Here is an 82,721-nt window from a genome sequence, read left to right on the forward strand (position 1 = left end):
GTCCACCGCATCGACAAGGACACCAGTGGCCTGCTGGTGGTCGCCAAATCCGACCGCGCCCATCACGGTCTGGCTGAGCAGTTCGAAGATCACAGCGTCGAGCGTGTCTACTCTGCCGTGGTTTACGGTGTGCCCGACAGCAACGAGCCGCGACTCAAGGGCGTTAAGGGTGTCAGCTTCGAGTTGGGGAACATCATCAAGATCACCTCTTTCCTTGGCCGTCACAAAACCGACCGCCAGCGGCAGGCGGTAAGTTTCAGCCAAGGGCGTCATGCGGTGACCCGTGCGCGCATCGTTGAAACATTTGGGACGCCCCCCTGTGCGACCCTCGTGGACTGCTGGCTCGAGACAGGCCGCACCCACCAGATCCGCGTTCACATGACCCACGCGGGCCATTCGCTGATCGGCGATCCCGTCTATGGGGGCCGCCGCAAGCTGTCTCCCAAGGCTCTTTCGCTTAAGGGGATCGAGGCTGCGGGCGAATTCCCCCGTCAGGCGCTGCACGCGCGGGTTCTGGGTTTCATCCATCCGGTCACCGAAGAAGAGATGGTGTTCGAGGCTCCGCTGCCGCAGGACATGGAAGATTTGCTCGAGGCCCTGCGCACGTAGATTTGAAGCTCACGCACGTGTGCGTGAGTGCACCATCATCCATCTATCGCGACGTTCGTCTCTCATTTTATATGGAACTTAAGCGAGGCTGGGGACTTGAATAACCAAGTTCAGCTACCTAGCTGCATGTTAAAGCCTGTTACATTCAGGAGGGACGAATGACAAACTATGCAAATCTGCCGGCGCCGTCACCCGAAGGTGGTCTGTCGCGCTACATGCAAGAGATACGCAAGTTCCCTCTGCTGGAGCCTGAAGAAGAGTATATGCTGGCCAAGCGGTGGGTCGAGGAACAAGACACGGAGGCGGCCCACAAGATGGTCACCAGCCACCTGCGCTTGGCCGCGAAAATTGCGATGGGTTACCGCGGATACGGTTTGCCCCAAGCCGAGGTGATCTCGGAGGCGAACGTGGGTCTGATGCAGGCGGTCAAACGCTTTGACCCTGAAAAGGGCTTCCGTCTGGCCACCTATGCGATGTGGTGGATCCGCGCCAGCATTCAGGAATACATCCTGCGCAGTTGGTCGATGGTGAAGCTGGGGACAACCTCGGCGCAGAAGAAGCTGTTCTTCAACCTGCGCAAGGCCAAATCCCGCATCGGTGCCTTGGAAGAGGGCGACCTGCGCCCCGAACACGTCCAGAAAATCGCCCATGATCTGGGTGTGACCGAGGATGACGTAATTAGCATGAACCGCCGCCTGTCGGGTGGGGACGCATCGCTGAACGCCACCGTTGGCTCCGAAGACGAGGGCGGTGCCCAATGGCAGGATTGGCTCGAGGATGAGGACGCTAACCAGGCGGCCGCCTATGAGGCTCAGGACGAAATGGATGCGCGCCGCGAGCTGCTGGCCGAAGCCATGGACGCCCTGAACGACCGCGAGAAAGACATCCTGTTCAAGCGCCGCCTGAGCGAGGAAACCATAACCCTCGAGGACCTGTCGGCCGAATACGACGTCAGCCGCGAACGCATCCGCCAGATCGAGGTGCGCGCCTTTGAAAAGCTGCAGAAACGGATGACCAGTCTTGCACGCGAAAAGGGTATGCTTCCGGCGATCTGACCCTTTGACAGAGTTGTAGAAAATCCCCTCGGGCCCTAGGCTCGGGGGGATTTTTCTTTGGGGGAACCATGACCAAAATCTACAACTGGGGCATTCTGGGGGCCGCCAAATTCGCGCGCGAGTTCATGGGGCCGGCGATCCATCTGGCCAGCGGGGCGCGTCTGGCGGGTCTGGCCACGTCGAGCTACGACAAATCCGCACCGTTCCGTGCGTTCGCGCCGGATATCCGCGTCTATGAAAGCTATGATGCGCTGATCCACGACCCCAAGATCGACGTGGTCTACATCCCGCTGCCGAACCATCTGCATGTGGAGTGGGCGCTGAAAGCGTTGAAGGCGGGCAAGCATGTGCTGTGCGAAAAGCCCATCGCCATGACTGCCCCCGAGATTGACAAGATCATCGCCCTGCGGGACCAGACCGGTCTGATGGCAGCTGAGGCCTACATGATCCTGCACCACCCCCAATGGCAGCGCGCCAAAGAGATCGTCGAGAGCGGAGAGATCGGGCGGCTGCGACATGTGAACGGGATCTTTACATTCGACAACCGCACCGACACCGGCAACATCCGCAACAAGGCCGAGACCGGCGGTGGCGGCATCCGTGACATCGGGGTCTATACCTATGGCTCGGCGCGGTTTGTAACGGGGCAGGAGCCGACCGAACTGCGCGCCGATGTCGAGTTCGAGAATGGCATCGACACCTATGCCAATGTCACGGGGCGGTTCGGGGACATCACGTTTACCCTGATCAACTCGATCCGCATGGCGAACCGTCAGCGCATGGAATTCCACGGAGAGAAGGGCACTTTGGCCCTGACCGCGCCGTTCAATGCGCAGGTGTTCGGGGAGCCGAAGCTGACGGTGGAATGCTCGGGCGGGGTGATCCGCGAGGAGCGTTTCCCAGCCGCGCAGCACTACAAGCTGCAGGTCGAGAATTTCTGTGCGGCGATTGGCGGGGATCGGTCTGCCTATCCGGTACCGCTGGAATTCTCGCAAGGCACCCAAGCGATGATCGACCGCGTGTTCGCCGACGCGCAGCGCTGATTTACCAAAAGGAACGCCGCCCTAATCGGGCGGCGTGCTGTATTCTTGGGGATTGCGGTGGAGTTATTCCATCGCTTCCAGCTGGTCGATGAACCCTTCGATCATCGACAGGCCCTTGTCCCAGAATTTGGGGTCCGAGGCATCAAGGCCGAAGGGCGCCAGCAGTTCTTTGTGGTGCTTCGAGCCACCGGCTTTGAGCATGTCGAAATATTTGTCCTGGAAGCCTTCGGGCTGCTCTTGGTAGGCAGCGTAGAGTGCGTTCACCAGACCGTCGCCGAATGCATAGGCGTAGACGTAGAAGGGCGTGTGGACGAAGTGCGGGATGTAGGCCCAGAAGGTCTCGTAACCCGGCATGTACTCGAAGACGGGGCCAAGGCTCTCGGCCTGAACGCTCATCCAAAGGGCGTTGATGTCATCGGGGGTCAGCTCGCCACCGCGGCGCGCGTCATGGAGTTTGCACTCGAAGTCATAGAAGGCAATCTGGCGCACGACCGTGTTGATCATGTCCTCGACCTTGCCCGCCAGCATGACCTTGCGTTCTTTGTCGTCCTTGGCGTTTGCCAGCATCTTCTGGAAGGTCAGCATTTCGCCGAACACCGACGCGGTTTCCGCCAGCGTCAGCGGGGTCGAGGACAGCATTTCGCCCTGACCTGCTGCCAGACGCTGGTGCACACCGTGACCCAACTCGTGGGCCAAGGTCATCACATCGCGCGGTTTGCCAAGGTAGTTCAGCATCACATAGGGGTGCACGTCGGTGACGGTGGGGTGGGCAAATGCACCGGGGGCTTTGCCCAGTTTGACGCCCGCGTCGATCCAGCCCTTGGTAAAGAAGGGTTCAGCCAGTTCGGCCATCCGCGGATCGAAGTCACCATAGGCGTCCATGACGATCTTTTCGGCCTCGGGCCATTTGATCTTGCGTTCGGTTTCCATGGGCAGGGGGGCGTTGCGATCCCAGACCTGCATGGTGTCCAGACCCAGCCACTTGGCCTTCAGCGCGTAATAGCGGTGGGACAGGCGGGGATAGGCGTCAACCACGGCGTTGCGCAGGGCCTCAACAACCTCGGGCTCGACGTGGTTGGCCAGATGGCGGCCGGTTTGCGGGGTGGGCATGCCACGCCAGCGGTCCATGACCTCTTTTTCCTTGGCCTGAGTGTTGTGTACGCGGGCGAAGGTTTTGATGTTCTTGCTAAAGGTCTCGCCCAAAGCGCGGGCACCGGATTCGCGCTTGGCACGGTCCTGTTCGGACAGCAGGTTCAGGGTCTCTTCGATCCCCAGTTCCTCGCCTTCGACCTCGAATTTCAGGCCCGCGATGGTTTCATCGAATAGACGCTCCCATGCGTCCCCGACCACGCCCATGTCGTGCAGGAATTTCTCCATCTCGTCGGACAGCTGATAGGGCTTCATCGCGCGGATGCGGTCGAACACGGGCTTGTAGCGGGCCAGATCAGAGTTCTCGGCGAACAGCTTTTCCAGATGGTCATCGGGCAGGCGGTTCAGTTCCAGCGTAAAGAACACCAGCGGCGTGGTGTAGCGGGTCAGGCGGTCTTGCAGGTCGGACATGAACTTGGCGCGCTCGGCGTCCATGGTGTTCTGGTAGTAGCGCAGACCGGCAAAGGACATGATGCGCCCCGCGACCATATCGATGCGCTCGTTGCGCAGGGTGCATTCCAGCATGCCGTCCGCGTCCAGATCGGCCAGTTTGCCTTCGTAATCGGTGGCAAAGCTGGCGCAGGCGCTCTCCAGCCAGTCCAGATCACGAGCCAGTTCGGGGGCTTCTTCGCTGGGGTAGAGGTCGGTCAGATCCCATTCCGGCAGGTCCCCCAGATCGCCGGTGCCTTTGCTGGGGTTGGCATCAAAGAGGGGTTGGAAGCGGTGTGCCATGTGAGGTCCTTTTTAATCTTGCTTGGGTCACAGGTAAGAGTGCCCCCGCAGGATGTGCAAGGGGGCGGGGCGAATTAGGGCATCAAAGCCTTCAGATCATCGAGAGTGTTGGCCTCTTGGATCGGCTTGTCGTGGCGCCAGCGGATCATTCGGGGAAAGCGCAGGGCGACGCCGGATTTGTGGCGGGGGCTCTCCATGATCCCTTCGAAGCCAATCTCAAAGACATGCTCGGGGGTAACCTGCCTGACGGGGCCAAAGCGTTGCAGGGTGTTCTTGCGGACCCACGCGGTAATCTGGCGGAATTCGGCATCGGTCAGGCCGGAATAGGCCTTGGTAAAGGGCACAAGTTCGCCATTGTTCCAGACCGCGAAGGTGAAGTCGGTGAACAGGTTCGCCCTGCGTCCGTGGCCCGATTGGGCATAAATCATCACGGCGTCGATGGTCAGCGGGTCCACCTTCCACTTCCACCAATCACCCTTTTTCCGGCCCGCCAGATAGGGGCTGCCAAGGCGTTTCAGCATCAGCCCCTCGGCATGGGCATCGCGGCTGGTTTCTCGGATGTCGGTCAGGGTCTGCCAGTTGTCGAAGGGCACGACGGGCGAGGGGATCACGGCGGCCTCGGGCGGGATATTGGCCAGCAGGCTCTCCAGCCGCGCATGGCGCTCGGCCAAGGGAAGGTCGCGGATATCCTGCCCGCCAAGCTCCAGCAGGTCATAGGCCCGCAGCACCACAGGCGCATCTTTCAGCAGCTTTTTCGGGACGGTTTTGCGGCCGATCCGTTTCTGAAGCTCGGCAAAGGGCATGGGTTTCTCGCCGTTCCACGCCAGCACCTCGCCATCCAGAACCGTGCCATCGGGCAGAAAATCGGCACTACGGGCGAATTCGGGAAAGCGGTCGGTGATCAGCTCTTCGCCCCGCGACCACAGGTGATGAGAGCCGCCGCGCAGGATGAGCTGCCCGCGGATGCCGTCCCATTTCCACTCGGCCTGCCAATCGGCGGGGGAGCCTAGTGCCTCGGGCGCGTCCTCCAGCCCGTAGGCCAGATAAAAGGGGTAAGGGCGGGATTGGTCGGCCTCGGTGTCCTGCGCGTGGATCAGGGTGTCAAAGGTGGTGGTCTCGGGCGTCCAGTTGCCCATCAGCCGGTGGGCCATCTGCGCCTCGTCCGTGCCGGTCGCGGCTGACAAGGCGCGGGTCATCAGTTTCTGGCTGACCCCCACGCGGAACCCACCGGTGAGCAGCTTGTTGAACAGGAACCGCTCGGTGGGGTTCAGGCAATCCCATGCCTCTAGCACGGCCTCTTTGCGGGTGGGTTCGTCAGCGGGTGTCAGGCGCAGGATTTCTGCCATCCAATCGGACAGGGTGCGGTTGGTCTGGCGCGTGGCGTCAGGCAGGATCAGCGCGATGGTTTCCGACAGGTCGCCGACGATTGGATAGGTTTCCTCGAACAGCCACAGGGGGATGCCCGCCCGCTCGGCCGCCCATTCCCGCAGGCGCGTGGTGGTGACGGCACGTTTCGGACGGCGGCCCGAAAACAAGGCGATACACCACAGCTTGTCCGCTTCGGCGGCGGTCTGGAAATAGTGGGTCAGCTCCGCGACCTTGGCGTTAGTCGAGGTCGTCTGGTCCAGCGCATTGAAAAGCTCGGCAAAGGCGCGCATCAGTCTACCTCTGCCGTGTCGTCGGTGTCCGCGCCTTCGCCGGTGTATTCCGTGGCGACGATGGCCGAGTCGTACCCTTGGCTCAGGAGCCATTGGTTGAAGATTTCGGTGTAGCCGTGGGTCACGAAGACCTTCTCGCAGCCCGTGGCGCGGATCGTGTCGTTCAGGCCGGGCCAGTCGGCGTGGTCGGACAGCACAAAGCCCCGATCCGCCGCCCTACGCCGACGCACACCCCGCAACTGCATCCACCCACTGGCAAAACCGGTCGAGGCCCGCCCGAATTTTCGCGCCCAAGGGGTGCCAAAGGCCGAGGGCGGTGCGATGACAATGCCTCCCGAATGGGCTTTGACGTCCAGATCGGCGGTGACTCGGGTGGTGGCAGGCAGAGGGTAGCCTTGGGCGCGGAGAACCTCGTTCGTGGCCTCGACGGCGCCGTGGGTCAGGATCGGGCCGATGGACGGGTCTAGCAAGGACATCAGCCGCTGCGCCTTGCCCAAGGAATACGCCCCCAACAGGGAAAATCGCCCATCCGCCGCGTTCGACGCCCACCATGCGTTGATTTCATTGGCCACTGCTGCCTGAGGGGCCCATTTGAATGCGGGCAGTCCAAAGGTACATTCGCTGATAAAGGCGTGGCAGGGCACCAGCTCGAACGGTTCGCACAGCCCGTCCGGCTCGGGTTTGTAATCGCCCGAAACCACCCAGACCTGACCGCCAACCTCGATCCGGATTTGCGCCGATCCGGGGATGTGGCCCGCGGGGTGGAAACGGACCCGTGCGCCTCCGATCTGGGTTGTCGCGCCATAAGGAGTCGTCTGGATCGTCACGTCGCCAAGGCGGTGATGCATGACGGGGGCCGCGGCCTCGGTCGCCATGTAGTGGCGATGGCCCCAGCGCGAGTGATCGGAATGGCCGTGGGTTATCAGCGCCCGATTAACGGGTCGCCAAGGGTCGATGTAGAAATCGCCAGCGGGGCAGTAAATGCCGCGATCGGTAAAGGTCAGGACGGGATCAACGCTCATGGGGCAGAGGTAGTCCGTCCGCGCGCCCCTGCCAGAGGGGCGGCCTTAGACCGGTTCGGAAACGCGGGTGCGGGCGACGAATGCGCCGATTTCCGCCATGACCATGCGGCGTATTTCTGGTGTCTCCATCAGAACTTCGTGCTGGCCGTTCTGGACGTCGATCAAAGTGCCGTTCTTCCACGTGCTCATGCGGCGGCGGATTTCATGGGGCTCGACGATGCTCTCCAGCGACCCAAGGAAACAGAGCGCCGGAACGTCAGGGCAGGGGATCGAGGCCAGCGCCAGCGTTTCCCGCAGCGCCTGGTTCAGCCAGTTCAGGCTGGGTCCGCCAAGGCCCAGATCGGGATGCGCCTCGGTCTGAGCGCGCATATAGGCGTACATGTCGGAGTCGGTGGTCAGCGCGTTGCCCAAGAACGGCGAGTTTTCGGTGTAGGGGCGACGGGTGGTGCTGGGAACCAAGAGGTGCCCCAAGGCGACCTTGTCCGCAGCCCAAGACACCGACCAAGCCACCGGACGCAGCAGGCTGGACATCTGGATGCCCCACATCGGCGCGGTAAAGATTACGCCAGCCACGGGCGCCTGATTGATCACCGACCGCAGAGCAATGCAGCCCCCCATCGAGTGGCCAAGGATGTACCACGGCTTGGGCAGGTTCATCGCGGCGGCATAGTCAAAGAACGCCTGCGCATCGTGCTGATAGTCCGCGAACTGGCCGACATGGCCGATCAACCGGTCGGGCAGGGCGCGATCGGACAGCCCTTGGCCGCGCCAGTCCATGGTCGCGGTCGCCAGCCCCAGTTGGGCCAGCTCGGTCGCGGTTAACCCATATTTCTCGATGTATTCGGTTCTGCCAGTGAACAGCAGAACCGTACCTTTGGCCCCCTCGAGGGGCCAGTGGCCTGCACGCAGGCGCACACCGTCTTTCGCCACAATCCAGTGAGTCATTCCCCCGGCGGGGCCGCGGGCCAAGTCTTCGAAAAAAGGTGCTGTCTGCATTAGTCCCAAATATTTCCTCAGGACAGGACGGTGCCTAATTGCATCGCCAAGCCCATATCCCCATCCACGCTCAGGCGGCCGGTCATGAATGCAGCCGTCGCATCCAGATCGCCGTCCAGAATAGCCTTGAAGGTTTCCGCATCCGCGCTCAGCGTCACTTGGGCCTCATCGTCGCTTGCGCGCGCCCCGTTGCCGTCGATCACGATGCTGCCTTCGTCCTCGATCACGAATTTCGCGATACCGTCGAACCCTTCGCCGCCCATTTTTGCGTTCAGTTCCGCAACAGCGGTCTCGATCACAGCGCTCATCAGAAGTCTCTCACTTTATCGTTGCGGCTCTCGCTTTTTGCCGCGGGTGAATTACACTGATGAACTATGACCAGATTCCGCCAATCGCTCAAACATGTCGTCACGGCATGTTTTATGATAGTCACGATTTCCTCACCGGCCAAGGCAATCAGCCCGCAGGAAGAGGATTTGTTAGCCCGATTGCGGCGGGCTGACGCCGATGGTGCGCGAGTCATCGCCGAAGACCTACAGCTTTTGTGGTCGCGTTCGGGTTCTGCAATGGTGGATATGCTGATGCGCCGCGCCGAAGGGGCCTTGGTCGAGGGCGACCTTGACACGGCACTGGGCCATCTGACCGCCATCACCGACCATGCTCCCGATTTCGCCGAGGGGCATATGCTGCGGGCGACGGTCCTTTATCAGATGGATCTCTATGGCCCCGCGATGGAGGAGCTGGAGCAGACTATCGCCCTGAACCCCAACCATTTTGGCGCCATGTTCGGCGCGGGGATCATCGCCTATGAAACCGGCCAGACCGAAATGGCGATGAAGCTTTTCGATGCGGTCGAGGCTATACATCCCAACTTCGACGAATTATCTCGGCTTCAACAGGAACTGGACAAAGAGGCGGGTGCGCTCGACCTCTGAGACGAGGAAGTCATGGCCAACAGGGGCCGGATCGCGGCCATCCTTGGCCCGACCAACACGGGCAAAACCCACTATGCGATCGAGCGGATGCTGGGGCACCGGACAGGTGTCATCGGGCTTCCTCTGCGGCTACTTGCACGTGAGGTTTACGATAAGGTCGTGGCCATCCGCGGCCCCTCGGTGGTGGCACTTGTAACCGGCGAAGAGCGGATCGTTCCCCCTCGGACCCAGTATTGGGTTTGCACCGTCGAGGCGATGCCCGAGGGAATTGGCGCCGATTTCGTGGCGGTGGACGAGATCCAGCTATGCGCCGATCCCGAGCGCGGCCACGTTTTCACCGACCGATTGTTGCGCATGCGTGGCACAAACGAGACCCTGTTTATGGGCTCTGACACCATGCGCGGGCCGATCGCTGCTTTGGTTCCGGGCTGCGAGTTTGTGCGCCGCGAACGCATGAGCCAGCTGATCTACTCGGGCCAAAAGAAAATCAGCCGGATGCAGTCGCGCAGTGCCATCGTCGGGTTCTCGGTGGATAGCGTCTATGCCATCGCCGAACTGCTGCGCCGGCAAAAGGGTGGGGCGGCCGTGGTCATGGGGGCGCTCAGCCCTCGGACGCGGAACGCTCAGGTTGCGCTCTATCAGAACGGCGATGTGGATTATCTGGTGGCCACCGATGCGATCGGGATGGGCCTGAACCTTGATATCAACCACGTCGCATTCTCGAGCACGATCAAGTTCGACGGCCGCCGGATGCGCGAACTGCACCCCAACGAACTGGCCCAGATCGCGGGTCGTGCGGGGCGCGGGATGTCGGACGGCACCTTTGGCACCACGGGCGAAGCGCCGCCGCTGGACGACGAGGTCGCCGAAGCGATCATGGAGCACCGCTTTACCCCGCTGCAAAAGCTGCAATGGCGGAACCACGACCTGCGCTTTGGCTCAATCGAGACGCTGATCGACTCGCTCGAGCAGGCCCCCAAGGATGACCGTTTGCTGCGTGCCCGCGAAGCGGACGACCTGCGCGCCCTGAAGATTTTGTCGCAGATCGATGAAATGCGGGCCCGTGCGCACAACGTCCAATTCGTGAAGCTGCTCTGGGATGTCTGCCGGATTCCCGATTTCCGCGGCATCAGTAGTGGTGAACACGCCACACTTCTGGAGCAAATCTACCGCTTTTTGCATCAGGATGGGCGTGTTCCTGACGATTGGCTCGCCAGACAGATCAAACGCATTGACCGGACGCAGGGGGACATAGATACCCTTTCCAAGAGGCTCGCGTTCATTCGGACTTGGACTTATGTGGCGCAGCGTTCTGGTTGGGTCGGTGACGAAAGTCATTGGCGTGGCGAAACAAGGGCGGTAGAAGACCGCCTGTCAGATGCGCTGCACGAGCGCTTGACGCAAAGATTTGTGGACCGGCGCACATCCGTGCTTTTGCGCCGGCTCAAGCAGAAGGAGGCCCTTTTGGCCGAAGTAAACGACAAGGGTGAAGTGACCATCGAAGGTGAATTCGTTGGTCGTCTCGAAGGTTTCCGTTTCCGTCAGGACAAGGGCAGCAGCCCCGACGAGACGAAGACGGTAGCCAAGGCAAGCTTGCAGGCGCTGGCGCCGCATTTCCATCTGCGCGCGGACAAGTTCTATAACGCGCCCGATACCGAAATCGACTTCACCGAACAGGGTGGTCTGATGTGGGGTACGGATGCAGTTGGCAAACTGGTCGCCGGATCGGAACCGCTGAAGCCGCAGGTTGTGGCCTTTGTCGATGAAGAGGCTGGTGCAGACGTCGCCCAAAAGGTGCAGCGCCGCCTTCAGCATTTCATTGATCGCAAGATCGCGACCCTGTTCGAACCCCTGCTGAACCTTGGCAAGGACGAGGCCCTGACCGGTCTGGCCCGTGGCTTTGCGTTCCGTATGCTCGAAGGTCTGGGTATTCTGGAACGCGCGCCGATCGCAGACGAGGTGAAGTCGCTGGATCAGGAAGCCCGTGGCGCCCTGCGCAAGCACGGCATCCGTTTCGGCCAGTTCACCATCTTTATGCCTCTGCTTCTGAAGCCCGCGCCGACCCGTCTGCGTCTGGTTCTGTGGTCGCTGGCAAACGGTCTGGACGTATTCCCCGAGGCACCGCCTCCGGGTCTGGTTACTGTGCCTTCGCAGGCAGATGCTGCGCCGGGTTACTTTACCATGGCTGGCTACCGCGAAGCAGGCGAGCGCGCGATCCGTATCGACATGCTCGAGCGTCTGGCAGACATGCTGCGCTCCGAAGACAGCCGTGGCGGTTTCGAAGCGAAGCCCGACATGCTGTCGATCACCGGCATGACCCTCGAGCAGTTCGCTGCTCTGATGGAAGGCCTCGGCTACCGTGCCGAAAAGGGTGAGCGCACCAAAGTCAAAGCTGTGGATGCCGTCATGGCCGAGCCCGCGGTGGCTGCTGGCGAAGAAGCCCAAGCTGCCGACGTTGCCCCCGAGGTTGCTGCAATCGCCGACGAGGGCATCGCCCCCATCGCCGAAGAGGCTGTCGAAGGTGGCGAAGTCGAGCCCGCAATCGCAGAAACCCCCGCCGAAGAAGTGGCGCTGGGTGAGGCTGCGGACGCAGGTGCGGCCGGTGCCGAGATGGAAGTGTTCTACACCTTCACCTGGGGTCGTCAGCGCAATGCGAACCGCGGTGGCGGCGAGCGTCGTGGCGGTGGCAACCGTCCGAACAACAACCGCGGCGAACGCACCGAGCGTGGCGACCGTCCCGAAGGCGGTAAGCGCGCCGAGGGCGGCGATCGTCCCCGTGGCGGCAAGGGTGGCAAGCCCAAGGGCAAAGGCGGCCCCAAGGGCGGCAAGCCCCAGGGTCCCCGCGTGCACACCGCACGTCCCCCCAAGGCCGACAAGCCGATCGATCCGGATAATCCCTTTGCAGCGGCTCTGATGGGCCTGCGTGACAAGTCCTAAGGGGCCCCTTGTCGGACGCTGAAAAAACGAAGCTGCGCGTGGACAAATGGTTGTGGCACGCGCGGTTCTTCAAAAGCAGGTCTCTGGCCGCCCAAGTCGTGACGGCCGGACACCTGAGAATCAACAGCACCCACGCGGCCAAGCCCTCTAGCGGCGTTGGCGCGGGTGATGTCCTAACCTTTCCTCAGGCAAATTCTGTACGTGTTGTTCGCGTTCTGGCGCTGGGTGTCCGCCGTGGCCCCGCAACAGAAGCCCAAACATTGTACGAAGATTTGAGCAAACCCGAGGACAAAGGTCCTGAAAATCCGGCATTCGAGGGAAGCGGTAGGCCGACGAAGAAAGATCGTCGCAATCTCGATCTTCTCCGCCGACAGAGCCTTGAATGATTTGTCGGTCTGGCCTAGCTAACGCCGACAGCCAAAGAGCGAGATCCCCATGACCTATGTCGTTACTGATAACTGTATTGCCTGCAAATATACCGACTGTGTCGAGGTCTGCCCCGTAGATTGCTTCTACGAAGGCGAGAACATGCTGGTGATCCACCCTGACGAGTGCATCGACTGTGGTGTATGCGAGCCCGAGTGCCCCGCCGACGCGATCCGTCCGGACACCGAGCCGGATATGGAAAAGTGGGTTGAATTCAACCGCAAGTATTCGGAAATGTGGCCCGTGATCGTCGAGCGCAAAGACGCGCTGCCCGAGGCAACCGAGCGCGACGGCGAGCCCGACAAGCTGAACAAGTACTTCTCCGAAGCGGCTGGCGAAGGGAACTGATTCCCTGCCGATTCGGCACTGATTCAGGGCAATCTGGTGCATCCCCTTGATTCTCAGGGGATTCACACTCTTGTGTGGCCCTTTGAATGATACGCAAAATCTGCTATATAACAGTGCTATAGAACGGAACCGATTTATCCCCGCGGTCCCAGACGGGGGTAATCATCTGGCAGCATTGGCTTACCCGAGCGCAATCTTAGGGGATTGCGGCGCGGTTTTTTTGTCCTTTGTCTGCCGCGTGCGAGGAAGGATTGCATGAGCAAATCTAAAGCCCCCGAATTTCGTCCCAACGATTATGTTGTCTACCCGGCCCACGGCGTCGGTCAGATCATGTCCATCGAGGAACAGGAAATTGCCGGCCTGAAGCTGGAACTGTTCGTGATCTCGTTCGAGAAGGACAAGATGACCCTGCGCGTGCCGACCAACAAAGCGACCGAAGCCGGTCTTCGTTCGCTGTCGACCCCGGACGTCATTTCGCAGGCGATGGCCACCCTCAAGGGTAAGGCCAAGGTAAAGCGCGCCATGTGGTCGCGCCGCGCTCAGGAATACGAACAGAAGATCAACTCGGGCGATCTGATTGCGATTGCCGAAGTTGTACGTGACCTGCACCGTGCTGACGACCAGCGCGAGCAGAGCTATTCCGAGCGTCAGCTGTACGAAGCCGCGCTGGAGCGTCTGACCCGCGAAGTGGCCGCCGTGACCGGTGGTGACGAAGTGGCTGCCGCCAAGAAAGTCGACGACGTTCTGATGTCGCGCGCTGCCTGATCCGAGGATCCGGTTGTAGAACTAAAAGAGCCGCCCTTGGTTGGGGCGGCTTTTTTCTTTGGGCTTGGGGCATGTGTCTGGCGCGGTGCCGGTGAGTATTTTTACAAAGAAGAAGGCAGAAGCGCCGCCAGAGCGATGAGCGCCGCGATTTCGGTCAGCTGTTGCGATGCGCCGAGGATGTCGCCGGTTTGCCCGCCGATTTTGCGCAGGGCGATTGTGGCCCATAGGGCGGCGATCGCAGCGGCGGCGAGGCAGGGGATGGGGCCTAGAAGGGGCAGGGCGATTGCCAGCCCCGTTGCGGCCGAGGTGAGGGCGGTGGGCTTGGTCGGGGAGCCGACAGAGCTGGAGAGGCCGTTCTTGCGCGCTTGGGGCAGGAAGGCCATCAGCGGGGACATGGCGCTGCGACTCAGGGCGCCGAGGCCGGCCAGAACGACAACGGGGTGGGCCGATTCCAGGACCAGCGACAGCAGCGTGACCCGCCAGAGCAGCGAGAGCGCGATGGCGATGACCCCGTAGGCCCCTGTGCGGCTGTCCTTCATGATCTCGAGGCGGCGTTCCGGTGTCCAACCACCCCAAAGGCCGTCGGCACTGTCGGCGAGGCCATCCTCGTGCATGGCGCCGGTCAGGATGACCGAGGTGGTCAGGGCGGCAATGGCCTGAACCAGTGGCGGCAGGCCAATCGCGCTGATCCCGAGGGCCACAACCCCCGCGAGCGCGCCGATCAGGGCTCCGGCAACCGGATAGGCCCAAGTGGCGCGAGCAGAGCGCAGAGCGGCGTGTTCGGGATCGACCCGGACTGGAATACGCGACATAAGGCCCATTGCGGCCGGTAGGTCTTGCCAGTGGAAGAAGGGCTGTGTCATGGGCACTTCGCTGGTTGGGGCGGGTTGCCGTTACATATCGGCTTTGACGAACGAATCAACAGGGGGCACACAATGCAGAACGATAGCTTTGCCGCACAGATGCAGGCGCACTTGCAGGCAGCCAAGGGACCGAGCGCAGCCGCTCAGGCAGAGGCTTCGGCCCGTAACGATGTTCTGACCAAGCCGCCGGGGGCCTTGGGCCGCCTTGAGGATCTGGCGATCTGGTACGCCAGTTGGCGCGGTGATGCGCGTCCCCAGATCACTGCGCCTCAGGTCATCGTGTTCGCGGGCAACCATGGTGTTGTCGCGCAGGGCATTTCGGCATTCCCCGCCGAGGTGACCGTCCAGATGGTGGCGAACTTTGAACGGGGCGGGGCGGCGATCAACCAGCTGGCCAACCTGCACGGTGCCAAAATGGAAGTCGTGGCGCTGGAACTGGATCGCCCGACCTTTGACTTTACCCAGCGCGCGGCGATGGATGCGGCGCATCTGGATGCGGCCCTGAAGGCGGGGTGGGATGCGGTTGATCCCGCATCGGACCTGCTGGTCGTGGGCGAGATGGGTATCGGCAACACCACCGCAGCGGCGGCTATTTCCCTGGCGCTGTTTGGCGGTGAGGCGGCAGATTGGGTCGGTCGCGGCACCGGTCTGGACGATGCTGGCGTGGCCCGCAAGGCCGAGGTGATCGCCAGGGCGCTGGAAGTGAACGCCCCCGAGGGCCCGCTGGAAGTGCTGCGCTGCGTTGGCGGCCGTGAGGTCGCGGCGATGGCCGGTGCGATTGCCCGCGCGCGGGTCGAGAATATCCCCGTGATTCTGGACGGCTTCATCTGCTGCTCGGCGGCGGCTGTTCTGGAAAAGCTGGTCGAAGGGGCCTTGGACCACTGCGTGGCGGGTCACCGCAGCGCAGAGGCCGCCCATGGGCGCGTGCTGGAGGCATTGGGCAAAGAACCCCTGCTGACCCTTGGTCTGCGTCTGGGTGAGGGCTCTGGTGCGGCGCTGGCGATTGGCATTCTGAAGGGCGCGATTGCCTGCCATTCGGGCATGGCATCCTTTGCCGAAGCGGGCGTCAGCGACGGCTGATCAGCCCACAATCGCGAAACGAAGAAAGGCGTCCCTCAGGACGCCTTTTTGTTTGCCTCACTGCTGGTTTCGAGTTGGGCCAGCAGGGTGGTCTCCAGCTCTTTCTCCAGCTCTTTGGCGCGAGCGATGTAGGGCTCGTTTTCGGCGGCGGGCACGTCGGGCTTCCACAGCTTTGCCAGTTCGCTGACCGTGTGGCGGTCGTGGTGATAGAAGACTCGCTGCGCCTCGGCGGCCTCGAACTCCGTCATGCCAAGGTTTTCCAGCACATAGCGACCAGCACGAAGCGAACTGTCGAACAGCTCTCGAACAATGTCATCGGCACCAGCGGCATAGAGCGAATACACGTGGTTCCGGTCGTGGGCGCGGGCGATGATGTGCAGCTTGGGGTGGCTCTTGCGGGCGAACTGCACAAGGCGCGTGGCCTTCTCGGGATCATCAAGGGCGACGACCAGAATGCGCGCCTCGCTCAGGCCAGCCGCACGCAGCAGGTCGGGGCGGGTTGGGTCGCCGAAGAAGCCTTTGAACCCGAATTTGCGCATCAGTTGGATGGTCTTGATGTCGTGATCGATCACCACGGTTTTATAGCCGCAGGACTGCACCAGACGGTTCACGATCTGACCAAAGCGCCCGATGCCCGCGATGATCACGGGGCCTTTGTCGTCGATCACGTCCTCGACGATGGGGGCGTCAGCGGCGGCAGCGCGGGCTTTGCGTTCGAACAGGATGAACAGCAGCGGGGTGATCAGCATGGTGATCGCGATGGCCAGCAGAATGACCTGCCCCTGAGGGGCGCTCAGCACGTTGGTCTGGGTCGAGAACGACACCAGCACAAAGCCGAACTCGCCCGCTTGGGCCAGCCCCAGCGTGAACAGCCAGCGCCCGCGGGGACGCAGCCGGAACAGGCGAGCAATGATATAGAGCACCGAGCCCTTGATCAGGATGATTGCCGCCGCAATGCCGAGGATGGTCAGCGGTTTGGCGAACAGCAATCCAAAGTCGATGCCCGCGCCCACGGTGATAAAGAACAGCCCCAGAAGCAGGCCCTTGAACGGCTCAAGGTCGCTTTCCAGCTCGTGGCGGAATTCGGTGTTGGCCAGAACCACACCGGCCAGAAACGTCCCCAGCGCGGGCGACAGGCCCACCATCGTCATCAACAGGCCTATGCCTACCACGATCATCAAGGCCAGCGCGGTGTACATCTCGCGCAGTTTGGCGGCGTGGATGTAGCGAAAGACGGGGCGGGTCAGGTAGATGCCGGTCAGAATGATGGCCACCACAGCCCCCAGCGTGATCAGGGTCACGCCCCACGCAGGCAGGCCGTCCACCAGACTGATGGCGCTGTGCTCGGCATCCTCGACTGGTCCGACGCGGATCGAGCCATCGGGGGCAAAGCCCGGTCCGGCCGCCAATCCCAGCAGCGGCAGGATCGCCAGCATCGGGATCACCGCCATATCCTGCGTCAGCAGCACCGAGAATGTCGCGCGCCCGCCATTGGTCTGGACCAGACCCTTTTCGGTCAGGGTTTGCAGCACGATCGCGGTCGAGGACAGGGACAGGATCATCCCCACCGCCAGCGACGTCTGCCAATCATAGTTGTACCACATCCCCAGCGCGGTCATTGCGCCCGTGGTCAGGGTAATCTGCAGGCCCCCCATGCCGATCAGCTTGTGCCGCATGTCCCACAGGGTGCGGGGCTCCAGTTCCAGACCGATCAGGAACAGCATCACCACCACGCCATATTCGGCAAAGTGCTGCAGGTCCTTGGTCTCGGACCCGACAAGACCCAGAACGGGGCCAATCACGATACCGGCGGCGATATATCCCAGAACGGACCCAAGACCGAGACGGGCTGCAATCGGAACCGCAATCACTGCGGCCACAAGGTAAATCAAAGTGTCTAAAAGAATGACGTCCATCTAGGGGCTTATTTCCATAATCTGCTCGGCCCTAGTTTAAGGCGTATTACCGCCAAGGCCAGTGCTGCACTGCAATGCAGCAATGAACGCACGGGAAAGTGTGTCCCTGAAAGATAGGAATTCCGGCCCTTAGCCCTTGGGCATGGACAGCACGACGTTGCGGCTGCCTTTGACCAGACGGATGGCATCCGCACTGATAGCGGTAACCTTGCTGCCTTCGATCTTGTCGCCGACCTGAACCTTTTTGTAGCGGCCGTTGGGCAGGCGGATCAGGGCGCGGCGGTTCGAATCCGATCCATAGACCCCGATCAGGTTCATTTCCTTGAGGGATATTACATTATCCTCGGTCGCGGCCTTGGTCACCGAAGCCTTGGAAGGCAGGGAGGGCGCGGCAGATTTCTTGGTCGCCGCCGAAGCAACCTGCACAGGCGCGGCCTTGGACGGGGCGGGGGCCAGATCCTTGGGGCGGGCCTTGGGCATGAGCGAGGAGTTGGCGACCAGATCCTCTTGCTCTTCTTCGCTGATGCCAGCGGTGCTGCCACCCGACGCCTCGCGCAGGGCGTCCATGACGGCGGCGGCGGTTTCGGGGCTGGCGGCGGGGGCCTCGGCCACTGCGGGCGGGGCGGGCACCAGATCATCCGGACGGGCCTTGGGGCGGCGCGAAGCCATCTCGGCCAAGGTCAGACCACCAAGGCGGCTGCGCTCCAGCTTCTCTGCCAGATCGTCAGGGCGGGCCTGCGGGCGGATCTTATAGGCGGGGGCCTCGGGTTCAGCCTCGGCGACTTCGGTCTCGGCGGGGGCTGTTTCGGGGCGGGTCGGGGGCACCACAGGCGGGTTGCCAAGGAACACGCGATAGCCACCGGGGGCCAAGGTGCCCTCGGGCGTCGGTCGCACCAGACCGTTTTCATCCAGCGCGAACTTGTGCTCGGCCGCGGTAGGCAGGCCTTGGCGCGGGGGCAGTTCGTCCAGCGCCAGTTCGTTCGTCTCGGGCAGGGACACGGCGTCCAGCGACGGCACTGCACGGTCCTTGGAGGGGACGTAGACATCCGCGTCAGAGGGCACATCGGGCAGGGTCGGCGCCACAGGGGCCATCGCGTAGATGCCCGTCCGCGCATAGAGGTCCTGTAGCTGCTCGGGGGTCATGGCGACCTGTTCCGGAGCGGCCTCGGGCGCGGGGTCTGTGGGCTGGACCGGCAGCAGATCGACCGCATCCCCGTGCATCGCCAGCGCTTCGTCCGTTTCTTCGGAACTGGGGGCAGGGGTGGTCAGATCGGTGTCGGTGTCCGGCTCGCTTTCCAGTTCGGCGGTGTCCAGTTCCTCGGCGGGAACGGTGGTCACGGGGATCGCAACGGGTTCGGACTGGGCCGTGATCTCGGCGGGTGTGTCGCCGGTGAAGAGGGTCGCAGTGGCCCCGACAACACCCATGAACAGGATAACCGCGGCGGTCGCCATTAGGCCCAGTTTCGCGTGATCCTGCCCCTTGGGCAGCGGCAGCTTGGTAGAGGCCAGCATCCCGCCAATCACCGTAAACATCCCTGCGGCGACCGAGGTCCGCTCGGCCTTCAGCGGGGTTTTGCGGGCAGTAGCGGGCGCCTTGGGGGCGGTGCGATGGGCGGTCAGCGTAGCCGCACTCAGGTCGGGCGTTGGCTCTGGGTCCTCATCGGGGGTGGAAACCTCGATGAAGGGGGCCTCAACCTCGGCCTCGCGCTCTTTGGTGGCGGCGTGCAGCGCACTGAGCGAACTGTTCTCGACCGCGCCCCCGAAATCGGGCAGGGGGATTTTGTCATCGCCGCCAAGGTCACCCGCGTTGATCTGGGCCTCGCCGGTAATGCGGATCAGCTCGAAATCCCGTTGGACTTCTTCGCCCTTGGGCATGACTTCGCGCGCATGAAGCGAGGTGCCTAAGTAGGGCTCGGCGGGATAGTTTGCGGACGCTTCGGGGATCGCGCCAAAGGAATAGGGGTTGAACCCGTGCTCCAGCGCAAAGGCCTCGGCCTCGTCGAGCGTTTCGTGAGCTACGGCGGCCACAGACACGTTGCCATCGGTCAGGCGTACGCAGTCGAAATTCAGTTGCTCGACCCGATAGGGGGTCGCTCCTTCGAGCGCGATGCGGGCGGCGGAACGTTCCTGTCCGGGGGCAACGCCGCTCATGGTCAGGTAGCGGATTTGTTCGTCGGGGATCACGATCTTGCAGCGCAGGCCATCGGGCGACAGCGCCAGGGCACGGTCGCGCAGCTTGGCCAGCGCCGCGGGTAGGTCCGCAGCATCCAAAGCCACGTCACCGACCAGCAGCCAGCCATCTTCGCCCCGTTGCAGCAGGCGAATTCCATTAAAGGTCAGCGAAAGCGCGAAATTCGTAATCATCGGTCTTTAGATACCACCCCGCCCCATCCCGGGGTAGCTTCGTCCAAGCTTGTGCCTCAGATTACAGCAGGAAACCGCCTAGAGAAAGACAATATGCCTAAAGGGTGTTTTGCATTTCAGGATGCCTTGGGAAACCATTGCCTCAGGGAAACAGAGGAGAAATCCCATGAAATTTCTAGGACTGGTCGCAGGTGTCGTGATGATGGCGGCGGTTCCGGTATATGCGCAGACCGCAACTATTCAGGTGGTCGGAACGGGCACAGTCGTGGCCGAGCCGGATATGGCGGTGATCACATTGGGCGTGTCCGAAGAGGCCCGCGATGCAGCGGCGGCAATGGAAACGGTGTCTTCCAAAGTGGCGGCCATTCTGGATGCCCTGGCCCAAGCCGGAATCGCCGAGCGCGACGTGCAGACCCAGAACGTTTCGGTCTCGCCGGTGTGGAACAACACCTCGACCGGAAATAACCCGCGTATCACGGGGTTTGAGGCGACCAACACCGTCGCCGTCCGTGTGCGGGTTCTGGACAGTCTGGGCTTTGTGATTGATCGCGTTCTGGATTCGGGCGCGAACCAGATGAACGGGCTGACCTTCCAGATCACCGACGATTCTGCGCTGCTGGAACAGGCGCGCCGTGCCGCCGTGCAGGACGCCATGGCAAAGGCGCAGCTTTATGCGGATGCGGCGGGTGTCACGCTGGGGTCCGTGCTGACCCTGCAAGAGACCGGCAACATGCAAGAGACCGCGCGCATGGATATGGCAATGATGGCTGCCCCCAAAGGCGCCCCCATTGCCAAGGGCGAGCTGTCCCAGACTGCGACGGTTTCGATGACCTTTGCGATCCAGCAGGCGGGGCAGGACACAGGCTCCACACCCGAATAACCGTCACCTAATCCGTAGGTTTGCAGCGGGGCCCACCATGACAGGCCACCTGCAAACTGCACTAACCCGATCGCAAAAGGGGGACGCGGCCAATGCTGCGTCCCCCTGAATTTTTCCCGAATCGGCTGGACCCGTGCGCAAGTCAGCGCATCCAGAAGCCCTCTTTCTTGATCCGGTTGCGAATGCCCTGTTCCTTGCGCGGCAGATCATTCTGGTCGAACAGGGCGCGCACTTTCTTGCCGCGGCCTTGATAGACCATGCGTTTGATCGGGTCGTAGTTTTTGAGGATCTTCTTGATCTTGTTCGGGGCGGTGACCTCTTCGATCACGCTGATCACAGCCTCGCTCTCACGCGCATAGAGCAGGGGTAGTACGCGGTAGTGGCACGTGGTGCGTCCGTCCAACCAGCCGTCCTCTAGCGCGCCGAATCCGCCGCCAAAGCTGTGCAGGACCAAGGGCAGGGCGATCTGGTCCAGCCATGGCCAGATTTCCTGACAGACCAGCTCTGCGGGGCGGGTGTCGCGAATCCCCAGAGCGATCTCCAGATACCGCGCCCCAAAGGCCGCCGCGTCACGGTGATAGAAGAAGCCCGCGTTGAAATAGGGGTAGCGGCGCCAGAATTCCTCGGGCCAGCTTTTGTCCAGCGCGCTGTCCATTTCCAGCCCGAACTGGCGGTAGAGCGACTCCCACGTGGCGTGATAGCCGGGGCCATACAGTTCGATCTGCGGCCAAGTGGATTCGCGCCGCATCGAGGCCGCAGGGCGGTCAAAGTCGAATGGCACTTTGCGGATGTCGTCCAGCACCAGCGTGTCGGTGTCGAAAAACACGAACGGGCGGTCGGTGGGGACGACCTTCAGGCACTCGATCTTGTTCCCGTTAGGGTAGTCCTGACCAAAGTGCTCGTTGGCAAAGGGCAGGATCTCGGCGCCCATGGATTCGAGCGCCTCGCGCACCTCGGAACCCATCCGCGGATCGCTGTTCCACTTGGGGCCGGGCTGCGGTTCGCAGACCAGAAGGCGGCCTTTGAACTTGGGGCTCTTGGCGCGCAGGGATGCGGCGAAAACCAGTGCCTCGTATTCCAGACGACCCGCTTGGGCGACGATGACTATGTTGAAAACTTCGCTCATGGACCCTCGGAAAAACATAACCCAGCCTGACTATAGGCAGGTAAAACCCATTGAAAAAGAGGCGTTTTTATTTTCGTGAGGCTTAGTCCCATCCATTCTCTCAGAAGGAGAATGGTGGGCGACCCTGGAATCGAACCAGGCATGGGTCTCCCCGGCGGAGTTACAGTCCGCTGCCGCACCTTGCAGCTCGTCGCCCTGACGTGGGGCGCTGTCTAACCCTGACCCGTGGGGGCGTCAACAGGAAAATCTCTTGTACTTCAAAGAATGTGCAGGCACTGAGGCGCACGTCAGTAAACAAAGGGCCGAAGCCATGAAAAAACCGAAGTGGGTCGTGGAAAAAGAGCAATCCAAGCGCGCTGCCTCGAAAGAAACGGTGTGGTTGTTTGGTCTTCATGCCGTTCGTGACGCGCTGGAAAACCCCGCCCGAGTCAAATTGCGACTCGTGGTGACGCAGAATGCGCAGGCAAAACTGCAGGACGCGATCGACAAAGCCGGAATCACCCCCGAGTTGTCGGACCCCCGCAAGTTCGCCGCCCCTCTGGACCCTCAATCCGTGCACCAGGGCGCCGCGCTTGAGGTGAAGGCGCTGGACTGGGGCAAGCTCGAGGATATCTGCATCGGCCACCCCGACCGCGCGCCCCGTGTGGTTCTGCTGGACCGCGTCTCTGATCCCCATAACGTGGGCGCGATTCTGCGTAGTGCCGAGGTGTTCGGTGCCTGTGCCGTGATCGCCCCCGCGCGCCATTCCGCCCCCGAGACCGGCGCTCTGGCCAAGACTGCCAGCGGCGCGTTGGAACGCCAGCCCTATCTGCGTGTGGGCAACCTGTCCCAAGCGATGGAGCGTCTGCGCGACATGGGCTACCTGCTGCTGGGTCTGGATGGTCTGGCCGAGCAAACCATCGAGCAGGCTCTGGTGGGGCAATACGACCGCCCTGTGGCGCTGGTTCTGGGCTCCGAAGGGCCGGGCCTGCGCGAAAAAACCCGCGAAACCTGCGATTCGCTGGTCAAGATCGAGTACGCCGGTGCCTTTGGGTCGCTGAACGTGTCGAACGCAGCTGCGGTGGCGCTCTACGCCTCGTTGGGCAAGTGAATCGGTTCGGGCTGCCTGCCTGACGGGCGGGCAGCCTGACCTCACGTTTAGTTGACCGGCAGCCTGAGTCGCTGCGCAACGGCGGTTTTACGGATCGGTCGGGGTCTGCGGGTCATCCATCGCTGCGGTGCAGCGAATTTTACGAATCGCCTAGTAAAATATGGGTGAATTTCCTGCGGCACCCTCTCGTTCTGGCTGAGCGGGGCAAAAATCGACAGGTTTTTCCCGCGGCGCCCCAAGGGTTTAGAGCTGTTCACAGCTTTATTACATGCCCTTTAAGTTCCGAAATGGTCTCCTAGGTTCATAGGTGTCGCGGGGCCGGAACCCTCGCGGTTACTTCACTGTCCCTCGTTCCGTACCTTTGCCCGGGCCCCCAGAGCCCGGGCTTTTTTCTGCCAACTGTCTGACAGGATTGCGAATGACCCAGACCGACGCCCAACTCCGCGACATTCTGACCAATGCCAAAACCATTGCCTTGGTGGGTGCGTCCTCGAACCCGGCGCGGCCCAGTTTTCAGGTCGGGAACTTTCTGGCGGGGCAGGGGTATCGGGTGATCGGGGTGAACCCCGGTCTGGCAGGCCAGCAGCTGTACGGAGAGACCGTTGTAGGCGCGCTGGGGGACATCACCGACCTCGTGGACATCGTGGACATCTTTCGCGCCGGAGAGGCCGTTCCAGCCATCGTAGAAGAGGCCCTGAGCCTGTCTGGTCCGCGGACCATCTGGCTGCAGCTGGGTGTGGACAGCGCCGAAGGTGTGGCGCTGGCCCAAGAGAACGGCCTGAAGGTCGTTGAGAACCGCTGCCCGAAGATCGAGATGCCTCGCCTCGGGATGGTTTGATTATTTGCGGGCTGCCTTTTCGGCGATGCCAGAGGTGCCTTCGCGGCGCTCTAGCTCGGCTTCGACATCGGACAGGTCCACGTCGCGGGCGCGCAGCATGACCAGCAGGTGATAGAGCACGTCCGCCGCTTCGCCGATCAGCTTCTCGCGGTCGTTTTTCACGGCCTCGATGATGGCTTCGATCGATTCCTCACCAAATTTCTCGGCGCATTTCTCGGGGCCCTTGGACAGCAGCTTGGCGGTCCAGCTGGTGTCGGGGCTGTCCCCGACGCGGGCGGCGATGGTGTCGTTCAGGCGGTGCAGGGCGCTCATGTCAGCCTCATGGGGATGCCGGCGGCGGCCATGTGGGCCTTGGCCTCGTGGATGGTGTGCACGCCAAAGTGGAAGATCGACGCGGCCAGAACGGCGCTGGCGTGGCCTTCGGTGACGCCCTCGACCAAGTGATCCAGATTGCCGACGCCGCCCGAAGCGATCACGGGGATGTCCACCGCGTCCGCGATGGCGCTGGTTAGCGGCAGGTTAAAGCCTGCGCGGGTGCCGTCACGGTCCATGCTGGTCAGAAGGATTTCCCCTGCGCCCTTTTCCGCGACGAGACGCGCGAATTCCACAGCGTCGATGCCGGTCGATTTGCGGCCCCCGTGGGTAAAGATTTCCCAGCGGCCCGGTTCCACAGTTTTCGCGTCAATCGCACAGATGATGCACTGGCTGCCGAACTGGTCCGCCGCGCGGGCGATCACATCGGGGTCCGCCACAGCGGCCGAGTTAAAGCTGACCTTGTCAGCGCCCGCCAGCAGCAGAGCCCGCACATCCGCATTGGTCCGCACGCCGCCACCGACGGTCAGGGGCACAAAGCACTGCTCGGCCGTGCGGGTCACCAGATCGTACATGGTGCCGCGGTTTTCGTGGGTCGCGTGAATGTCGAGGAAACATATCTCGTCCGCACCGGCGGCGTCATAGGCGCGCGCGGCCTCGACGGGATCGCCCGCGTCAATCAGATCGACAAAGTTCACGCCTTTGACCACTCGGCCATCGGCAACGTCCAAACAGGGGATGATACGTGTCTTGAGCATGGCTCTTCTCTTAGGCGGTGGCGCGGGATGCGTCCAGCGGGGCCAAAGCAAAAGGGCCGCGCGGTGGCGGCCCGATCCGGTTATTTCAGCGCGGCGATGGCTTCTTCGAGGTTGATTGCGCCGTCGTAGAGTGCGCGGCCCGAGATCGCGCCGGAAATGACGCCGGTGTCGCGCAGGGCGATCAGGTCGGTCAGGCTGCTGACGCCGCCCGAAGCGATAACGGGGATTTGCACGGCGCGGGCCAATGCTTCGGTCGCCTCGATGTTCGGGCCTTGCATTGCGCCGTCGCGGTTGATGTCGGTGTAGATGATCGCCGCAACGCCAGCGTCTTCGAAGGATTTCGCCAGATCGGTGACCATGACGTCGGTTTCCTCGGCCCAGCCTTTGGTGGCGACTTTGCCGTTGCGGGCGTCGATGCCTACAGCGACCTTGCCGGTGAATTCACGGGCCGCTTCGCGCACCAGATCGGGATTTTCCACGGCGACTGTGCCAAGGATGACACGGGCCAGACCCTTTTCTATCCAAGTGGCGATGGTCTGCATGTCACGGATGCCGCCGCCAAGCTGCGCGGGGACGTTGGTGGCCGCAAGGATCGCCTCGACCGCGGCGCCATTCACAGGCTCGCCCGCGAAGGCGCCGTTCAGGTCCACCAGATGCAGCCATTCGCAGCCCGCATCCTGAAATGCCAGCGCCTGTGTGGCCGGGCTGTCCGAGAACACGGTCGCCTTGTCCATGTCACCGCGTAGAAGGCGCACGGCCTGTCCGTCTTTGAGGTCGATGGCGGGGTAAAGGATCATGGCAGAACGCTCCGGCGAATGGGAATTTCGGTTGGGTGGCAAATTGCATGGACGGGGGCGAAATGCAACGGACCTGACGTTAGGCTTGATTCGTAAGGCAGGCTCGCTCAGTCTGCGCTCACTCATTAGGAGGAGATGGGTATGAAGAAAATTCTGGCAGCCGCGCTGGTGCTGATCGCAGGCGCTGCGCAGGCGGGCGATGTCTACGGGGTGTGGCAGACCGAAACCAGCGAGAAGGGGTCATTCCTGCATGTGCGTGTCGGCCCTTGTGGTGACAAGGTGTGCGGCGTGATCGACAAGGTGCTGGGTGGGGGTGACGAATCCATCACCGGCAAGACGATCATCTGGGATATGGCGGATCAAGGCTCTGGCGCGTTCGGGGGCGGTAAAATCTGGGCTCCGGATACGGACAAGACCTATAAGAGCAAGATGGCGCTGAACGGTGACACGCTGCAGGTGTCGGGCTGTATTCTGGGTGGGGCGATTTGCCGGTCGCAGAACTGGAGCCGTGTGAACTGATTTTGCTTCTTCGGATGTAAGAAACCCCGCCGTGGTGTTGGCCGCGGCGGGGTTTTTATTCGAGTATTTTCAGCAAAAAGAAGCCGGATCGCGTGTCAGGGTTTCCAGTTGAGGAAGTTGGCGATCAGTTGAAGGCCGATTTGCTGGCTCTTTTCCGGGTGGAACTGGAAGCCGAGCAGGTTGTCGCGGCCAACGATGGCGGTGACTTCGGTGCCGTAATCCACATGGGCGAGGCGCTCGGCGGCGGTGTCCACGGTGAAGTGGTAGGAGTGCACGAAATACGTGTGATCGCCCGTTTTCACGCCGTCAAAGACGGGGTGGGGGGTGTCGATCACCAGGTCGTTCCAGCCCATGTGCGGCACTTTGAGTGTGCTGTCGGTGGGGCGGATTTTGTCGACGGTGCCTGCGATCCAGTCAAAGCCCTTGGTCTCGGTGTATTCGAGCCCGCGGGTGGCAAGCATTTGCATACCGATGCAGATCCCGAGGAAAGGTTTGCCCTGTTTGATGGCGACTTCCTCAATGGCCTCGAAGAGGCCCGAGTGGTTGAAGAGCGCCTGTTGGCAGGCGGGGAAAGCCCCGTCGCCGGGCAGGACGACGCGGTCGGCTTTGCGCACGACCTCGGGGTCGGCAGTGACGATGACAGGGCCGTGGCCCTGTTCTTGGGCCATCCGTTGGAACGCCTTTTCCGCTGAGTGCAGATTGCCGCTTTCGTAGTCGACGATCACCGTGGTCATCAGAGCGCGCCCTTGGTCGAGGGCAGGGCACCTGCGGCGCGGGGATCGGGTTCGACCGCTTGGCGCAGCGAACGGGCCACGGCCTTGAATGCGGCTTCGGCGATGTGGTGGCTGTTGAACCCGTTCAGGCAGGCGATGTTCAGGGTGATGCCGCCGTGGGTGCTGAGTGCCTGAAAGAATTCGCGCACCAATTCGGTGTCGAAGGTGCCGATTTTCTGGCTCGGGAAGGTCATGTCAAAGTGCAGGAAGGGGCGGTTCGACAGGTCGAGCGCCGCACGCACCAGCGTGTCGTCCATGGGCAAGAGGCAGCTGCCATAGCGGTTGATGCCCTTTTTGTCGCCAACGGCCTGCTTGATCGCCTGACCCAGCGCGATGCCGGTATCCTCGACCGTGTGGTGGTCGTCGATGTGCAGGTCGCCATTGGCACGTGCGGTGATGTCGATCATCGAGTGGCGGGCCAACTGCTCCATCATGTGGTCGAAAAAGCCCACGCCGGTCTTGATGTCATACTTGCCGGTGCCGTCCAGATCGACGGATACGCTGATCTGGGTTTCGGTGGTGTTACGGGTGATTTCGGCGCGTCGCATGGGCCCCTCCGTTAGAACTCGCGGCCTTGTAGCGCGATGCGGGGGCAAGGCCAAGCGGCCCGTTTCATGTTCTGTCGTCGGAAGTTTTGGTCTGTATGGAGCGGGCGAGGCGATTCGAACGCCCGACCCTAACCTTGGCAAGGTTATGCTCTACCCCTGAGCTACGCCCGCACTCTCATACAGTCATCGGTTTTCTGGAGCGGGCGAGGCGATTCGAACGCCCGACCCTAACCTTGGCAAGGTTATGCTCTACCCCTGAGCTACGCCCGCTTCCTTGGGAAAACCGATCCCTATCTACCTTCTTCTGGAGCGGGCGAGGCGATTCGAACGCCCGACCCTAACCTTGGCAAGGTTATGCTCTACCCCTGAGCTACGCCCGCACCGTTGAAGGTGAGGCGCTGTTTAATGCTGTCCCGCAGAGGCTGCAAGAGGAAAAAGCCACCTTTTTGCAGGAAATTTTCAAACGGCTCTTCGGAAGGGTAGGAAGCATGTGAAAATCCCCTGATTTCAAAGGGTTTCGGGGCCCAAAGAAAAAGGCGCGCCATCGTGGGCGCGCCTTTGGTGTTCGGTGTGGGGCCGGATTACTCCAGCTCGACCAGCAGGTCCTTGGCGTCGATCTGGTCGCCCGGTTTGACGTGAACCGCTTTGACCACGCCCGCCTTTTCGGCGTGCAGACCGGTTTCCATCTTCATCGCTTCGATGGTCAGGATCAGATCGCCGGTGCTGACCTTCTGGCCTGGAGTGACGCTGAGCGAGGCCACAACACCCGGCATCGGCGCACCGATGTGGCTGCTGTTGCCGGCTTCGGCCTTGGGGCGGACGGCGCTGGTGGCTTTGACCTTACGATCGGGTACGCGGATCACGCGGGGCTGACCGTTCAGTTCAAAGAACACCTTCACTTCGCCCTTGTCGTCGGCTTCGCCAACGGCCTGCAGGCGGATTTCCAGCGTTTTGCCGGGATCGATCTCGACGCTGATCTCCTCGCCGGGTTCCATGCCGTAGAAGAAGGTCTTGGTCGGCAGGGTGCGGACGGGGCCATAGGTCTTGTGGCGCGACATGTAGTCGGTGAAGACCTTGGGGTACATCAGGTAGCCGTTCAGATCCTCGTCATCAATCGGCTCTTCGAAGTCGAGCGATTTGGTGACCGACAGGCGGGTTTCCTCGATGTCGATGGGGGCCGCGTGCAGACCGGGACGGTCGGTGTTGGGCTGATCACCCTTCAGGACCTTGGCGATGATGTTCGCGGGGAAGCCGCCCGGAGGCTGGCCCAGATTGCCGCGCATCATGTCCACGACCGAGTCGGGGAACGCGATATCACGCTTTGGGTCTTCGACATCGGCGCGGGTCAGGCCTTGAGACACCATCATCAGCGCCATGTCACCGACCACCTTGGACGAAGGGGTCACTTTGACGATGTCGCCGAACATCTGGTTCACGTCCGCATAGGCATGCGCCACCTCGTGCCAACGCTCTTCCAGGCCCAGGCTGCGGGCCTGCGCCTTGAGGTTGGTGAACTGGCCACCGGGCATCTCGTGCAGGTAAACCTCGGACGAGGGCGACGCGAGGCCGCTTTCGAACGCGGCGTACTGGCCACGGACCTGTTCCCAGTAGTCGCTGATCTGGCGCACGGCCTCGACATCCAGTCCGGTGTCGCGGTCGGTGTGACGCAGAGCCTCGACGATCGAGCCCAGAGCCGCCTGAGAAGTACCACCCGAGAACGCATCCATCGCCGCGTCAACTGCATCCACGCCCGCGTCAGCGGCCGCCAGAATGGTTGCGCCAGCAATGCCACTGGTGTCGTGGGTGTGGAAGTGGACGGGCAGGCCGACCTCTTCTTTCAGGGCTTTGACCAGAATGCGGGCTGCGCCGGGCTTCAACAGGCCCGCCATGTCCTTCAGACCCAGAACGTGGGCGCCAGCGGCCTTCAGCTCTTGGGCCATCGAGACATAGTACTTCAGGTCGTACTTCGCGCGGTCGGGGTTCAGGATGTCGCCGGTGTAGCAAACGGTGCCTTCCAGAATCTTGCCCGATTCCAGAACCGCATCCATCGCGACGCGCATGTTTTCCACCCAGTTGAGGCTGTCGAACACCCGGAACACGTCAACGCCGGTCTCTGCCGCCTGCTTGACAAAGAACTTCACCACGTTGTCGGGGTAGTTGGTATAGCCAACACCGTTCGCACCACGCAGCAGCATCTGGGTCAGGACGTTCGGCATACGCTCGCGCAGGTCACGCAGACGCTGCCACGGGCATTCCTGAAGGAAGCGATAGGCCACGTCAAAGGTCGCGCCACCCCAGCATTCCACCGAGAACAGCTGCGGCAGGTTGTGCGCATAGGCGGGCGCCACGCGGATCATGTCGATCGAGCGCATACGGGTCGCCAGCAGCGACTGGTGGCCGTCGCGCATGGTGGTGTCGGTCAGCAGCAGTTGCTTTTGGGCAGCCATCCAGTCGGCCACGGCCTGCGGACCCTTTTCGTCCAGCAGGGTCTTGGTGCCGGGGGCAGGGGTGTCGGCCAAAAGCTTGGGCGCGCGGGGTTTGATGTCCGCGTGGGGTTTCACGCGGCCAGCGGTTTCGGGGTGACCGTTGACGCTGATATCCGCGATGTAGGTCAGCACCTTGGTGCCGCGGTCGCGGCGGGCGCTGAAGTCGAACAGCTCGGGCGTCGTGTCGATGAACTTGGTGGTATATTCGTTCGACAAGAAGGTCGGGTGCTTCAGCAGGTTTTCCACGAACGCGATGTTGGTGGACACGCCGCGGATACGGAATTCACGCAGTGCGCGGTCCATGCGGGCGATCGCCATGCCGGGGGTCGGCGCCCACGCAGTCACCTTGGTCAGCAGCGAGTCGTAGTAGCGGGTGATGACCGCGCCGGAATACGCCGTGCCGCCGTCCAGACGGATGCCCATACCAGTCGCCGAGCGATAGGTGGTGATCCGGCCATAGTCGGGGATGAAGTTGTTCTGCGGGTCCTCGGTGGTCACGCGGCACTGAAGCGCGTGGCCGTTCAGGGTGATGTCCGCCTGCGAGGCTTTGCCAGTGGCTTCTTCCAGCGTCTTGCCTTCGGCGATCAGGATCTGAGCGCGAACGATGTCAATGCCTGTGACTTCTTCGGTGACGGTGTGTTCCACCTGAACGCGGGGGTTCACCTCGATGAAGTAGAAGTTGCCCGACTCCATATCCATCAGGAATTCGACGGTGCCGGCGCATTCATAGTTCACATGGGCGCAAATCTTGCGGCCCAGTTCACAGATTTCATTGCGCTGCTCTTCGGACAGATAGGGGGCAGGGGCGCGTTCCACGACTTTCTGGTTGCGGCGCTGCACCGAGCAGTCCCGTTCCCACAGGTGATAGATGCCGCCGTGCTTGTCCCCAAGGATCTGAACCTCGACGTGGCGTGCGCGGATGATCATCTTTTCCAGATAACCCTCGCCGTTGCCAAAGGCGGCTTCGGCTTCGCGGCGGCCTTCGCTGACCTTGGTGGCCAGTTCCGACTCTTCCTGAATGGGGCGCATACCGCGGCCACCGCCACCCCACGATGCCTTCAGCATCAGGGGATAGCCGATCTCGGCGGCTTCTTTCTTGATGGCGTCCATGTCGTCACCCAGCACCTCGGTGGCGGGGATGACGGGAACACCGGCCTCGATCGCGACGCGGCGCGCGCTGGCTTTGTCGCCAAGGGCACGCATGGTCTGCGCTTTGGGGCCGATAAAGGTGATGCCGGCGTTTTCACAAGCCTCGACGAAGTCGGGGTTTTCCGACAGCAGGCCGTAACCGGGGTGGATGGCATCCGCGCCACATTCCTTGGCCACGCGGATGATTTCGGGGATCGACAGGTAAGCCGCGACGGGACCCATCCCTTCGCCGATGCGATACGCTTCGTCCGCCTTGAAGCGGTGAAGGCTCAGCTTGTCTTCTTCGGCATAGACGGCAACCGTCTTCTTGCCCATTTCGTTTGCGGCCCGCATGACGCGGATCGCGATTTCCCCCCGGTTCGCGATGAGGATCTTTTTAAATTCGGTCATAGTAAGAGTCCCGACAGTCTCACAGGTTGTGCCACTCGCACGGCGTTGAAAGGTGCTACCGCTAACTCCCCTGATAGCGATAACACCCCTTTAAAATCAGTCAGCAAGCAGATCCTTGCTGCGTGTGCAGCCTGATTATAATTCGCCGCCGTGCAAGTGCGAAATTTCACACACTTCCGGGTTTGCAGTGTGGTGGCGATAACATCCCGGTTATAATGGTTGCGCTAAAAGTTATGTTTATCAGACTGTTACAAAGCAAAACTTTGCAACTTTGCTGACGTGAAAATAATTCAGGAATTTGCAAGTATAATTGCAAATGCGCCCGGTTCTGCCGAGGGAAAATTTGTGAACATTCTGGGAACACCTCTTCCCCTTGGGCGGGGGGCAGGCTATTTTCCCCGCCATGAGCAGCTTTGATGAATTCGATGCCTTCGAAGGCGCCTCCTTGTCCGCCCGTGCCATGGCCGCGCGGCCCACGCCCTATCTGGACGATCTGAACCCCGCGCAGCGCGAGGCGGTCGAGGCGTTGGATGGCCCCGTTCTGATGCTGGCGGGCGCTGGCACCGGCAAGACCAAGGCCCTGACCTGCCGCATCGCCCATCTGCTGAACACGGGCCGCGCCCGCCCGAACGAGATTCTGTCGGTGACCTTTACCAACAAGGCCGCCCGCGAAATGAAAGAGCGTGTGGGCCGCCTGATGGGCCAAACGGTCGAGGGGATGCCTTGGCTTGGCACCTTCCACTCGATCTGCGTCAAGCTCTTGCGCCGTCATGCGGAACTGGTGGGGCTGAAAACCAACTTCACCATTCTGGACACGGACGACCAGATTCGCCTGCTGAAACAGTTGCTGCAGGCCTACCATATAGATGACAAGCGTTGGCCCGCGCGCCAGCTGTCGGGAATCATCAGCCATTGGAAGAACCGTTGCTGGTTGCCCGATGCCGTTCCGGGGGGCGAGGCTGGGGCGTTCAACAACCGCGGGGTCGAGCTGTACAAAGCGTACCAGACCCGTCTGCGCGAACTGAACGCGGTGGATTTCGATGACCTGCTTCTGCACATGGTCACGATCTTCCAGCACCACAACGACATCCTGTCCCAGTACCAGCGCTGGTTCAAATATATCCTCGTGGACGAGTATCAGGACACCAACGTGGCCCAATATCTGTGGCTGCGGCTCTTGGCGCAGGGGCACCGGAACATCTGCTGCGTGGGCGATGACGACCAGTCGATCTACGGCTGGCGCGGGGCCGAGGTGGGTAACATCCTGCGCTTCGAAAAGGATTTCGAGGGCGCCCACGTGGTACGCCTTGAACAGAACTACCGCTCGACCCCCCATATTCTGGCAGCTGCATCGAACGTGATCCGTGGCAACGAATCCCGCTTGGGCAAAGAACTGTGGACCGACAAGGACGAGGGCGAGAAGGTGCGCCTGATCGGCCATTGGGACGGCGACGAAGAGGCCCGCTGGATTGGTGAGGAAATCGAATCCCTCCAGCGTGGCACCCGAGGGTTACGACCCTATTCGCTGGATGACATGGCGATTCTGGTCCGTGCCTCGCACCAGATGCGCGGGTTCGAGGACCGCTTCCTGACCATCGGCCTGCCGTATCGCGTCATCGGCGGCCCCCGTTTCTATGAGCGGCTCGAGATTCGGGATGCCATGGCCTATTTCCGCGTGGTTTGCTCGAATGATGACGATCTCGCCTTCGAGCGGATCGTGAATACGCCCAAACGCGGCCTTGGGGATAAGGCGCAGCAAACGATCCAGCAGACAGCCCGTCAGCACGGGGTTTCTTTGGTCGAGGGGGCGCGCATCCTGCTGGACGAAAAGGGAATCGGCGGGAAAGGGGCCAAAGAGCTGCGGACCCTGATTGACGGCATGGACCGCTGGTCCGCCGTGGCGCGGACCCACACCAACCGCGTCGTTCTGGAAGACGACGACGCGGTGATCGACGATGGCGGCGCGCGTACTTCGATGTCCCATATCGAACTCGCGGAAACCATTCTGGACGAGTCGGGCTACACCACCATGTGGCAGAACGACAAAACCCCCGAGGCCCCGGGCCGGTTGGAAAACCTCAAGGAATTGGTCAAAGCACTGGAAAGTTTCGAGAATCTGCAAGGGTTCCTCGAGCACGTCAGCTTGGTCATGGACAATGAGTCAGAGGTTGAGGGCGCCAAGGTCTCGATCATGACGCTGCACGCGGCCAAGGGCCTGGAGTTCCCCGTCGTCTTTCTGCCCGGGTGGGAGGATGGCTTGTTCCCCTCGCAGCGCGCGATGGATGAGACGGGCCTCAAGGGGCTCGAGGAAGAACGCCGCCTTGCTTATGTGGGGATCACCCGCGCCGAAGAATTGGCGACCATCAGCTTTGCAGGCAACCGCCGTGTTTATGGCCAGTGGCAAAGCCAGATGCCCTCGCGGTTTGTGGATGAGCTGCCCGAGGATCACGTCGAGGTTCTGACCCCGCCCGGCCTGTATGGCGGCGGTTACGGGGCGGCCAGTCCCGTGTCATCCCGTTTGGACGAACGTGCGGCCAGCGCGAATGCCTATAACTCGCCGGGTTGGAAGCGCCTGCAAGACCGAAGCGGGACGCGCACCCTGAGCCAGCCCAAGGAATCCCGCGCTCCGGTCATCGACGCTCAGGCGATCAGCAGCCACACGGTGGGCGACCGTGTGTTCCACCAGAAATTCGGATACGGCCACGTGATCGGGATCGAGGGCGACAAGCTCGAGATCGCGTTCGAGAAGGCTGGCGTGAAAAAGATCGTCGCGCGTTTCGTGACGGCTCCGAACGACATCCCGTTCTGACGCAACTCTTTCTTGGTGAAAATACCCAACAAGGCCGCCTTCGGGCGGCCTTTTCGCGTTCTGACATGGCGTGCGGAAAATAAAAAAGCGGTGGCGCCAGGGAGGAGGAGAGGCGCCACCGCTAAAATACAGATGCTGCAGGGAGGAGGAGGGCAGCGTCTGATCCCGGTTATAGGGCACGGCGATATCCAGGGAGGAGGAGAGGATATCGCCGCTGATAACAGATGCCGCAGGGAGGAGGAGAGCGGCCTCTGATCTCGAATTAGGTGCGGCGACACAGGGAGGAGGAGAGTGTCGCCGCTAGATTACAGAATGCTCAGGGAGGAGGAGAGAGCATCCTGATCTCGAATTTGAGTGCGGCGATACCCGAGGGAGGAGGAGAGGGTATCGCCGCAGATTACAGACGCCGCAGGGAGGAGGAGAGCGGCTATCTGAACCCGGTATAGGTTTGGCGGTGGACCAAAGGGAGGAGGAGAAGGTCACCGCCAGCTCACAGAAACGGGGGAGGACCGTTTCTGAAATCGTTATTCTTAGAGAGCGCCGAAACGCTCGTTAGCAGCTGCGATCGCGATGCCGGTGATCTGCGAACGGTGCAGACCCAAGTCAGCCAGCTCACGCGAGGTCAGAGCGTTCAGCTCTTTGACGGTCTCGCGGATCAGCATCTGACGTGCAAAGCGAACTTTCAGCCCTTCGAAGAAACCAGCAAAGCCAGCCTTCTGTGCGCGGATCTCGGTTGCGTATGCCATCGTTACAGCCTTCAAATCGTTAAGCGGTCAGCGTGTCGTTCGGGTGTGTCCATCGGACGTTGCTGTCCTGTTGAGATTGAATTTACTCCAATGCTGCAGATGCACAATCCCACGAACGTTCAAGGCCGGTATGCGTTCGATGCATGCCTGTTGCGCCTGTCATTTTGGCAAACGGGGGCTCTGGTGCGCTGTTTATTGGGCGAAGCGCGGTTGTTTTCGCTAACGGCGGGTTTGGATCGATATGCGCGGGCGGTATGGCGCGCGGGGCAAAACATGCGCCCATACCGCGCGATTTTGCCTTTTTTCTCTGAGTTATAGCGCGTGGGTCGCGCAGGCCTGTGCGAAAGAATAGCCGGAGTCTACGGCCGAAGTCGGGCAGGGGAAGCCATCCATTGGTCCTATCCCGTCTTTCTGGCCCACGTGGCGCCGGGTGGGGCGGGCTGATCCGGTTGGGATCGCAAGGGAAGGGCGACTCAGATTGGGATGGGATGGGATGGGCGCCCCGCATGGGACGGGGATGGGATGACATGGGAAAGGCGTCAGTCTCCCCGCCAAGTGCGCCCATGGCGTCCCAATCCAGCCCAAAACGAGGCTATCCAATCCCCATCTCCGCCGGATTTCGCGGGGCCCTCTATATATAGGGGGTCTAAACATGAGGCCGAATGGGACGCCATCCCACCGCCGCCCAAATCCACCGGCGATTCCATGGGATCGCATGGGACAGGGCATCACAGCCTTCGAATCCTGTCACTGAATCACGCGTAATCGAGGGTTCGTGAACGAAATCGCCTTATTTTTTAGCCCCTGCAGAAGGAAACTTATCCACTGCCATCTGCGAAGAACGGCTCGCATCTATGGGAATCCACTGGTTAATCCGCTCTTGTGGGTAACTCGGCCGTGGGAAATTGCGGGAAATTAGGTCCGCTTACAGTTCACAGGAATCACTTTTTGGCGTGATTCCGTGAGTCTTGGGGGTTTACGACCGAATAGGGGCATAAACTTTCGACAGTTTTGAAAGTTTTTTATCGGTTTTAAGGGGGAACTTATCCACATCCCGGACCCCCTATATTGTGTGTGCGCCGGAAGGGGCTGCGCCTAGATATTCCTAAAATGAGAAAATGGGTCTCGCAAAATGAGAGGGTAGTTAACGGTTATCCACAAGGGTAGGTCCCCCAGTTCCCCAAAAAAACCGTTGATTACCATGAATTCCCATGGCATCCCTAACTCACAAGATGAGAACGGGCTAACAAAGGGACGACAAAAGATCCCGATATGGCTCAGGCAGTTTCATACAGGCACCCCGCTTTCATCCAAATAGATCCGGCTTGTGGGCATTATACATCCCCCCAGGTGGCTTGCACAGCCGGACACCCAGTAATGGGACGAGGGGCGGCGGGTTGAGCAGTGGCAGACGCTCAACCCGCCGTTTTCGTTCCAGCATACCGGTTAACCCAATGACCTGGGGTCGGAGCGGGCAGTGAGCCAACAGTGGTTCATAGGTGAGAGCCACCATAAGGTGGATACGAAAGGCCGGGTCTCGATCCCCGCAGCCTTCCGTAAAGTTCTTGCCGCCGGCGATCCCGATTTTTCCGAAGGCGCAAATCCGCAGGTTGTCGTTGTCTATGGTGACGCGCGCCGCGATTATCTTGAGTGCATGACCATCAAGGCCATGAACAAGATCCAGCGCAAAATCCTGAAAATGCCGCCCGCGAGCCCCCAGCGCCGCGCGCTGCAGAAAATGTACTCGACCCAGGCACTCGTTACGTCCGTTGACGAGACCGGACGTCTGGTATTGCCCGCGAAACTGCGCAACAAGATCGGCATCGATAGTGAGGCCGTATTCGCAGGGACCGGCGAGAATTTCCAGATCTGGAGCACCGAGACCTACGAGCTTGAAAACGGGCTTGTGACCGGCGGTGACGACTTTGATCCGGACCTCGATCCTTCGCACTACCTGTTCGGCGACGACGAAGACGAGGATTAATAACATGTCGCAGGACCCCCAGACAGGCGCCCCGCATATTCCGGTACTGATCCGGCCCTTGATCGCGGCAGTTGCGCCCGTCAGTGGCACGTGGCTGGACGGAACCTTTGGGGCAGGGGGCTATACCCGCGAATTGCTGGCGGCTGGCGCGGACAAGGTGATCGGCGTGGACCGCGACCCCTTGGCCCATGAAATGGCCCAGAAGTGGATCGGCGAGTATAACGGCCGGATCGAACTGGTCCGTGGTACTTTTTCCCGCCTTGATGAATATGCGCAGGATTTGGACGGCGTTGTGCTGGACCTCGGGGTTAGCTCGATGCAGCTGGATCTGGCGGAGCGCGGCTTCAGCTTCATGCGCGAGGGGCCGCTGGACATGCGTATGTCTCAGGACGGTCCCAGCGCCGCCGATCTGGTGAACGAAGCGACCGAAGCCCAACTGGCCGACATTATATATCTGTTCGGAGAAGAGCGCGCCTCGCGCCGGATCGCCAAGTCCATCGTCAAGGCCCGCACTCTGGCGCCGATCACCACGACCCTGCGTCTGGCCGAGATCGTCGAAGGCTGCCTGCCGCGCGCCAAACCCGGTCAGGCCCATCCCGCCACGCGGACCTTCCAAGGGCTGCGGATCGCGGTGAATGACGAATACGAAGAATTACTGGGTGGCCTGATCGCCGCCGAAAAGGCTCTGAAACCCGGTGGCAAACTGGCTGTCGTGACCTTCCACTCGATCGAGGACCGGATCGTCAAACGCTTCCTGACGCTGGCCTCGGGTGGGGGTGGCCGCGCCAACCGCTATGCCCCCGAGACAGAACAGCCAAAAGAACGTTTCAAATTGACGCCTCGCAAGGCGATCGCGCCCGATTCAGAAGAGTTGGCAATCAACCCGCGTTCGCGTTCGGCCAAGTTGCGCGTCGCGGTACGTACCGAAGTCCCCTCCGGAGATGTGGATGCAGAGGCCCTTGGCCTGCCGCGTTTGAAAAGGAACGGATAGAATGCGCACCCTTTTCGGGATCATCACTGCTGTTGTCGTGATCGCCTTGGCCTATTGGGCCTACGGCGAGAACTACCGCACGCAGGATGCGCTGTCCGAATCCCGCCATGTCAGCAACCAAATCGAGGCCGCGCGGTCCCGTCTGGCGGTGCTGCGTGCGGAATGGGCCTATCTGAACCGTCCCGACCGTCTGCGCGATCTGGCCGAGCTAAACTTTACCAGCCTTGGTCTGCTCAACATGACGTCCGACAGTTTTGGCGAGATTTCGGACATCGCCATGCCCGTGCCGGTTAACCCGCTGTTTGCGAACGAACCCTATGAACCGCCTATGTTAGGGGGGAACTAGTCATGATCCGTACTCCGCTGCGCCCGCTGGCCCGTATCCTCGAGGCCCGTTCCAAAGGGGAAAACCCCGACTCGATCGAACGCGAGAACCTGCGCCTGCGTCACGAACAGATGCGCGACAAGGCCCGTGTGCGCGCCGAAGGGCGCCTGCTGGTCATGGGGGTCATGTTCTTTTGCGGGTTCATGATGGTGGGCACGCGGATGGCGCTTTTGGCCTCGACCGAGCCAGAGGAGCCTCAGGCAACCGTTCGTGCGGCCCAGATCATTTCCCAGCGCGCAGATATCGTGGACCGCAAGGGCCGTATTCTGGCGACCAACATGGAGACCAACCACCTCTATGCGCACCCGCACGAGATGGTCGATCCCGTGCAAGCCGCCAAGGAACTGGTCAAGATTTTCCCCGACCTCAAGGAAGAGCGCCTGCTCAAGGACTTTACCAGCAAGCGCAAGTTCCTGTGGATACGCAAACAGCTGTCCCCCGAGCAGGTGCAGGCCGTTCATGACATCGGTGAACCCGGTCTGAACTTTGGCCCGCGCGAGACCCGCATTTACCCCAACGGCCACATCGCGAGCCACATTCTGGGTGGCGCATCCTTCGGTCGCGAGGGCGTGGCCTCGGCCGAGGTTGTGGGCGTTGCGGGCGTCGAGAAGGTGTTCGACGAATTCCTGCGGGATCCCGCGAATGGCAGCCAGCCCTTGCAACTGTCGCTGGACCTGACCGTTCAGGCCGCGACCGAGCAGGTTCTGGCGGGCGGTATGATGCTGATGAACGCCAAGGGCGCAGCTGGTGTGGTCATGGACATCAAGACTGGCGAGCTGATCAGCCTTGTATCCTTGCCCGATTTCGATCCGAACAACCGTCCTGTGCCGCTGACCAAGGGTTCGGCCAGTGACAGCCCGCTGTTCAACCGTTCGGTTCAGGGCCTTTATGAATTGGGGTCGACCTTCAAACTCTTTGCGGCCTCGCAGGCGCTGGAGTTGGGTCTGGTGACCCCCGATACCATGTTGGATACCCGCGGGCCGCTGCATTGGGGCCGTTTCCGTATCCGCGACTTCCATAACTATGGCGCGCAGCTCAGCGTGACCCAGACGATCGTGAAATCCTCGAACATCGGGACCGCCCGTCTGGCGATCCTGATCGGGCCCGAGCGTCAGCAGGAATACCTGCGCTCGCTGGGTCTGCTGGATGTGCCGCCCGTCGAAATTCTGGAAAGCTCGGGCGCCAAGCCTCTGGTCCCCAAGAAATGGTCTGAACTGTCGTCGCTGACCATCAGCTACGGTCACGGCCTGTCGGTTTCGCCGGTCCATCTGGCCGGTGCCTATGCTAGCGTGCTGAACGGGGGCACTCGCGTGCGTCCGACCTTGCTCAAGCAATCGGGCCCCCAGCACGGTGAACGCATAGTGTCCGAGCGTACCTCGGCGCAAGTCCGCTCAATGCTGCGCAAGGTGGTGACGGATGGTACTGCCAGCTTTGGCGACGTGCCCGGTTATCAGGTGGCGGGTAAAACCGGCACTGCGGACAAGCCCAAACCTACCGGCGGCTATTATAAAGACAAGGTGATCACCACCTTTGCCAGCGTCTTTCCGGCCAGCGACCCCAAGTATGTGGTCATCGTGACCCTTGATGAACCCGAGGATCGCATGGGCCCCGAACCGCGCCGCACGGCCGGTTGGACCGCCGTTCCCGTCGCCGCCGAACTGATCGGCCGCATTGCGCCGCTGCTTGGCATGCGTCCCGAAGTTGAACCTGCTGCCTTAGGTGAGGTAACACTCGCCGCACATTGATCGCTCGAAAGGCATTTCAGGGTTATGGACGTTACCAAGACATTGGCACAGTTGGGACTTACCGCCCGCGGTGGACAAGAGGCGCGAGTCACCGGATTGTCGGTGGACAGCCGTGCCGTCGCGGCGGGCAATCTGTTCGCCGCTCTTCCGGGTGTCAAAGTGCATGGCGCACAGTTCGTAAAGGCCGCGTTGCAGGCGGGTGCAGGGGCGATCCTGACCGATGCCGCTGGCGCCGAGATTTGCGAGGCTGACGTGCGCGATGCCGGTGCTGCCCTGATTGTCACCGCCGAGCCTCGCGATGCGTTGGCCTATGCCGCCGCCCTGTGGTTCGCCAGACAGCCCGAGACGATCGTGGCTGTGACAGGGACCAACGGGAAAACCTCGGTCTCGTCCTTTACCCGCCAGATCTGGCAGGCGCTGGGATTGCCGGCAGTGAACCTTGGGACCACGGGGGTCGAGGGGGACTGGGAATATCCCCTGAACCACACCACGCCCGAGCCCATCACCCTGCACCGTGCCTTGGCCGCTGTGGCCAATGAGGGCATCACCCACGCCGCGATGGAGGCCAGCAGCCACGGTCTGGACCAGCACCGCCTGGACGCCGTGCGGATCAAGGCGGCGGGTTTCACGAACTTTACCCAGGACCATCTGGATTATCACCACACCTTCGCCGAATACTTTGCCGCCAAAGAGGGTCTGTTCGACCGCGTCCTGCCCGACGAAGGCACCGCCGTTCTGAACATCGACGACCCCAAGGTGGCCGAACTGGCCGAGCGGATGCTGGACGAGGGCCGCTGTGTGATCACCGTGGGCCGCCACGAGGATGCCGACCTGCGCCTGACCGCCCAACGCTTTGACGCGACGGGGCAGGAGATGCGTCTGACCTATGACCATCAGGTGGCCTTGGTACGCCTGAACCTGATCGGGGGCTTTCAGGCCGAAAATGTGCTGATCGCGGCGGGTCTGGTCATGGCGACCGGTGTGGGCTTTCAGGATGTGACCAACGCTCTGGGCCGGTTGCAGACCGTGCGCGGGCGGATGCAGCTGGCGGCCACGCGGGACAACGCGGCGGCGGTGTTCGTGGATTACGCGCATACGCCCGATGCGGTGGCCAAGGCCTTGGCCGCGATGCGCCCCCATGTGATGGGCCGCGTTGTGGCGATCATTGGTGCGGGCGGTGACCGTGACAAAACCAAGCGCCCTTTGATGGGCAAGGCAGCGGCCGAGAATGCCGATCTGGTCTTTGTGACCGATGACAACCCCCGCAGCGAAGACCCCGCCACCATCCGCGCCGAAGTGATGGGCGGTTGCCCCAACGCGATCGAGGTCGGCGACCGTGCCGAGGCGATCCTGCGCGCCGTCGACATGCTGGAGCCCGGTGATGCCCTCTTGATCGCGGGCAAGGGGCACGAACGGGGGCAGATCGTGGGCGATGTGACCTATCCCTTTGATGATGTTGAACAAGCCAGCCTCGCGGTCGCGGTTCTGGACGGGAAGATGGTATGAGTATGACGACCCCTCTGTGGACCTCTGACGCGGCGGTTGCGGCCACCGGTGGCCGCGCCACGGTGCCCTTCGCCGTGAATGGCGTGTCGATCGACACCCGCACGATTGCCAAGGGCGATCTGTTCGTGGCGCTGAAGGCCGCGCGGGATGGCCATGATTTCGTCGCCCAAGCACTGGAGGCCGGCGCAGGCGCTGCCTTGGTCAGCCGTATTCCCGAGGGGCTGCCCGCCGATGCGCCGCTCCTGCTGGTGGATGACGTGCTCAAGGGCCTCGAGGACTTGGGCCGTGCCGCCCGTGCCCGCACCAAGGCGCGGGTTGTGGGGGTGACCGGATCGGTCGGCAAAACCTCGACCAAGGAAATGCTGCGGACGGTTCTGTCGGGGCAGGGCAAGGTCCACGCCGCCGAGGCCAGCTATAACAACCACTGGGGCGTGCCGCTGACGCTGGCGCGGATGCCTGCGGACACCGACTTTGCGGTGATCGAGATCGGCATGAACCACCCCGGAGAGATTGCGCCCCTGTCGAAAATGGCGCGTCCCCATGCGGTGATCGTGACCATCGTTGCGCCTGCGCACCTCGAGGCGTTCGAGAGCATCGAAGGCATCGCCCGCGAGAAGGCCTCGATCACCGAGGGGCTGGAGCCCAAGGGTGTGGCGATCCTGAACGGCGATCTGTCCACCACCTCTATTCTGGTCGACGCGGCCAAGGGTGTGGGCGCACGGGTGAAAACCTTTGGCGAGCGTGTAGGCTGCCATCACCGCCTGCTGAACCTGAGCATTCAGGACGACATCACCGTGGCCGAGGCCCGCGCTTGGCGGACCAAGGTGCTGTTCAAGGTCCACGCGGCCGGTCGGCACTTTGCCGTGAACGCGCTGTCGGTGATTGCCCTGTGCGGCGAGTGGAAACTGGACCGCGCGGTGGCGCTGGGGGATCTGGCGCAGTGGACGCCCGTTAAGGGGCGCGGCGCCCGTCAGCCCATCCTGATGGACCCCACCGACAGCCGCATTGCCTTTGAACTGATCGACGAGAGCTATAACGCGAATCCGGCGTCCTTGGGCGCTGCGCTAGAGGTTCTGTCCGGTGCCCATCCCAAGAACGGCATGGGTCGTTTCAACCGCGGGCGGAAAATCGCCGTCGTCGGGGACATGCGCGAACTTGGCCGTACCGAGGCCGAACTGCACGCCGGGATCGCCGAACTGCCCTGCGTCGCGCAGATCGATAAAATCCACTGCGTAGGCCCACTTATGCGGAACCTTTGGCAGGCGCTGCCCGAAGGCAAGCGTGGCTTTCACGCCGACACCAGCACCGAGATGGCGACCCGTATGCGCGGCGCGATCGATGCGGGGGACGTGGTGATGGTCAAGGGCTCGCTCAGCATGGGTTTGCGCCATGTGGTTGACGCGCTGAAAAAACTCGGCCATCCCGCCGCCCAACCGGATCAAGAGGATTCCTGATGCTGTATTGGCTAACCCTGCTGTCGGATGGCGGCGATTTCTTTAACCTCTTCCGCTACATCACGTTCCGCGCGGGCATGGCCTTTGCGACGGCTCTGATTTTCGGATTTGTGTTCGGCCAACCGCTGATCAACGTCCTGCGCCGCAAGCAGGGCAAGGGCCAGCCGATCCGTGATGACGGTCCTGCGGGCCATTTTTCCAAGGCCGGAACCCCCACCATGGGCGGTCTGTTGATCGTGGGGGCGCTGCTGACGTCGACCCTGCTGTGGGCCCGTCTGGATAACGCTTTCATCTGGATTGTGTTGTTTGTCACTGTGGGCTTCGGTCTGATCGGTTTTGCCGATGACTACGCCAAGGTCAGTAAACAAAACACCAAAGGGGTGCCCGGTAAGGTGCGTCTGGGCCTGGGGTTCCTGATTTCGATGATCGCGGCGATGTGGGCCAGCCACTATCACCCCGCCGAGCTGACCAACCAGCTGGCGCTGCCGGTGTTCAAGGATACCCTGATAAACTTGGGTTATTTCTTTGTCCCGTTCGCGATGATCGTGATCGTCGGGGCCGCCAATGCGGTGAACCTGACGGACGGTCTGGACGGTCTGGCGATCATGCCGGTGATGATTGCGGCGGCGACCTTGGGCGTGATTGCCTATGCGGTGGGCCGCGTCGACTTTACCGATTACCTCGAGGTGCACTATGTGCCCGGCACCGGTGAAATCCTCATATTTGTCATGGGGTTGATCGGGGGCGGTCTGGGCTTCTTGTGGTATAACGCGCCGCCTGCGGCTGTGTTTATGGGCGACACAGGTTCGCTGGCTTTGGGCGGGGCATTGGGCGCGATTGCCGTGTCCACCAAGCACGAGATCGTTCTGGCGATCGTGGGTGGCCTCTTTGTGGTCGAGGCGCTGTCGGTGATCATTCAGGTCTTTTACTTCAAGCGGACGGGCAAGCGGGTGTTCCTGATGGCCCCCATCCACCACCACTACGAGAAGAAGGGTTGGGCCGAGCCGCAGATCGTGATCCGGTTCTGGATCATCTCTCTCATCCTCGCCATGATCGGTCTGGCGACCCTGAAAATCCGCTAAAAATACCGGCTGGCAAGCGTATGGCTTGCGTATGGCCCCCGTACTGACATCGCGCCCCCTCTGGACCGGAGGGGGCGTTTTCGTTAGCGGTGGAGCGAACGGATTAAAGAGGTGTTCATCATGATCCCTGTGCGTGGTGTAGAAGGTCAGACAATCGCGGTTCTGGGCTTGGGTCGGTCGGGGATGACCGCCGCCAAGGCCCTGCGAGAGGGCGGCGCGACCGTGCTGGTCTGGGACGACAACGACACCGCCCGCCTGACCGCCGAAGAGAGCGGGTTCGAGGCGCGGGACTTTACCCGCCACGGGGGCTTTGACGGGGTGGACCTGCTGGTCGTCAGCCCGGGCATTCCGCACCTGTACCCGACCCCGAACAAGGTGATCGCCGCGGCGATGGCGGCGATGGTGCCGGTGGACAATGACATCGGGCTGTTCTTCCGGTCGCTTGCGCTGGACGGGTGGGAGGAATTGGACACGCCGCCCCGCGTGGTGGCGGTGACGGGCTCGAACGGGAAATCGACCACCAGTGCGCTGATCCATCACATTCTGACCAATGCGGGCAAACCGGCGCAGCTGGCGGGCAACATCGGGCGCGGGGTTCTGGACATTGATCCCCCCGAGGATGGCGAGGTCATCGTGCTGGAGCTGTCCAGTTATCAGACCGATCTGGCGCGGGCGCTGACGCCCGATATCGCGGTCTTCACCAACCTGTCGCCCGACCATCTGGACCGCCACGGTGGGCTGGGGGGCTATTTCGCGGCCAAGCGCCGGCTGTTCGCCGAGGGTGGGCCGGACCGCGCGGTCGTGGGCGTGGACGAGGCCGAGGGGCTGTATCTGGCGAACCAGCTGTCCGCGGGGCCGACCGATGATCGGGTGATCCGCATTTCATCTGGCCAGAAGCTGTCGGGGCCGGGTTGGTTCGTGTTCGCCCGCAAGGGGTTCCTGACCGAATGGCGCAAGGGCCGTCAGATCGCCAGCATTGACCTGCGCGAGGTTCATGGCCTGCCGGGGGCGCACAACCACCAGAACGCCTGCGCGGCCTATGCGGTGTGCCGGTCGCTGGGGCTGGCCCCCAAGGTGATCGAGGACGGGTTCCACAGCTATGGCGGGCTGCCGCACCGCTCGCAACTGCTGGGGGAAAAGGACGGCGTGAAGTTCATCAACGACTCCAAGGCGACCAACGTGGATGCGGCGGCCAAGGCTTTGGGCGCGTTCCCCAAGATCCGCTGGATCTGCGGGGGCCTCGAGAAAGAGGGCGGGATTGATGGGCTGAAGAGCCAGCTTGGCAACGTGGTAAAGGCCTATGTCATCGGGCGGGAGGCTGCGGAATTTGCCCTGAAGCTGGACGGTGTGGACAAGGACATCTGCACCACGATGGAGGCTGCCGTGGCCAAAGCGGCCGCCGAGGCCGAGGCGGGCGAAGTGGTGCTGCTGGCGCCTGCCTGCGCCAGCTTTGACCAGTACAACAGCTTTGAAAAACGCGGCGAGGATTTCGCCGCGCAGGTTGCCAAGGTGCTTCAGGCCTGACGGCGATAGGCCGTCAGCAGCCCGTTCCGGACGGCGTCGAAATGCACGACGCCGATCTGGGCGGGCACCTCGGTCAGACCCAAGAGGCGCGCGATGGCAAAGCGGTGCATCCCGCCGCCTGAGCGGATCGCGCGGCCATCGCGGTCGATATGCACGAAAATACCCCCATGTTCGCGGCGAAAGTAATCGGGCAGCGCGTTGCGCGGGCGCAGGGATCGTGTGCGGGCGGCCTCTTCAAACAAGCGGTCCATGCGTTCGTAGCGGGCGCGCAGGTCATCCACGGAATGGCAATCGTCGGCGATGCCCTTTTCGGCGATGTCTCGGGACAGCTTGGCGAACAGGGCGGTTTGCTCCCACGGGACGCCCATCAGGAAGTGCTGGCGGATGGCCTCGTCCTTGATGTTCAGGGTCAGGGGGGCGGTGCTGCGATCCCAGTCGCCGGTCATGATGCGGCCCGAATCCGTGCGGCGGAAGTTCGGAGCGCCCTTGCGCGGGTGCGCCACGTAGCGATGGGTGATCGCGCGCGGGTCGATATAGATACATTCGTCACTGAGCGGGGCAGCTTCACCAAAATGGGTACGGTTCTTCAGGTCTCGGAGCGCCTTGCGGGGCACCTGCGCCCTGATCGACCGCACGATATTCTGCGGGAGGAGGGGAGGGTGTATGACGTGGGGCATGTTACTAAACTGAACTGATCAGTTTAGTAACTTAAGATATTTCGCAAATGCAGAAAAGTGCAGGGGCGCACAGATGTAACAGCAGCATGACACAGCGGTTTCAAGGACTTGTGATGTGCGGAAAGGGGTGGGCGTTCAGGTGCGGGTGAACCGCAGGATGCCTGCAAGGCGAGAACCGGTCTTGCGATCCGAGGGGTGGTTCTGGCCGTCCGAGACAGGCACCTCGGGGAAGTCAAAGGGGCTGAGGCCCTCGATGCAGGCGGCGTTCACGCCGTATTGGGTCGGGTCAGAGCGGCGCTGGTGATGGGTGTAGATCCCGCAATGCTTGCAGAAATAGTGTTGCGCCGTGCCGGTGTTGAAGGTGTAGAGGGTCAGCGCCTCGGCCCCTTGGGTGATGGTGATCCCAGAGAGGGGGGCTGACAGGGCGACCGCGCCGCGCATGGCGCAGAACGAGCAGTCGCAGCGGCGGGCAGTGTTCAGGCCGTCGGAGAGTTGGACGGTGAACCGGACCGCGCCGCAATGGCAGCGGGCGCGGAGCGGTTCGGTCCAGTCAGCCACCGGTGTGGCTCATGTGGCGGGTCATCTGGCCGGCCACGGTCTGACGGGAATAGTCGAAGTCGTGGCCCTTGGGTTTGAGCGTGATGGCGTCGCGGATGGCCTGTTCGAGCAGGGCGTCATCTTCGGACGCACGCAGGGGCGCGCGCAGGTCGGCGCGGTCCTCTTGGCCGAGGCACATGAACAGCTCGCCGGTGCAAGTCAGGCGCACGCGGTTGCAGCTTTCGCAGAAGTTATGGGTGAGGGGGGTGATGAAGCCGATTTTCTGGCCGGTTTCCTCGATCCTCACATAGCGGGCGGGGCCGCCGGTGCGTTCGGTCAGGTCGGTCAGGGTGTAGCGTTCGGCCAGTTGGCGGCGCAGATCCTTCAAAGACCAGTATTGGTCGAGGCGGTCCTCGTTCCCCAGATCGCCCATGGGCATGACCTCGATCCAGGTCAGGTCCATGTCGCGGCTGGCGCACCATTCGGTCATCTGGAACAGTTCGGGTTCGTTAAACCCCTTGAGCGCCACGGCATTCAGTTTCACGCGGAGACCGGCGGCCTGCGCAGCATCAATGCCGCGCAGCACTTGGGTCAGGCGGCCCCAGCGGGTGACATCCGCGAATTTCTGGTCATCCAGCGTATCAAGCGAGACGTTCACGCGGCGCACGCCCGCGGCGTAAAGGTCACCTGCAAAGCGTTCCAGCTGTGATCCGTTGGTGGTGAGGGTCAGTTCCTTCAGCGCGCCTGAGTCGAGGTGGCGCGACATTTTCTGGAAGAACTTCATGATGTCGCGGCGGACCAGCGGTTCTCCGCCGGTGATGCGCAGCTTTTCGACGCCCAACCTGATGAATGTGGAACACAGTCGATCCAGCTCCTCGAGCGTGAGAAGTTCTTTCTTGGGCAGAAAGGTCATATTCTCGGCCATACAGTACACGCAGCGGAAATCGCACCGGTCAGTGACGGATACTCGCAGGTAAGAGATGGCGCGCTGGAATGGGTCTATCAGAGGTGCTGTCATAGGCGTAGAACGTAGGCGCGGGCCCGAGGTTCGGCAAGACGATTAGTTAAGGCCATAACAGAATATACATTCGAGAGGTGGAGAGCGGAATGAACAAGGTAATGATGGGGGCGCTGGCGCTGGGCCTGCTGGCGGGATGTTCATCAGAGCAGATGGCAGGCATGAAAGAGCGCGTGGGCCAGTTCAACCCGATGCGCCGTCAGGCCGAGCTGGACGCGCAGGTGCAATCGACCCAACCGATGCAGACCGTGGCCACGGGTGTGATCCAGAACGCCCCGAGCGTGACCACGAGCGTGATCTCTCCGCCTGCGGGAACGGCGCGCACGGCGGCGCAGTACGACACCGCGACCCCCGCGCAGAAGGCGGCGGCCTTGGGTGGTGCGGGCCAGACCGCCAGCAAGGGCGCGTATCTGGGGACGCAGACGGTGTCCTTGGGCGATCCCAAGGAAGAGGGCATCTGGGTCAAGACCAGCCTTGTGAATTCGAACCGCCCCGGCACCATCAAGCTGAAGGACGGGGCCAATGTGCTGGTGGATCTGAAGCCGCTGGACGGTCAGGGGACGGCGCAGATTTCGCTGTCGGCGCTGCGTCTGCTTGGCCTTGGGATCACCTCGTTGCCGGTGGTAGAGATCTACACCCGCTGACGGTGACGATTTGAGTATTTTCGGCAAAAAGAAGGCCCCGGCGCGTTGGTTCGCCGGGGCCTTCTTCTTTGGGATGGGGCCGAATGCGCATTTGGGAAAGGGTGCGGCGGGGCTTAGGATTTCTGGACCAGTAAAGCGCGAAGGACGTCTGACATGCCGAAATTCAAGTTACTGCCGATGCTGATTGCTGCTGCGTTGTCTTGTGCGGGGACGGCTTCGTTTGCGGGCGGGTTTTCATTCTCGTTCGAATGGGGCGGCATTCCGAGCTGCACAACGGGGCGGCCGAAGACGGTTCCGAACCCTGTGTTTGCGTTGAAGGATGTGCCTGCGGGGACGACTTGGATTTACTTCAAGTTGGTCGACAAGAACGTGCCCGGGTATGATCACGGCGGCGGCTGGGTGGCCTATAACGGGCAGGCGCGGATCGAGCCCGGGGCCTTCAAGTACAAGTCGCCGTGCCCTCCGGGGGGCAAGCACACCTATGAATGGACCGCCACAGCCAAGAGCAAGAAGAGCGCGATGGGCAAGGCGATCGGGTCGGCCAAGGCAGCCAAAGAGTATCCATGAGTTTTGGAGGTGTGTCGGGGAGCATCGCTGCACCCCGAGACGGTTCGAGGCCGCTTATTCGACGGTGACCGACTTCGCGAGGTTGCGGGGTTGGTCGACGTCGGTGCCTTTGGCGATGGCCGTGTGGTAGGCCAAGAGCTGCGCGGGCAGGGCGTAGAGGATCGGCGTCAGCACGGGGGCCACGTCGGGCATGGTCAGGGTGCGCCAGGTGCCGTCCTTGGCCTCGTGGATGCCCTTTTTGTCCGAGATCAGCAGAACGCGGCCGTTGCGGGCCATGACTTCTTGCATGTTCGAGACGGTTTTGTCGAAAAGGCTGTCGCGGGGGGCGAGGACGACCACGGGCACCGTCTGGTCGATCAGCGCGATGGGGCCGTGTTTGAGTTCGCCCGAGGCATAGGCTTCGGCGTGGATGTAGCTGATTTCTTTCAGCTTCAGGGCGCCTTCGAGGGCCAGCGGGTACATCAGGCCACGCCCCAAGAAGAGGATGTCCTTGGCTTCGGCCAGTTCGGCGCAGACCTCTTCGAAGCCGTTGGTTTGGCTCAGGGCGTGGTTCAGGACGCCGGGCAGGCCGCGCAGGTCGGCCAAGTGGGTCGCCAGATCCGCGTCGCTGATGTGGCCGCGCTGGTGGCCGGCGCGCAGGGCGAGCAGCAAGAGGACGGTCAGCTGGCAGGTGAACGCCTTGGTCGAGGCGACGCCGATTTCGGTGCCTGCAAGGATGGGCAGGGCCACATCGGATTCCCGCGCGATCGAGCTTTCGGGGACGTTGACGACCGACAGGATGGTGTCCGCCTTGCCCTTGCAATAGCGCAGGGCAGCGAGGGTGTCGGCGGTTTCGCCCGACTGGCTGACAAACAGGGCCGCGCTGCCTGCGGGCATCGGGGGTTCGCGGTAGCGGAACTCGGACGCGATGTCGATTTCGCAGGGCAGTTTGGCCAGCTGTTCGAACCAGTATTTGGCCGTGACGCAGGCGTAATAGGCCGTGCCGCAGGCGACCATGGTCATGCGGCTCATGTTTGCGAAGTCGATCTCGGGCAGGACGATATCGGTGGCGTCGGGGGTCAGGTAGTGGGTCAGGGCGTCGCCGATGACGATGGGCTGTTCGGCGATTTCCTTGGCCATGAAGTGACGGTGGCCGCCCTTGTCCACGCGGGCGCTGTCCATGGAGATGGTGCGCATTTCGCGGTGGACCTGCTGGCCGCTGGCATCGCGGATTTCCGCGCCAGAGCGGGTGACGACGGCCCAGTCGCCCTCTTCGAGATAGGTGATGCGGTTGGTCATCGGCCCGAGGGCGATGGCGTCCGAGCCCACGAACATCTCGCCGTCGCCGTGACCGATGGCCAAGGGCGAGCCGAGGCGGGCGCAGATCAGGAGGTCATCCTCGCCCTCGAACAAGAGGCACAGGGCGAACGCGCCTTCAAGGCGGGCAATGGTGCTGGCCGCCGCTTCGCGCGGGGACTGGCCCTGATCCATGTACATACGGACGAGGTGGGCGATGGTTTCGGTATCCGTCTCGGTCTCGCAGACGATGCCGTGATCGGCCAGTTCGATGCGCAGCTCGCGGAAATTCTCGATGATGCCGTTGTGGACCACGGCCACGCGGCCCGAGCGGTGGGGGTGGGCGTTCACCACAGTGGGTGAGCCGTGGGTGGCCCAACGGGTGTGGCCGATGCCAGCCTTGCCGGTCAGGGGCTCGTGGACCAACAGATCCGACAGGTTGACCAGCTTGCCAACCGCGCGGCGGCGGCGCAGCTCGCCATTGTTGACGGTTGCGATGCCCGCGCTGTCATAGCCGCGATATTCGAGACGGCGCAGCGCCTCGACCAGAATGGGGGCGACCTCGTGATTGCCCAATACGCCGACGATTCCGCACATCAGTTGGTCTCCTTCTTGGCTGCTGCCTTTTTGGCGCGGAGCATGTCCATGAGCTTGAACGCCATTTTGGGTTTGTTCACCTGTTTGGCGCGGCCAAGGGCCAGTGCGCCGTCCTCCACGTCCGTGGTGATGACAGAGCCGGAGCCGGTCATCGCGCCGTGGCCCACGCGGACGGGGGCCACCAGCATGGTGCTGGACCCGATAAAGGCGTTTTCGCCGATCTCGGTGTGGTGCTTGAAGAAGCCGTCATAGTTGCAGGTGATGGTGCCTGCGCCGATGTTGGTGCCTTTGCCGATGGTGGCGTCGCCGATATAGGTCAGGTGGTTGGCCTTGGCGCCCTCGCCAATCAGGGCGTTTTTAACCTCGACGAAGTTGCCGATATGGGCGTGTTCGCTGATCTCTGCGCCGGGGCGGAGGCGGGCGTAGGGGCCGATGATCGCGCCGCGGCTGACGTGGCATCCCTCAAGGTGGCTGAACGCGCGGATGGTTGCGCCGGATTCCACGGTGACCTCGGGGCCGAAGACGACGTTCGGCTCGATGATGGTGTCGCGGCCGATGATGGTGTCATGGGCAAAGAACACGGTTTCTGGGGCGGTCATGGTGATGCCATTGTCCAGCATTTCCGCGCGCATTTTCGACTGGAACTCGGCTTCGGCTTCGGCCAGTTGGGCGCGGGTGTTCACGCCCATGGTCTCGGATTCCGCGCAAGTCACGGCGGTCGCGCTGCGGCCCGTGTCCCACGCCAGACCGACGATGTCGGTCAGGTAGTATTCGCCCGAGGCGTTGTCGTTGCCGACGCGGTCGATCAGGTCGAACAGTACCTCGGCCTTGGCGCAGACCACACCGCTGTTGCACAGGGTGATGGCGCGCTCGGCCTCGGTTGCGTCCTTGAATTCGACGATGCGCTCCAGCTTGTCGCCGGACATGACCAGACGGCCATAGCGGCCGGGGTCAGCCGCCTCGAACCCCAGGATCACCACGTCGTGGGTGGCGCGGGCCTGCACCATCTGTTCGATGGTTTCGGGGCTGATAAAGGGGGTGTCTCCGTACAGGACGATCGCGTCACCGGTGAACCCATCGAGCGCGGGGCGGGCTTGGGCGACCGCGTGGGCGGTGCCGAGCTGCTCGGTCTGCTCGGCAATCGCGATGTCTTCGTCCCAGAGGCGGGCGGCGTCTGCCACCTGTTCGCCGCCGTGACCGACAACAACAACCTGACGTTCGGGCGCAAGCGCTGCGCCGGACTTCAATGCATGGACTAATAATGGAGCACCCGCGATCTGATGAAGGACTTTCGGAAGGTCGGAGTTCATGCGGGTGCCTTGGCCGGCAGCCAGAACAATCAGTGCGGTGGACATGCAGGGTTCCCCAATACTTAAATTCAACTGCGTTCTACCCCCGTGGTGGATAGTCGCAAGGGGGAGGGGCATCAAAGTTCATTGCGAAGCATGTCAAAGGGCGGCAAGGTGCCGCCGACAGGAGACTTTGCCCCATGCGCACCATTGTATTTGATCTGGACGGCACCTTGGCCGACACGAGCGGAGATTTGATTGCCGCTGCGAATTTTAGCTTTGAACACATGGGGGTAGGGGCCCTGCTGGACCCAGAGGCCGATCAGTTGACCGCATTCCACGGGGGCCGCGCCATGCTGCGGCTGGGGCTGGAGCGCCTGGGCCGTGCCGGAGATGAAGCCGAGGTCGATCGACTGTTCCCGCATTTTTTGCAGGCATATGGGGACCGGATCGACGTGTTCACCACGCTCTATGATGGCGCGATGGAGGCTGTGGCGCGGTTCCGTGCCGCCGGTGACCGCGTGACGATCTGCACGAACAAGCCCGAAGGGTTGGCGGAAACCCTGCTGCAGCGGCTGGGCATTCGGGGGGAATTCGACCACCTGATCGGGGCCGACACCCTGCCGGTGCGCAAGCCCGATCCCGCGCCCCTGCGCGCGGCAATCGAGAACGTGGGCGGCTCGGTAGAGCGCGCGGTGCTGATCGGGGACACCAATACCGACCGTGAGTGCGCGGCCAATCTAGGAATTCCGGTCGTGCTGGTCACCTTTGGACCCAGCGGAGACGCGGTGTCGGCGCTGAATCCCGACGCCTTGATCGGGCATTATTCCGAGCTGGACGCGGTGGTGGACCGTCTGATCCCGAGGGCCCGGTGATGGAGGTCTTCACCGGCTCCTTCACCCAGCAAGAACCCATCTGTGAAGAGGGCATCGCGGCGGCAGTCGAGGTGATGCGCCATGGCCGTCTGCACCGGTATAATACGGCGGCGGGAGAGATTTCCCACAGCGCCCTGCTCGAAGAAGAATTCGCCGCCCTGACGGGGGCGAAATACGCTCTGGCCGTGGCCTCGGGCGGCTATGCCATCGGCGCGGCACTGCGTGCGGCGGGTGTCCAACATGGCGACCGCGTGCTGACCAACGCGTTTACCTTGGCGCCGGTGCCGGGGGCGATTGCCTCGGTCGGGGGCATCCCCGATCTGGTCGAAGTAACCGAGGATCTGGTGATCGACCTCGACCATCTGGAGGCCAAGGCCGCGTCCGGCCAATCGAAATACCTGCTCCTCAGCCACATGCGCGGGCACATCTGCGACATGGACCGCCTGATGGCGATCTGCACCGCCCACGGCATCACGGTGATCGAGGATTGCGCCCATACCATGGGCGCCACGTTCAAAGGCATCCAGAGCGGTCGCCACGGCTTGATCGGCTGCTATTCCACGCAGACCTACAAACACATGAACTCCGGCGAAGGCGGCTTTCTGGTCACCGATGACGCCGAAACCATGGCCCGCGCAATCATCCTGTCGGGCTCCTACATGCTCTACGAACGCCACCGCGCCGCGCCGCCGCTCGAAGTGTTCGAAAGGGTCAAATACATCACCCCCAATATCTCGGGCCGGATGGACAACCTGCGCGCCGCGATCCTGCGCCCGCAGATCGCGACCCTGCAAGAGCGGATCGACGGCTGGAACGCCCGCTACGCCCGCGTCAAAGAAGGCCTGTCGAACTGCCCTGGATTGCGCACGATCCAGCATCACGACGATGCGGTTCAGGTCGGCTCCTCGATCCAGTTCCTGCTGCCGGATTGGCCTGCAGAAAAGGTCACCGACCTTCTGACACGCTGCGCCAAACGGGGCGTGGAACTCAAATGGTTCGGCAAAGCAGAGCCCGTCGCCTTCACCAGCCGCTACGACAGCTGGCAGTATTTCGCCTCGGAACAACTACCCAACACCGACCGCATCCTCGCGGGCCTGATCGACATGCGCTTGCCGCTGACCTTCAGCCTGAGCGATTGCGACTTGATCGCCCGCATCATCCGCGAAGAGGTCTCGGTGCTCCATCAAGCAGCGTAAGCCTTGTGTTTCTCCTTGCCGGAAATACTCCGGGGGTGAATTGGCCATAGGCCAAGAGGGGGCAGCGCCCCCTTTTTTTCATTTCTGGTGGCGCGCTACGCGCGGATGGGGGCGCTGCCCCCACGGCCCTTTGGGCCTTCCCCCGGGGTATTTGCACCAAGATGAAATCAGGGGTGTTGACATGAATTTATTTATGAACAAGTGTTCAATAAAGGGATTTGGTTGATCTGGGAGGAATCGCCAATGTTCATGTCTTCGATGACGTTCGACTTGGGGGAAGAGGTCAACGCGCTGCGCGATATGGTGCATCGCTGGGCGCAAGAGCGGGTGAAACCTATCGCGGCGGAAGTGGATCAGGGGAATGCGTTTCCCAATGAGCTTTGGCGCGAGATGGGGGAATTGGGCCTGCTGGGCGTGACTGTGGCCGAGGAGTATGGCGGGGCGGGGATGTCCTATTTGGCCCATACGATCGCGGTTGAGGAGATTGCTCGGGCAAGTGCGTCTGTCTCGCTCAGTTACGGGGCCCATTCAAACCTCTGCGTGAACCAGATCAAGCTGAACGGGACCGAGGAGCAGAAGCAGAAGTACCTGCCGCGGCTCATCAGTGGCGAGCATGTGGGCGCTTTGGCGATGTCCGAGGCAGGGGCGGGGTCCGATGTGGTCTCTATGACTCTGCGGGCCGAGAAGCAGAACGGGTATTACCTTCTGAACGGCAACAAGTACTGGATCACCAACGGGCCGGATGCGGATACCTTGGTGGTGTATGCCAAGACCGATCCCGAGGCGGGGTCCAAGGGGATCACCGCCTTTATCGTCGAGAAAGAGTTCAAGGGCTTCTCGACCTCCAAGCATTTCGACAAGCTCGGGATGCGCGGGTCCAACACCGCTGAGCTGATTTTCGAGGATGTGGAAGTGCCCTTTGAAAATGTCCTTGGCGAAGAGGGCAAGGGAGTGCGGGTGCTGATGTCCGGTCTGGACTACGAGCGTGTGGTTCTGGCGGGGATCGGGACGGGGATCATGGCGGCTTGCCTCGATGAGATCATGCCCTATCTGGCCGAGCGCACCCAGTTCGGGCAGCCCATCGGGAATTTCCAACTGATGCAGGCCAAGATCGCCGACATGTACACCGCGATGAACTCTGCCCGCGCCTATGTCTATGAGGTCGCTAAGGCGTGTGATCGCGGGCAGGTGACGCGGCAGGATGCGGCGGCGTGCGTGCTCTATGCCAGCGAAGAGGCCATGAAGCAGGCCCATCAGGCCGTGCAGGCCATGGGCGGGGCGGGGTTCCTGAATGACAGCGTGGTCAGCCGCCTGTTCCGAGACGCCAAGCTGATGGAGATCGGCGCGGGCACCAGCGAAATCCGCCGGATGCTGATCGGGCGCGAGCTGATGGGAACGATGAAGTGAGCCTGACGCAGGTCGCTTTCACGGTGCTCGGGGCCTTTCTGGCTTTGGTCGCGGTGATCGGCCTGCGGCTGGGCTGGACGGCCGCCACGATCACCGAAACCGAGGTGATCGAGCGCTATGCCAGCGCCTATGTCGCCGAGGCGGGCGGGGGCGCGGAACTGACCGACTGTCATGCCGAGGCGGGCCAGACGTGGTGGATCAAGCTGCGGGTGGTCTGTGCGGCGGCCGACGGGCGGGAATGGCGCTTCGGCGCGGGCCTGTGGGGGCAGTTGATGTATGTTGAACGCATCACCCCTCATCACAAGGAGATACGGATATGAAACGGATGATCCTGATGGCTGCGCTGGTTGCGGGGCCTGCCTTGGCCCAAGACGACATGGTGTTTGATGACAGCATCGTGGGGCAGTGCGTTCAGGCGGCTGCGGACGCGGGTGCGGCCGAGGCCTGTATCGGCAAGGCGGCGGACGATTGCATGACCCGCAATCCGGGCGGCGAGAGCACCTATGGCATGAACTTCTGCATCGGGCAGGAGGCGGCGGTCTGGGACGGTCTGCTGAACGCCGAGTATCAGCGGGTGATGGCCTCGGACAAGGAGATCGACGCGCAGACCAAGGCCGACGGCTATGGCGCGCCGGAACTGGCCCCTGCGCTGAAGGCGATGCAGCGGGCTTGGATCGCCTATCGCGACACGACCTGCACCTACGAGGCCAGCCAGTGGGGTGGCGGCACGGGGGCAGGGCCAGCCTATGCGGGCTGCATGATGCGGCTGACGGCGATGCAGACGCTGTACCTGCGCGATACGGGGCCTTTTTGAGGTCGGTTTTGTGATTGGGCAAACTGCGGTATGGGGGACCCGTTACTTTGCCTAAAGGAGATTTTGCCATGAACATTCGTCTTTTCATTGCGCTGGGGTTGATAGCGGGGCCGGTTTGGGCTGCTGAGGATACGCCCGAGGAGTTGCGTGCCGCTTGCTTTGAGATGTCTGCGATGATGGGCCAGTTGGCTCCTTGTGCGGGCGAGGCCGCGCAGGTCTGTCTGGAAGCCAAGACGGGATCTGCAAACAAGGGTGCATCGGCTGCTGTGATGGCCGAATGCTTCGCGCCCGAGGCGGAGTGGTGGGATCAGAAGGCGACAGCGGAATACGAGCGCGTTCTGGCGGACTTTCAGAAGATGAACGCCGCCGATCAGTCGGAGGCCGTAAAGGCCTTTCATGCCGCGTGGCTGACGTATCGCGATGCCAAATGTGATGTCGCCATTGCGGGGTTCGGCCTTGGGGCAGGGTCGAACCTGCCAGTGATCATTTGCCGGATGAACGAGAGTGCGGAGCACGCGGTGTATCTGTCAGTCAGGGGAAAATAGCGCCCCTTCTGACGTGGAATGACACCCTGCGGGGAGGCAGGGTTAACTTGAGGGAGGAGCGCCGATGGCGCGGCTAAAGAGCCAGATCCAGACCGGATCGGAAACCTATCGGGCCAATCTGGCCGCGCATGAGGCGATGTTGGCCGAGGTGCGTGCCGCCGCCGATTGGGCGGCTGCGGGCGGCGGTGACAAGGCCCGTGAAAGGCACCTGAGCCGCGGCAAGATGCTGCCGCGGGATCGGGTGGGGGCGCTGCTCGATGCCGGGTCTCCTTTCCTCGAGATTGGCGCCATGGCGGCGCACGGGTTGTACGAGGGAGCCGCTCCTTGTGCGGGCGTCGTTGCAGGGATCGGGCGCGTGCACGGGCGCGATGTCATGGTTGTCTGCAACGACGCCACCGTAAAGGGCGGCACCTATTACCCGATGACGGTCAAAAAGCACCTGCGGGCCCAAGAGATCGCCGAGGAATGCCGTTTGCCTTGTGTCTACCTGGTGGATAGCGGGGGGGCGAACCTGCCCAATCAGGACGAGGTTTTCCCTGACCGCGATCATTTTGGGCGGATTTTCTATAATCAGGCGCGGATGAGCGCGAAGGGAATCCCTCAGATCGCGGTGGTGATGGGGTCGTGTACGGCGGGCGGGGCCTATGTGCCTGCGATGTCGGATGTGTCGATCATCGTCAAAGAGCAGGGAACGATTTTCTTGGCGGGGCCGCCGTTGGTGAAGGCCGCGACGGGCGAAGTGGTGACCGCCGAGGATTTGGGCGGCGGCGATGTGCATACGCGCCTGTCCGGTGTGGCGGACTATCTGGCCGAGGATGATGCGCACGCTCTGGCTTTGGCGCGGGAAGCCGTGCGGCATCTGAACTGCCCTCCTGCGGGGGCAGTAGATTGGGCCGCGCCCGAGGAGCCCGCCTATGATCCGGACGAAATTCTGGGCGTGGTGCCCGGTGATCTGCGCACCCCCTATGACATTCGCGAGGTGATCGCGCGGGTGGTGGACGGCAGCCGCTTTGACGAGTTCAAGGCGCGGTTCGGGGAGACTTTGGTCACCGGTTTTGCCCATGTGGAAGGGTGCCCTGTGGGGATCGTGGCCAACAATGGGGTGCTGTTTTCCGAAGCCGCTGTGAAGGGCGCTCATTTCATCGAGCTGTGTTCGCAGCGGAAGATCCCCTTGGTGTTCTTGCAGAACATCACTGGGTTCATGGTCGGGCGGAAGTACGAGAACGAAGGGATCGCGCGGCACGGGGCCAAGATGGTGACGGCTGTGGCCAGTACCTCGGTGCCCAAGATCACCATGCTGGTGGGCGGGTCCTTTGGTGCGGGGAACTATGGGATGGCCGGTCGGGCCTATCAGCCGCGGTTCCTGTGGACTTGGCCGAATAGCCGGATTTCGGTGATGGGTGGCCCGCAGGCGGCGGGCGTGTTGGCGACGGTGAAACGGGATGCCATCGAGCGCGCTGGCGGCGAGTGGAGCGCCGAGGAGGAAGCGGCGTTCAAGCAGCCCACGCTGGAGATGTTCGAGCGGCAGAGCCATCCTTTGTACGCGACGGCGCGGCTGTGGGACGACGGGATCATTGATCCGCGCAAGACGCGGGCGGTGCTGTCGCTGAGCCTGAGGGCGGCGCTGAACGCGCCTATTGAAGAGACCAAATTCGGCGTGTTCCGCATGTGATTGCGGGCGGGGGATGGGGGGCGCTGCCCCCGCGCCTGAGGCGCTCCCCCGGGGTATTTTCGCCAAGATGAAACAGCGGCCGGGGGAGAGGGTCATGTTTGACAGCGTGTTGATTGCGAACCGTGGAGAGATTGCCTGCCGTGTGGCGCGGACGGCGCGGGCGATGGGCTTGCGCGTGGTGGCGGTTTTTTCCGATGCGGATCGGGATGCGGCCCATGTGGCGATGGCGGATCAGGCCGTGTGGATCGGGGGGAATGCGCCCGCCGACAGCTATTTGCGCGGGGACCGGATCATTGCGGCAGCCTTGGAGGCCGGGGCGGGGGCGATCCATCCGGGCTATGGGTTTTTGTCCGAGAATGCGGCGTTTGTGGAGGCAGTCGAGGCGGCGGGTTTGGTTTTTGTCGGGCCGACCGCCGGGGCCATTCGGGCGATGGGACTAAAGGATGCGGCCAAGGCGCTGATGGCTGAAGCGGGGGTGCCTGTGGTGCCCGGTTATCATGGGGCGGATCAGTCGGACGGGCTGCTGGCCGAGGAGGCGGGGCGGATCGGCTATCCGGTCTTGATCAAGGCTGTGGCCGGGGGCGGCGGCAAGGGGATGCGTTTGGTCGAGAGCGCGGACGGGTTTGCCGAGGCGCTGGCGAGTGCGCGGGCCGAGGCGCGGACGGCCTTTGGCAACGATGCCGTGCTGATCGAGAAGTATGTGAGCAGCCCGCGCCATATCGAGGTGCAGGTGTTCGGGGATGGTGAGCGGTTCGTGCACCTGTTCGAGCGGGATTGTTCTTTGCAGCGGCGGCACCAGAAGGTGATCGAGGAGGCCCCTGCGCCCGGTATGACCGAGGAGATGCGGAGCGCCATGGGGGCGGCGGCGGTGCGGGCGGCCGAGGCGATCGGCTATCGCGGGGCTGGGACGGTGGAGTTCATCGTGGATGGCTCTGACGGGCTGCGGCCTGACCGGTTCTGGTTCATGGAGATGAACACCCGTTTGCAGGTCGAGCATCCCGTGACCGAGGCCATCACCGGCGTCGATCTGGTGGAGTGGCAGCTGCGTGTGGCGATGGGCGAACCCTTGCCCGCGCGACAGGAGGATCTGTCGATCAACGGCCATGCCTTCGAGGCGCGGCTCTATGCCGAGGACGTGCCGGCGGGGTTCCTGCCTGCCACTGGACGCATCGGACATTTGCGTTTTGCAAAGTGTGTGCGCGCCGATAGCGGGGTGCGGGCGGGCGATGTGATCAGCCCGTTTTACGATCCCATGATTGCGAAACTGATCGTCCACGGGCCAAATCGACGAATCGCTTTGGCGCGGCTTCGGGCGGGTCTGACACAAACGCAGGTTGCGGGGACGGTTACGAATCTGTCTTTTCTTAAAGCGTTGTCAGAACATGACAAATTTGCAAATGAAGAGGTCGATACGGGCCTGATCGCAAGAAATATTGATACCCTGACCTATGCACCCGCAGCATCGGTGGAAGTGGTTGCATTGGCTACAGTTTCCGCTCTGGGACTGGAAAATGCTGCAGGTGCACATCAGGGCTTTGCCCTTTGGGCCGCGCCGCGCCGGAATGTATTGTTGACACAAGGGGATAAAGTGTGGAGCGTATCGGTAGAATTTAATGGCCCTCGCGCGATGACGGTTGATCTGGGGGAGGAGCAGGTCACGCTGATGCGCGACAGCGAGGGGCATTGGCGGGCAGGAGGGGCCCGCATTGGCGAGGCGGTGACGCTGGGGGAGAGTGTCACCGTCTTCGCATCTCAGACACACAATTTTGCAATCATTGATCCGCTGGATCGCGCAATGGATGGGGCTGGTGACACTAGCCTTGTGGTTGCGCCGATGCCGGGCGTCGTGTCGGCGGTCTTCGTCAAGTCAGGAGAATCGGTGCAGGCCGGCGACAGATTGGCGCTGCTGGAGGCCATGAAAATGGAGCACGCCATGCTGGCCCCGCGCGACGGGGTGATCGCCGAGGTTCTGGTTGCCACTGGTGACCAGATCGAGGCGGGCGCTGGCATGATCCGGCTGGAGCAGGCAGAGGAGGCCGCCGCATGATCCGTTTGCACCACTGTCCCCAGACCCGGTCCATGCGCAGCCTGTGGCTGCTGCACGAGCTGGGGGTGGACTTCGAGGTCGTGACCCACGGGTTCGATAAGAGCCTGCGGTCTGACAGCTTTCTGGAGATGTCGCCAGCGGGCCGCGTGCCTGCGCTGGAGATTGACGGCGCGACCATGTTCGAGACCGGCGCGATCACCGAATATCTGTGCGATGTCTACGCGGACAGCCCCATGGGGCGGCCTGCGGGGCACCCCGAGCGGCGGGACTGGCTGATGTGGCTGCACTTTGCCGAGACCCTGAGCCAGCATTCGGCGGCGCTGACCCAGCAGCACATCATGCTGTACGAGGACTCCATGCGTTCGCCCATCATCATGAAGCTGGAAGCGGCCCGTTTGAAGAAATGCTATGGCGGGATCGAGGCCCGTTTGGCGGGGCGCGATCACCTGCTGGACGGTGGCTTTTCGGCGGCGGATATCAGCGTGGGACAGGCGGTGTACATGTCCCGCCATTTCGCGCGGCTGACAGGCTTTCCGGCGCTGGAGGCGTGGTACGGGCGGATCTCGGCGCGGCCTGCGTTTCAGGCGTCCCTGCCGCGCGAGGGCGAGCGTCTGCTGTACAATGAGCCGTTCTATCCCGCGTGGGAGTGAGCGGTCCGGAGGCGGGGCCTCCGGAGGCCTCCGGCGGGGGTATGTCAAGCGATCAAAAGTCATGGAATATTGGTTGTCGGAGAATAAGCACCTCTGATTGCCTACATTCGTGCCTACTCTCTAAATTTCACTCCTACATGCAGGACTTGATCGAGTGGGCTTTCCCAGCCCATCGTCGACTTATCGGCATTTTTGCATGTAAGTTTTTTAAGTATGCATGCGCAGCAATTCGAGCGAAAATTCCTATCATTCTTAGGTTGAATGATTTTGGATTCTATCATGGAAAATTGGGCTGAGTTTTTTACTGATCCTGAAACACAGAAAGCAATTTCTTGGCTTGGAGGAGGACTAGCGGCTATCGGCGCAGCAGCTTGGACGGTCATTAAATATTTCTACCCCAAGGAAGAGAGCAAGCCGCCAGCAGCGGTTCCCCAGAACAGTGTCTCTTCTTCTAAAGTGACCGCTGACGGGGGCGGCACCGCAGTAGGCGGGAACGTCTCAATAAGTGGACCAACTATCAATCAAGGGCCGAACCGTTTCAGCATAATCGCGCTTGCCTTGGCAGTGGTCGGCGTCATTGTTTTATCTTTGGCCTTCGCGGGCAACAACGTTACGGCGATAAACGGTGGTGTCGCTATTGGGGGGGACGCTTCCGAGAGTCAGGTTCAAACCGACAACCAGAGTATTGAGAAATGAGCCGGGGCGGTTTCGGGCTGTGGGCGATCTCGCTCATCGCTCTTGTAACTATCGGAAACATGCGTTTGTTGGCCCTAGGCAATGACATCAGCGCGAGCGGCTGCTCCGTGGCCGTGGGCGGTGATCTAAGCCAGAGTAATGTTGATATTATCTGCGGGATGTCACCCGAAACGTATCAGGAATTAATTGCGCTTTTTGAGAATGATGTTCAGGATCGTATCGGTGACAAAGAAAAAATCATCGGCAGGCAAGATGAACTTTTAGTTTGGAAAGAAACAGAAATTCACAAGCTGAAAAGCGCTTTAGATCTGAACCAGCGCCAAGTCGAGGCTGCCCTTGAAGCTGCCGGAAAGCAGGGAGTGCCGCCAGAGCATGTAGGTCAAACACTGCTTGAAATTGCTCAGCGTTATGCAGTCTTGCTCGCGGATTTAGAGGGCAACCCTGACGACAGCAATGAGATCAGACAGAAGAAAGCTGAAGCTTCGAAAGCGCTTGAAAATGGTGAACTTGACCGTGCCGATAAAATTCTCGATGAAATCATCGCACTTGAAGATGCAGCGCTTGACCAACGTGCATTAGAAGCTGCCAAAACACGCGCCCAAAAGGCACAGGTTGCGTTGTTGCAGTTGCACTACGGGGATGCGGCAGATGCCTATGCTGCGGCGGCTAAACGCGTTCCCGAAATATTCTCTAAAGAGAAGAATGAATACATCAGGCTTCAGGCTGATGCCCTGTACAACGAAGGTTATGTCTTTGGACGCAGAGAAAGCATACTGCGAGCGATAGATGTCTACCAAGAATTGATTTCGCAGATTGATCGAAAAGAAGACCCAAATGCTTGGGCCGCGAGGCAGTTCGACCTTGGTCTTGCACTGCATTTGGCTGAAGATTCTGAACCTGGCACCGCGCGACTGGAACAGGCAATCACCGCCTTTCGGCTGGCGCAAGAGGTTTGGACCAGAGACAGCGCTTTGATCGGCTGGGCAAATGTGCAGATCAGTATTGGTAGTGTGCTGCGAGACATTGCGGACTACGATTGGGGCAATGAACGACTGGAAGAGGCTGTGACTACTTACCGCGCCGTCCTAGAAGAAATTCCCAAGGATTTTGCTCCGCTCATTTGGGGGGAAGCACAGATCGGCCTTGGGCGTGCGCTGAAAGATATTGGACAACGGGAACGAGATTCGGAGCGATCGGAAGAAGCTGTGGCCGCCATCCGCGCCGGCCTAGAAGTGCTTACACGCGACCTTTACCCAGGCATTTGGGCGTCGACGCAGAACGCATTAGGAGGTGCTCTAGCTCAGCTTGGATTCATGGAAAAGGGTACAGCGCGATTGGAAGAGGCTGTTGCAGTCTACCGCACTTATCTGGAGGCTACGTCTCGGGAGCGTGCACCGCTCGACTGGGCTGCTGGGCAGGTGAACCTAGGCAATGCACTTCAATTACTCGGCGCTAGGGAAAATAGCACAGTTCATCTGGAAGAAGCTGTGATTGTATACCGCGCTGCGCTGGAAGAGCAGACCCGGGAAATTAATCCAAACGCTTGGGCCAATTTGCAGAACAGCCTTGGTCACGCATTAAAGGCGCTTGGAGATCGCGAACGAGACCCTGAGCGATTGGAAGAAGCCTTGACAGCCTACTTGGCTGCTCTGGAGGAATGGACGCAGGTACTTGTACCGAACTATTGGGTAAGATTGCAGTACAACCTTGGATGCGCGCTGCAAGCGCTTGGCGAGCTGGAGAGAAACCCTGAGCGATTGAAAGAGGCCATGGCAGCCTATCGCGCGGCGTTGCAGGTGTGGACCCGTGACCGCATGCAGTTTTACTGGGCCATGACGCAGGACTCGCTGGGCGACGCATTGACAGCGCTTGGCGATCTGGAGTCTGGCACGGAGCGAATGGAAGAAGCCGTGGCAGCTTACCATGAAGCGCTTGAAGGGTGGTCCTCGGAGCGAGCGCTTTCATATTGGGCGCAAACACAGATCAGTCTTGGCGTCACGTTATGGAGGCTTGGGCTGCGGGAGTCTGGAACGGCGCGGCTGGAGGAGGCTGTCGCTGCCTTTCGTGCCGCGCTAGAAGAGACGCCTCGGGATCTTGACCCGCTAGGCTGGGCGCTCACGCAGTCCAATCTCGGCGGTGTGTTGGCAGCGATTGGCGAACGAGAGCCAAGCACAGCGCGACTGGAAGAGGCTGTGGTGGTCTTCCGCGCAGCGCTAGAAGAACGCACTCAGGACCGTGTCCCGCTCGACTGGGCGCGGACGCAGTCTCAGCTCGGCGAAGCACTGATAGCACTCGGTGATCAAACGCAAAATATTGAACTGCTCAGGGAAGCAAAGCTGGCTTTTGAGCAGTCGTACGAAGGCTACGAAAATAAAAAACAAGACTATTTTGAAGAGCGCTTTGCAGAGATCGATAGGTTGATCGAAGGTATTTCCGAGTGAGGATTCTGGGTGTGGCCAAACACTATAGAAAGATGCGCCTGAGTGTGGAGCCTCGGCTTGGTTCAGATTCTTCTTAGCGAGCCATGTTTTTGTTACACAAAAACGCTCGCCGACGTTCGCTTCGCTTACGCCGGGACGGGAGTGCGCGCTTCGCTTGCACTCCCTCCTGTTCGGTTGCATTTGGGCAATGAAACCGCCATCTGATCTTGGCACTGCCTTGAAGCTGCACCGCACACTCAAAGTGTAAACGTTCCCTTAATACTCGAAACCTACCTGCCTATTGCGGACGTCGTGTGGTGCCTTTTGGGGACCGCTTGCGTCCTGCACGACAGCGAGGCAATTATGAAACGAGGGAACACGGGCGGCAGACCCAAGGTTGCGGCGCGACGCTGCAGGCATCTGAACATTCGGCTCACAGAGGCCGAGTATGACAGACTACGCGGGAAAGCAGGCAACTTGAAGCTTTCAGACTATGCGCGCCGTCGCCTGCTAGGCCAAAGCGTCCCAAGGCCGATACCAGAGATAAATCAGGTGACGTGGGCAGAACTGGCGCGGACGGCTGCCAACCTCAATCAGCTCACACTCCATGCGAACCAAGGTCACTTCGACCATTCCGAAAAGTTTGCTCTCGCACTCGTCAACGTCTCGCGCACCCTCAAGGCAGTCAGGGAAGGGCTGATCGGAGGTGACCATGGCAATCGGTAAGCTCATCAAGGGATCCAACGCCAGTGGGCTTATCGATTACCTTTTGGGCGGGACGGACAACCAAGGGCGGCTTCGGCCAAAGGTTGCGATTGTTGGCGGGACGCTCGGGTTTGATCGGCGTTCGGCAAAGAGACAATTTGCGTCCCTAAAGAAGCTGCGCCCCTCCCTTTCAAAAAACACAGCGCACATGTCCATTTCCTTGCCTGTAGAAGACCGCGACCTGACCGATCAGGAGTGGGCAGCCATCGGCGACCACTGGGCTAAGGGGATGGGCTTTCGGGCCTACGTGACCGTCTGCCATGGCGACCACATTCATATCGCGGCCAGCCGGATCACGCTGGATGGCACAGTCGTCTCTGACAGCCACGACTATCGCCGCAGTGAAGCGCTGATCCGAGAGATTGAAACGACCTTCAAGCTGATCCCAGTCGCGCCATCCCACTTGCTCAAACCAGATCGCAAAGCCGATCACGTCGCCGCTCCGAAATCCGGTGAATTGATGTTGGCTGAAAAGGGCGAAATCTCATCGAAAGCGCAACTGCAGCAGTTGCTGACAGACCTGACCGCGACACCCATCACAGCATCCGATTTCGTCGATGCGTTGGAAGGCTGCGGCGTCGATGTGCGCCCGAATATATCCGCGACAACTGGCAGGCTGTCTGGCTTTGCCTTTGGCCTAAACGGGCATGTTTTATCCGCGTCCGCCCTTGGACGGGGCTTTTCATTGAAGAATTTAGAGAAGAGAGGATTTTCCTATGTCAGAGACCGAGACTTTCAGAAACTCAGCGAAGCAAAAGAGCGCAGCCTTGAACGCGCCATTGGCCCTACACTTGGTGACGAACACGGCGGCGCAACAAGAGGTGCTTCAGGCGATACTCGCGCTGCCCTTCCAGATCAGCCAAGCGTTGGACCCGCTGCTGCACCAGTTAAAGGAGCAACAGGCACAGAATGCCCAGCTGTTGGAGCGCATGGAGGAGCAGGACCAACTTATGCGGGCTTTGGGGAAATCGCTACAAAAATTGAAAGCGCGCCCATAACCCTACCGTTACCACATCAAAGCCAAGCCCATTCAGCTAAAGGCACTGCACGTCCTGACCAGCCAAGGCTCTATGGATTGCAAGACTTCCTTGTGCAATTTGAGGCGCGCATTCGGCGTGCAGTGCGACCACTTTCAGTGCTTCAGAAAGTACTCTTAGGTCTAGATAGCGTTCGCCAAAAGCTCCGCGCTGGACCTGCACCGATTAGAAACCCCCTGAAATCTGGACCTACCGTGAACGCGACGCTTCCAGAAAATTCTGACCTCTGCGAAAGCCAAGAAGATAAGCCTATAAGTAACTGCGACGGCCCCACATCGGCGCAACAGTCTGTTGCGCCGCGATGATCGCTCCGAACTTTGCCGGGGCTTAAGGCACCTACTCTGATTTGAACGCCGAAGGGCCATCGCTCTTGTAGCGAGTCAGGCCATGCTGCGCCAATTCTGCGAGCCGACTTTGGAACTTGCAGATGTAGGGGTCTGGTAGAAAGCTGTCGGGCGTGATTACGCTTTCAGCGCGCTTTCGCATAACTTCCAGAGGGCCAATGCCCTGCATGTGGAGAATGCACGACATGGATAGAAGACTGCCTTCGTTCAGGCCCATGGGATGAGGATCGGTAAGATCCCGTCCTTTCTGCGTGATTTGGAAAGGTCCAACGGGTGTCTGAGCAATGAGGCCAAGGGACAGCAGCATTTCAATGTCTTCGGGCGGGGCGCTTCCACGGCAGCGAAGCATGAAAAGGGCAAAGCCGCCGGGCATGCAAATGCGGGTATCTGCGATGAAGGCCGAGTCAGGATCAGGCATCGAATCGCTCCTATTTTGGGAGTAATGATTATCGAGCGTAGGAGGGTGTGTCGATACCTTACGGACCCCACTATGGCTGGCACCCTTCACACACAGGCGCACCGTGACCTGATCAAATCTCTGGTCGCAGTACGCAAAGCCAAAGGCCTGTCTCAGGCTCAACTAGCCGCGATACTGGGGAAGCCGCCATCATACGTGGCGAAGGTTGAACTCTGCGAACGGCGTCTGGATGTGCTGGAGTTTTGCGCTTGGGCGAGGGAGCTTTGCGACGAGCCTTTTGGCTTGTTGCAACCATATTTGGACTGAGAAACGGATTCGGTCCGAGATGGCGACCATCTCCAACTAGGCAAGCGGGCGTTTCCTACACAAAAAATTCTTTGTGTAGGAAATTTGGTTCAGTTGTCATTCGCACAATATTCACGTATCGCTAGCCCCGCTCTCGTGGTTTCGCACAGATCACCGACAACAGCGCCTAAATATACTTTATCTCCAATCCCTCTGCGAAAAGTCGGCATGATTACTTCGGCTCCAACGCTCCGGGACCGATCAATGTTGAACTAACGCTATTCGTGCCAGCTACACCCCGTTGGAGGGGGCGCTGCTACTACCTCTTTCCACTCATCGGGCGCAATGATATCCCATTTTTCGTTGCCTTCTTCCGTTACCGGTCGCGAAGGTGCGGCCTCCAGCCAGCCCTTCCAGCGGGCATAAAATTCAGCGTGCGAGAGGCGTTCGGATGCCCATTGGCAAGGACGTTCGACATTGTCAGGAAGTGTGGCGGTGGCGTCTCCGAAAGAGTTTCGAAAGTCAGTATCTGCATCAAAGATTGCAGGGCGGAGATCCACGAATCTCAGTGCGCCGCCAGTGTTAATTACCGCACGCAAATCTGTGTATTCTAAAATCAGTGGCTCGTCTTCAGTTCCTATCAAAGCTGACAAGTTGAGGACTGCCCCTTCCATCTTTGCATGATCGAGAGTTGCCCTTTCCAGATCAGCCCCGCTGAAATTTGCCATTTCCATATGCGCCCAATCCAAGTAGGCTCCTTTCATTTTCGCTCCGCTGAAGTTTGCTCCTTCCATGTGCGAAAAGCCGAGGTCTGCCCCTTCCAGATACGCCCCTCTGAAGCTAGCCCTCTCCATTCTGGCTCCCTCGAAGCTTGCCTCCGCCAGATACGCCGGTTCAAATTTCGCTTCCTCCAAATTTGCCTCACTGAAATTTACCTTTTCTAGATAAGCCCAACTGAGGTCTGCCCCCTCCAAGTTTGCCAAGGTAATGACTGCCTTTTCCATATCCGCTCCGCTGAAATTTGCTCCTTCCATACTCGCATGGGATAGGTTTGCTTCTTTCATCTTCGCTTTGCCAAGGTTTGCTCCTGTTAGCTTTGCAAAGTCCAATTCTGCTCCATCCATATTCGCCTCACTGAGGTTTGCTCTCTCCAGATTGCCTCCTTTGAGGTCCGCCAATTTCAAATTGGCACCGCCAAAATCGACACCTGAAAGATCGGCGTTGTTTAGGATCGCAGCGCGCAAATCCTTCCCAGAGAGATTGGGTTTGCCGATGTAGGCGACTACGCTGCTACGGTACGCCGGCCATTCACGTTTGGTGAAATCATCTTCGAGCGCGGCGAAGTAGGTACCACAGTCGGTTAATCCAGTCTCGGCGCACCAAGTCTGGCGTGCCTGCCATAGGGCATTTGTTGTATCATCGCTGTTGACTGGATTGCCGCCGCAAACTTCAGGAGTTAGCCCGTATCTCTGGCACCATTGGACGCGGTACCGATGGCGGGCCGTATTAAGGTCAGCGTGCTCTGGTGGCAGCACAGACAGCGGAGCTTCGCTGAGGTCGGGCGAGTCTAGCTGCAACAGTTCGGTGCCATTGTCCCAAGACCAGATCCTAATTTTGTCGTAGATGGTGCGCTCAGGATCGTCGGACTTGTTTCTCACCCAAGCCTCTTGCCGTTCCGCCCAAGTGCGCGTGCTTCCGTCGGCAGATTTATCATAGGCAATGACCCATTCGGCGATGCCTTTACTGTTGGCAGCTGTCAGCCAAGCGACTGGTAGGCAAAGCAGTCCGCACACCGCAGAGGTAAAGATCACGCCAGGGGTCATGCGACGGCCTGCATCGCTGCGCATTTTCGTCCAAGACAGTGCACTAGCGTAGATCGCAACCATTAGGCACAGCGCGTTGATCGCCGACATCAAGAGATTATGCGCGGGCCAGCCACGCCACCACATCAGCCCGAGAACAAAAGGGCCAGCGAACCAGACCAGTGCCCAAGTGGTCAGCCATGACAGAGTGTCAAGCGGACGAGCGGAGACGGCTCCATCCCGACGCTGGCGCAGCACAAAGTCGTTGAGGAGCCAAGGTTTGATGTGGGTCTCGATGGGCGTTCCATCGAGTAGTGGTGGCGGGCCAAGCGGTGGCTTGCCTAGGGCCTCTGTCACTTTGCGGATGTGGAGGTGGAGATAGACGTAAAGGGCAGCGCCAAGCACCGGAGCGAAAATGAAGAACGAGAACGTGGGGATCGAGACCCCAACGATTGGAAGTTGGGTCTGACGGCTATCGACGAAGAAATCTACGTCCTCCACCCCGAGCGTGGTCACGATGACGAAAGCAAGGTAGGCCAGCAGCGCAAACCAGTTCGTTCGGCCAGTGGCGGTCAGTGCATCGATGCGGGCGATCTGCGCATCCGTGGCCTCCGGCTGCGAGGAGCGTGCTTGGCGGTTCCGAATGCGTCGAAGGCTCAATCTGCTAGGGGGCATAAGAAATCTCGTTTTGAGTGATACTCGATGTGAATATCACAATCTATGCGGTATCTGTGTCTATAATAATGTCACCCGGACACTAGTGACTGCGAATTAAAACAAAGGCCAATTTCTTGCTGATGGAGATCAGTTCTATTTCCCGAACGCATTGTTGGGCGGTGAGCCGGCTTTGGCTTCCCATTGGAAGATTGACGGCGACGCGCGCGGAGCAGGCTTTGCAATATCGCAGCGGTAACGTCAAATTCTCGTTATAAACGGTCCTCAGTCGACCTCAAATCTCTGCTTCAAGAGCCTGGTCATGCGTGAGCAGATAGTTGATATACGCCATCTATGGGTAATCCAGCATATCAACGGTGACCTTCAGCCAGCTTTTTTGTTGTCGGACAGCTTCCAATGAGATTGGTAGAATTGTTGCTTGGAAATTAGCGCAACTTTCAGGTAAGTGCATGTCGAATTGGTATTTTATCTTGCTGTGCACGATGGCCAAGTCAACTCACTGGCGCAAAAAACGCGTCAAACTGAGGCTTTAAATTGATACAAAGGAATTAAAATATGCAGGTACTCCGTCAGGTTAGGCCGACTCCCGAACAAATTGGCATCATTCGCCGAATCCAGAGTGGAGTATCGTTGATCAAAGGGGCTGCTGGAAGTGGTAAAACCACAACTGCCCTTCTAGCTTTAAGGGCAGCGACTGGCTCCGCAGTTAACCAGTTGAGGAATGAAGGCAAACTTCCAGCAAGAGTTCTTGTTCTCACCTACTACAACTCGCTACGCAGTTACATTACCGCGGTAGTTGAAGAAGAGATGGCCGATTACGTCAATGACGCTCAGTTGTTCGTTTCTACGTTTGATCGGTGGGCTTTAGACACTCTTTCAGAAAAAATGTGCAACAAGGAAGCGGCACAGATACATTTGAGGAAATTGGCGCGTGGCTTTCCCCGTGACCAAGCATTTGTCATAGATGAAGTTGAATACCTCTTAGGTAGACTTCATCCGGATCGACTCAATGATTACCTTACGATGAGAAGGACCGGTCGAGGAAACTCGCCCGCAATGCCTCAAGAACTTCGAAAACAGCTATTGGATGAAGTGGTCACCCCTTATCTAAGCTGGAAGGAAGCAACCGGCGCTCAAGACTTTAACGACATTGCGGTGGAAATGATGCGTAAGGAACCGGATTTCCAATACGATGTCATCATTGCAGATGAAGCACAGGACCTATCTGCAAATCAACTTCGAGCAATAATGCAGCACGCGGCGGATGACGCCACTATCACTATTGTTACAGATACAACGCAGCGAATTTACCCTCGTGGGGGACCGTGGGCCGAAGCAGGTATTCAAATCGCGCCTGCCCGCAGTTTTCGACTGCGCAACAACTATCGAAACACACTAGAAATCGCCGCGTTGGCAGCATCGATTGCCGATGGACTGCCTATAGACGACGATGGTAGTTTGCCTGATCCGACACTTTGCCAGCGCCAAGGAGATCTACCGCAGTGGATAAAAGGTCAATTTAATAGGCAGCTGGACTACGCAATCAGCAGACTACGTCAGATTGACTTGACCACCGAAACTGTAGGCTTTCTCCATCTAAAGGGCGGCGGTTGGTTTAAGGATATTCGGAAGGCATTGTGCGACAACGAGTTTGAGTTTTGCGAACTGCAAGGCGCAAAGGAGTGGCCCGAAGGTCCCGAAAACATTGGATTATGTACTTTTCATAGTGCGAAGGGCCTAGAATTTGATCATGTGTTCATGATCGGGTTGGCAGCCCAGCACGCCTCCTACGGTACGGAGCCGGACGATGATCGTTTTGATGCCCATCGGAGACTGATTGCAATGGGCGTTGGACGGGCGAGGCAGTCAGTACTTCTAGGATCTAAGCCTGGAGAGGATTTGCCGCTACTTGCAGGAATTCCAGGAAACTTGGTAGAGACTATAAATCTATGAGCATCCAAGATATCGTTACCGCAAGAGGCATTGGTGAAGTGGTGCATTTTACTACGAACCATGGCTGCCTCGGTACTCTTTACGCCCAAAAGCTATTGTCCAGGGCGAAGTTGCAAGAAGATGAAATGGTGCAGTACTTGTTTGCAGCTAACGCCGAACTACGGCGTGACACTGCATACCTCGATCACATCAGCTTGTCTGTTGAGCACATCAACACACAGTTTTTCAACGTCAGCGCTGGTAAGTGGCATAGAGACGAGCCAATTTTTTGGTGCATTTTAGCGTTCGATCCCAGTGTCTTAAGCCATGAAGGAGTGGTTTTCGCAACGACCAATAACATATATAGCTCTGTAAAGAGAGGCATGGGCGAGGGCGCATTCGAGAAACTGTTCTCCGAGCGGGTATCTCGGTGGCATGGAAATGTGGTGACACGACATGCAACTGTGCCACCGAACTATCCTACCTGCTTTCAGGCCGAAGCATTGTATCCTTCCGAATTATCAACGGAATATTTGCGTCACATCTACGTGAAAACTGGTGCAGATCAGTCGGAAGTGGTTGGATTTCTTAAGGCTACATTTCATCGCGATGTAGATGTGATAGTGTGCCCTGAAAAGTTTGAAGAAAGATCAGAGTGTTATGGACCGCAGAAAACAAAATAGACTATCTGCCGAGTGGGCAGCCTACGGCGACGCCTTAGGGTTCATGACTGAATTGGCGGATGCCGAACGTGTTGAATATCGGTTGGGTAGAGAAAAGGTCGAACACACTCATCCGTGGAAGCGGAAAGTCGGAGGCTATAGTGGTCAAACTTTTGATCTGCCAGCAGGCACTTACTCAGATGACACGCAACTACGACTGGCAACTTCCCGTGCTATTCGATCAGACGGTAGCTTCGACGTTTCTGCATTTGCCAAAGTCGAATTGCCCGCGTGGGCAAACTACGCACTTGGTGCAGGTGTCGGGTCTAAAGAAGCTGTTGCCAACTTGTCTCGCACATCAGCAACTTGGTACTCGAATTTCTTCGACAACAAAAAATCACGCTATGTGAATGGTGGCGGCAACGGAGCCGCAATGAGGATACAACCTCATGTTTGGGCATCAAGCAATCTGTTAGATATAGACGCAATTCTAACTGATGTGGTCAAAAACTCAATTTGTACTCATGGGCATATGCGGGGGATTCTTGGTGCCTGTTTTCATGCTGCATCATTGGCCTTCGCAATGCGTGAGGGACACGCGCCTGATCTTGAGGACTGCTTAGATTTTCTCGAAACTCTCCAGCGTGTCCCAGATCTAATAGAAGCTGATGGTGACCTCAGAACTTTTTGGATCGGAGCGTGGAATGAAGCCAATAGCTGCGAAATTCAAGAAGCCTGCTTCACGGTAATTGATGAGATTTTAGTTGACATCAAAGAACTGAATGGATTTAAATCAGAGCCTCTCAATGAGATTTATCCAAAGGTAGCAAAAGCGCTAGGCGCATTTGAGTCTTCTTCCAGAGGCTCAGGCACTAAAACGGCGATCTTGGCTTCATTTGTAGCATCCCGGGCGAACACCCAATTACCTCATGACACCCTTCTAACGGTGGCGAATGCTCTTGGGACTGATACCGATTCCATAGCGACGATGGCGGGAGCCATTATCGGCGCGTGTACGAACCAGCGGTGTGAATTTGATCTTCAAGACAGAAATTACATTCTTACAGAAGCAGAGCGTCTAGCAAATATTTCTGAAAAGCGCGACGCGCGTTCATTTCGCTATCCAAATCTAAGGAATTGGCGGCCAGAGAAGACAGCTATTGACGCAGTCGGACTACTTGATGGCAATCTCTATCTCAATGGTATTGGGCCGTTGAAAGAAATTGAAGGCTTTCCAGTAAAGGAGAACGAAAAAGAGAACATTGGCTGGTTCAATCTACCCTTTGGCCAATCAGTTTTGGTACGTTATAGGGCACAGCCTCGTGAGTTCTCTAGTCCGCAGAGTACGCCTGTTCGAACGGCAGCAATATTAGAACAGAAAGCCGATCCACAACCACCCGGCAAGCTGCGTGACCTCTTCGATCAAACGGATCACGATAAGGACCCGTTATCAAAAACAGGTTTGGAACAAATGTCTTTGAGTGAGGTTTTGCGCAAGGTGATCGCGGAAGGTTTTCCCCCAGAACTGATTGGGCGCGCGTTGCTTATGCAAGTAGACAACGGTGGAAAAGAATACTTGGAGAAAGGAGTGGCGCTAACCGCTAATATACTCACTGCATACGAGGCACGCACCACGCGCCCCCGAAAAAAGTAAGCGCAGTCGAAAATCGTAGACACACTAGGTATGAAGGCCGTCCTTCTTTGCTTTTGAGCCGAAGAATTTCGCCGGCTTTCATTATATGACTTCATTTTGCGTTCCAAGTTAAGCCCTCACTTGAGACTCTCTTGGAGCTTATTGAGGCGGTGCTCGGCTCTGATGGCATTCCTTTCTTATCTTCCATCAATGTCGAGGGGGGTTACCCTTTTTCACGTCATTCCTGTAGAGGGCAGTCACAGCAACCAAGCTCGGATGACTGGAAAGGGCTGGGATATAAAGTCTGCCAAAACGAGCGCACACCTCTGGTGCTGCGCCGCCGCACGACCTCCCCCAAGCGCATTGCAGACCTTAGCCTGTCAAGAATGGTGTGGGATGCCTCGAAAGTCCGTTCTCGTGAAGCTGCACTGCGAAGATACAGGCCTTGGCTAGCGGCGGCGATGGGCCGATTTATTTCTTGATCCGCCACTCCCATCTTGGCAGTAAGGGTTTGTTTCTCTGAGGATGGGTTGGCTATATGAAAATCTGGTACACTGCCGACACCCACTTTGGGCACGAGAACATCTTGTCCCACTGCAAGCGCCCTTTTAGCTCCGTCGCACAGATGGATACGACGCTGATTGAAAACATGTGGAAAGTTGTCGGGTCGGAAGACCAACTCTGGATATTGGGCGACTTTGCTTTCGGTGCGAAGGCCAAAGACCCTGCGTACTTGGACGCAGTTTTTCTCCAGCTTCCTGGCGCAGAGAAACACCTGGTCGTGGGGAACCACGATCTTGCGCCAACGCTTCAGTTGCCGTGGACCTCTGTGTCTCATTTGGTTGAACTGCCCGATGGTCCTAACGGACAGGCAAACACCCTCTGCCACTATCCGATGATTACGTGGAACAACGCGCGCAAAGGGGCGCTGCAACTGTTCGGCCACGTCCATGTTAGTTGGAAAGGCTCGAATAACTCGATGAACGTGGGTGTGGATGTTTGGGATTTTATGCCTGTGTCTTTCAGCGACATCGCCCGACGTGCCAAGACATTACCGAAGAACAAGCATTGGGAAGATGTAGAGCCGAGATCGAAATGACGGGTGGTTTCGTTCATCAAAGCAAACAGGCCGAGCGATGAACACTCGGCCTGTTTAGTTGGCTACAGTCGTGGAAGGCTTTCCATCCATTCGTTGATCTCGCTTAACCTCCAGCGGCTGGCTCGCGCGCTGGTTTTGATGGGTTTCGGAAACTCGTCATTCGCGATCTTCCGGTAGATTGTGGAGCGGCTCTGGCCGGTCAGTTCTTCGACTTGGTTACATCTGATAAATCGGTCTTCCATATTGTTTCCTTCAGGTTATGGAAACATGGATACCAAAGGATCATTAAAACGGCGTTTACACTTTTTAACTTTTGCCGCTGATCACGTATTTTTCCCAGTCCATCATGATCGGCACCCGCTTTTCGAAGAAGTCCGTTCGCTTGTAGGCCTTCACCACCTTGTTGGCTTCGAAGTGCCCGATGCAGGCCTCAGCGACTTCCTCAGTCGTATCGGTGGTTTCTGAAATCCAAGTACGCACTGCCGACCGGAACCCGTGGGGACGTGCCGTGATCCCGAACCCTTTCATCAGCGTGATCAAGGCCATGCGGTCCAATGCTTTGCCCTTCGAATTGGGAAACAAGTAGCCATTCCACTCATGACGTTTCGCCAGTTTGATAACGGCCTGCGATTCTGGACCAAGCGGCAACCGGAATGTTTTTGCGTGTCCGACGCGACCCTTCACGTGATCTTCGGGCACGGTCCAGACATCATCTTCGATCTGCTCCAGTCGCAAGTGACGGATTGGATCGGTCCGCAATCCGGTCAGGATCAACAGACGCAGGGCGAGGTGATCAATCGAAATGTCGTTCAGTCTTCTGTAAAATTCAGGAACGTCCTTCCAATGCATCGCAGGCATGTTTTTCTGCGATTTCTTGCGTGGTCCTAGTAACGTTTCGGCTTTCTCGATCTCGCTAATGTCCACATCGAACCCATGTGCAAAGGCGTACTTATAAACCCTGCGAAGGCAGTTCATCGATTTGCGACCGGACTCAGGAGTATTCTTCCAAGCTGACCGCAGGCAATGGGCCAGATCATGCGCATCAATCTTCATGATCGGCGTTGAGCCTAGCTTCGGCAGGACATGCGTGCGCAGCGGAGAAGACCACTTGTTCGTCGGATCACCGTGCTTCAGTTCCGCTCGAAGGGAGTCGTGCGTTTTCTCGACCAGCACCGCGAGCGATCCGTTTTCGACGTTCAACAGTGCCTTTTCCCGCCGCTTCATCTTGATTGGGTTGTCGCCACTAGCGACAGCTTTTCGAGCCGCCTCTGCGCGTTCCCGTGCATCTTTCAGGCCAATCGCGGGATAACCTCCAAGACCCGTCCAATGCTCCACGCCCCAGAGTTTAAAGCGAAATTCCCATTGGCCGCGCCCTTCGCCTCTGGCATTGAAGTAAAGGCCTTGGCCGTCGCAGTGTCTGCCTTTGGTCAGAGTTTTTAGCTGTTGTGGCTTTAGTCTGTAGTAATGAGTCATGTATTGTTAAGCTCCGTGAATATATACATTTTTGGCTGCGATGCCCTGAGACAACGCGAGACATGACGAGAGCTTAACAGTTTGAAGTTTCTAGAAGATTTAAGACAATTGACCCTGCATGCGCCCTCATGACACATACAGGGTACCGCTCCGGCGGGGGATATTTGGACCAAGATGAAGGGGCGGCTTCGGGAAGAGGCCGCCCCGTTTTGTTGGTTAGGTGGTCTGCCAGCGGCCCTCGAAATCCTCGGGGATGAGGAGGATCGAGGGGTCGAGCTGGTCGATGGTCTGGCGGCCGCAGAGGGCCATCGAGATGTCCATTTCCTTTTGGATGACCTCGAGCGCGGTTCTGACGCCCGCCTCGCCCATGGCGCCAAGGCCGTAGATGTAGGCGCGGCCGATGTGGGCGGCTTTGGCCCCCATGGCGAGGGCCTTCATCACGTCCTGACCCGAGCGGATGCCGCTGTCGATGTGCACGTCGGTTTTGTGGCCGACCGCGTCCACGATGGGGCGCAGCATGCGGATCGAGCTGAGGGCACCGTCCAACTGACGGCCGCCGTGGTTCGACACGACGATGGCGTCGGGTTCCAGTTCGGCAGCGCGCTTGGCGTCCTCGACATCCAGAATGCCCTTGAGGATGACTTTGCCGCCCCACATTTCCATCAGCTTGGCGACCTTGCCCCAGTCGAGGGCGGGGTCAAACTGCTCGGCCGTCCACGAGGACAGGGAGGAGGTGTCAGTGACCCCTTTGGCGTGGCCGACGATGTTGCCGAAGAAGCGACGCTTGGTCTGCAGCATCTCGAGGCCCCAGCCCCATTTGGTGGCGAGGTTCGCGATGGATTTGGGGGTCAGCTTCGGCGGAGCGGAGAGGCCGTTTTTCAGGTCTTTGTGGCGCTGGCCAAGGATTTGCAGGTCGAGCGTGATGACAAGGGCCGAGCATTTGGCGGCCTTGGCCCGTTCGATCAGGCGGGTGGTGTAGTCCATGTCCTTCATGGTGTAGAGCTGGAACCAGAAGGGTTTATCGGTGTTCTCGGCCACATCCTCGATCGAGCAGATCGACATGGTGGAGAGGGTATAGGGCACGCCGAATTTGCCAGCGGCGCGCGCGGCAAGGATTTCGCCATCGGCATGCTGCATGCCGGTCAGGCCGACGGGGGACAGGGCCACGGGCATCGCGGCGTCCTGACCGATGATCTGGGTTTTCTGGCTGCGGCCCGTCATGTCCACGGCAACACGCTGGCGCAGGCGGATTTTTTCGTAATCGGTGACGTTCTCGCGGAAGGTCTGTTCCGTCCAGCTGCCGCTTTCGCAGTAGTCAAAGAACATGCGCGGGGCGCGGCGTTCGTGGATTTTCTTCAAATCCTGAATGCAGGTGATGACAGGCATAACAAATCGCTCCAATTGGTATGGAAGTTTTACCAATCGCGTGGGTTTCGGGCAAGGTTATTTCTTGGCACCTGCGGTGGGTTCTGTGAGGTGCTCGTGATCGACCACGGTCCACGGCAGGCCCTGATTGCGGAAAATGCGTTTCTTCTGATGGGGGTAGTCGCCGACATCGTGGGGCAGGCGTTGACCGACGACGATGAGGCGCAGAGTGGTGTCGCCGGTGTTGGTGATCCCGTGGGGCAGGCCGCCCGCGCGGTAGCCGATGAAATCACCGGGGCCGATGGGGTGGGAGGCCTCGCCGATATGGGCGGTGGCGGTACCGTCCAGCACGTAGACACATTCGTCCTCGTGGTGGTGGACGTGGAATTCGGTGGTTTCAAAGCCGGGGGCGACCTCGATGATGTGAAAGCCGAGGCCGGTCAGGCCGGTCAGATCACCAAGGCTCTTGTTCACGCGCTGTGCGTTGGGGTTCAGGAAGTGGGCTTTGTGCAGCCCTTCCATCCGGGCAATCTCGTCGGCGCGGACAATGTAGGTGTCGTCTGTCATCGGCTCTCTCGGAATACATCAATGCTATGGGCTGATGGTACGAGGGCCGGTCTGATCCGCCTAATTATAAAGGCGTGAGGGGATGTTTCAGGGCACGAAAAAAGGGCCCGCGACGGGGCCCTTTGGGAATGGTTAGTCGGCTGGGATCAGGCGGCGTGGGCGCCGTCGGCCAGCGATTTGACGAAGGCTGCGATATCCTCGACCGATTTGCCCTCGGCGATCTGGTTCACGATGGCCGAGCCCACAACGGTGCCGTCCGCGATGCCTGCGATGGATTTCGCGGTCTCGGGGGATTTGACGCCGAAGCCGACGATGATCGGCAGGTCGGTTTGCGATTTGATGCGCGCGACCTCGGGGGCGACGGTGGCGGCGTTTGCTTCGGCCGCGCCGGTGATGCCGGTGATCGAGACATAGTACACAAAGCCGCTGGTGTTCTGCAGAACTTTGGGCAGGCGTTTGTCATCGGTGGTCGGGGTCGCGAGGCGGATGAAGTTGATGCCTTTGGCCTGCGCGGGGATGCAGAGCTCTTCGTCCTCTTCGGGGGGCAGGTCGACGATGATCAGACCGTCAATGCCGGCCTCGACCGCATCATCCAGGAACTTGTCCACGCCGCGGTTGTAGATGGGGTTGTAGTAGCCCATCAGAACGATCGGGGTGGTGGCGTCGTCCTTGCGGAAGTCGCGGGCCATCTGCAGGGTCTTTTCCAGCGTCATGCCGCCAGCAAGGGCGCGCTGACCGGCCAGCTGGATGGTCGGGCCGTCAGCCATGGGATCGGTAAAGGGCACACCCAGTTCGATCACGTCCACACCGGCTGCGGGCAGAGCCTTCATCACGGCAAGGGATTTGTCGTAGTCGGGATCGCCACCCATGATGTAGGCAACAAAGCCTTTTTTGTTCTGCTCTTTGAGTGCGGCAAATTTGGCGTCGATCCGAGTCATGTTCTTCCCGTCCGTAAATGGTTCGGAGAGGTGTTGCGCGGATGGGGGCCAAGGTCAAGCATGTACGCCCCATTCGAGGGCTTTGCCACGCGGTTTGGCCGGTTTCTTGGCGGCGCTGGCCTGTTGGCGATTGACGGCCCCCGAGGCGGGCGCTGATCTGAAGCTATTCAACACAGGAGAGTATGATGCTGGAATTGCGGCCCAATTGCGAATGGTGCGGGTGCGATCTGCCGCCCGACAGTCAGGACGCGCGGATTTGTAGCTATGAGTGCACCTATTGCGCGAAATGCGTCGAAGAGGTGTTGCATAACGTCTGTGCGACCTGCGGGGGCGGGCTGGTGCCGCGCCCGATCCGGCCCAGCACAAATCTGCGGCCCGAAAAGAAGCTGGGGTTGGGGTTCCATCCGGCCAGCACCGAACGGGTGACCTCGGGCTGGAGCCGCGAGGAGATCGACGCCTTTAGCGCGATCTGGAAGGACGTCCCCCCGCACAAGCGGTAGGGACGCCAGAGGGGCTCAGGCGGCCTGAACCTTGGCCTTGTCGGCGGGGGTTTTGGGGGCCTCGGGGGTGGTCTGGCCTTCGGGCATGTTGAACACGGGGCCCGCGACATTCACCACCGGCGCGGGCGGCAGATCCGCAGGACGCCCACGGCGCAGGAACACCAGACCCAGCACGGCCAGAAGAATTTGCAGAAGCTGGGGCAGGGCGATCGCGCTGTCCGCCATGGCGTGACCCAAGGGGCCGACCTCGACGGGAACATAGGGGGTCAGGACCGAGGTGCTCTCGGCGATTTGCCCCGAGAAGGGCAGCTCTGCGATCGAGCGGTCCGGTCCGCTGATGCCGTCGCCTGCGGACAGACCCCAAGTGATGGCGGGGCCTTTGGCGGTTTCGTAGCAGGTGCCTTCGATCTGGCGCATGCGGGGTTCGTAACGGGCTTGCTGCACCGACAGGCTGCCCTGAATGATCCAGAATCCGATGCTGGCCACGATGGCCACCAGCAAGGCCCCGCGCGAACGGCGGAAAAATGCGAAGGCGATCAGGCCCAGAACCGCAGTCACAGACCAAACTGAAACTAACAGGACGCGATCGCCCATCCGGTTGACCGCATCAAGCAGGCTAAAATATTCGTCCTTGATGAACCCGTTGCACAGGTGAATGAGGGTGCTTTCCATAACTGCTCTTTATGCTTTTCGTTAAAATGAACCGATTTAACGGTGCGCTATGTGAAGCCAATATTACAAGGCAGGGCCCCCTGAGTCATTGCGCTTATGGCTTACATTGGTGTTGATGGTGCGCGGCGTACTTGACCCGCCCCCCCAAGACCCCCTAGATGCCCCCGATCAAGCACAAGGAGCGCCGCATTATGGGCTTTAAGATGGGGATTGTGGGTCTGCCGAACGTGGGCAAGTCCACTCTGTTCAACGCACTGACCAAAACCGCCGCGGCGCAGGCTGCGAACTTTCCGTTTTGCACCATCGAGCCCAACGTGGGCGAGGTGGCCGTCCCTGACGCGCGTCTGGACAAACTGGCCAGCATCGCCGGTTCCAAGGAAATCATTCCCGCCCGCATGACCTTTGTGGACATCGCCGGTCTGGTGAAGGGCGCGTCCAAGGGTGAAGGTCTGGGCAACCAGTTCCTGGCCAACATCCGTGAAACCGACGCGATCGCGCAGGTTCTGCGCTGCTTCGAGGATGACGACATCACCCACGTCGAGGGTCGCGTTGACCCCATCACCGACGCCGAGGTCATCGAGACCGAGCTGATGCTGGCCGATCTGGAAAGCATCGAAAAGCGTCTGGCCAACCTGAGCCGCAAGGTTCGCGGCGGCGACAAAGAGGCCGTGGCCCAAGAGCGCCTGCTGAAGGCAGCGATGGAAGCTCTGGAAGCAGGCCGTCCCGCTCGCACCGTCGAGGTCGACGAAGAGGACAAGAAAGCGTGGAAAATGCTCCAGCTTCTGACCTCGAAGCCGATCCTGTACGTCTGCAACGTCGACGAGGCATCCGCCGCGACCGGCAACGAATTCAGCGCCAAGGTCGAGGCCATGGCCGCCGAGCAGGGCGCCAGCACCGTCATCATCAGCGCGCAGATCGAAGAAGAGATCAGCCAGCTGGACAAGGAAGAAGCCGAGATGTTCCTTGGCGAGATGGGTCTGGAAGAGCCCGGTCTGGACCGCCTGATCCGCGCCGGTTACGCGCTGCTGGGCCTGCAGACCTACTTTACCGTCGGCCCCAAAGAGGCCCGCGCCTGGACCATCCGCAAAGGCTATCTGGCCCCGCAGGCCGCTGGCGTGATCCACGGCGATTTCGAGCGCGGCTTCATCCGTGCGGAAACCATCGCCTTTAACGATTACGTGGCGGGCAACGGTGAATCCGGCGCCAAGGAAGCCGGTAAGATGCGCGTCGAAGGCAAGACCTACGAGGTCAAGGACGGCGACGTTCTGCACTTCTTGTTCAACGCGTAACCGTCTGCGAACAATAGCGAATTCCAAGGCGCGTCCCGTTGGTTCGGGGCGCGCCTTTTGGTTTTGTAGCGGCTTTGCCGTGTGGGGGCGGTAGTAGCGGTGCTAGAGTGAAGGGTGGTTTCCGCTAATGTTTCGTTTTGATGAAATTTTTCGTCTTCAAAGCGTCTTTCTGCTCTTGTGCCTGCCCCCCGAGATATGTAGACCGGTCGACGGAGACGTGGCCGAGTGGTCGAAGGCGCTCCCCTGCTAAGGGAGTAGACGGGGAACCGTCTCGAGGGTTCGAATCCCTTCGTCTCCGCCACTAAACGTGGCTGTAAAATTTATTTACCCATATATTTCAATAAGTTGCACCGCGGTGCCGCCCACCCGGTCCGCCGGTAGCCTTGTTTTGCCACACATTTTGCCACACAATCTGCATCACAGAACTGGTGTGGAGGGCGCGGAATGTCGGTCGTCAAACGCGGTGGTGTGTATCATTTGCGGTGGCGTGTTCCCGTCAGATTCCAGAGCGTCGAGGACCGGACTTCGGTCTATGTGAGCCTTAAGACG

General features: G+C 60.3%; 73 protein-coding genes and 5 tRNA genes (1 of these 78 cut by a window edge). 45 read left to right on the forward strand and 33 right to left on the reverse strand.

From position 1 onward, the window contains the following. From HJ536_RS15860 to HJ536_RS15870, 3 genes are all read left to right on the forward strand, one after another. Positions 1 to 609: the 3' portion of an RluA family pseudouridine synthase gene (locus tag HJ536_RS15860; protein WP_176855752.1), read on the forward strand. 417 nt of this gene lie to the left of the window's left edge; 609 of the gene's 1,026 nt are visible here — the last part of the coding sequence; its start codon lies off the left edge, out of view; its stop codon occupies positions 607 to 609. Between the two features lie 158 nt (positions 610 to 767). Further along, the gene (gene rpoH / locus HJ536_RS15865; protein ID WP_176855753.1) at positions 768 to 1,664 is read left to right on the forward strand and encodes an RNA polymerase sigma factor RpoH; all 897 of its coding nucleotides are present in this window, start codon (positions 768 to 770) and stop codon (positions 1,662 to 1,664) included. Positions 1,665 to 1,732: 68 nt separating this feature from the next. Beyond that, entirely contained in the window at positions 1,733 to 2,707 is a 975-nt protein-coding gene (locus tag HJ536_RS15870) for a Gfo/Idh/MocA family protein (RefSeq protein WP_177158458.1), read from the forward strand. A 63-nt stretch (positions 2,708 to 2,770) separates the two neighbouring features. On the opposite strand, the gene HJ536_RS15875 is transcribed toward HJ536_RS15870, so the two are convergent. From HJ536_RS15875 to HJ536_RS15895, 5 genes are all read right to left on the reverse strand, one after another. After that, positions 2,771 to 4,588: a M3 family oligoendopeptidase gene (locus HJ536_RS15875; protein WP_177158459.1), complete on the reverse strand. Its 1,818-nt coding sequence runs from the start codon at positions 4,586 to 4,588 to the stop codon at positions 2,771 to 2,773. 74 nt (positions 4,589 to 4,662) lie between these two features. Continuing rightward, the gene (locus tag HJ536_RS15880) at positions 4,663 to 6,246 is read right to left on the reverse strand and encodes an ATP-dependent DNA ligase (protein WP_177158460.1); all 1,584 of its coding nucleotides are present in this window, start codon (positions 6,244 to 6,246) and stop codon (positions 4,663 to 4,665) included. Then, complete coding sequence (locus tag HJ536_RS15885; protein ID WP_177158461.1) at positions 6,246 to 7,268, reverse strand: ligase-associated DNA damage response exonuclease; 1,023 nt, start codon at positions 7,266 to 7,268, stop codon at positions 6,246 to 6,248. The genes HJ536_RS15880 and HJ536_RS15885 overlap by 1 nt, the downstream gene beginning before the upstream one ends. Before the next feature lie 45 nt (positions 7,269 to 7,313). After that, positions 7,314 to 8,213: an alpha/beta hydrolase gene (locus HJ536_RS15890; RefSeq protein ID WP_228028754.1), complete on the reverse strand. Its 900-nt coding sequence runs from the start codon at positions 8,211 to 8,213 to the stop codon at positions 7,314 to 7,316. A 68-nt stretch (positions 8,214 to 8,281) separates the two neighbouring features. Further along, positions 8,282 to 8,572, reverse strand: a complete 291-nt coding sequence (locus HJ536_RS15895) for an SCP2 sterol-binding domain-containing protein (protein ID WP_176855759.1) — start codon at positions 8,570 to 8,572, stop codon at positions 8,282 to 8,284. A gap of 114 nt (positions 8,573 to 8,686) precedes the next feature. On the opposite strand from HJ536_RS15895, the gene HJ536_RS15900 reads away from it, so the two are divergent. The 5 genes from HJ536_RS15900 (at position 8,687) to HJ536_RS15920 (ending at position 13,675) form a co-directional block, all read left to right on the forward strand. Further along, on the forward strand, positions 8,687 to 9,199 hold the full coding sequence (locus HJ536_RS15900) for a tetratricopeptide repeat protein (protein WP_176855760.1): 513 nt from the start codon (positions 8,687 to 8,689) through the stop codon (positions 9,197 to 9,199). 12 nt (positions 9,200 to 9,211) lie between these two features. Continuing rightward, the gene (locus HJ536_RS15905) at positions 9,212 to 12,136 is read left to right on the forward strand and encodes a helicase-related protein (protein WP_177158463.1); all 2,925 of its coding nucleotides are present in this window, start codon (positions 9,212 to 9,214) and stop codon (positions 12,134 to 12,136) included. Between the two features lie 8 nt (positions 12,137 to 12,144). Next, positions 12,145 to 12,522 (forward strand): RNA-binding S4 domain-containing protein, encoded by a 378-nt coding sequence (locus HJ536_RS15910; protein WP_176855762.1) that lies wholly within the window; start codon positions 12,145 to 12,147, stop codon positions 12,520 to 12,522. A 49-nt stretch (positions 12,523 to 12,571) separates the two neighbouring features. Further along, positions 12,572 to 12,910 (forward strand): ferredoxin FdxA, encoded by a 339-nt coding sequence (gene fdxA, locus HJ536_RS15915; protein WP_176855763.1) that lies wholly within the window; start codon positions 12,572 to 12,574, stop codon positions 12,908 to 12,910. A 255-nt stretch (positions 12,911 to 13,165) separates the two neighbouring features. Then, positions 13,166 to 13,675, forward strand: coding sequence for a CarD family transcriptional regulator (locus HJ536_RS15920; protein WP_176855764.1), 510 nt, complete (start codon positions 13,166 to 13,168; stop codon positions 13,673 to 13,675). A 101-nt stretch (positions 13,676 to 13,776) separates the two neighbouring features. Here the strand turns inward: HJ536_RS15920 and cobS are convergent, their stop codons facing one another. Next, positions 13,777 to 14,538: an adenosylcobinamide-GDP ribazoletransferase gene (cobS, locus tag HJ536_RS15925; RefSeq protein ID WP_177158464.1), complete on the reverse strand. Its 762-nt coding sequence runs from the start codon at positions 14,536 to 14,538 to the stop codon at positions 13,777 to 13,779. Positions 14,539 to 14,610: 72 nt separating this feature from the next. Between cobS and cobT the strand changes: the two genes are divergently transcribed. Beyond that, positions 14,611 to 15,618: a nicotinate-nucleotide--dimethylbenzimidazole phosphoribosyltransferase gene (cobT, locus tag HJ536_RS15930; protein ID WP_177158465.1), complete on the forward strand. Its 1,008-nt coding sequence runs from the start codon at positions 14,611 to 14,613 to the stop codon at positions 15,616 to 15,618. A 35-nt stretch (positions 15,619 to 15,653) separates the two neighbouring features. On the opposite strand, the gene HJ536_RS15935 is transcribed toward cobT, so the two are convergent. Continuing rightward, the gene (locus tag HJ536_RS15935; RefSeq protein WP_176855767.1) at positions 15,654 to 17,534 is read right to left on the reverse strand and encodes a monovalent cation:proton antiporter-2 (CPA2) family protein; all 1,881 of its coding nucleotides are present in this window, start codon (positions 17,532 to 17,534) and stop codon (positions 15,654 to 15,656) included. A 129-nt stretch (positions 17,535 to 17,663) separates the two neighbouring features. After that, the gene (locus HJ536_RS15940; RefSeq protein ID WP_177158466.1) at positions 17,664 to 19,898 is read right to left on the reverse strand and encodes a hypothetical protein; all 2,235 of its coding nucleotides are present in this window, start codon (positions 19,896 to 19,898) and stop codon (positions 17,664 to 17,666) included. A 166-nt stretch (positions 19,899 to 20,064) separates the two neighbouring features. Between HJ536_RS15940 and HJ536_RS15945 the strand changes: the two genes are divergently transcribed. Then, positions 20,065 to 20,778, forward strand: coding sequence for an SIMPL domain-containing protein (locus HJ536_RS15945; protein ID WP_177158467.1), 714 nt, complete (start codon positions 20,065 to 20,067; stop codon positions 20,776 to 20,778). A 142-nt stretch (positions 20,779 to 20,920) separates the two neighbouring features. On the opposite strand, the gene HJ536_RS15950 is transcribed toward HJ536_RS15945, so the two are convergent. Then, the gene (locus HJ536_RS15950) at positions 20,921 to 21,904 is read right to left on the reverse strand and encodes a hypothetical protein (protein WP_228028755.1); all 984 of its coding nucleotides are present in this window, start codon (positions 21,902 to 21,904) and stop codon (positions 20,921 to 20,923) included. Between the two features lie 112 nt (positions 21,905 to 22,016). Next, positions 22,017 to 22,100: transfer RNA gene (locus tag HJ536_RS15955), tRNA-Tyr, on the reverse strand. A gap of 114 nt (positions 22,101 to 22,214) precedes the next feature. Between HJ536_RS15955 and rlmB the strand changes: the two genes are divergently transcribed. Together rlmB and HJ536_RS15965 are read left to right on the forward strand one after the other, a co-directional pair. Further along, positions 22,215 to 22,994: a 23S rRNA (guanosine(2251)-2'-O)-methyltransferase RlmB gene (rlmB, locus tag HJ536_RS15960; protein ID WP_176855771.1), complete on the forward strand. Its 780-nt coding sequence runs from the start codon at positions 22,215 to 22,217 to the stop codon at positions 22,992 to 22,994. 418 nt (positions 22,995 to 23,412) lie between these two features. Continuing rightward, complete coding sequence (locus tag HJ536_RS15965) at positions 23,413 to 23,832, forward strand: CoA-binding protein (protein WP_177158469.1); 420 nt, start codon at positions 23,413 to 23,415, stop codon at positions 23,830 to 23,832. Here HJ536_RS15965 and HJ536_RS15970 read toward each other — a convergent pair whose 3' ends face one another. The 3 genes from HJ536_RS15970 to hisA form a co-directional block, all read right to left on the reverse strand. Continuing rightward, positions 23,833 to 24,144 (reverse strand): phosphoribosyl-ATP diphosphatase, encoded by a 312-nt coding sequence (locus HJ536_RS15970; RefSeq protein ID WP_177158470.1) that lies wholly within the window; start codon positions 24,142 to 24,144, stop codon positions 23,833 to 23,835. It lies immediately after the preceding gene. Continuing rightward, positions 24,141 to 24,902 carry an imidazole glycerol phosphate synthase subunit HisF gene (gene hisF, locus HJ536_RS15975; protein WP_177158471.1) on the reverse strand — a complete coding sequence of 254 codons (762 nt, stop codon included), beginning with the start codon at positions 24,900 to 24,902 and terminating at the stop codon, positions 24,141 to 24,143. Before hisF ends, HJ536_RS15970 begins: the two co-directional genes overlap by 4 nt. A gap of 80 nt (positions 24,903 to 24,982) precedes the next feature. After that, on the reverse strand, positions 24,983 to 25,699 hold the full coding sequence (hisA, locus tag HJ536_RS15980) for a 1-(5-phosphoribosyl)-5-[(5-phosphoribosylamino)methylideneamino]imidazole-4-carboxamide isomerase (RefSeq protein WP_177158472.1): 717 nt from the start codon (positions 25,697 to 25,699) through the stop codon (positions 24,983 to 24,985). Positions 25,700 to 25,840: 141 nt separating this feature from the next. Here hisA and HJ536_RS15985 point away from each other — a divergent pair, with 141 nt between their 5' ends. After that, complete coding sequence (locus HJ536_RS15985) at positions 25,841 to 26,218, forward strand: DUF2147 domain-containing protein (protein ID WP_177158473.1); 378 nt, start codon at positions 25,841 to 25,843, stop codon at positions 26,216 to 26,218. Positions 26,219 to 26,313: 95 nt separating this feature from the next. Here the strand turns inward: HJ536_RS15985 and hisH are convergent, their stop codons facing one another. The 6 genes from hisH to HJ536_RS16015 all read right to left on the reverse strand — a co-directional run bounded on the left by hisH (position 26,314) and on the right by HJ536_RS16015 (position 31,564). Next, positions 26,314 to 26,952, reverse strand: a complete 639-nt coding sequence (gene hisH / locus HJ536_RS15990; protein ID WP_176855777.1) for an imidazole glycerol phosphate synthase subunit HisH — start codon at positions 26,950 to 26,952, stop codon at positions 26,314 to 26,316. Further along, entirely contained in the window at positions 26,952 to 27,539 is a 588-nt protein-coding gene (gene hisB / locus HJ536_RS15995; protein ID WP_177158474.1) for an imidazoleglycerol-phosphate dehydratase HisB, read from the reverse strand. The genes hisH and hisB overlap by 1 nt, the downstream gene beginning before the upstream one ends. A gap of 96 nt (positions 27,540 to 27,635) precedes the next feature. Continuing rightward, positions 27,636 to 27,710, reverse strand: a tRNA-Gly gene (locus HJ536_RS16000). 24 nt (positions 27,711 to 27,734) lie between these two features. Then, positions 27,735 to 27,809 (reverse strand) — tRNA-Gly (locus tag HJ536_RS16005). Positions 27,810 to 27,844: 35 nt separating this feature from the next. Continuing rightward, positions 27,845 to 27,919 (reverse strand) — tRNA-Gly (locus HJ536_RS16010). Between the two features lie 201 nt (positions 27,920 to 28,120). Further along, positions 28,121 to 31,564 carry a pyruvate carboxylase gene (locus HJ536_RS16015; protein WP_177158475.1) on the reverse strand — a complete coding sequence of 1,148 codons (3,444 nt, stop codon included), beginning with the start codon at positions 31,562 to 31,564 and terminating at the stop codon, positions 28,121 to 28,123. A gap of 403 nt (positions 31,565 to 31,967) precedes the next feature. On the opposite strand from HJ536_RS16015, the gene HJ536_RS16020 reads away from it, so the two are divergent. Further along, a complete protein-coding gene (locus tag HJ536_RS16020; protein WP_177158476.1) occupies positions 31,968 to 34,373 on the forward strand; it encodes an ATP-dependent helicase in 2,406 nt (801 codons plus the stop codon). Positions 34,374 to 34,903: 530 nt separating this feature from the next. Here HJ536_RS16020 and HJ536_RS16025 read toward each other — a convergent pair. Then, the gene (locus HJ536_RS16025) at positions 34,904 to 35,119 is read right to left on the reverse strand and encodes a DUF1127 domain-containing protein (RefSeq protein WP_177158477.1); all 216 of its coding nucleotides are present in this window, start codon (positions 35,117 to 35,119) and stop codon (positions 34,904 to 34,906) included. A gap of 1,477 nt (positions 35,120 to 36,596) precedes the next feature. Here HJ536_RS16025 and mraZ point away from each other — a divergent pair. The 8 genes from mraZ to murD all read left to right on the forward strand — a co-directional run bounded on the left by mraZ (position 36,597) and on the right by murD (position 45,790). Then, the gene (mraZ, locus tag HJ536_RS16030; RefSeq protein ID WP_176855781.1) at positions 36,597 to 37,103 is read left to right on the forward strand and encodes a division/cell wall cluster transcriptional repressor MraZ; all 507 of its coding nucleotides are present in this window, start codon (positions 36,597 to 36,599) and stop codon (positions 37,101 to 37,103) included. Positions 37,104 to 37,107: 4 nt separating this feature from the next. After that, on the forward strand, positions 37,108 to 38,094 hold the full coding sequence (rsmH, locus tag HJ536_RS16035; protein WP_177158478.1) for a 16S rRNA (cytosine(1402)-N(4))-methyltransferase RsmH: 987 nt from the start codon (positions 37,108 to 37,110) through the stop codon (positions 38,092 to 38,094). Position 38,095: 1 nt separating this feature from the next. Next, entirely contained in the window at positions 38,096 to 38,440 is a 345-nt protein-coding gene (gene ftsL, locus HJ536_RS16040) for a cell division protein FtsL (RefSeq protein WP_176855783.1), read from the forward strand. A 2-nt stretch (positions 38,441 to 38,442) separates the two neighbouring features. Further along, entirely contained in the window at positions 38,443 to 40,224 is a 1,782-nt protein-coding gene (locus HJ536_RS16045) for a peptidoglycan D,D-transpeptidase FtsI family protein (protein WP_177158479.1), read from the forward strand. Between the two features lie 24 nt (positions 40,225 to 40,248). Then, positions 40,249 to 41,730, forward strand: coding sequence for a UDP-N-acetylmuramoyl-L-alanyl-D-glutamate--2,6-diaminopimelate ligase (locus HJ536_RS16050; protein WP_177158480.1), 1,482 nt, complete (start codon positions 40,249 to 40,251; stop codon positions 41,728 to 41,730). Next, positions 41,727 to 43,184, forward strand: a complete 1,458-nt coding sequence (locus HJ536_RS16055) for a UDP-N-acetylmuramoyl-tripeptide--D-alanyl-D-alanine ligase (protein WP_228028756.1) — start codon at positions 41,727 to 41,729, stop codon at positions 43,182 to 43,184. Before HJ536_RS16050 ends, HJ536_RS16055 begins: the two co-directional genes overlap by 4 nt. After that, entirely contained in the window at positions 43,184 to 44,266 is a 1,083-nt protein-coding gene (mraY, locus tag HJ536_RS16060) for a phospho-N-acetylmuramoyl-pentapeptide-transferase (protein ID WP_177158481.1), read from the forward strand. Before HJ536_RS16055 ends, mraY begins: the two co-directional genes overlap by 1 nt. A gap of 120 nt (positions 44,267 to 44,386) precedes the next feature. After that, entirely contained in the window at positions 44,387 to 45,790 is a 1,404-nt protein-coding gene (gene murD / locus HJ536_RS16065) for a UDP-N-acetylmuramoyl-L-alanine--D-glutamate ligase (protein ID WP_177158482.1), read from the forward strand. On the opposite strand, the gene HJ536_RS16070 is transcribed toward murD, so the two are convergent. The 3 genes from HJ536_RS16070 to moaA form a co-directional block, all read right to left on the reverse strand. Beyond that, positions 45,781 to 46,425 carry a ParB N-terminal domain-containing protein gene (locus HJ536_RS16070; RefSeq protein WP_338082450.1) on the reverse strand — a complete coding sequence of 215 codons (645 nt, stop codon included), beginning with the start codon at positions 46,423 to 46,425 and terminating at the stop codon, positions 45,781 to 45,783. The genes murD and HJ536_RS16070 overlap by 10 nt on opposite strands. 177 nt (positions 46,426 to 46,602) lie before the next feature. Next, complete coding sequence (locus tag HJ536_RS16075; RefSeq protein WP_177158484.1) at positions 46,603 to 47,025, reverse strand: GFA family protein; 423 nt, start codon at positions 47,023 to 47,025, stop codon at positions 46,603 to 46,605. After that, the gene (gene moaA, locus HJ536_RS16080; protein ID WP_177158485.1) at positions 47,018 to 48,022 is read right to left on the reverse strand and encodes a GTP 3',8-cyclase MoaA; all 1,005 of its coding nucleotides are present in this window, start codon (positions 48,020 to 48,022) and stop codon (positions 47,018 to 47,020) included. Before moaA ends, HJ536_RS16075 begins: the two co-directional genes overlap by 8 nt. A gap of 89 nt (positions 48,023 to 48,111) precedes the next feature. Here moaA and HJ536_RS16085 point away from each other — a divergent pair, with 89 nt between their 5' ends. Next, entirely contained in the window at positions 48,112 to 48,666 is a 555-nt protein-coding gene (locus tag HJ536_RS16085; protein WP_177158486.1) for a hypothetical protein, read from the forward strand. Positions 48,667 to 48,819: 153 nt separating this feature from the next. Then, entirely contained in the window at positions 48,820 to 49,233 is a 414-nt protein-coding gene (locus tag HJ536_RS16090) for a hypothetical protein (RefSeq protein ID WP_228028757.1), read from the forward strand. 54 nt (positions 49,234 to 49,287) lie between these two features. Here the strand turns inward: HJ536_RS16090 and glmS are convergent, their stop codons facing one another. Both glmS and glmU read right to left on the reverse strand, forming a co-directional pair. Further along, positions 49,288 to 51,105: a glutamine--fructose-6-phosphate transaminase (isomerizing) gene (glmS, locus tag HJ536_RS16095; RefSeq protein ID WP_177158487.1), complete on the reverse strand. Its 1,818-nt coding sequence runs from the start codon at positions 51,103 to 51,105 to the stop codon at positions 49,288 to 49,290. Further along, on the reverse strand, positions 51,105 to 52,460 hold the full coding sequence (glmU, locus tag HJ536_RS16100) for a bifunctional UDP-N-acetylglucosamine diphosphorylase/glucosamine-1-phosphate N-acetyltransferase GlmU (protein ID WP_177158488.1): 1,356 nt from the start codon (positions 52,458 to 52,460) through the stop codon (positions 51,105 to 51,107). Before glmU ends, glmS begins: the two co-directional genes overlap by 1 nt. 134 nt (positions 52,461 to 52,594) lie before the next feature. Between glmU and HJ536_RS16105 the strand changes: the two genes are divergently transcribed. The 13 genes from HJ536_RS16105 (at position 52,595) to HJ536_RS16165 (ending at position 66,823) form a co-directional block, all read left to right on the forward strand. Next, on the forward strand, positions 52,595 to 53,269 hold the full coding sequence (locus tag HJ536_RS16105) for an HAD-IA family hydrolase (protein WP_177158489.1): 675 nt from the start codon (positions 52,595 to 52,597) through the stop codon (positions 53,267 to 53,269). Beyond that, entirely contained in the window at positions 53,266 to 54,465 is a 1,200-nt protein-coding gene (locus tag HJ536_RS16110; protein ID WP_177158490.1) for a DegT/DnrJ/EryC1/StrS family aminotransferase, read from the forward strand. The genes HJ536_RS16105 and HJ536_RS16110 overlap by 4 nt, the downstream gene beginning before the upstream one ends. A gap of 243 nt (positions 54,466 to 54,708) precedes the next feature. Then, on the forward strand, positions 54,709 to 55,872 hold the full coding sequence (locus HJ536_RS16115; protein ID WP_177158491.1) for an isovaleryl-CoA dehydrogenase: 1,164 nt from the start codon (positions 54,709 to 54,711) through the stop codon (positions 55,870 to 55,872). Further along, positions 55,869 to 56,192 carry a hypothetical protein gene (locus HJ536_RS16120; RefSeq protein ID WP_176855797.1) on the forward strand — a complete coding sequence of 108 codons (324 nt, stop codon included), beginning with the start codon at positions 55,869 to 55,871 and terminating at the stop codon, positions 56,190 to 56,192. The genes HJ536_RS16115 and HJ536_RS16120 overlap by 4 nt, the downstream gene beginning before the upstream one ends. Beyond that, on the forward strand, positions 56,189 to 56,686 hold the full coding sequence (locus tag HJ536_RS16125; protein ID WP_228028758.1) for a lysozyme inhibitor LprI family protein: 498 nt from the start codon (positions 56,189 to 56,191) through the stop codon (positions 56,684 to 56,686). Before HJ536_RS16120 ends, HJ536_RS16125 begins: the two co-directional genes overlap by 4 nt. 68 nt (positions 56,687 to 56,754) lie before the next feature. After that, positions 56,755 to 57,231: a lysozyme inhibitor LprI family protein gene (locus HJ536_RS16130; RefSeq protein ID WP_177158492.1), complete on the forward strand. Its 477-nt coding sequence runs from the start codon at positions 56,755 to 56,757 to the stop codon at positions 57,229 to 57,231. Positions 57,232 to 57,295: 64 nt separating this feature from the next. Next, complete coding sequence (locus tag HJ536_RS16135; protein WP_177158493.1) at positions 57,296 to 58,903, forward strand: carboxyl transferase domain-containing protein; 1,608 nt, start codon at positions 57,296 to 57,298, stop codon at positions 58,901 to 58,903. A gap of 94 nt (positions 58,904 to 58,997) precedes the next feature. Then, positions 58,998 to 60,950 carry an acetyl/propionyl/methylcrotonyl-CoA carboxylase subunit alpha gene (locus tag HJ536_RS16140; RefSeq protein ID WP_177158494.1) on the forward strand — a complete coding sequence of 651 codons (1,953 nt, stop codon included), beginning with the start codon at positions 58,998 to 59,000 and terminating at the stop codon, positions 60,948 to 60,950. Beyond that, positions 60,947 to 61,600 carry a glutathione S-transferase family protein gene (locus tag HJ536_RS16145; RefSeq protein ID WP_177158495.1) on the forward strand — a complete coding sequence of 218 codons (654 nt, stop codon included), beginning with the start codon at positions 60,947 to 60,949 and terminating at the stop codon, positions 61,598 to 61,600. The genes HJ536_RS16140 and HJ536_RS16145 overlap by 4 nt, the downstream gene beginning before the upstream one ends. A gap of 261 nt (positions 61,601 to 61,861) precedes the next feature. Further along, entirely contained in the window at positions 61,862 to 62,296 is a 435-nt protein-coding gene (locus tag HJ536_RS16150; protein WP_177158496.1) for a hypothetical protein, read from the forward strand. After that, a complete protein-coding gene (locus HJ536_RS16155) occupies positions 62,293 to 64,737 on the forward strand; it encodes a tetratricopeptide repeat protein (protein WP_177158497.1) in 2,445 nt (814 codons plus the stop codon). The genes HJ536_RS16150 and HJ536_RS16155 overlap by 4 nt, the downstream gene beginning before the upstream one ends. A gap of 342 nt (positions 64,738 to 65,079) precedes the next feature. Beyond that, positions 65,080 to 65,442 carry a plasmid mobilization protein gene (locus HJ536_RS21270; protein ID WP_420811098.1) on the forward strand — a complete coding sequence of 121 codons (363 nt, stop codon included), beginning with the start codon at positions 65,080 to 65,082 and terminating at the stop codon, positions 65,440 to 65,442. Further along, complete coding sequence (locus HJ536_RS16165; RefSeq protein ID WP_177158499.1) at positions 65,429 to 66,823, forward strand: relaxase/mobilization nuclease domain-containing protein; 1,395 nt, start codon at positions 65,429 to 65,431, stop codon at positions 66,821 to 66,823. Before HJ536_RS21270 ends, HJ536_RS16165 begins: the two co-directional genes overlap by 14 nt. A gap of 31 nt (positions 66,824 to 66,854) precedes the next feature. On the opposite strand, the gene HJ536_RS16170 is transcribed toward HJ536_RS16165, so the two are convergent. Beyond that, on the reverse strand, positions 66,855 to 67,280 hold the full coding sequence (locus tag HJ536_RS16170) for a hypothetical protein (RefSeq protein WP_177158500.1): 426 nt from the start codon (positions 67,278 to 67,280) through the stop codon (positions 66,855 to 66,857). A 72-nt stretch (positions 67,281 to 67,352) separates the two neighbouring features. On the opposite strand from HJ536_RS16170, the gene HJ536_RS16175 reads away from it, so the two are divergent. Continuing rightward, the gene (locus tag HJ536_RS16175) at positions 67,353 to 67,586 is read left to right on the forward strand and encodes a helix-turn-helix domain-containing protein (protein ID WP_177158501.1); all 234 of its coding nucleotides are present in this window, start codon (positions 67,353 to 67,355) and stop codon (positions 67,584 to 67,586) included. A 257-nt stretch (positions 67,587 to 67,843) separates the two neighbouring features. On the opposite strand, the gene HJ536_RS16180 is transcribed toward HJ536_RS16175, so the two are convergent. Beyond that, positions 67,844 to 70,042, reverse strand: a complete 2,199-nt coding sequence (locus HJ536_RS16180) for a pentapeptide repeat-containing protein (protein WP_177158502.1) — start codon at positions 70,040 to 70,042, stop codon at positions 67,844 to 67,846. 555 nt (positions 70,043 to 70,597) lie between these two features. On the opposite strand from HJ536_RS16180, the gene HJ536_RS16185 reads away from it, so the two are divergent. From HJ536_RS16185 to HJ536_RS16200, 4 genes are all read left to right on the forward strand, one after another. Further along, positions 70,598 to 71,995 (forward strand): UvrD-helicase domain-containing protein, encoded by a 1,398-nt coding sequence (locus tag HJ536_RS16185; protein WP_177158503.1) that lies wholly within the window; start codon positions 70,598 to 70,600, stop codon positions 71,993 to 71,995. After that, complete coding sequence (locus HJ536_RS16190) at positions 71,992 to 72,657, forward strand: DarT ssDNA thymidine ADP-ribosyltransferase family protein (RefSeq protein WP_177158504.1); 666 nt, start codon at positions 71,992 to 71,994, stop codon at positions 72,655 to 72,657. Before HJ536_RS16185 ends, HJ536_RS16190 begins: the two co-directional genes overlap by 4 nt. After that, positions 72,635 to 74,290, forward strand: a complete 1,656-nt coding sequence (locus HJ536_RS16195) for an ADP-ribosylglycohydrolase family protein (RefSeq protein WP_177158505.1) — start codon at positions 72,635 to 72,637, stop codon at positions 74,288 to 74,290. The genes HJ536_RS16190 and HJ536_RS16195 overlap by 23 nt, the downstream gene beginning before the upstream one ends. Positions 74,291 to 74,807: 517 nt before the next feature. Continuing rightward, on the forward strand, positions 74,808 to 75,368 hold the full coding sequence (locus HJ536_RS16200; protein ID WP_177158506.1) for a metallophosphoesterase: 561 nt from the start codon (positions 74,808 to 74,810) through the stop codon (positions 75,366 to 75,368). A gap of 62 nt (positions 75,369 to 75,430) precedes the next feature. Here HJ536_RS16200 and HJ536_RS16205 read toward each other — a convergent pair whose 3' ends face one another. The 5 genes from HJ536_RS16205 to trpA all read right to left on the reverse strand — a co-directional run bounded on the left by HJ536_RS16205 (position 75,431) and on the right by trpA (position 79,711). Further along, the gene (locus tag HJ536_RS16205; RefSeq protein WP_177158507.1) at positions 75,431 to 75,610 is read right to left on the reverse strand and encodes a helix-turn-helix transcriptional regulator; all 180 of its coding nucleotides are present in this window, start codon (positions 75,608 to 75,610) and stop codon (positions 75,431 to 75,433) included. A gap of 64 nt (positions 75,611 to 75,674) precedes the next feature. Further along, positions 75,675 to 76,841, reverse strand: a complete 1,167-nt coding sequence (locus tag HJ536_RS16210) for a tyrosine-type recombinase/integrase (protein WP_177158508.1) — start codon at positions 76,839 to 76,841, stop codon at positions 75,675 to 75,677. A gap of 216 nt (positions 76,842 to 77,057) precedes the next feature. Continuing rightward, positions 77,058 to 78,227, reverse strand: coding sequence for an alpha-hydroxy acid oxidase (locus HJ536_RS16215; RefSeq protein ID WP_177158509.1), 1,170 nt, complete (start codon positions 78,225 to 78,227; stop codon positions 77,058 to 77,060). Between the two features lie 57 nt (positions 78,228 to 78,284). Further along, positions 78,285 to 78,773, reverse strand: coding sequence for a cupin domain-containing protein (locus HJ536_RS16220; protein WP_177158510.1), 489 nt, complete (start codon positions 78,771 to 78,773; stop codon positions 78,285 to 78,287). Positions 78,774 to 78,919: 146 nt separating this feature from the next. Then, on the reverse strand, positions 78,920 to 79,711 hold the full coding sequence (gene trpA / locus HJ536_RS16225) for a tryptophan synthase subunit alpha (protein ID WP_177158511.1): 792 nt from the start codon (positions 79,709 to 79,711) through the stop codon (positions 78,920 to 78,922). A 185-nt stretch (positions 79,712 to 79,896) separates the two neighbouring features. Between trpA and HJ536_RS16230 the strand changes: the two genes are divergently transcribed. After that, complete coding sequence (locus HJ536_RS16230; protein ID WP_177158512.1) at positions 79,897 to 80,211, forward strand: DUF1272 domain-containing protein; 315 nt, start codon at positions 79,897 to 79,899, stop codon at positions 80,209 to 80,211. Between the two features lie 15 nt (positions 80,212 to 80,226). Here HJ536_RS16230 and HJ536_RS16235 read toward each other — a convergent pair whose 3' ends face one another. Then, the gene (locus tag HJ536_RS16235) at positions 80,227 to 80,883 is read right to left on the reverse strand and encodes a hypothetical protein (protein ID WP_177158513.1); all 657 of its coding nucleotides are present in this window, start codon (positions 80,881 to 80,883) and stop codon (positions 80,227 to 80,229) included. A gap of 191 nt (positions 80,884 to 81,074) precedes the next feature. On the opposite strand from HJ536_RS16235, the gene ychF reads away from it, so the two are divergent. Together ychF and HJ536_RS16245 are read left to right on the forward strand one after the other, a co-directional pair. After that, positions 81,075 to 82,172: a redox-regulated ATPase YchF gene (ychF, locus tag HJ536_RS16240; protein ID WP_176855826.1), complete on the forward strand. Its 1,098-nt coding sequence runs from the start codon at positions 81,075 to 81,077 to the stop codon at positions 82,170 to 82,172. A 211-nt stretch (positions 82,173 to 82,383) separates the two neighbouring features. After that, positions 82,384 to 82,473 (forward strand) — tRNA-Ser (locus HJ536_RS16245). Positions 82,474 to 82,721 lie beyond the last annotated feature (248 nt).

The organism is Donghicola mangrovi, from assembly GCF_013377535.1.
Lineage (GTDB): Bacteria > Pseudomonadota > Alphaproteobacteria > Rhodobacterales > Rhodobacteraceae > Donghicola > Donghicola mangrovi.

Coding starts and splice junctions, on each gene's coding strand:
- HJ536_RS15940 (WP_177158466.1), bottom strand. CDS start 19,898: ATGATTACGAATTTCGCGCTTTCGCTGACCTTTAATGGAATTCGCCTG.
- HJ536_RS15870 (WP_177158458.1), top strand. CDS start 1,733: ATGACCAAAATCTACAACTGGGGCATTCTGGGGGCCGCCAAATTCGCG.
- HJ536_RS16180 (WP_177158502.1), bottom strand. CDS start 70,042: ATGCCCCCTAGCAGATTGAGCCTTCGACGCATTCGGAACCGCCAAGCA.
- HJ536_RS15970 (WP_177158470.1), bottom strand. CDS start 24,144: ATGAGCGCCCTGCACCGCCTGAACGACACCATCGCCGCCCGCGTCGGG.
- HJ536_RS16175 (WP_177158501.1), top strand. CDS start 67,353: ATGGCTGGCACCCTTCACACACAGGCGCACCGTGACCTGATCAAATCT.
- HJ536_RS16205 (WP_177158507.1), bottom strand. CDS start 75,610: ATGGAAGACCGATTTATCAGATGTAACCAAGTCGAAGAACTGACCGGC.
- hisF (WP_177158471.1), bottom strand. CDS start 24,902: ATGCTCAAGACACGTATCATCCCCTGTTTGGACGTTGCCGATGGCCGA.
- moaA (WP_177158485.1), bottom strand. CDS start 48,022: ATGACAGCACCTCTGATAGACCCATTCCAGCGCGCCATCTCTTACCTG.
- rlmB (WP_176855771.1), top strand. CDS start 22,215: ATGAAAAAACCGAAGTGGGTCGTGGAAAAAGAGCAATCCAAGCGCGCT.
- hisH (WP_176855777.1), bottom strand. CDS start 26,952: ATGACCACGGTGATCGTCGACTACGAAAGCGGCAATCTGCACTCAGCG.
- HJ536_RS15895 (WP_176855759.1), bottom strand. CDS start 8,572: ATGAGCGCTGTGATCGAGACCGCTGTTGCGGAACTGAACGCAAAAATG.
- HJ536_RS16165 (WP_177158499.1), top strand. CDS start 65,429: ATGGCAATCGGTAAGCTCATCAAGGGATCCAACGCCAGTGGGCTTATC.
- HJ536_RS15890 (WP_228028754.1), bottom strand. CDS start 8,213: ATGACTCACTGGATTGTGGCGAAAGACGGTGTGCGCCTGCGTGCAGGC.
- cobS (WP_177158464.1), bottom strand. CDS start 14,538: ATGACACAGCCCTTCTTCCACTGGCAAGACCTACCGGCCGCAATGGGC.
- HJ536_RS15985 (WP_177158473.1), top strand. CDS start 25,841: ATGAAGAAAATTCTGGCAGCCGCGCTGGTGCTGATCGCAGGCGCTGCG.
- ychF (WP_176855826.1), top strand. CDS start 81,075: ATGGGCTTTAAGATGGGGATTGTGGGTCTGCCGAACGTGGGCAAGTCC.
- HJ536_RS15945 (WP_177158467.1), top strand. CDS start 20,065: ATGAAATTTCTAGGACTGGTCGCAGGTGTCGTGATGATGGCGGCGGTT.
- HJ536_RS15935 (WP_176855767.1), bottom strand. CDS start 17,534: ATGGACGTCATTCTTTTAGACACTTTGATTTACCTTGTGGCCGCAGTG.
- HJ536_RS16170 (WP_177158500.1), bottom strand. CDS start 67,280: ATGCCTGATCCTGACTCGGCCTTCATCGCAGATACCCGCATTTGCATG.
- rpoH (WP_176855753.1), top strand. CDS start 768: ATGACAAACTATGCAAATCTGCCGGCGCCGTCACCCGAAGGTGGTCTG.
- HJ536_RS16050 (WP_177158480.1), top strand. CDS start 40,249: ATGGACGTTACCAAGACATTGGCACAGTTGGGACTTACCGCCCGCGGT.
- hisB (WP_177158474.1), bottom strand. CDS start 27,539: ATGCGACGCGCCGAAATCACCCGTAACACCACCGAAACCCAGATCAGC.
- HJ536_RS16230 (WP_177158512.1), top strand. CDS start 79,897: ATGCTGGAATTGCGGCCCAATTGCGAATGGTGCGGGTGCGATCTGCCG.
- HJ536_RS16090 (WP_228028757.1), top strand. CDS start 48,820: ATGCCGAAATTCAAGTTACTGCCGATGCTGATTGCTGCTGCGTTGTCT.
- HJ536_RS15875 (WP_177158459.1), bottom strand. CDS start 4,588: ATGGCACACCGCTTCCAACCCCTCTTTGATGCCAACCCCAGCAAAGGC.
- HJ536_RS15905 (WP_177158463.1), top strand. CDS start 9,212: ATGGCCAACAGGGGCCGGATCGCGGCCATCCTTGGCCCGACCAACACG.
- HJ536_RS16155 (WP_177158497.1), top strand. CDS start 62,293: ATGAGCCGGGGCGGTTTCGGGCTGTGGGCGATCTCGCTCATCGCTCTT.
- fdxA (WP_176855763.1), top strand. CDS start 12,572: ATGACCTATGTCGTTACTGATAACTGTATTGCCTGCAAATATACCGAC.
- HJ536_RS15900 (WP_176855760.1), top strand. CDS start 8,687: ATGATAGTCACGATTTCCTCACCGGCCAAGGCAATCAGCCCGCAGGAA.
- HJ536_RS16145 (WP_177158495.1), top strand. CDS start 60,947: ATGATCCGTTTGCACCACTGTCCCCAGACCCGGTCCATGCGCAGCCTG.
- HJ536_RS16150 (WP_177158496.1), top strand. CDS start 61,862: ATGATTTTGGATTCTATCATGGAAAATTGGGCTGAGTTTTTTACTGAT.
- HJ536_RS16200 (WP_177158506.1), top strand. CDS start 74,808: ATGAAAATCTGGTACACTGCCGACACCCACTTTGGGCACGAGAACATC.
- HJ536_RS16235 (WP_177158513.1), bottom strand. CDS start 80,883: ATGGAAAGCACCCTCATTCACCTGTGCAACGGGTTCATCAAGGACGAA.
- trpA (WP_177158511.1), bottom strand. CDS start 79,711: ATGACTCGGATCGACGCCAAATTTGCCGCACTCAAAGAGCAGAACAAA.
- hisA (WP_177158472.1), bottom strand. CDS start 25,699: ATGATCCTTTACCCCGCCATCGACCTCAAAGACGGACAGGCCGTGCGC.
- rsmH (WP_177158478.1), top strand. CDS start 37,108: ATGTCGCAGGACCCCCAGACAGGCGCCCCGCATATTCCGGTACTGATC.
- mraY (WP_177158481.1), top strand. CDS start 43,184: ATGCTGTATTGGCTAACCCTGCTGTCGGATGGCGGCGATTTCTTTAAC.
- HJ536_RS16025 (WP_177158477.1), bottom strand. CDS start 35,119: ATGGCATACGCAACCGAGATCCGCGCACAGAAGGCTGGCTTTGCTGGT.
- HJ536_RS15950 (WP_228028755.1), bottom strand. CDS start 21,904: ATGAGCGAAGTTTTCAACATAGTCATCGTCGCCCAAGCGGGTCGTCTG.
- glmS (WP_177158487.1), bottom strand. CDS start 51,105: ATGTGCGGAATCGTCGGCGTATTGGGCAATCACGAGGTCGCCCCCATT.
- murD (WP_177158482.1), top strand. CDS start 44,387: ATGATCCCTGTGCGTGGTGTAGAAGGTCAGACAATCGCGGTTCTGGGC.
- HJ536_RS16210 (WP_177158508.1), bottom strand. CDS start 76,841: ATGACTCATTACTACAGACTAAAGCCACAACAGCTAAAAACTCTGACC.
- HJ536_RS16135 (WP_177158493.1), top strand. CDS start 57,296: ATGGCGCGGCTAAAGAGCCAGATCCAGACCGGATCGGAAACCTATCGG.
- HJ536_RS16195 (WP_177158505.1), top strand. CDS start 72,635: ATGGACCGCAGAAAACAAAATAGACTATCTGCCGAGTGGGCAGCCTAC.
- HJ536_RS15965 (WP_177158469.1), top strand. CDS start 23,413: ATGACCCAGACCGACGCCCAACTCCGCGACATTCTGACCAATGCCAAA.
- HJ536_RS21270 (WP_420811098.1), top strand. CDS start 65,080: ATGAAACGAGGGAACACGGGCGGCAGACCCAAGGTTGCGGCGCGACGC.
- HJ536_RS16220 (WP_177158510.1), bottom strand. CDS start 78,773: ATGACAGACGACACCTACATTGTCCGCGCCGACGAGATTGCCCGGATG.
- HJ536_RS16055 (WP_228028756.1), top strand. CDS start 41,727: ATGAGTATGACGACCCCTCTGTGGACCTCTGACGCGGCGGTTGCGGCC.
- HJ536_RS16185 (WP_177158503.1), top strand. CDS start 70,598: ATGCAGGTACTCCGTCAGGTTAGGCCGACTCCCGAACAAATTGGCATC.
- HJ536_RS16190 (WP_177158504.1), top strand. CDS start 71,992: ATGAGCATCCAAGATATCGTTACCGCAAGAGGCATTGGTGAAGTGGTG.
- HJ536_RS16130 (WP_177158492.1), top strand. CDS start 56,755: ATGAACATTCGTCTTTTCATTGCGCTGGGGTTGATAGCGGGGCCGGTT.
- HJ536_RS16140 (WP_177158494.1), top strand. CDS start 58,998: ATGTTTGACAGCGTGTTGATTGCGAACCGTGGAGAGATTGCCTGCCGT.
- HJ536_RS16125 (WP_228028758.1), top strand. CDS start 56,189: ATGAAACGGATGATCCTGATGGCTGCGCTGGTTGCGGGGCCTGCCTTG.
- HJ536_RS15880 (WP_177158460.1), bottom strand. CDS start 6,246: ATGCGCGCCTTTGCCGAGCTTTTCAATGCGCTGGACCAGACGACCTCG.
- HJ536_RS15920 (WP_176855764.1), top strand. CDS start 13,166: ATGAGCAAATCTAAAGCCCCCGAATTTCGTCCCAACGATTATGTTGTC.
- HJ536_RS16115 (WP_177158491.1), top strand. CDS start 54,709: ATGTTCATGTCTTCGATGACGTTCGACTTGGGGGAAGAGGTCAACGCG.
- HJ536_RS16020 (WP_177158476.1), top strand. CDS start 31,968: ATGAGCAGCTTTGATGAATTCGATGCCTTCGAAGGCGCCTCCTTGTCC.
- HJ536_RS16105 (WP_177158489.1), top strand. CDS start 52,595: ATGCGCACCATTGTATTTGATCTGGACGGCACCTTGGCCGACACGAGC.
- HJ536_RS16045 (WP_177158479.1), top strand. CDS start 38,443: ATGATCCGTACTCCGCTGCGCCCGCTGGCCCGTATCCTCGAGGCCCGT.
- HJ536_RS16015 (WP_177158475.1), bottom strand. CDS start 31,564: ATGACCGAATTTAAAAAGATCCTCATCGCGAACCGGGGGGAAATCGCG.
- ftsL (WP_176855783.1), top strand. CDS start 38,096: ATGCGCACCCTTTTCGGGATCATCACTGCTGTTGTCGTGATCGCCTTG.
- cobT (WP_177158465.1), top strand. CDS start 14,611: ATGCAGAACGATAGCTTTGCCGCACAGATGCAGGCGCACTTGCAGGCA.
- HJ536_RS16085 (WP_177158486.1), top strand. CDS start 48,112: ATGAACAAGGTAATGATGGGGGCGCTGGCGCTGGGCCTGCTGGCGGGA.
- HJ536_RS16215 (WP_177158509.1), bottom strand. CDS start 78,227: ATGCCTGTCATCACCTGCATTCAGGATTTGAAGAAAATCCACGAACGC.
- glmU (WP_177158488.1), bottom strand. CDS start 52,460: ATGTCCACCGCACTGATTGTTCTGGCTGCCGGCCAAGGCACCCGCATG.
- HJ536_RS15885 (WP_177158461.1), bottom strand. CDS start 7,268: ATGAGCGTTGATCCCGTCCTGACCTTTACCGATCGCGGCATTTACTGC.